The organism is Asanoa iriomotensis, from assembly GCF_016862515.1.
Taxonomy (GTDB): Bacteria; Actinomycetota; Actinomycetes; order Mycobacteriales; family Micromonosporaceae; genus Asanoa; species Asanoa iriomotensis.
In genome coordinates this window covers 56228-143770 of the sequence record NZ_BONC01000012.1, presented here as the reverse complement: position 1 = coordinate 143770, position 87543 = coordinate 56228, and the positions used below count along the sequence as shown (strand labels likewise).

General features: G+C 71.5%; 69 protein-coding genes, 14 tRNA genes and 2 pseudogenes (1 of these 85 running past the window's edge). 70 read left to right on the top strand and 15 right to left on the bottom strand.

Features of this window, described 5'->3' with window-relative positions; genetic code table 11:
- The 4 genes from Air01nite_RS11520 to Air01nite_RS11505 all read left to right on the top strand — a co-directional run.
- Nucleotides 1–485 (top strand): aldehyde dehydrogenase family protein (locus Air01nite_RS11520; RefSeq protein WP_203701998.1); only part of this gene is annotated, 485 nt, incomplete at its 5' end.
- Nucleotides 482–2257, top strand: a complete 1776-nt coding sequence (locus Air01nite_RS11515; RefSeq protein WP_239090652.1) for a thiamine pyrophosphate-binding protein — start codon at nt 482–484, stop codon at nt 2255–2257. The genes Air01nite_RS11520 and Air01nite_RS11515, both read left to right, overlap by 4 nt.
- A 32-nt stretch (nt 2258–2289) precedes the next feature.
- Entirely contained in the window at nt 2290–4407 is a 2118-nt protein-coding gene (locus Air01nite_RS11510; RefSeq protein ID WP_203701997.1) for an outer membrane protein assembly factor BamB family protein, read from the top strand.
- Nucleotides 4404–4880, top strand: coding sequence for a type II 3-dehydroquinate dehydratase (locus Air01nite_RS11505; protein ID WP_203701996.1), 477 nt, complete (start codon nt 4404–4406; stop codon nt 4878–4880). Before Air01nite_RS11510 ends, Air01nite_RS11505 begins: the two co-directional genes overlap by 4 nt.
- A gap of 105 nt (nt 4881–4985) precedes the next feature.
- Here the strand turns inward: Air01nite_RS11505 and Air01nite_RS11500 are convergent, their stop codons facing one another.
- Both Air01nite_RS11500 and Air01nite_RS11495 read right to left on the bottom strand, forming a co-directional pair.
- Nucleotides 4986–5633: a TetR/AcrR family transcriptional regulator gene (locus Air01nite_RS11500; protein ID WP_203701995.1), complete on the bottom strand. Its 648-nt coding sequence runs from the start codon at nt 5631–5633 to the stop codon at nt 4986–4988.
- Between the two features lie 119 nt (nt 5634–5752).
- A complete protein-coding gene (locus Air01nite_RS11495; RefSeq protein ID WP_239090651.1) occupies nt 5753–6484 on the bottom strand; it encodes an IclR family transcriptional regulator in 732 nt (243 codons plus the stop codon).
- 354 nt (nt 6485–6838) lie between these two features.
- On the opposite strand from Air01nite_RS11495, the gene Air01nite_RS11490 reads away from it, so the two are divergent.
- The 4 genes from Air01nite_RS11490 to Air01nite_RS11475 are packed head-to-tail and all read left to right on the top strand — an operon-like array spanning nt 6839 to nt 10666.
- Nucleotides 6839–7399 (top strand): TRAP transporter small permease, encoded by a 561-nt coding sequence (locus Air01nite_RS11490; protein ID WP_203701993.1) that lies wholly within the window; start codon nt 6839–6841, stop codon nt 7397–7399.
- The gene (locus Air01nite_RS11485; RefSeq protein WP_203701992.1) at nt 7396–8676 is read left to right on the top strand and encodes a TRAP transporter large permease; all 1281 of its coding nucleotides are present in this window, start codon (nt 7396–7398) and stop codon (nt 8674–8676) included. The genes Air01nite_RS11490 and Air01nite_RS11485 overlap by 4 nt, the downstream gene beginning before the upstream one ends.
- Nucleotides 8677–8709: 33 nt before the next feature.
- Nucleotides 8710–9747: a TRAP transporter substrate-binding protein DctP gene (gene dctP / locus Air01nite_RS11480; RefSeq protein ID WP_203701991.1), complete on the top strand. Its 1038-nt coding sequence runs from the start codon at nt 8710–8712 to the stop codon at nt 9745–9747.
- Between the two features lie 58 nt (nt 9748–9805).
- Nucleotides 9806–10666 carry a shikimate dehydrogenase gene (locus tag Air01nite_RS11475; protein ID WP_203701990.1) on the top strand — a complete coding sequence of 287 codons (861 nt, stop codon included), beginning with the start codon at nt 9806–9808 and terminating at the stop codon, nt 10664–10666.
- A gap of 7 nt (nt 10667–10673) precedes the next feature.
- On the opposite strand, the gene Air01nite_RS11470 is transcribed toward Air01nite_RS11475, so the two are convergent.
- A complete protein-coding gene (locus tag Air01nite_RS11470) occupies nt 10674–13385 on the bottom strand; it encodes a TIM barrel protein (protein ID WP_203701989.1) in 2712 nt (903 codons plus the stop codon).
- Between the two features lie 293 nt (nt 13386–13678).
- On the opposite strand from Air01nite_RS11470, the gene Air01nite_RS11465 reads away from it, so the two are divergent.
- The 6 genes from Air01nite_RS11465 to Air01nite_RS11440 all read left to right on the top strand — a co-directional run bounded on the left by Air01nite_RS11465 (nt 13679) and on the right by Air01nite_RS11440 (nt 19287).
- Nucleotides 13679–15466, top strand: a complete 1788-nt coding sequence (locus tag Air01nite_RS11465) for a glycosyltransferase (protein WP_203701988.1) — start codon at nt 13679–13681, stop codon at nt 15464–15466.
- A 58-nt stretch (nt 15467–15524) separates the two neighbouring features.
- Nucleotides 15525–16460: a hypothetical protein gene (locus Air01nite_RS11460; RefSeq protein WP_203701987.1), complete on the top strand. Its 936-nt coding sequence runs from the start codon at nt 15525–15527 to the stop codon at nt 16458–16460.
- A gap of 19 nt (nt 16461–16479) precedes the next feature.
- Entirely contained in the window at nt 16480–17331 is an 852-nt protein-coding gene (locus Air01nite_RS11455; RefSeq protein WP_203701986.1) for a peptidyl-prolyl cis-trans isomerase, read from the top strand.
- Nucleotides 17328–17732 (top strand): hypothetical protein, encoded by a 405-nt coding sequence (locus tag Air01nite_RS11450; protein WP_203701985.1) that lies wholly within the window; start codon nt 17328–17330, stop codon nt 17730–17732. The genes Air01nite_RS11455 and Air01nite_RS11450 overlap by 4 nt, the downstream gene beginning before the upstream one ends.
- Before the next feature lie 5 nt (nt 17733–17737).
- Nucleotides 17738–18241, top strand: a complete 504-nt coding sequence (locus Air01nite_RS11445; protein ID WP_203701984.1) for a hypothetical protein — start codon at nt 17738–17740, stop codon at nt 18239–18241.
- Between the two features lie 137 nt (nt 18242–18378).
- Nucleotides 18379–19287 carry a M15 family metallopeptidase gene (locus Air01nite_RS11440; protein ID WP_203701983.1) on the top strand — a complete coding sequence of 303 codons (909 nt, stop codon included), beginning with the start codon at nt 18379–18381 and terminating at the stop codon, nt 19285–19287.
- Here the strand turns inward: Air01nite_RS11440 and Air01nite_RS11435 are convergent.
- Nucleotides 19284–20330, bottom strand: coding sequence for a hypothetical protein (locus Air01nite_RS11435; RefSeq protein WP_203701982.1), 1047 nt, complete (start codon nt 20328–20330; stop codon nt 19284–19286). The genes Air01nite_RS11440 and Air01nite_RS11435 overlap by 4 nt on opposite strands.
- A 584-nt stretch (nt 20331–20914) precedes the next feature.
- Between Air01nite_RS11435 and Air01nite_RS11430 the strand changes: the two genes are divergently transcribed.
- The 3 genes from Air01nite_RS11430 (at nt 20915) to Air01nite_RS11420 (ending at nt 29465) form a co-directional block, all read left to right on the top strand.
- Nucleotides 20915–24265: a ThuA domain-containing protein gene (locus tag Air01nite_RS11430; protein ID WP_203701981.1), complete on the top strand. Its 3351-nt coding sequence runs from the start codon at nt 20915–20917 to the stop codon at nt 24263–24265.
- 83 nt (nt 24266–24348) lie between these two features.
- The gene (locus tag Air01nite_RS11425) at nt 24349–25653 is read left to right on the top strand and encodes a sugar phosphate isomerase/epimerase family protein (RefSeq protein ID WP_203701980.1); all 1305 of its coding nucleotides are present in this window, start codon (nt 24349–24351) and stop codon (nt 25651–25653) included.
- Between the two features lie 125 nt (nt 25654–25778).
- Nucleotides 25779–29465: a M12 family metallo-peptidase gene (locus Air01nite_RS11420; protein ID WP_203701979.1), complete on the top strand. Its 3687-nt coding sequence runs from the start codon at nt 25779–25781 to the stop codon at nt 29463–29465.
- A gap of 36 nt (nt 29466–29501) precedes the next feature.
- Here Air01nite_RS11420 and Air01nite_RS11415 read toward each other — a convergent pair whose 3' ends face one another.
- Nucleotides 29502–30002 (bottom strand): IPT/TIG domain-containing protein, encoded by a 501-nt coding sequence (locus Air01nite_RS11415; RefSeq protein WP_203701978.1) that lies wholly within the window; start codon nt 30000–30002, stop codon nt 29502–29504.
- Between the two features lie 149 nt (nt 30003–30151).
- Between Air01nite_RS11415 and Air01nite_RS11410 the strand changes: the two genes are divergently transcribed.
- From Air01nite_RS11410 to Air01nite_RS11325, 18 genes are all read left to right on the top strand, one after another.
- Nucleotides 30152–31087 carry a fumarylacetoacetate hydrolase family protein gene (locus Air01nite_RS11410; RefSeq protein WP_203701977.1) on the top strand — a complete coding sequence of 312 codons (936 nt, stop codon included), beginning with the start codon at nt 30152–30154 and terminating at the stop codon, nt 31085–31087.
- A 5-nt stretch (nt 31088–31092) separates the two neighbouring features.
- Nucleotides 31093–31821: an enoyl-CoA hydratase/isomerase family protein gene (locus tag Air01nite_RS11405; RefSeq protein WP_203701976.1), complete on the top strand. Its 729-nt coding sequence runs from the start codon at nt 31093–31095 to the stop codon at nt 31819–31821.
- Nucleotides 31818–33854: an acetate--CoA ligase family protein gene (locus tag Air01nite_RS11400; RefSeq protein WP_203701975.1), complete on the top strand. Its 2037-nt coding sequence runs from the start codon at nt 31818–31820 to the stop codon at nt 33852–33854. The genes Air01nite_RS11405 and Air01nite_RS11400 overlap by 4 nt, the downstream gene beginning before the upstream one ends.
- Before the next feature lie 35 nt (nt 33855–33889).
- Nucleotides 33890–34618: an enoyl-CoA hydratase/isomerase family protein gene (locus Air01nite_RS11395; protein WP_203701974.1), complete on the top strand. Its 729-nt coding sequence runs from the start codon at nt 33890–33892 to the stop codon at nt 34616–34618.
- Nucleotides 34615–35790, top strand: a complete 1176-nt coding sequence (locus tag Air01nite_RS11390) for an acyl-CoA dehydrogenase family protein (RefSeq protein ID WP_203701973.1) — start codon at nt 34615–34617, stop codon at nt 35788–35790. Before Air01nite_RS11395 ends, Air01nite_RS11390 begins: the two co-directional genes overlap by 4 nt.
- Nucleotides 35791–35796: 6 nt before the next feature.
- A complete protein-coding gene (locus tag Air01nite_RS11385) occupies nt 35797–36978 on the top strand; it encodes an MFS transporter (RefSeq protein ID WP_203701972.1) in 1182 nt (393 codons plus the stop codon).
- Nucleotides 36975–37712 carry an enoyl-CoA hydratase/isomerase family protein gene (locus Air01nite_RS11380; RefSeq protein WP_203701971.1) on the top strand — a complete coding sequence of 246 codons (738 nt, stop codon included), beginning with the start codon at nt 36975–36977 and terminating at the stop codon, nt 37710–37712. Before Air01nite_RS11385 ends, Air01nite_RS11380 begins: the two co-directional genes overlap by 4 nt.
- The gene (locus Air01nite_RS11375; RefSeq protein WP_203701970.1) at nt 37691–39223 is read left to right on the top strand and encodes a thiamine pyrophosphate-binding protein; all 1533 of its coding nucleotides are present in this window, start codon (nt 37691–37693) and stop codon (nt 39221–39223) included. Before Air01nite_RS11380 ends, Air01nite_RS11375 begins: the two co-directional genes overlap by 22 nt.
- A gap of 147 nt (nt 39224–39370) precedes the next feature.
- A complete protein-coding gene (locus Air01nite_RS11370) occupies nt 39371–40456 on the top strand; it encodes a Bug family tripartite tricarboxylate transporter substrate binding protein (protein WP_203701969.1) in 1086 nt (361 codons plus the stop codon).
- A 6-nt stretch (nt 40457–40462) separates the two neighbouring features.
- Nucleotides 40463–41473 carry an amidohydrolase family protein gene (locus Air01nite_RS11365; RefSeq protein ID WP_203701968.1) on the top strand — a complete coding sequence of 337 codons (1011 nt, stop codon included), beginning with the start codon at nt 40463–40465 and terminating at the stop codon, nt 41471–41473.
- A gap of 33 nt (nt 41474–41506) precedes the next feature.
- The gene (locus Air01nite_RS11360; RefSeq protein WP_203701967.1) at nt 41507–42010 is read left to right on the top strand and encodes a tripartite tricarboxylate transporter TctB family protein; all 504 of its coding nucleotides are present in this window, start codon (nt 41507–41509) and stop codon (nt 42008–42010) included.
- 12 nt (nt 42011–42022) lie between these two features.
- On the top strand, nt 42023–43696 hold the full coding sequence (locus Air01nite_RS11355) for a tripartite tricarboxylate transporter permease (RefSeq protein WP_203701966.1): 1674 nt from the start codon (nt 42023–42025) through the stop codon (nt 43694–43696).
- Nucleotides 43683–45167, top strand: a complete 1485-nt coding sequence (gene tcuA / locus Air01nite_RS11350) for an FAD-dependent tricarballylate dehydrogenase TcuA (RefSeq protein WP_203701965.1) — start codon at nt 43683–43685, stop codon at nt 45165–45167. The genes Air01nite_RS11355 and tcuA overlap by 14 nt, the downstream gene beginning before the upstream one ends.
- Nucleotides 45164–46171, top strand: coding sequence for an LLM class flavin-dependent oxidoreductase (locus tag Air01nite_RS11345; protein ID WP_203701964.1), 1008 nt, complete (start codon nt 45164–45166; stop codon nt 46169–46171). Before tcuA ends, Air01nite_RS11345 begins: the two co-directional genes overlap by 4 nt.
- On the top strand, nt 46168–47013 hold the full coding sequence (locus Air01nite_RS11340; RefSeq protein WP_203701963.1) for a fumarylacetoacetate hydrolase family protein: 846 nt from the start codon (nt 46168–46170) through the stop codon (nt 47011–47013). The genes Air01nite_RS11345 and Air01nite_RS11340 overlap by 4 nt, the downstream gene beginning before the upstream one ends.
- Entirely contained in the window at nt 47007–47981 is a 975-nt protein-coding gene (locus Air01nite_RS11335; protein WP_203701962.1) for an NAD(P)-dependent oxidoreductase, read from the top strand. The genes Air01nite_RS11340 and Air01nite_RS11335 overlap by 7 nt, the downstream gene beginning before the upstream one ends.
- Nucleotides 47982–48075: 94 nt before the next feature.
- A complete protein-coding gene (locus Air01nite_RS11330; protein ID WP_203701961.1) occupies nt 48076–48759 on the top strand; it encodes a GntR family transcriptional regulator in 684 nt (227 codons plus the stop codon).
- Nucleotides 48760–48773: 14 nt separating this feature from the next.
- The gene (locus Air01nite_RS11325; RefSeq protein ID WP_203701960.1) at nt 48774–49985 is read left to right on the top strand and encodes a M24 family metallopeptidase; all 1212 of its coding nucleotides are present in this window, start codon (nt 48774–48776) and stop codon (nt 49983–49985) included.
- Here the strand turns inward: Air01nite_RS11325 and Air01nite_RS11320 are convergent.
- Entirely contained in the window at nt 49975–52098 is a 2124-nt protein-coding gene (locus Air01nite_RS11320; RefSeq protein ID WP_203701959.1) for a SulP family inorganic anion transporter, read from the bottom strand. The two genes, Air01nite_RS11325 and Air01nite_RS11320, sit on opposite strands and share 11 nt — an antisense overlap.
- 135 nt (nt 52099–52233) lie before the next feature.
- On the opposite strand from Air01nite_RS11320, the gene Air01nite_RS11315 reads away from it, so the two are divergent.
- A complete protein-coding gene (locus Air01nite_RS11315) occupies nt 52234–53418 on the top strand; it encodes a D-alanyl-D-alanine carboxypeptidase family protein (protein ID WP_203701958.1) in 1185 nt (394 codons plus the stop codon).
- A gap of 22 nt (nt 53419–53440) precedes the next feature.
- Here Air01nite_RS11315 and Air01nite_RS11310 read toward each other — a convergent pair whose 3' ends face one another.
- Complete coding sequence (locus tag Air01nite_RS11310) at nt 53441–54016, bottom strand: helix-turn-helix domain-containing protein (protein ID WP_203701957.1); 576 nt, start codon at nt 54014–54016, stop codon at nt 53441–53443.
- Between the two features lie 48 nt (nt 54017–54064).
- Between Air01nite_RS11310 and Air01nite_RS11305 the strand changes: the two genes are divergently transcribed.
- The 3 genes from Air01nite_RS11305 (at nt 54065) to rox (ending at nt 57035) form a co-directional block, all read left to right on the top strand.
- Complete coding sequence (locus Air01nite_RS11305; protein ID WP_203701956.1) at nt 54065–54832, top strand: class I SAM-dependent methyltransferase; 768 nt, start codon at nt 54065–54067, stop codon at nt 54830–54832.
- Nucleotides 54833–54900: 68 nt separating this feature from the next.
- The gene (locus Air01nite_RS11300) at nt 54901–55530 is read left to right on the top strand and encodes a VOC family protein (protein WP_203701955.1); all 630 of its coding nucleotides are present in this window, start codon (nt 54901–54903) and stop codon (nt 55528–55530) included.
- Between the two features lie 86 nt (nt 55531–55616).
- Nucleotides 55617–57035: a rifampin monooxygenase gene (rox, locus tag Air01nite_RS11295; protein ID WP_203701954.1), complete on the top strand. Its 1419-nt coding sequence runs from the start codon at nt 55617–55619 to the stop codon at nt 57033–57035.
- Between the two features lie 2 nt (nt 57036–57037).
- On the opposite strand, the gene Air01nite_RS11290 is transcribed toward rox, so the two are convergent.
- Entirely contained in the window at nt 57038–59497 is a 2460-nt protein-coding gene (locus Air01nite_RS11290) for an excinuclease ABC subunit UvrA (protein ID WP_203701953.1), read from the bottom strand.
- A 93-nt stretch (nt 59498–59590) separates the two neighbouring features.
- Between Air01nite_RS11290 and Air01nite_RS11285 the strand changes: the two genes are divergently transcribed.
- The 18 genes from Air01nite_RS11285 (at nt 59591) to Air01nite_RS11200 (ending at nt 65003) form a co-directional block, all read left to right on the top strand.
- Nucleotides 59591–60757, top strand: a complete 1167-nt coding sequence (locus Air01nite_RS11285; RefSeq protein WP_203701952.1) for a YcaO-like family protein — start codon at nt 59591–59593, stop codon at nt 60755–60757.
- Nucleotides 60754–60939 (top strand): hypothetical protein, encoded by a 186-nt coding sequence (locus Air01nite_RS11280; protein ID WP_203701951.1) that lies wholly within the window; start codon nt 60754–60756, stop codon nt 60937–60939. Before Air01nite_RS11285 ends, Air01nite_RS11280 begins: the two co-directional genes overlap by 4 nt.
- Nucleotides 60940–61399: 460 nt before the next feature.
- Nucleotides 61400–61472 (top strand) — tRNA-Trp (locus Air01nite_RS11275).
- Nucleotides 61473–61652: 180 nt separating this feature from the next.
- Nucleotides 61653–61725, top strand: a tRNA-Pro gene (locus Air01nite_RS11270).
- Nucleotides 61726–61812: 87 nt separating this feature from the next.
- Nucleotides 61813–61884 (top strand) — tRNA-OTHER (locus Air01nite_RS11265).
- Nucleotides 61885–61908: 24 nt separating this feature from the next.
- Nucleotides 61909–61981, top strand: a tRNA-Gly gene (locus tag Air01nite_RS11260).
- A gap of 9 nt (nt 61982–61990) precedes the next feature.
- Nucleotides 61991–62065 (top strand) — tRNA-OTHER (locus tag Air01nite_RS11255).
- A gap of 12 nt (nt 62066–62077) precedes the next feature.
- Nucleotides 62078–62150: transfer RNA gene (locus Air01nite_RS11250), tRNA-Leu, on the top strand.
- 6 nt (nt 62151–62156) lie between these two features.
- Nucleotides 62157–62233, top strand: a tRNA-Thr gene (locus Air01nite_RS11245).
- Between the two features lie 5 nt (nt 62234–62238).
- Nucleotides 62239–62312: transfer RNA gene (locus tag Air01nite_RS11240), tRNA-Leu, on the top strand.
- 13 nt (nt 62313–62325) lie between these two features.
- Nucleotides 62326–62399, top strand: a tRNA-Asp gene (locus Air01nite_RS11235).
- Nucleotides 62400–62404: 5 nt separating this feature from the next.
- Nucleotides 62405–62491: transfer RNA gene (locus Air01nite_RS11230), tRNA-Ser, on the top strand.
- Between the two features lie 34 nt (nt 62492–62525).
- Nucleotides 62526–62599 (top strand) — tRNA-Arg (locus Air01nite_RS11225).
- Nucleotides 62597–62668: transfer RNA gene (locus Air01nite_RS11220), tRNA-Val, on the top strand. The genes Air01nite_RS11225 and Air01nite_RS11220 overlap by 3 nt, the downstream gene beginning before the upstream one ends.
- 2 nt (nt 62669–62670) lie before the next feature.
- A tRNA-His gene (locus Air01nite_RS11215) sits at nt 62671–62746 on the top strand.
- A gap of 93 nt (nt 62747–62839) precedes the next feature.
- Nucleotides 62840–62911: transfer RNA gene (locus Air01nite_RS11210), tRNA-Arg, on the top strand.
- 244 nt (nt 62912–63155) lie between these two features.
- The gene (locus Air01nite_RS11205; protein WP_203701950.1) at nt 63156–63902 is read left to right on the top strand and encodes an MBL fold metallo-hydrolase; all 747 of its coding nucleotides are present in this window, start codon (nt 63156–63158) and stop codon (nt 63900–63902) included.
- Between the two features lie 174 nt (nt 63903–64076).
- On the top strand, nt 64077–65003 hold the full coding sequence (locus tag Air01nite_RS11200; RefSeq protein WP_203701949.1) for an LLM class flavin-dependent oxidoreductase: 927 nt from the start codon (nt 64077–64079) through the stop codon (nt 65001–65003).
- 233 nt (nt 65004–65236) lie between these two features.
- On the opposite strand, the gene Air01nite_RS11195 is transcribed toward Air01nite_RS11200, so the two are convergent.
- The 5 genes from Air01nite_RS11195 to Air01nite_RS11175 all read right to left on the bottom strand — a co-directional run bounded on the left by Air01nite_RS11195 (nt 65237) and on the right by Air01nite_RS11175 (nt 69024).
- Nucleotides 65237–65656, bottom strand: a complete 420-nt coding sequence (locus Air01nite_RS11195) for a DoxX family protein (RefSeq protein WP_203701948.1) — start codon at nt 65654–65656, stop codon at nt 65237–65239.
- A 65-nt stretch (nt 65657–65721) separates the two neighbouring features.
- Nucleotides 65722–66507: an ABC transporter permease gene (locus Air01nite_RS11190; protein WP_203701947.1), complete on the bottom strand. Its 786-nt coding sequence runs from the start codon at nt 66505–66507 to the stop codon at nt 65722–65724.
- The gene (locus Air01nite_RS11185) at nt 66507–67280 is read right to left on the bottom strand and encodes an ABC transporter permease (protein ID WP_203701946.1); all 774 of its coding nucleotides are present in this window, start codon (nt 67278–67280) and stop codon (nt 66507–66509) included. The genes Air01nite_RS11190 and Air01nite_RS11185 overlap by 1 nt, the downstream gene beginning before the upstream one ends.
- The gene (locus Air01nite_RS11180) at nt 67277–68251 is read right to left on the bottom strand and encodes an ABC transporter ATP-binding protein (protein ID WP_239090650.1); all 975 of its coding nucleotides are present in this window, start codon (nt 68249–68251) and stop codon (nt 67277–67279) included. Before Air01nite_RS11180 ends, Air01nite_RS11185 begins: the two co-directional genes overlap by 4 nt.
- A gap of 80 nt (nt 68252–68331) precedes the next feature.
- The gene (locus Air01nite_RS11175) at nt 68332–69024 is read right to left on the bottom strand and encodes a GntR family transcriptional regulator (RefSeq protein WP_203701944.1); all 693 of its coding nucleotides are present in this window, start codon (nt 69022–69024) and stop codon (nt 68332–68334) included.
- 339 nt (nt 69025–69363) lie between these two features.
- Between Air01nite_RS11175 and Air01nite_RS11170 the strand changes: the two genes are divergently transcribed.
- Genes Air01nite_RS11170 through Air01nite_RS11130 form a run of 9 tightly spaced genes read left to right on the top strand, consistent with a single transcriptional unit; the run spans nt 69364 to nt 80789 of the window.
- Entirely contained in the window at nt 69364–70479 is a 1116-nt protein-coding gene (locus Air01nite_RS11170; RefSeq protein WP_203701943.1) for a mandelate racemase/muconate lactonizing enzyme family protein, read from the top strand.
- A 39-nt stretch (nt 70480–70518) separates the two neighbouring features.
- The gene (locus Air01nite_RS11165) at nt 70519–72078 is read left to right on the top strand and encodes an ABC transporter substrate-binding protein (RefSeq protein ID WP_203701942.1); all 1560 of its coding nucleotides are present in this window, start codon (nt 70519–70521) and stop codon (nt 72076–72078) included.
- A gap of 3 nt (nt 72079–72081) precedes the next feature.
- Nucleotides 72082–73083 (top strand): ABC transporter permease, encoded by a 1002-nt coding sequence (locus Air01nite_RS11160; RefSeq protein ID WP_203701941.1) that lies wholly within the window; start codon nt 72082–72084, stop codon nt 73081–73083.
- Nucleotides 73080–73970 carry an ABC transporter permease gene (locus tag Air01nite_RS11155; protein ID WP_203701940.1) on the top strand — a complete coding sequence of 297 codons (891 nt, stop codon included), beginning with the start codon at nt 73080–73082 and terminating at the stop codon, nt 73968–73970. Before Air01nite_RS11160 ends, Air01nite_RS11155 begins: the two co-directional genes overlap by 4 nt.
- On the top strand, nt 73967–75823 hold the full coding sequence (locus Air01nite_RS11150; RefSeq protein WP_203701939.1) for a dipeptide ABC transporter ATP-binding protein: 1857 nt from the start codon (nt 73967–73969) through the stop codon (nt 75821–75823). The genes Air01nite_RS11155 and Air01nite_RS11150 overlap by 4 nt, the downstream gene beginning before the upstream one ends.
- Nucleotides 75824–75825: 2 nt before the next feature.
- Nucleotides 75826–76917 carry an aminotransferase class V-fold PLP-dependent enzyme gene (locus Air01nite_RS11145; protein WP_203701938.1) on the top strand — a complete coding sequence of 364 codons (1092 nt, stop codon included), beginning with the start codon at nt 75826–75828 and terminating at the stop codon, nt 76915–76917.
- Entirely contained in the window at nt 76914–77888 is a 975-nt protein-coding gene (locus Air01nite_RS11140) for a C-terminal binding protein (protein WP_203701937.1), read from the top strand. The genes Air01nite_RS11145 and Air01nite_RS11140 overlap by 4 nt, the downstream gene beginning before the upstream one ends.
- Nucleotides 77888–79000, top strand: a complete 1113-nt coding sequence (locus Air01nite_RS11135) for a zinc-dependent alcohol dehydrogenase (protein WP_203701936.1) — start codon at nt 77888–77890, stop codon at nt 78998–79000. Before Air01nite_RS11140 ends, Air01nite_RS11135 begins: the two co-directional genes overlap by 1 nt.
- Nucleotides 78993–80789: a S9 family peptidase gene (locus Air01nite_RS11130; RefSeq protein ID WP_203701935.1), complete on the top strand. Its 1797-nt coding sequence runs from the start codon at nt 78993–78995 to the stop codon at nt 80787–80789. Before Air01nite_RS11135 ends, Air01nite_RS11130 begins: the two co-directional genes overlap by 8 nt.
- Here the strand turns inward: Air01nite_RS11130 and Air01nite_RS11125 are convergent.
- Nucleotides 80774–81631, bottom strand: coding sequence for a fumarylacetoacetate hydrolase family protein (locus tag Air01nite_RS11125; RefSeq protein ID WP_203701934.1), 858 nt, complete (start codon nt 81629–81631; stop codon nt 80774–80776). The genes Air01nite_RS11130 and Air01nite_RS11125 overlap by 16 nt on opposite strands.
- Before the next feature lie 169 nt (nt 81632–81800).
- Here Air01nite_RS11125 and Air01nite_RS11120 point away from each other — a divergent pair, with 169 nt between their 5' ends.
- The 4 genes and pseudogenes from Air01nite_RS11120 to Air01nite_RS11110 all read left to right on the top strand — a co-directional run bounded on the left by Air01nite_RS11120 (nt 81801) and on the right by Air01nite_RS11110 (nt 86975).
- Nucleotides 81801–83105 carry an amidohydrolase gene (locus Air01nite_RS11120; protein WP_203701933.1) on the top strand — a complete coding sequence of 435 codons (1305 nt, stop codon included), beginning with the start codon at nt 81801–81803 and terminating at the stop codon, nt 83103–83105.
- Nucleotides 83102–84188: pseudogene (locus Air01nite_RS41880) on the top strand (thiamine pyrophosphate-binding protein); the annotation flags it as partial. The gene Air01nite_RS11120 and the pseudogene Air01nite_RS41880, both read left to right, overlap by 4 nt.
- A gap of 101 nt (nt 84189–84289) precedes the next feature.
- Nucleotides 84290–85396, top strand: a pseudogene (locus tag Air01nite_RS41875) (transketolase-like TK C-terminal-containing protein); the annotation flags it as partial.
- The gene (locus Air01nite_RS11110; RefSeq protein ID WP_203701931.1) at nt 85389–86975 is read left to right on the top strand and encodes an N-acyl-D-amino-acid deacylase family protein; all 1587 of its coding nucleotides are present in this window, start codon (nt 85389–85391) and stop codon (nt 86973–86975) included. The pseudogene Air01nite_RS41875 and the gene Air01nite_RS11110, both read left to right, overlap by 8 nt.
- Here the strand turns inward: Air01nite_RS11110 and Air01nite_RS11105 are convergent.
- Nucleotides 86883–87543: the 3' portion of a metal-dependent hydrolase family protein gene (locus tag Air01nite_RS11105; RefSeq protein ID WP_203701930.1), read on the bottom strand. The gene runs 575 nt beyond the window's last position; 661 of the gene's 1236 nt are visible here — the last part of the coding sequence; its start codon lies beyond the right edge, outside the window; it ends in the stop codon at nt 86883–86885. The two genes, Air01nite_RS11110 and Air01nite_RS11105, sit on opposite strands and share 93 nt — an antisense overlap.

The window sequence follows — 87543 nt, the reverse complement described above, 5'->3', positions numbered from 1 at the left end:
TGGTCGACGACGACGCGGCCGAACGCGTGGTCGCCTGGGCCCGGGAGGCGGCGGCGGCCGGCGCCACCATCACCGCCGGCGGCCGGCGCGACGGGGCGACCGTGTTCCCGACCGTCGTGGCGCAGCCGCCCGCCGACTCGCGGCTGGTCCGCGACGAGGTGTTCGGTGCGGCCGTGAGCGTGCTGCCCTACGACGAGTTCGACGACGTGATCGCGGTGTGCAACGACAGCCGCTACGGCCTGCAGGCGGGCCTGTTCACGCACGACGTCCGCAGGATCGTGACGGCCTGGCGCGAGCTGGAGGTCGGCGGCCTGGTGGTCAACGGTTCGTCCAACTTCCGGCTCGACCACGTTCCCTTCGGCGGGGTCAAGGACTCCGGGTTCGGGCGCGAGTCGCCCCGCTGGATGATCGACGACTACACCGTCGTCCGGACGCTCCTCCTGCGCGGCATGTCCCTGTTCGGCGACCAGGAAGGCACCTCATGAGCCTCGACCAGCTCGCGGGCGCTTCGACGCGGCACGACGAGGTGACCGCGGCGGAAGCGATGGTCGCGCAACTCGAGTCGTACGGCGTCGAGGTCGTTTTCGGCCTCTGTGGACACACGAACATCGCGCTGCTGGACGCCATCGGCCGCAGCGGGATCCGGTTCGTGATCGCCCGGCACGAGCAGGCGGCGGCGCACGCGGCCGACGGCTACGCCCGCGCGACCGGCCGGCCGGGCGTGCTGCTGGTCCACGTCGGGCCCGGCATGACCAACGCGGTCACCGGCGTCCTCACCGCCGCCATGGACTCCGTCCCGCTGGTCGTCATCTCCGGCGACATCCCGTCCTACTACCACGGACGGCACCCGCACCAGGAGGTCAACCTCCACTCCGACGCCGACCAGACCGCGATCTACCGGCCGTTCGTCAAGCGGGCGTGGCAGGTCCACCACGCCGCCGACCTCGCGCGCTACACCGAGCGTGCCTTCTGGACCGCGACCGCCGGGCGTCCGGGCGCGGTCCTGCTCAGCGTGCCGATGGACCACTTCTCCCGGCCGGTGCCGGGCGACACCGCCGCCGCGTACCCGCTGGCCGTGCCGGAACGCCCTGGCCTGCCCGCGGACGTCGCCGCGCGCATCGCCGACCTGCTCGTCGACGCGCAGCGGCCGCTGGTCTACCTGGGCGGCGGTCTGCGCCGCGGGCCCGGGCTCGACGCCCTGCGGCGGCTCGCGGAGCACCTCGACATCCCGGTGGCACACTCCCTGATGGCCAAGGGCACGCTGCCCGACAGCCATCCGCTGCTGCTCGGCATGCCCGGCTTCTGGGGTCTGGAGCTGACCAACCGATACACCCGCGAGGCCGACGTCGTGCTGGCGCTGGCCACCCGCTTCGCGGAGACCGACGCCAGCTCCTGGGACCGGCGCTACACCTGGCAGTTCCCGCCGGCCCGGCTCGTCCAGATCGACATCGATCCGGCCGAGATCGGCCGCAACTTCCCCGTGACGATCGGCGCGGTCGCCGACGTCTCGGACGCCGCCCAGGCGATCGAACGCGCCGTCAAAGACCGGCAGCCCACCGGGAAACAGCGGCCCGGCCTGCGCGACACCATCACCGCCACCCGCCACACCCTGTTCACCGAGAGCCGGGAAAGGGGTACGAGCGAACAGTTCCCGCTGCGCCCCGAGCGCATCCTGACCGACCTGCGCGCGATCCTCCCGCCGGACGCCATCCTGGTCACCGACGTCGGATGGAACAAGAACGGCGTCGCGCAGTGCTACGAGCTGCCCGACGACGGGCGGTTCATCACACCGGGCGGCGCGTCGACGATGGGCTTCGGCCCTGCCGCCGCGGTGGGCGTGCAGGTCGCCCAACCCGACCGGACCGTGGTCGCGCTGATCGGCGACGGCGGCATGGGCGCCCAGCTGCCGGCCGTGCCGATGGCGGTCGAGCAGAACGCCCCGGTCCTGTTCGTCGTCATGAACAACCGGTCGCACGGCACCATCTCCGACCTCCAGGCGGCCAACTTCGGGCGCAGCTTCGGCTGTGACTTCCTCGGCCCCGACGGCGCGCCGTACAGCCCCGACTTCGCCGCCTACGGCCGGGCCTGCGGCGCCGACGGCTACTCCGTCGACAGCGCCGCCAGCTTCGGTGCGGCGCTGCGCGCCGCGCTGGCCGCCCGCCGCCCGGCGGTGCTGGACGTCCCCATGGTCAACGAGCCGGTGCCGACCCCCGGGCACTGGAACATCAAGGACATCTACCAGGGCGTATTCGAATAGACGCCATCGCGCGGACAGGAAGAGGTGCACCTATGGCACACGTCGACCGCAGAACCGTGCTCAAAGCCGCCGCGGCCACCACAGTGGGCGCGGCCGCCGCCCCCGCCGTCGCCACACCGGCCGCGGCGCACCGCCCGCCCGGCGCCGCCGCGCTCGCGCGCTTCGACACACCGGGCGACGAGGACTTCCCGAAGGTCGGCGGCAACCTCGGCAACCAGAACTACACCTCGCTCGACGGCATCCACCGCGGCAACGTCCGCCGCTTGCGGGGCGCCTGGGTCAACCGCATCGAGGGCGGCCTGACCACGGGCAACAGCCAGAGCACGGCGGTCGCGGTCGACGGCGTCCTCTACATCGAGTCCGCGCTCGGCAACGTCGTCGCCGTCGACGGGGTCACGGGACGGACCAAATGGCGCTACGACCAGGTCCGCGGGAGCCTCACCCGGCGCGGTGTCGCCGTCGGCGGCGGCTTTGTGTTCACGAAGTCCAACGAGAACTACGTCATCGCCCTGCACCAGGAAACCGGCCAGGTCGCCTGGGAGCGCCAGGTCGAGGGGTTCGGCAACATCGAGAAGGTCGCCGTCGTCTACCACGACGGTCTGCTGTTCTGCGGCACCAACGACGGCCCGCGCGGCGCCGCCCTCGCGCTCGACGCGCGCAACGGGGACGTGCGGTGGCATTTCTGGGGCACTCCCGGCCCAGGGGAGTTCGGCAACGACACCTGGGAAGGCGAGTCCTGGATGGACGGTGGAGCCACGCCGTGGATCCACCCGGCCGTCGACCCCGAGCTCGGACTGACCTACTGGACCTTCGGCAACGCACGGGGCAACAACTCGTCGCAGGACGGCTCGGCCCGGGGCGGGCAGAACCTGTTCGCCAACTCGATCGTCGCCCTGGACCTGCGTACCGGAGCACGTCGTTGGCATTTCCAGTCCATCCACCACGACATCTGGGACATGGACAACGTGATGGCGCCGGTGCTCGCCGACGTCCGGATCCGCGGGCGCATGCGGAAGGTCGTCGTCTACGGCAGCAAGTCCGGCATGTTCTTCGTCCTCGACCGGACCGACGGCACCGCGCCGCTCGGCGTCGTCGAGCGGCCCGTGCCGCAGGAGCCCCGGCAGAAGACCTGGCCGACGCAGCCGTTCCCGGTGCAGGGCGGGTGGACCGAGCAGCGGGTCGTCGACCAGCCGTTGGGCACCTCGGTGCCGGGCGACCCCAACCGGGCGGTGCCCAACTACGTCCAAGGGTCGCTCTACGACCCGCACTGGGACGTGCCGATCCTGTCGATCCCGGGACACGGCGGCGGTGCCGACTGGTCGCACATGTCGTTCAGCCACCGCACCGGGCTGATCTACACCGGTTTCGGGTACGTCGCGGCCGCGCACTCGCTGACGGAAAGCAGCAACGGCCTGCGGCCGCCGGGGGAGTACCAGACCGGCGCCATCGTGGGCGTCGACGTCAGCACCAACCGGGTGGGCTGGAAGCGGCGCATGCCGTACTCGCTGGCGCACGGCAACGGGATCCTCACCACCGCCAGCGACCTGCTGTTCATCGGTCAGCCTGACGGCAACCTGCTGGCGCTGGACGCGCGCACAAGCCGGGAGCTGTGGCGCTTCCAGACCGGCGCGGCGATCAGCTCCAGCCCGATCATGTATCGCGTCGGCCGCAAGCAGTACCTCGCTGTCTACGCCGGTGGGACCAGCATCCCGTACGGCAACTCGGCGCCGCGCGGCGACTTCCTCTGGGCGTTCGAGATCGACGGCGACGTCGGCCCAGCACCCACCCCGCCGCCGCCCGTGATCCGCCGGCCGGTCTCGGGCGGCGCGGTCGAGGGCGCCGCGGTCGCCGACACCGTGGTGATCGGCCGCACCTACAGCGCGAGCGGCAGCGTCAGCGGCACCGAGTCGTTCGGCGTGAGCAGCATGGCTCCCACCCACCTGCGGGTGCCGGTCGGCACCACCGTGACGTTCGTCAACCATGCGGGCAACGCCGGCGAGCGCGGTGTGACGCAGTTCTTCGAGGGTCTGTTCGACGTGCGCCTGGCACCAGGGCAGTCGTTCGCCTACACGTTCACCCGGGAAGGCGAGTATTTCTTCAACGACCCCGGCAGCCCACGGTCCACCGGAAAAATCGAAGTTTACCGGTGACCGACCGGCTGTTCATCCTCAATGGACCCAACCTCGACATGCTCGGTCGCCGCGAGCCGCACGTCTACGGCCAGGTCACCCTGGCCGAGATCGAGAAACGCTGCCGCCTGCTGGCGTTGGAGCTCCGCTTCGAGGTGTTCTTCGGCCAGTCCAATCACGAGGGTCAGGTGGTCGACTGGCTGCACGAGGCGCACGACGATGCGGCGGCGGTGCTGATCAACCCGGCCGGCCTGTCGACCCGCTCGGTAGCCGTGCTCGACGCGCTCAAAGTGATCGCGCAACCGGTGGTGGAGGTCCACCTGAGCAACGTCTTCGCCCGGGAGCCGATCTACCACAGCGACCTGGTGACGGCCCGCGCCGCCGACGCGTTCGTCGCGGGCTTCGGCGCCGCCGGCTACGAACTGGGCATGCACGGCGTGCGGGTGCTCCGCGAGGGCGCGGCGCCATCGCGCGCAACCACCTCCGCCCCCTGAGCACGATCCCCGGCGTGGAGGTAGCCGCGGGCGCCGACCTCGACGTGGCCAGAGCCGCCGGCTTCGCCCGCGCGCACCGTCCCGCACGGGGGTCTGGGTGGACGTCTAAGCCGCCAGGTAGCGGACGATCATGTCGCCGCACATCGCCCGGTAGTGGTCGGTGCGGGCCGGATCGACCAGGTCGCGGCCGAAGATGGTGCCGAAGGTGTGGCGGTTGGCGACCCGGAAGACACAGAACGCGCTGATCATCATGTGTACGTCGATCGCGTCGGCGTCGGACCGGAACAGCCCCTCCTGCCGGCCGCGGCGCAGGATGTCCTCGAGCAGCGCCACGATCGGTCCGCCGAGGTCGACCATCTCGACCAGTTCCTTGACGTGCTCGGCGTGGTGGATGTTCTCGATGCTGACGAGCCGGATGAACTCCGGATGCGCACCGTGGTGGTCGAAGGTGACCTCCGCGATCCGGCGCACCGCGGCGACCGGGTCGAGGTCGTCGAGCTCCACCTGACGCTCGGCGGCCCTGATCCGCGCGTAGGCCCGTTCGAGCACCGCGATGTAGAGCTGCTTCTTGCCGCCGAAGTGGTAGTAGATCATGCGCTTCGTGGTGCGGGTCAACGCCGCGATCTCGTCGACCCGGGAACCGTCGTACCCGTTGGCCGCGAACTCGGCCGTGGCGACGTCGAGGATCTCCGCGCGGGTGCGGGCGCTGTCGCGTACCCGCTCCGGTGTGTCCACGGTCCGCGGTCCTGCCATCGCATCCTCCGGGCTCGGCTCTTGACTTCGGGTTGTCGAGGGTGGCTAACTAACGTACCAGTTCGTATAACTAGCGCCGACCGCACGCGGGGAGGTGACCCGTGGTGGGCGAACCGGGATCAGCGACCGTCGCTGAACGGGTGCGCGAACCCGCGCTCGGACAGCTCCCGGGCGATCTGCTTGAGGTCCGCGGCGAACTCGGCCACCCGCTCCTCGGTGAAGCGGATCGTCGGCCCGCTCAACCCGAGCGCCGCGATGACGCTGCCGGACTGGCCGAGGATCGGCGCCGCGACGGCGGACAGGCCGTCCTCGCGTTCGCCGTGGCTCTCGGCATAACCCCGCACGGTCGCCTCGTCGATCCATTCCCGCAGCCGCTTGACGTGGCTCGGGCCGTAGGGCGAGCTCTTGGCGATGCGATCGAGCAGGGCGGGGGAGGCGTCGCGCAGCAGGACCTTGGCCGACGCGCCGGCCCACATCGGCAGCTCGTCACCGACGTGGACGACGTGCCGCAGCGGTTGCGGTCCCTCTTGTTGGGCGATGCAGACCCGGTAGATGTCGCGCGCGACGTAGACGTTGACCGTCTCGCGCCGGCGCGCCGCCAGCTCGCGCATCACCCGTTGGGTGTCAGGGGGCAGCTCCCAGCTGCGCTGTGCCAGGTGTGCCCAGCGCCAGAGCCCGGGCCCGGCCATGTAGCCGCTGGGCGTGGCCCAGAGCAGTCCACTCTGCTCCAGCGTCGAGACCATCCGCAGCACGGTCGTCTTCGCCAGACCGGTGGCGTCCACGATCTCCCGGATCGAGATGGCGGGCCGGTCGGGAGTGAGCAGGCCGAGGATGTCCAGCGCGCGTTGCACGCTGCGGACACCTTGTTGGTCAGCGGCCTCCACCAGGACACACCCTCCTCGCGCTCCGCGCCATGGTACCGACCGCACCGGAGAGCGGTGCACCGGCGGCGCACCGTACGGTGCCGCCGTTTTCACGCATGCGTAACGGTCAGGACTCAATGCCTTGCCAGCGGCGGGGTCGCCACGTAGGTTACAGGCCAGTCCACGAGATGGTTCAATTGGTCCGTCTGGTGGTCCTCCAGCTTCTTCGCATCAGGGCGTCCGCCGGACCGACCGACCCCTGCCCCTGCCCGGTCCACGGCGCGCACCATCCCTATTGGAGAGTGAGGCCGTCGTGAGCACGCACCGATCGAAGGAAAGCCGGTGACGGGCGAGCCCGTGCCGGTCACGTCGGATCCGCCCGCCGCCGGCACCGAGCCCGCGCGGCGCCGGGAGCCGGCGGCGCTGCGGGCCTGGGCGTCGGTGGAGCTGGCCATCGCCTGCGCGGCGCTGGTCCTCATCTTCGTCAGCGTGCTGTGGCAGGTCGTCAGCCGGTTCGTGCCCGCGCTCAACTGGCCCGGGGTGAGTGAGCTCGCGGGCTACTCGCTGATCGCCCTCACGTTCATCATGGTCGGCTACCTGATCGGCAACAACGGCCACATCACCATCCAGATCATCGACTACGTCGCCAAGGGCCGGGCGCTCGTCGTGGTCCGGGCGGTGTCCGCGGTGTGTACGGCGGTGATCTGCGCCCTGCTCGTCTGGGAGGCCTACGCGCTGATCCGGGCCTTTCCCTCCCGCCGGACCGCCGCGCTCGGCATCCCCATCTGGATCCTGTACACGTTCCCGCTTCTCGGGTTCGCCTCGGGGGCCGTGCGCGCCGTCGTCCGGATCTTCTACGCCAACCGGGACGACGTGGTGTTCGACGCGGCGGAGGCACGATGATCCTCGAGCTCTGGATGGTCGGCGTCGTGATCGCCCTCCTCCTGCTGATCCGGGTGCCGGTCGGCCTCGCGTTCCTCGGGCCCAGCCTGTGGTGGGCGCTGGCCGACGGCACGTCCAGCGGCTTCGCGCTCAAGACGACCTTCGACGGGCTCAACAGCTTCCCGCTGCTCGCGGTGCCGCTGTTCATCCTCGTCGGGGTGATGGCCAACCGGCTGGGCATCGCCGACCGGCTCTACGAGTTCTGCCTCGCCGCGCTCGGCCGGGTGCGCGGCAACCTCGCCTACGTCAACGTCGGTTCCGCGGTCGGCTTCTCGTGGATGAGCGGCTCCGCGCTCGCCGATGTGGCCGGGCTGGGCAAGATGCAGATCCCGCAGATGGTCAAGGCCGGCTACCCGTTCAGCTTCGCGGCCGGCCTGACCGCCTCGTCGTCGCTCATCAGCCCGGTGATGCCGCCCAGCATCCCCGCGGTGATCTACGCCGCCACGGCGACGGTGTCCACGGGCGCGCTGTTCGCCGCCTCGGTCGTGCCCGCGTTCATCATGGCGGCCGGACTCTGCGCGTACATCTTCATCTGGACCGCACGCCGCCGCGACCTGTCCACCGTGCCCTTCGACCGCCGCCGCTTCGTGCGGGCCGCGATCGGCGCCATCGGCCCGGGCCTGACGCCGGTCATCCTCCTCGGCGGCATCCTGTCCGGCACGTTCACGCCGACCGAGGCCGCGTCCGTCGCCGTCCTGTTCATGCTGGTCCTCGGGGTGTTCTACCGCTCCCTCAACGTGCGGGTGCTGTTGCAGTCCCTGCGGGAGACCGCGGTCATCACCGGCGGCATCGCACTCATCCTTGGCGCGGCGGCGCTGCTGGGCCTCATCCTGACCCGCGCGCACGTGTCGCGGGACGTGGCCGAGTTCCTCACCTCGGTCTCCGACAGCCCCGTCGTGTTCATGATCCTGGTGAACCTCATCCTGCTCGTGCTCGGCGCCCTGATCGACGCCACCGCGATCATCCTGGTCACGGTGCCGGTGCTGCTGCCGATCGCCACCGACCTGGGCGTCGACCCGATCTACTTCGGCGTCGTGATGATCATCAACCTGATGATCGGTCTGCTGACCCCGCCGGTCGGCAGCGTCCTCTACATCACCAGTTCCGTGACCGGCCGCCCGGTGGACCAGGTCTTCCGCGGCGTCGCACCGTTCCTGATCCCGTTGGTCGCGGTCCTCGTCCTGATCACCGCGTTCCCCGACCTCGCCCTGTGGCTGCCCGGGCTGCTCGGTTTCTGACCCGGGCGCTGTCCTGACAAGAGAGGTAGACCCATGCATCGACGCTTCGTCGGCTGGCGCCGGATCGCCGCGGCGCTCGCCCTCGCTCTGCCCAGCGCGCTGGCCGCCGGGTGCACGACCCAGAACAACACCGCACCGACGGCCGGCGAGAACCCCCAGCTCACGATCAAGATCGGCAGCTCGCAACCCGAGAGCCAACCGAACTTCTACTGTGGAATGCAGCTGCTCAAGGAACGGGTCGAGGGACAGAACCTGAACCTGACGCTCGACCTGTTCCCCAACAGCCAACTCGGGCCCGACGCCGAGCGCTTCGCCGGCGTCCAGGCCGGCGACATCGACATCGACCTGCAGGGTGGCTCGGCGATGTCCACCGCCTTCCCGAAGATCGGTGTGCTCGACGCCGCCTACGCGTTCGACGACATCGACCACTTCTTCAAGTGGGTCGACTCCAACGGCAAGGACTTCTTCACCGAGTTCAACGCCGCCACCGACACGACCATCGTCGACGCCTGGTACTTCGGGATGCGGACGTTCACCACAACGGCGCCCATCCGCAAGCCGGAGGACCTCGCCCGCCTCAAGATCCGATTCCCGAACACGCCGCAGTTCCTGGCCAACGCCAAGGCCCTCGGGGCCAACGCCGTGGCCATCGCGCTCGAGGAGCTCTATCTCGCACTGCAGCAGGGTGTCGCCCAGGGTCAGGAGAACCCGGTCGTGGCGACGCACGCCCAGAAGTTCGACGAGATCCTGAAGGTGGCCAGCCTGACCAACCACCAGGTGGGCACGCACTACGTCGTCGTCTCCGACAAGACCCTCGACAAGATGAGCCAGGCCCAGAAGGACGCCCTCTTCAAGGCGATCCACGACATCCGTGCCGAGAACCGCAAGTGCGTCGACGACGAGACCGAGAAGGTGATCGACGGCTGGCGGGGCGACAAGAGCCGGACCGTCGTGGAGATCGACCAGGTCGACCGGGCGGCGTTCATCGCCAAGGCCGAGGCCTACTTCAACACCTACTACAAGGGCGCCGACCTCGAGCTCTACAAGAGCATCCGGGCGACCGCGGCCTGACCGGTCAATCGATGGAGGGCCGGCGGCGACGCCGGCCCTCCGTCTCACAGGAGGTAGCGTGACGTCCGTCCTGATCGGACTCGTCGGTGACGGCATCCAGCAGTCGCACGCTCCACTGCTGCACCAGCGTGAGGGCGACCGGCAGGGCATCCGCCTGCTGTACGCCACGATCGACAGCCGGCAGCGGGGCCTGACCGCCGACGACCTCCCGGAACTGCTCCGGTGGGCACGCACGCTCGGCTACCGCGGGCTCAACGTCACCCACCCGTTCAAGCAGGCGGTCGCCGAGCACCTCGACGAGCTGTGCGGCGACGCGGCGGTGCTCGGCGCCGTCAACACCGTGGTCTTCGACGGCGACGGGAGCCGCGGCTACAACACCGACGCCTCGGGGTTCCGCCTCAGCTTCGCCCGCTCGTTCCCGGACGCCGCCCGGCGCCGCGTCGTCCAACTCGGCGCGGGCGGTGCCGGCGCGGCCGTCGCCCACGCGCTGCTGGCCCTCGGGATCGGGCGGTTGACGCTCGTCGACACCGACGCGACCCGCACCGGTCCGCTCGTCGACACGCTGGCCCGCGAGTTCGGCGCCGACCGCGTCACCGCGTCCACCCACGACCGTCTGCCGGGCCTGTTGGCCGAGGCGGACGGGCTGGTCAACGCCACCCCGGTCGGGATGGCGCACAACCCCGGCTCGCCCGTGCCCGAGACCGACCTGCGCGCCGACCTGTGGGTGGCCGACATCGTCTACCGGCCGATCGAAACGGCCCTGCTGCGTGCCGCGCGGGCGGTCGGCGCGCCGACCCTGCACGGTGGTGGCATGAACGCCTTCCAGGCCGTCGCCGCGTTCGAACTGTTCACCGGCCGACCCGCCGACCCGGAGGCGATGCTCGCCCACTCCGCCGAGCTCCTCGCCTCCGGCCGCTGAGCGGACCCTAGGCGGCCGCCGGCGCCTCGTGCGGGATGTCGAGGTAGTCGCGGGCCGCCGTGATGGCCAGCCGGGCGTGCTCGGTGGCACCCACCTGGGCGACCAGCGTCGCGCGCGGGATCTCCAGCGCGAACGGCAGCCCGCGCGGCAACGCGTCGAGGATGCCGCGGACGTCGATCCCACCCTCGCCGGGGAACAGTCGTTCGAACCGCGCCGTGTGGATCAGCTCCTCGTTGGTCGTCGGCACGCCGGGCGGCGCGTCGCAGACGTGCACGAAATGAAACCAGTGCGCGGGTAGCGCACGCAGGTCGGCGACGCTCGATCCGGATCGGGCGAAGTGCAGCAGGTCGACGAGCAACCCCGCGTTGGGCTGCTCGGCTCCCCGGAGCACCCGTGCCGCCTCGCGCAGGTCCGGCGTCTCGGTCCACGACGGGAACTCCAGGTCGACGGTGAGCCCGAGCGGCCGTGCCAGCTCGCACAACCGCGCGAACCGGTCGACCTTGCGCGCCCGGTCGGGGTCGGGCAGCTGGGCGATGACGTGCCTGGCGCCCAGCTCGGCGCCGGTCTCGAGGAACCGCTCGAAGTCCCGCGGATCCTCGTCGGGGCTGATCCGGGCGAGCTCGACGTCGAGGACCTCGATGCCGGTGGCGGCCAGGCGAGCTCTGGTGGACCGCATCAACGCCGGGTCCGTCGCGAGTGGATAGTGGGGCTCCTGCGGCGTGACCCGGGTCAGCCGCAGGCCCACGTAGCGGTAGCCGGCCGCGGCGGCCGCGTCGACCAGCTCGGGCGGCGAGAGGCTCAGCGCGGTCAGGTGAGCCAGCGAGTAGTCGTGCCGCCGCCGGTCGCGCTCCGGAGCGTCCCGTAGGCCACGCAGCCGGCGCTCGCGGTGCGCCGCCATCCGCACCGGGGCACTCGTAGGGTCACCGTGACCCCGGTAGCCGTCGACGCGTTGCACCACGGCGAAGAAGAGCCGGGAGCCGAGCATCTCCGTGTAGAAATGCAGATAGCCGCCGGTCTCGTCCCGGTCGTAGAGGATCGAGTGCGCACGCAGGGCGGCGAGCAGGTCGGGCGGCAGGTCGAGCCGGGCGTCGAGGTCGGCGTAGTAGTTGTCGGGGATCGTCAGCACCGGCGCACCGAGCGCGCGCATCGCGCGGGCACTGGCGACCGCGTCGTCGGTGCGGAACGCGATGTGCTGCGGGCTCGGTGTCGCGGGCGCCCAGTCGCCGCGGCGCAGCGGCGCGGTGTTCAGCGCGATCGTGACCAGGCCGGCCGGGTCGCGGGCGGCGCGACCGCGGATGAGCCCGAACGGCGCCGCGATCTCGGTCGACTCGTCGGCCCGCAAGCCCAGCACCGCCCGGTAGAACAACGTCGTCTCGTCGAAGTCGTCGACCGAGTCGGTCAGCGAGACGTGGTCCGTGGCCGTGATCCGCCCGTCGCCGGGGGCGGTGTGGCCGGTCGGCACGAAGTCCGCGAGCCAGTCGTGACCATCGGTGCCGACGAGGAAGACCGCGATGCCGTCGGGCGCTGCCACGGAGACGAGCTCGGCCTCCTCGGGCTGCCGGAGCCGGGGCAGCACAGGGGCGAGCAGCCGTTCGGCGCGGCGGGCGGACCGCGCCGGGTCGGCGCTCTCCAGGCCCAGCGCGCAGATCGTCGCCGTGCCGGGCGCGACTCTGCTGTGTGGAGCGAAGTTCAGCAGGACCCTGGCCGCGCCCTGCTCCCACAGCTCCACCGGCTTCGAGCGATGCTGCCCCGTGTGGGCGAACCCGAGCGCGGTCAGCGCGCCCGCGACCGAGGGCCCCGACCGTTCGTCGACCGCGAGCTCGGTGAAGACGTGGCCACCGAGAGCGGGTGCCGGCGGAAGACCGTCGGGCCGGACCGCCGGCGCCGCCGAGCCGCCGACCGCCTCCTGGAGCGCGAGTAGTGAGCGCATGCCGTCGATGGCGGCGTGGCGCGGATCGGCCTGCCGGTAGACGTCGTTGAACACCTCCAGCGACAGCGGCCCGGTGTAGCCGGTGCTCAGCACGTGGCCGGCGAAACCGGCGAGGTCGAACGCGCCGAGCCCCGGGAACAGGCGATGGTGGCGGCTCCACTCGACCACGTCCATGTTCATCCGCGGCGCGTCGGCGAGCTGGACGTGGAAGATGCGATCGGCCGGCACGACCCTGATGCCCGCCGGGTCGTCGGCGCGCGAGAGCACGTGGAAGCTGTCGAGGCAGAGGCCGAGTGCGGGATGACCGGCCCGCCGGACGATCCGCCAGGCATGGGCATAGGTGTTGACGAACCGGCCCCAGGCCAGCGCCTCGTAGGCGATGCGCAGCCCGCGCCGGTGTGCGCGGCTCGCCAGCTCGTGCAGGTGTTCGGCCGCGAGGTCGTCGTCGTCGACCGCGTCCGGCGACACCGACGAGCAGACCAGCAAGGTCGTGGCGCCGAGCCGCTCGAGCACGTCGAAGGTGCGTTCGGCCCGGCGGAGGTTGGCGGCAAGCACGTCCGGCGGCACCGCCTCGAAGTCCCGGAACGGCTGGTAGAGGTCGATCGAGAGGCCGCGCCGCGCGCACTCCTGCCGCACCCGCTCGGGCGACCACGCGGAGGCGACGAGGTCGCTGGCGAAGATCTCGACGCCGCGGAAACGGGCGGCGGCCGCGGCGGCCAGCTTGTCCTCCAGGGTGCCCGAGAGGCAGACCGTGGCGATCGCGGGATGGTGAGCGATGTCGTGCGCCATGCGAACCGTGCCTCCCACCGGGGGCAGAGCACCGCCATGGTGCCCGCGACGGCTATGAACGTACCAGATAGTTAGTTATTCGTCGTCCGCCTAGCGGTCATCGAGTCCATTCTGCGGACCGAGATGAACGGGCGTCGTGACCGCGTACAACGCCACCGCGCGGTCGGCGATCGCGTACATCACAGGCGAGCCGTGCGGCGGCGCTTCGTGCCAAGATCCCTGGGTAGGGGAAGGCAGACCCGCTCGGTCCGGTCGGCCGGCGCGGGACAACCCGGGGAGCGGCGGGGCGGCGAATGATCATCACGTTGGTCACCGACACGTTCGATGTCGGCAACAACGGCATCACGGTCTCCGCGATGCGGTTCGCCGCGAACCTGATGGCGCGCGGCCACACCGTACGCGTCGTCGCGTGCGGCGGCCCCGGCGACGCGACCGGCCCCCAGCGCGACGGCCCCGAGATGTTCTGGGTGCCGGAGCTCGTGGTGCCGATCGCGAGCCGCCTCGCGCACCGCCAGAACACCGCGTTCGGCAAGCCGGACCGGGACACGCTGGTCGCCGCGATCAAGGACGCCGACGTCGTACACATCTACCAACCCTGGCCGCTCGGCCGGGCCGCGGAGCGGATCGCCCGGGAGGTCGGCGTGCCGGCCATCGCGGGGTTCCACATCCAGCCGGAGAACATCACCTACAACCTCGGCCTGGGCTGGTTCCCGCCCGCCGCGCACCTCGTCTACTTCCTGCTGCGCGTCCTGTTCTACGGGCGGTTCGCCGACCTCCACTGCCCGTCGACCGCCATCGCCGCGCAGTTGCGCCACCACGGCTACCGGGCGCGCCTGCACGTGATCTCCAACGGTGTCAGCAGTGCCTTCCGGCCCGGTCCGCCCCGGGTGCGGGGCGCCGGCGAGCCGTTCCGGATCCTGATGGTGGGCCGGTTCTCCCCCGAGAAACGGCAGGAGGTGCTCATCCGGGCCGCGCGGAAATCACGCCACGCCGCAGACATCCAACTGCACTTCGCCGGGTACGGCCACCGCGAGAAACGGCTGCGCCGGATGGCGGAGAAGCTGCCCAACCCGGCGCGGTTCGGCTACTACTCCCAGACCGAGCTCATCGCGCTCATCCAGAGCTGTGACCTCTACGTACACGCGTCCGATGTCGAGATCGAAGGTGTTTCCTGCCTGGAGGCGTTCGCCTGCGGGCTCGTGCCGGTCATCTCCGACAGCCGGCGCAGCGCCACCGGTCAGTTCGCACTCGGTACCGAGAACCTGTTCCGCTCCGGCGACTCCACGTCGCTCGCCGAGCGCATCGACGGCTGGATCGACGATCCGGAGGCGCTCGCCGAGGCGTCGGAGGCCTACGCCCGATACGCGGACCTCTACGCGGTCGACCGCAGCGTCAAGGCGATCGAACGCGTCTACGCGCGGGCCGGCGACCCGCCGGAGCCACCGGCCGGCTACACGGGCAGCGTGTATCGGCTGCTGTCGAACGCGTTCTACTACGGGGTCTTCGCGCCGCTGATGTTCCTCTGGACCCGGGTGGCCCTCGGCGTCCGCAGCGAGGGCGTGAACCCGCTCCGCCGGGTGGGCGGTGTGGTGACCGTGTGCAACCACGTGCATCCGCTCGACAGCGTCCTGGTGGCGTTGGCGGCGTTCCCGCGGCGGCTCGTGTTCACCTCGGCGCCCATCAACCTCCAGAATCGCGGGTACGGCTGGATGGTGCGCCTGCTCGGCGGCGTGGCGGTTCCGGCCTCCGCCTCGCGACTGCCGGGCTTCTTCGCCGAGCTGGAACTGTTGCTCGCCAAGGGAAAGGGCGTGCACTTCTTTCCCGAAGGGGAGCTGGAGCCCTACGACACGGGCCTGCGGGAGTTCAAGCGCGGCGCGTTCCACCTCGCCGCGCAGGCGCGGGTGCCCGTCGTGCCGCTGTCGGTCCGGTTCGACCCGCCGACCGGGTTCCGGCGCAAACCCACGATGGTCATCGTCGTCGGCGAGCCCATCGACCCGACGACCACCGATCCTCGCCGTGACCGCGATGCGCGCATGGAGCTGGCCCGCCGCCGGATGCACGAACTGATCACCCCGCATTGACATCCATCGCATCGATGGATGATGATGTGGCCCACAAACTGGGCCTTTGGGGGACCGCGTGAGACAGAATCTCTCTTCACCCCTTCAACTCACCAAGATCTTGGCGGTCGGCTTCGCGCTCGTCCTGGCGACGCCATGGGCCGCGCCCGCCACCGCGGCGGCGCCCATCGCGCCGCTGGCCAGCAACGACTTCCGGGTCGTCGCGTCGGCGACCGACCGCGACGCCGGCACGTTCGCCCGCTCGTCCACGCTGATCGAGTTCTCGGCGGCGGCCAGGACCGCCGTGGCGGCCGAGACGAGCCTGACTGTCGGCGGCAAGAAGTTCACCGCCAGCAAGGACATCGCGAAGGGCGTCGCCCAATGGTCCGGCGCCAACGCCTCGTTGCAGCCGGACGACCGTCTGGCGCTCGCCGCCTTCACCAAGGACCTCGAGACCAAGTGGGTCAAGCCGGCCAACCTCACCAAGGCGCCGATCCCGCTGCATCGCGACCTGACCATCCGGCTCGCGATGCTGCTCGCCGAGGCGCCCGTCGGCACGAGGATCGGCACGCAGGACGTGCCCCGCCCGGCCGAGCGATACGGCGAGCGGCCCCTGCCGGACGGCGCCGAGGCGGTCGAGTCGTGCCTCAAGGAGGGCGCCTTCGCGACGGAGCCGAACAGCGCGGAACGCAGCGCGATGGTCGCCGCGTGCCAGGAGAGCAACGAGGACGGCATCCTCTACACCGGATGCAACGTCAACGCCTGGGTGGTGCACGACGCCGACAGCCACTGCTTCCTCGGCGAGGTCATCTACGTCGGCCCGGCCTCCTACGACTGCATGGGCAAGTGCGGCGGCGGATGCTTCATCATCACCGGCTACACCTACGACTGTGCGGACCACGATCGCTGCGGCCGCGCCCACGGCGGATCGACGAACCCGTGGGACAGCGAGTGCGGCGACGAGTACTGGGAAGCTGACGACGACTTCCTGTGGTCGAGCAACCAGTGCGGCTAGCGCCCGAATCAGCCGCCCGATGAAGCCACGTCTCCTCGCCGTGGCGTTCGTGATGCTCGCTCTGTCGGCATCAGGCTGCGGGTCCACGGACAAGCCCGTGGACCCGCCGCCGAACGTCCTGGCCACGGTGGCCGACGCACAGATCACGGTCGAACACGTACGCGCGCTGATTCCGGACGATCCGCTGCCACCGGTGCTGGTGGCGGGCGGCTACTCCGGCCCGTGGCGGGAAGCACTGGACCTGGCCGTCCGCGACGAGCTCCTGGCACGCGAAGCGGCCCGCCGGGGCATCGACGCCGCGACCAGAGCGGAGCAGATCGCCACGCTCATCACGCGCGAGCAGCGGGCAACCCCCGAAACCATCACGGACGAAGAGGCGCACACGTGGTACGCGCAGCGCCGCGCCATGTTCGGGAACGTGGCGGAAGCCGAGGTGACGTGGGCGGAGTTCGACGACGCCGCGGAGGCCAGGAAGGCCATGCGGCGGGTCGCCGACGCCGACCCGTCGGCGTTCCTCGGCCTGGCCCGGCAGGACGGCGCCACCAAGAGCGGGTCGGCCACAGTGGACGAGCACGCCGAGGGCGCCGACCCGATGATCGCGCGGGCGGCCTTCGCGGTCGCCGCGGCCGGGGGAGTGGGCCTGTCCGCGGACCCGGTGAACAAGCAATGGTGGGTGGTCCGCGTCGAGCGGATATCCTTCAAACTGACCACATGGGACGAGGCGCTGACCTACCGCGTGAAATCGGCGCTGGCGGCGTATCGTCAGACGGAACATCTGCGCCAGCTCGCCGACTCGTTGCGCGAAAAGTGGCCAGTCCACATCTACGAGACCCGGCTCGCTGATCTCATCGCGACGGAGGAGTCGAGATGACCGTGGCTACCCTCATCGGCGCAGTTCTCGCGCTGTTCATCGCCCTGGCGGCGTTCGCATATTTCCGCAGGCAGCCTGCGATCGGCCGGCTGTTGCGCCTGCTGGCGTTCGCCGCCACGATCGGCATCGCCGTCGCCCTGCTCCCGTTCACCCTCGACGACAGCGGCGCCGCCGCCAGCTACCTGCTGGGCGTGCCCGTCGTCGTGGCCGTAGCGGTCCTCCTCGCGGACCTGTCCGGCCGAGCCGTGGGAGCCGCGACGACGGTCGGCGCGCTGGTGATGCTGGCGTGGGGTCTCATCCTGGGCCTGGGCATCGGATTCTGGTTCCTCATTCCGGCCCTCCTGCTGGGCGCCGCGGCAATCGCGTCGATCTCCTCGCGACCGGCGCCGGTCTCGAGCTAGACGCGATGAGCCGAAGCGCTCTGGTCAAGTCCCTGGCGGTTGCCTGGGTCGTTCTCCTGCTGGGCGCGGCCAACGCGGCCTGCGCGGGCCAGGCAACCGGCGGTCCGGTGGGCGTGTCGCCGTCGAGCCCGCCCGGCCTCAGCATCACGGGGTCGTCGGCCAGCCATGACGCCGGCACGTTCGTCCATGCCGCATCGACGATCACCTTCGAGGCAACGACGGAAACCCCGGTGCGGACCACGTTCACGCTGTCGGTGAACGGCAAAACCTTCACGGCCAGCAAGGACACCGAAAAGGCCACCAGTCGATGGTCGGGCGGGGGCGCCGTCCTGAGGGAAGACGACGGCGCCGCGCTCGGGGCGTTCAGCGATGCCCTGAGCGCCGCGTGGAGCCAACCGGCCACGATTCCCCCACACCGCGACCTCGCCCTGCGGATGGCGGCGTTGCTCGCCCAGGCGCCGCTGGGCGTGGCGATCGGCGACCAGGTCGCACCCGGCCCGCAGAAATGAGCGGAGGGTTACCCGTCGAACGCGTTCGGTAGTGGCCGATTCGAGCCGTGCCGTCTAGCGCCGGCGGGCCACGTACGCTTTGCCACCGGTGTTCCAGGCCCGACCGGCCTGGCCGGGTGCGGAGGAGGCGGATGGGGATGGTGTGGCGCAGTCGGGTCCGGGCGGTCGTGCTTCTGCTGCTCGTCGCCTGCCTCGGCCTCGCCGTCGCGGCCTGTTCCGAAGCCTCGGCCGGCGCGAGATCGCGCCAACCGTCGGCGACGCCGCCGACCTCGGCTGCCCAGCCAACCTCGTCGGCGCCGCGCGTCGAGTCACCGAGCCCCGCGGCCACCAGCGTGGGAAACGCCACCGCCGCGCCGCCGTGGCTGGGAACCCGGGTGCTGCCCGTGGGGCCCGACGGGTCCGCGAAGGCCCAGACCACCCCGCCGGAGCTGCGCGACCGGTCCATCGTCACCGTCGACGAGCTGCCGCCGCCGGCCGACGGTCGTTTTCACCCGACCGTCAGGACCGTGCCGGCCGATGTGCTCGCGCGGTCCAGTTGGACCAAGGCCTGTCCGGTCGCCGCGACCGACCTCCGCTACCTCACCGTCAGCTTCCGTGGCTTCGACGGGCTTGCGCACACCGGCGAGCTGCTGGTCAACGCCCGCGCCGCCGACGGGCTCGTGAGCGTGTTCCGGCAGCTGTTCAGCGCCAACTTCCCGATCGAGCGCATGCGGATCTCCAGCGCCGCCGAGCTGAACGGGCCGCCCACCGGGGACGGCAACACCACCGAGGCGTTCGCCTGCCGGCCCGTGCGGGGGCAGAAGAGCTGGTCCCAGCACGCATACGGGCTCGCGGTGGACATCAACCCGTTCCAGAACCCGTACCACAAGGGGCAGGTGGTCCTGCCCGAGCTCGCCACCGCCTACCTCGACCGGGGCGACGCGCGTCCGGGAATGGCGCAGCCAAACAACGCGGCAGTACGGGCGTTCGCCTCGATCGGCTGGCCGTGGGGCGGCGACTACCGATCGCTGAAGGACTACATGCATTTCTCAGCCAACGGCGGCTAGGCGCAACCTGGCACCGTGCTGGGGTTGCCGCAGTTGTCCGGCCGGTTGCGGGTCACCACGGTCCGCGTGGGTGTGACCGTGCCGGCCTCCCGGAAGATGCCGCCGCCGGTTTCCGTCGCGCGGTTGGCGACGACCTTGACGTCCGTCAGGGTCGTGGTGCCCGTGATGCTGAAGACGGCGCCGCCGCGGGCGTCGGTGCCGGTGGCCGCGTTGCGGAGGAACCGGGTGCCGGTGACGTTCGCGGAGCCACCGTTCCACAGGCCGCCGCCGCTCGCCTCGGCGCCGCTCGCGACATTCCCGAGGAATGAGCCGCGGGTCACGGTCGCCGAGTCGAAGTTCCACAAACCTCCGCCGGACGCGCCCGCACCGGTCGCCTCGTTGCCGGCGACCCGGGTGTTGTCGAGGGTGAGTGGGCCGGCGCTGAGAATGCCGCCGCCGAAACCCTCGGCGAAGCCGGTGACCGCGCGGTTTCCGGTCACCGTGCTGCGGGCGAAGGTGGCCTCGACGCCCTGGTTGTTGAGCCCGCCGCCCTGGACCGCGGTGTTGTCGCGCAGGGTGCTGCCGGTCACCTTCAGCGTGCCCAGGCTGTAGATCCCGCCGCCGATGGCGGTAGCGGTGTTGCCGGTGACGGTGCTGTCGACCAGGGTGACGCGGCCGCCGTTGACGAAGATCGCACCGCCGTTCTCGGTGCGTCCGTCGCGCAGCGTCAGGCCGTTGAGGGTCAGGCTGCCCGACGCCTCGACCTGGAAGAACCGGAAGGCCGTGTCGGACGTACGGGTGATCGTGGCGCGATTGCCATTGATGCGAACCGGCGTGGTGACAATCGCCAGACCGTTGTCGTCGCTCGCGGGCGCGGTGAGTCGGTAGGTGCAGCGCGGAGTGAGGTTCAGCGTGCCGCCGCCGGCGTTGTCGGCCTTGGCCACCGCCGCTTGCAAAGCGGCCGCATTACACCGCACGAGATTCCCTGGATAGGCACTCGCGGGCTGGCCCGACAGAACCCCACCCAACACGATCGTCGCCACCAGGAATTGTCGTACGCGCATAAGATGACCGTCTTTCATATTTCAGCGGTCGTGCCCGTGATGCACCCCCGCAGTAGGCAGATCGAGCATATGGCAACAACGACCCGGCCGGGCGATTTGTCCGTTCCTGTCGGGCGCGGCCTCCCCGGCGGTCGCCCGCGACCACCGGTGATGGCCGCCGCGGTGTCGGACGCCGTGGGCCAATGTGCGACATCCGAATCTGCCGGCGTTTCAGTGTGACGTTTCAGAGCCGGACGACGCTTTAATTGGTTCTTTTTCGCAGCGGGACTCAGGGAGCGCTCTCTTGGAAGAATGCACGACGCACTCTTTCGCTGGACCGAAAGGCGTTGTACGGTTTCGACACCGGAGCCTTGGCACACCTTCGGCACATTCGGTGGCGCATCGGCGGTGTCGCCATCATCGGGTCGGACCACGACATCTCGCTCGGCGGCGATGGTCGTAGCGCCGACATTCACGCGCTTCGCACAATGTGGAATGGGCGACTGGCCATTCCACGTGCGAAAGCGCCCCGAGAATGACTCCGCCATGTCTGAAGGACAGTGCCGATGCGATCTGTCGTACCCCGAAAACCCCTGAGACGAATCATGGCCGCCGTCGGCGCGCTGACGCTGACGACCACGAGCGTGGTCGCCGGTTCCGCCCCGGCGCAGGCAACGGTTCCCGCGCAGGCCGCGAACCCGATCGCGGTTGCCACTGACAACGGCAACGACTTCCGGGTCCTGATCTTCACCAAGTCCGCCGACCCCACCTCGCCGTCAGCCGAGCCCGGCATCGCGGCCATCCAGGCGCTGGGGCAACAGCGCCGGTTCACCGTGCAGGTCACCGACGATCCCCGCAAGTTCGACAACGCCCACCTCAAGCAGTACCGGGTGGTCGTGTTCCTCAACACCGTCGGTGACGTGCTCAACGACGCGCAGCAGACCGCCTTCGAGGACTACTACCGCGACGGCGGCGGCTTCGTGGCCGTCCACTCGGCGATCGAGGCGGAACCGCAGTGGTCGTTCCTCACCGACGTGCTCGGCACCCGCGCCACCGGCGCCTCGGCGGTCGCGCCAGCCACGATCAAGGTCGCTGACCGCGTCCACCCCGCCTCCGAGGAACTGCCGGAGCGGTGGAACCGCACCGACCGGTGGTACAACTTCGCGTCCAACGTGCGCGGCCTCTCCCACGTGCTCGCCACCGTCGACGAGAAGACGTACACCGGTGGTTCGATGGGCGTCGACCACCCGATCACCTGGTGCAAGGACTACAACGGCGGCCGCTCGTTCTACACCGGCCTCGGCGGCACCGCGGACAGCTACGGCACGGCCGACCTGCGGGCGCACCTCGGCGGTGCCATCCAGTGGGCGGCCGGGGTCACCGACGGCGACTGCGGCGCGACCGTCCTCGCCAACTACCAGATGGACATCGTCGCGGCGCCGCCGAACGTCAACGAGCCCATCGGCTTCGACGTGTTCCCCGACGGCCGGGTGATCCAGACCGACCGGCGCGGCGGCGTGCGCCTGCACGACCCCGCGGCCAACACCACCCACGTGCTCGCCCAGATCCCGGTCTACATGGCCAGCGAGGACGGCATGTACGGCCCGGCGGTCGACAACGACTTCGCCAACAACAAGTGGGTGTACCTCTACTACTCCCCGTTGACGCAGGAAGCTCCGTACCCGGAGACCACCCCGACGGCCAACGCGCCGACGACCGGGGCCGACCCGAGCGTGTGGGACCCCTGGAACGGCTACTTCCAACTCAGCCGCTTCAAGTTCGTCGACGGCGCGACGCCGACGCTCGACGTGGCGTCCGAGCAGAAGATCATGAAGGTGCCGGTCAACCGCGGTGCCTGCTGCCACATCGCCGGCGACATCGACTTCGACTCGCACAACAACCTGTTGATGGTCACCGGTGACGACACGCCGGCCGGCGGCGGCAACTCCGGCGGCTTCTCGCCGCACAACGACATGATCAACGCGCAGGGCCTGTACAACGCGCCGTTCGTCGACGCGCGCCGCTCGTCGCTGAACACCAATGACCTGCGCGGCAAGATCCTGCGCATCACGGTCAACGCGGACGGCTCCTACACCTCGCCCGCCGGCAACCTGTTCACCGGCAACGAGGAAGGCGGCGGCAAGACCCGTCCCGAGATCTACGCGATGGGCTTCCGCAACCCGTTCCGGCTCACGGTCGACGACAACGACGTCGCCTACGTGACCGACTACTCGCCCGACTCCAGCACCCCGCAGGTGTTCCGCGGACCGGCCGGCACCGGCCGCATGATGGTCGTCGACAAGCCGGCGAACTACGGCTGGCCACTGTGCTACCAGCCCGACCTGCCGTACTACCGCTGGAACTTCAACACCTCGACGCCGCTGGACAACCCGCCGCAGGCGTACACCTGTGACGACCCCACCCGGGGCCCGGCGAACACCTCCCGGTGGAACACCGGCCTGACCTACTCACCCCCGATCGAGCGGTCCGAGCTCTGGTACTCGTTCCAGGACAACAACGCCGCGAACCCGTTGGGCACGCCGTGCGCGGCGTACTACATGCAGAGCCCCGCCGGCACCTGCCCGCAGCTGTTCCCCGAGCTGGGCACCGGCGGCGTCGGCCCGCACGGCGCGGCCAAGTACGACTACAAGGCCGACAACCCCAACCCGACGAAGTTCCCCGAGTACTACGACGAGGCGATCTTCTTCGGCGAGTTCACCCGCGACTACCTGCGCGAGATCCGGCTCGACTCGTCCGGCGACGTCTTCAAGATCAATAACCTGCTCAACTGCGGAGCTTCGCCGACCACCCCGGCACGACCGTTCGTCTGCGACAACCCCATGGACATGATGTGGGGCGACGACGGCAACTTCTACCTCCTCACGTACGGCGACGGCTTCTTCAACCCCAACCCGGACGCGCAGCTGGTGAAGTTCAGCTACGTCAAGGGCACCCGGGCGCCGATCGCGGTGCTGACCGCTACGCCGACCGACGGCGTCGCGCCGCTGACCGTCGCGTTCTCCAGCGACGGCTCACGGGACCCGGACCCGGCCGACTCCATCAAGTTCGCGTGGGACTTCGACGGCAACGGAACGACCGACTCCACCGACCCGAACCCGTCGTTCACCTACACCACCAACGGCGTCTACACGGCCCGGTTGACCGTCACCGACTCGAGCGGGAAGACGGCGGCGATGAACACGACGATCACCGTCGGCAACACCTCGCCGACCGTCGAGGTCACCGTGCCGACCGACGGCGGGCTGTTCGCCTTCGGCGACACCATTCCGTTCTCGGTGAACGTGAGCGACCCGCAGGACGGCCCGATCGACTGCTCCCGTGTCGAGGTGACGTTCGTGCTCGGTCACGACTCGCACGGCCACGCGGACACCACGGTCAACGGATGCAACGGCACGCTGCCGACGAACCCCGAGGACGTGTCGCACGGCGGCAACGTGTTCGGCGTCATCAGCGCCTCGTACACCGACCTCGGCGGTCCGGGCGGCGTACCCGCACTGACCACCGTGGACCAGGTGACGATCCTGCAGAAGAAGCAGGAGGTCGAGCACGCCGTCGACCAGAGCGGCACGAACACCGCGGCGACGGCCGACACCGGCGGCGGGCTGCAGCGCGGCAGCCTCGGCAACGGTGACTGGATCAGGCTCAACGGCACCTACAACCTCCAGAACATCGACTCGCTGACGTTCCGGACCTCCGGCGGCAGCGGCGCGGTCGAGGTGCACCTCGACGCGGTCGACGGCCCGATCCTGGGCACCTATCCGATCGCGGCCACGGCGAACGCGACGACCTACGCGAGCCAGACCTTCCCTGTCACCAACCCCGGCGGTGCGCACCGGATCTACCTGGTGTTCCGGCCGGTGGCGGGTGGACCGACGAACAACTTCTTCAACCTCAACTACGTCGAGTTCGGGGGGCAGGGGGTGAGCGCGCCGTAATGCCCGGGGCTGCCGCCGTCCCCCACGGCGGCAGCCCCACCCACCCCCAGCAACACCCTTGACACCGAAAGAAAGGCACGACCGTGATTTCACGCAAGAGAATCAACCGTCGTACGTTCGTCGCGGGCGCCGGCGCGACCGCCGCCGCCGCGGTGATGCCGTGGGGCCCCGCCTCCGTGATCGCCCCCGCCGCGTCCGCGGCCGGCGGCCGGCTCATCCCGCCGGGCAAGACCGGCACGATCACCTACACGCAGCGCGACGTGCCGACCCGCGTCGGCATCGCTGCCAGCGCCGCGCTCGGTGTCGCGCCGACCATGGGCTACCTCGGCGGCCCGGACTTCCCGAACGACCCGACCGACCTCGGTCCGCTGGTCCCGCTGCCGGGCGGGTGGCGCGAGCTGCTCGAGTTCCTGGCGAAGGCCGGCTTCAAGCAGATCGAGTTCGCCGGGTACGGCCAGAACGCCGCGAACCCCGGCGGTGCCGCACCCAACCCGGCTCCGGGCGGCGTGGTCACCGCGGCGTCGCGGGCCGCGTACATCGCTTACGCCAACACGCTGCGCGGCTTCCTCGACGAGTTCGACCTGGAGGCGATCGGCAACCACGGCTTCATCCCGAACACCTGGCCGGGCCCGAGCAGCGCCGGCGGCGTGATGACGATCAACGACTACGAGCGTTTCCAGCTCGAGCTCGAGTTCGCGTCCGTCCTCGGCATGCCCTACATGGGCACCGGCAGCGACCCGACCAGCGCCAACAACCGCAACATCGAGCCGTGGACGGTGGCGGGCGAGAAGTGGGACGCCCTCAACCGGCTGAGCACCCAGTGGGGCATCCAGCTCTACCCGCACAACCACGCTCCGGCGTACCACTTCCTGCAGGACGGCCCGATGGTGACCGTCACGCAGGACCGCGTCACGGGCGCGCCGATCGCGCCGACCGTCGTCCGCGGCGAGTCCGGCAAGCGGCTCATGCAGCACTACCTCGACGTCACCGACCCGGCGTTGTGCGTCGTGGAGATGGACGTCTTCTGGGCACACGTCGCGCAGCACCAGCACCGCTGGCGTTACGACTGGGAGGGCAACCGGGTCGAGGACATCTTCGACCCGATGGCCACGGTCGCCAAGCAGACGAAGCGGTACGCGCTGTTCCACGCCAAGGACGGTGACCGCACCGCCGACCCGGTGGGCGTGGGCAACGGTTACAACATGGTGCCGTTCGGCGACCCCCGCAGCGACATCGACTACCAAGGCTTCATGAGCGGCATGGGCGCGAAGGGTTTCCACAACCCGAACTACGAGCAGGACAACGCACCGGGCGGGTCCGCCGACCCGGGCCAGTCACTGCGCTTCAGCATCATCAGTGCCAACGGCATGAGCAACCTGAGGGGCTGACGCCGTTGGGGGTGCCGCGGGCCCTGGGACAGGCCCGCGGCACCGTTACATCCGAAGTCTTCCATTGCTCGATTTCTTCGCCGTAGGGTGTCGTTGCGTCTGCCCGTCGAAGGAGATGAGTCCAGATGGCCGTGACCCGCAATGTCCACAGTCCACACGGCGGTCACGGCAGGCGGCGCGGACGCCTCGCCGCCATCGTCGTCGCCATACTCACGGCGGCCCTGCTGCCGGCGCTGACGCCGGCACCCGCAGCCGCCGCCCCGGCCGACCCGAAGGGGCCCTGGACGAAGGTCGCCGGCAAGCCGGCGCCGACCAAGGGCGCACACAGGGCCGACATCCGGGCCAAGCGCGTCGCCGCACACACGCTCGACCGGGCCGCGCTGACCTCGGCACTGGCCAAGGCGCCCAGCGAGCGCGCCAGGCAGCGCCGCGCCGCGGCACAGCAGGTGGTGTCGCTGCCGACGCCGGCCGGTGGCTTCCAACGCTTCGAGCTGGCCGACTCGCCGGTGATGGAGGCCGGCCTCGCCGCCAGACATCCCGAGATCAAGACGTACGCCGGAAAGGGCATCGACGACCCGACGGCGACGATCCGGGCGGACCTGACGCCCCTGGGGTTCCACGCCTCCGTGCGCTCACCGCACGGCGCCTGGTACATCGACCCCTACTACAACCAGGACCAGAGCCTCTACGTCAGCTACTACGGCCGCGACCTGGCCAACAGCCACGGCGACCTCGTCGAGCGCGACGACGTCGAGTCGGCGGCGGAAGCCTTGGCGGACGAGGTCGAGGCGCTGGCCGGCGCGCCGGTGTCGCTGCGCACCTACCGGGTCGCGCTGGTCACGGACCCGTCGTACGCGAACTTCTTCGGCGCGGCCAACGTGACCGCCGCGAAGGTCACGCTGATGAACCGGGTGACGCAGGTCTACGAGGACGAGACGGCCATCCGTCTGGTGCTGGTCAACGACACCGAGAAGACCAACCTCAACACCCCGGCGCTCGCGACCGAGCCCAACGGGCCGTGCGGCGCCTCCGCCTGCTTCACGCCGGCCCAGCTCGCCGGCTGCGCCGGCGGCACGCTCAACCGCAACCGGATCGTGCTCGGCCAACTCGTCGGCGCCAGCAACTACGACATCGGCCACCTCGGCCTCGGCGTCAACGGCGGCGGCGTGGCAGGGCTCGGCGTCGTCGGCGGTGACGGCAAGGCGCGTGGCTGCACCGGCCTGCCGACACCGATCGGCGACTTCTACGCCGTCGACTACGTCGCGCACGAGATGGGTCACCAGTTCGGCGGCAACCACACCTTCAACGGCACACAGCTCAACTGCTCTGGTGGCAACCGCAGCGCGGCCAACTCGGTCGAGCCGGGCAGCGGATCGTCGATCATGGCGTACGCCGGCATCTGCCGCCAGGACGACCTGCAGCCGCACAGCGACCCGTACTGGTCGCAGCGGAGCTACACCGAGATCACCACGTACGTCACGTCGATCCGTCCGGCGATCAACGAGGTCCAGACGGTCTCGCTGCGGGAGTTCGACACCGACGGCGAGTCGTTCACCATCGGCTTCGAGGGCAACGAGTCCGCACCGATCGTCCGCGGCGTCAACTACTCGACCGCGGGGATCAAGGCCGCGATCGAGGCGATCGCCGGGTGGCCCGCCGGCGCGACCGTCACCGTGGCCGCGTTCGGCGGCACGGGCACGTTGACCGACGACGGGTTCCAGGTCGCGTTCAACGGCGGTCCGGTGGCCGCCACCAACGTGGCCGCGTTGACCATCACCGGCAACCCCGGTTTCGTCGGCGAGACGGCCAAGGGCGGCGCGATCGACAACGGCGGCAACCAGGTCGAGGAGACCGGCAACCACGCACCGGTCGTCACCGTCCCGGACGCCGTGACCATCCCGGTGCGCACGCCGTTCGCCCTCACGGGCAGCGCCACCGACTCCGACGGCGACACCGTCACCTACCTGTGGGAGCAGAACGACCGCGGCGGGATCTCCGGCGGCAGCACCGCCGGGACCGCGCTGGTCAGCAACGTGAAGACCAACGGCCCGCTGTTCCGCCAGTTCGGCACCGCGGCGATCGTCAGCCCCACCGACACGCTGGAGTATTACTCGCCCGGTGAGAACGCGGTGTCGACGGACCCGACGCGGGTGTTCCCCGACCTGGCACAGATCGCGGCGGGCAACACCAACGCGAAGAGCGGCACCTGCCCGGCGGCGCCACCGCCGCCGACCAGCGGCGGCTCCAACGTGCCGGCCGACGTCCGCGACTGCTACTCCGAGTTCCTGCCCACGGCCGACTGGGTCGGCTTCAACAACGACCGGACGATGCACTTCCGGCTCACCGCCCGTGACGGGCACTCGGGCGGCGGCGGTGTCAGCAACGCGGAGACCGCCGTCACGCTCGCACCGGGCGCCGGGCCGTTCCTGGTCACCTCCCACGCCTCCGCGTCCACCGTGGAGGGTGGCAGCGCACAGGCGATCACCTGGGACGTCGCGGGCACGGACGTGGCTCCCGTCAACGCGACCGACGTGCGGATCTCGCTGTCCGTCGACGGCGGAGCCACCTTCCCGCACGTCCTGGCCGAAAGCACCGCCAACGACGGCGCCGAGTCCGTCGTGCTGCCGAACGTCGGGACCGCCCACGGCCGGATCAGGATCGAGGCGGTCGGCAACGTCTTCTTCGACCTCAACGACGCCGACATCGCGATACACGCCGCTCCGGTGGTCACCGACGACGCACCGGCAGGCGGGGCGAGCGTGCAATACAGCGACCGCCTGTCGCCGACGGTGCGGGTCAGCGCGAGCGACCCGGACACCGCCGGCACCGGCCTCACGGCGACCGCCACGGGCCTGCCGTCGGGACTCTCGCTCGCGGTCGCGTCGACGTCGGGTGACAGCACCCGGCCGGGCACCCGGACGTGGACCGTCAACGGCGCCACGACGGCGGCACCGGGCGCCTACCCGGTCACGGTCACGGTGACCGACGACACCGGCGTCGCCCGGACCACGTCGTTCACCATCACGGTGACCACCGAGGACGCCGACGCGACCTACACCGGTGACACGCTCGCGTTCACCGCGCCCGGCGGCAGCGGCACCACCGTGCTGTTGCGGGCGACCGTCCGGGACAGCGCGGTGCTCACCGGCGGCGTGGTCGACAACGCACCTGGCGACGTCCGCAACGCCACGGTGACCTTCAAGGAAGGTGCCACGACGCTGTGCAGCGCGCCGGTCGGCCTGCTGGCCGGTGCGACGACGACCGGGTCCGCGTCGTGCGGCGCGTCGCTGTCGCTCGGCTCGCACACCATCACCGCCGTGGTCGGCGACTACTACACGGGCAGCGGCACTGCCCTGGTCGAGGTCGCCCGTCCGGACGGCAGTTTCGTCACCGGCAGCGGCAACATCCGGTCGCTGCGGTCCGCGGGCGCCTACCCGGCAACCGTGGGTGCAGAGACCGACGTGGAACTCGGCGCCAGGTCCGCGACGGTGCGCTTCCGCAGCGGTGGCAGGACCTACGAGATCCGCAGCACGGCGCTCGAGTCGCTCGGTGTGAGCAGCGTGGGCAGCACCGGACGGGCTGACCTGCGGGCGACGGCCACCCTGACCGACGTGACCAACCCGGCCCGGCCGACCGCGGTCGCCACGGGCGTGACCCTGCAGGTGACCGCGACCGACCGGGGCCAGCCAGGCACGGCCGACTCGGTCGCGATCACCCTCTGGAGCGGCAGCACGCTGCTGTTCTCGTCCGACTGGAACGGAGCCAAGACCCAGGAGATCAGGCTCGCCGGCGGCAACCTCGTCGTCCACTGAGCGCGGCGCGCAGGTGCCCCGGGATGCCGGGGCACCTCAGACGCGCCGGCGGCGGGTCAGCAGCAGCGCGAGCCCGCCCGTGACGCCCAGTGCGATCCCGGTCAGCGGCAGCCAGACCGGTCCGCCGGTGACCGGCAGGGAACCCTGGGCGTAGTAGCGGTAGGAAACCGAGGCCGATCCCTCGGATGTCGTGACGCGCAGTTGGGTCGGACCGGCCGCACACGGCGGCGCGGTGAAGGTGAGCACGTTCCCGGCCGGGTTGACCTGGACGCCGGCCGGCGGGATGTCGATGTCGCAGAGCCGGACGGTGGTCTGGCCCGGCGCGAATCCGACGCCGGTGACCGTGACGACGAAGCCGCCCGGCGTCGACCCGCTCTCCGGGGTGACCGAGTCGATACCCAGGATCGGCGCGGGCACGGTTGTCTGCGTGCTGTTCGGGTTGGCCACCTCGTTGGCCGCGGCGCCGGTGGCCGGCGGGCCGAAGCCCGCGAGTCCCGTGAGCGCCAGAACCAGCAGAGCCCGCCGCAGATGTCTCATGTGTTCTTCCCCGTTCGGAGGTGCCTGACGTGGGCAACGAACGACGCGAACGGTAAGTAACGGGCAATTCGCGCGCCGTCGAAATCCCTGCTTGACGCGGCATATGCTCTGCATACAATGCATGCAGCGGATCACGTGGAGGGAGTTCGATGGCCTCAGAAGGTGGAAGCGCAGCACTGCCGCGCGGCGTCGGACTCGCCTCCTACCGCCCGCGCGACGCCCACCACGACCGGGCCGGCGTCGTCGTCGGCGACCACGTCATCGACCTGGTCGCCGCGATCGGCGACCAGCTCGACGACCCCAGCGCCGCCGACTGGCTGCGCGCGCCCGGGCGGCTCGAGCTGTTCCTCGCCCTCGACGCCTGGCCCGACCTCGTCGCCGCCGCTGCGGCCGCGGCACCGCACCACGACCGGGCCGACGTCACGTTCCTGCCCCCGGTGCGCCGGCCCGAGAAGATCATCGGCGTCGGCCTCAACTACGTCTCCCACGCCGACGAGGCCGAGCGCGCCGTCCCCGAATACCCCGTGCTGTTCGCGAAGTTCGCCAACACCCTGACCGGGCCGCACGACGACGTTCCGATCCCGCGCGCCTCGCACCGCATCGACTACGAAGGCGAGCTCGCCGTCGTCGTCGGCCGCCGCACCCGGTACGCGACCCGCGAGGAGGCCGGCGCCGCGATCGCCGGCTACGCGGTCGCCAACGACGTCTCCGCCCGCGACTACCAGTTCCGCACCAAGGAGATGTTGCAGGGCAAGTCGTTCGACCGGTTCTGTCCACTGGGGCCGGTCATCACCCGGCCACGCGAACCCGGCGACCTCGGCGACCTGTCGTTGACCACGCACGTCAACGGGGAGCAGCGGCAGTCGGCCACCCTCGGCGAGATGCTCTTCGACGTCCCGTTCCTCGTCGAGTACCTCTCGGCGATCATGACCCTGGAACCCGGCGACGTGATCCTCACCGGCACACCCGCCGGCATCGGCGGCGGCATGAAACCGCGGCGCTGGCTGCGCGACGGCGACCGCGTCGACATCGAGATCGCCGAGGTTGGCCGGATCGGCAACACGTTCGTCGCCGGCCGGGCGTGAACCCGATGGCCTACACCACGATCCGCCTCGACCGCGACCCGCGCGGCGCCGCCCGGATCACCCTCGACCGGCCGGACCGGCTCAACGCCTTCGACGACACGATGCTGCGCGAGCTCGCCGACTGCGCTCAGGCCCTCAACGACGACCCGGGCGTCAAGGTCGTCACGCTGACCGGCGCCGGCGGCAACTTCTGCGCCGGCCGCGACCGGGCCGAGTTGTCCGAGGTCGGTGCCCGCGACTCCGGGCGACCGCTCCCCGCCGCCGGCGGCCACGAGTCGGGCATGTTCCGCGACCTGGAGATGCCCACCGTCGCCCTGCTCGACGGCGCCGTCGTCGGCGGTGGGCTCGGCTTCGCCCTCCAGTGCGACCTGCGCATCGCCACCGACCGCGTCAAGCTCTACGACGGCCACCTGCGCAACGGGATGGCGCCCAGCGTCGCCGCCTGGTACCTGCCCCGGCTGACCACCCTCGGCCGGGCACTGCGGTTCTGCGCCGAGCCGCGCCCGGTCGAGCCGGGCGAGCTGACCGCGCTCGGCCTCGTCGACGACCTGGTCCCCGTGGCCGACCTCGAAGCCGCGCACGAGAGAGCGATCGCCCCGTTCCTGGCCGCCGACGCCCGGCTGCTGCGCCACACCAAAGCCCTGCTGCGGGCCGCGCAGACCGACTCGTACGACGCGACCATGACCCGGGTCGGCCTGATCCGCGCCGTCGAACGGCTCGGTGCCCCCGCATGACGACCGACTGGGACAGCCTCTTCGACCCCCGCGTCGTCGCCGTCGTCGGCGCCAGTGCCGACCCGCGCCGCATCGGCGGCCGGCTGATCCGCTACTCGGTCGAGTCCGGCTTCGCCGGCCGGGTGATCCCGGTCAACCCGCACCGCGACGAGCTGTTCGGCCTGCCTGTCCGCAAGAGCCTCGCCGACCTCGACGAGACACCGGACTGGGTGGTCGTCGCCCTGCCCCGTGACCGGGTCGCGGACGCCGTCGAGCAGGCCGGCCGGCTCGGCGCCCGCAACGTCTCCGTCGTCGCCGCCGGCTTCGCCGAGACCGGCGAAGCGGGCCACGCCCTGCAGCGCCGCCTCGCCGACATCGCCGCCGCGCACGGGATGCGGCTGCTCGGACCCAACAGCAACGGGTTCATGAACGTCGCCTCCGGCGCCTACTTCGCCTTCACCCCGGTCATCGACTCGGCCCGACCCGTGCCCGGCGACCTCGCGATCGTCACGCAGAGCGCCGCCATCGGCACCTACCTGATCAACTGGTGCCGCCAGCTCGGCGTCGGCGTGCGGCACTGGCTGCACACCGGCAACGAGGCCGACCTGACCGTCCTCGAGATCGCCCGCGCCCTCGCCGAGCGCGGCGGCGTGCGCGCGCTCGCGCTCAGCTTCGAGTCGCTGCGCGACCTCGACGACCTGCACGACACGCTGCTGACCCTGGCCCGCGCCGGCATAGCCACCGCCGTGCTCCAGGCCGGCACCTCGGAAATCGGCCGGATCGCCAGCCAGGCACACACCGCGGCACTCATCGGCGCCGAGGCCGACCTGCTCGGCGACCTCGTCGAGAGCGCCGGAGCGTACGCAGCCACCTCGATCGCCGGTCTCGTCAACGTCCTGCAGGTCGCCCTCGACCACCCGACACTGCCGCCCGCGCCCCGGCTCGGGCTCGTGTCGACCTCCGGCGGCATCGGCGTGCTGATGGCCGACGCCGCCGAGCGCCACGGCATCGCCATGCCCAGGCTTTCGACCGAAGTTCAGGAGCGCATCCGCGCGTACGCCCCCTTCGCCCACCCCGCCAACCCCGTCGACACCACGGCGCAGGTCATCAACGACCCCGACGCGCTGCCGCGGATCCTCACCGACTGCGTCGACTCCGGTGAGCTCGACGTGCTCGCCGTGTTCATCGCGCACGGCCTCGCCGGCGCCGGGGACCGCACGCTGACCACGCTGGCCGACACCGCCGCGCAGCGGCCCGGGAAGGCCCTCGCCGGTCTGGGTGTGCTGACCCCCGATGCCGCCGCCGCCCTGCGCGCGACGGGCGTGAGCGTCTTCACCGAGCCGGTCGAGCTGACCGCGGCCCTGCGCGCCGCCGCGGACTCCGCGGTCCGCCGCGCCGCCTTCGCCACCCGCACACCCGCCGGGCGCCGTGCCGGGACGACGCCGGGCGAGGTGACCCTGCTCGACGAGGTCGCCGGCAAGCGGCTGCTGCAAGCCGGCGGCGCCACCATCGCACCTGGCGACGTCCCCACCGACGCGGACGCCGCGGTCGGCAGCGCCGAACGACTCGGCTACCCCGTCGTCGTCAAGCTCGTCAGCCCGAGCCTGCCGCACAAGGCCGCACACGGCGGTGTGCGGCTCAACGTCTGGACCGCCGACGCGGTCCGCGCCGCCTACGCCGACCTCGACGCCCTCGGCCACGCCGTAGCGCCCGGCGGGCACGTGGTCCTCGTCGAGCGACAGCTCACCGGCATCGAGGTCTTCGTCGGCGTGGTCCGCCATCCAACGCTCGGCACGCTGGTCGGCATCGGCCCCGGAGGCGGCGACGTCGAGCACGCCGGCGCGGTCCGCTGGCACTGGGCGCCGGTGTCCACAGCAGACATCCACGCGGCGCTGCCGCGCCCGGCCACCGAAGAACACGCCACCGCCGTCGCGCGCCTCGTGGAAACCATGACCGCGCTGGACGCACCGACCGCCGAGACCAACCCGGTCTTCCTCACGGCCGACGGCCGCGCGGTCGTCGCCGACGCACTGATCGAGAGGGAAATCATGTGAACGTCGAATCAGTATCCCTTTCGCCTGGCGTACGTTTGATCCGGATCGACCATCCCGCCAAGAAGAACGCGCTGTCGGCCGAGATCCTCGCCGGCCTCGCCGACGCCCTCGAGACCGCGGCGACCGACCCGGCCGTCCGGGTCGTCGTGCTCACGGCGGTCGGCGACGTGTTCTGCGCGGGCGGCGACACCAACCGGATGGGCGAGGACCGGCCGGGCCCGTGGGAGAAGCGCGACTACCTGGCCGGCGGCGTCGGCCGGCTCGCCCGCCGGTTCGCGGCCCTCGACAAGCCCGTCATCGCCGCGCTCAACGGCCCGGCGGTCGGCGCCGGCGTCGACCTGGCCCTGTGGTGCGACTTCCGGATCGCACACCCGAGCGCCTACCTGCGGCTGGGCTTCGTCGACCTCGGCCTGACACCCGGTTTCGGCGGCGCCTGGCTGCTCACCCACCTGCTCGGCCCGTCCCTGGCGCTGGAGATCCTGCTCACCGGCGAGAAAGTCACCGCGCAGCGCGCAGCGGACCTGGGCCTGTTCAGAACGGTCACCCCCGCCTTCGACGACGAAGCGGCCGCGTTCGCGGCACTGCTGGCCGGCAAGTCGTCCCCGGCCGTGCGCGCCACGAAACGCCTCGTGCAACGCGCGTACGCGATGGACGTCATGGACAGCCTCGACCTCGCCTGGGCGTCCTTCGGGCTGCTGCAGGAGACACCCGAACACCTCGCGGCGACGCAGGCGCTGCGCGCGCGGAGAAAGGGGCGCTCGTGAACCCGTTCGAGATCGCGGGCGGCGAGGACCTGCGCCCGTTCGAGGAGACCACCCGGGCGTTCGTCGAACGGGAGATCGCACCCGTCGAGGACGCGCTGCGCGCCGGGGGAGCGACCGGCATCCCGGCCGACATCCGCGCCGACCTCCAGAAGAAGGCCAAGGCGAACGGCCTGTGGTGCTTCGCCACCCCGGCGCAGTACGGCGGCGCCGGCCTGACACCGACCCAGATGGTCGCCGTGCTCGAACAGGCCGTCCGGCACACCTACTCGCTGCCCGACCCCGGCGACGGCGCCTTCGGCTACGACCCGCCCGTCTTCCTGCTCGAGGCCGACGACGAGCAACGCGCCACGTACCTCGTGCCGACCGTCGAGGAGGGCCGGCAGTGGTTCGTCGGCATCACCGAACCCTCCGGCGGCTCCGACCCGGCCCGGGCGATCCAGACCCGGGCCGAGAAAACCCCGAACGGCTGGCGGATCACCGGCCGCAAGCAGTTCATCAGCCGGGTCGGCGAGGCCGAACACGGCGTCGTGCTGGCCCGCACCGGCACCACCGCCGACAAGGGCGGCGGCATCAGCGCGTTCATCGTCCCGCGCAACTCGGCCGGGCTGACCTACCGCAAGGTCGCCGTCATCCGGGACCACCACACCTACGAGGTGGCCCTCGACGGCGTCGAGGTGCCCGACGCGAACCTGCTCGGCGAACCCGGCCGAGGCTTCGAGCTGGCCAAGCGGTGGCTGGCCCGCGGCAGGTTGTCGCTGGCCGCCCGATCGATCGGCGTCGCCCAGCTCGCGCTGGAGATGTCGCTGGCCTACGCCGGGCAGCGGTCGACGTTCGGCAAACCGTTGGCCGACCGGCAGGGCATCCAGTGGATGCTGGCCGACTGCGCCGTCGAGCTCTACGCCGCCCGGCTGATCGTCCGTGACGCCGCGGCCACCGTGGAGGCCGGCGGCGCCGGTGCGGCCGTGAAGACCTCCACCGCGAAGATGGTCGCCACCGAGACCGCGTACACCGTCGTCGACCGGGCCATGCAGATCCACGGCGGGATCGGCCTGTGCCAGGAGATGCCGCTCGAACACTGGCTGCGCGCGCTGCGCGTCAACCGGGTCGTCGAGGGCGCCACGGAGGTGCAGAAGCTGATCATCGCCCGCGGCCTGCTGCCGCGGCGCGGCTGAGACACCGTGGCCACCGTCGCCCGCGGCGGCTCCGCCTCGGCCGTCGGCGCCGTGGTCGCGCTGCAGATCGCGGTCACCCTGCCGGCGTTCCTGGTCGCCACGCTCGCGCCCTACCTCGAACGCGACATCGGCCTGTCCGAGCGCGGCCTGGGCATCGCGATCGGCACGTTCTACGCCGTCTCCGGCGCGACCGCCGTCTGGCTCGGCCGGGTCGCCGACCGCCAGAGCTGGCAACGCGGGCTGTTCATCGCCGCGTTCGGCACCCTGGTGCCGATCGCCGTGCTGGCCGGGCTGCTGCGCAACACCGCCGTGCTCGTGCTCGCGATGGTCGCCCTCGCGGTCGTGCAGTCGCTCGGCGTCGGCACCACCAACCTCGCGATCGTCGACTCGGTCACCCCACACCGGCAGGGCGTCGCATTCGGGGTCAAGCAGGCCGCCGTCCCGACCGCGACGCTGCTCGCCGGCCTGTCCGCACCGCTGATCGCCGAACACGCCGGCTGGCGCTGGGCGTTCCTGTTCGCCGCCACGTTCCCGCTGATCGCCGTGGCACTCACCCGGTGGCGGCACTACGGCGGCGCCGCCGCCAGCGACTTGCCGGCGACCCGCGGCGACGAGCCCGTGTCACCGGCCCGGGCCCGCCGGTTGCGCACGCTGGCCGCGGCGTTCGCCGTCGCCACCTTCACGACCAGCTCGCTCGGCGCCTTCTTCGTCCTCTACGCCGTCGACCGCGGCATGTCACCGCCCGCCGCCGGCCTCACGGTCGCGGTGGCGAGCGTGGTCAACGTGACCATGCGCGTCTGGATGGGCTGGGTCGCCGACCACCGCACCGTCGAGCCGTTCGCCCAGGGCGGGCTGCTGCTGCTCGGCGGTTCGGTCGGCTACTTCGTGCTGCTCAGCGGCGCCTCCTGGCTATTGCCCGTCGGTGCGGTGCTCGCGTACGGGCTCGGCTGGGCCTGGCAGGGCCTGATCCACCTGGGTGCGGTGCGGCTGGTCCCCGAGGCGCCCGGCTACGCCACCGGCGTGATGCGCACCGGCCTGGCCATCGGCTCCGCCACCGGCCCGGTGGTGGCGGGCCTGCTGATCGGCCTGGCCGGCTACCGGCCGCTCTGGCTGCTGCTCGGCGTGCTCGCGGTCTGCGCCGCCGGCGCCGTCCTCCTGACCCTGCGTCGACCGCTGGAGACACCATGACCGTGCCCGGCCTTGTGCTGACCGAACCCGAACCCGGCATCTTCGACCTGCTGATCGACCGCGCCGAGCGCCGCAACGCGCTCACCGAGGAGATGATGCGCGGGCTGGCCACCGTCGTGGAGACGGTCAACGCCCGCCCCGACGCGGCGGCCCTGATAGTCCGCGGCGCCGGCGGCGCGTTCTGTGCCGGCGCCGACATCAGCGTGGTCGAGGCAAGGCGGAGCACCGATGCCCGCTGGCGCTGGCCGGAGGTGATGGGCCGCGAGGCCGAACTGCTGGACGCGTGCGAGATCGCGACGGTCGCGGTCGTCGACGGGCCCGCCGTCGGCCTCGGCATGGGTCTCGCGCTCGGCTGCGACGTCTGCGTCGTCGAGCCCGGCGGCTACTTCGCCGAGGCACACCTCGCGCTCGGCCTCGCACCGACCGCGATGGCCTGGTGGGTGCCGCGGATGGCCGGCCTGCAACGCGCGGCCGACATCATCCTCACCGGACGGCGGGTCTACGGCGAGGAGGCCGCCGCCATCGGGCTCGCCGCCCGCCTGGCCCCGGCGGGGGAGGGGACCGCGGTGGCGCTCGACATCGCCCGCGACATCGCCAGGAAGCCACCCGACATGGCCCGGTACGCGAAGCTGGCGCTGCGGATGGCCCAGGACACAGCGCGGATGGCCGAGGTGCGGCGGTTCGGCGGCATGGCCAACCGGATGCACCGCGCGTGGCTGGCGGCCGGCTCGTGACCGCCGGACACGAGGTGGTCGCCGACGCGCTGCGGGCACACGGTGTCGACACACTGTTCGGCCTGCTGGGCAACACGAACCTCGCGCTGGCGGGAGTGCTGCGCGGGCACGGGGTGCGCTTCGTCGGCGCGCGGCACGAGACCGGTGCGATCAGCCTGGCGGCCGGGTACGCGTGGTCGTCAGGCCGGCCGGCCGCGTGCACGGTCACGCACGGGCCCGGGTTGAGCAACGCGCTGACCGGGCTCACCTCGGCGGTGCGGGACCGGGCACCGGTGGTGCTGTTGGTCGGCGACATCCGCGGCGAGCCCGCGTGGATGGCCCAGCGGGCGGACCACGCGGCCATGGTGGCGTGGACGGGCGCCGGCCTGATCGACGTCGACCGGCCCGGCCGGCTGGCGGCGGCGGTCGCCGAGGGGCTCGGGCGGGCGGTCCGCGAACGCCGGCCGATGGTCGTCAACATCCGCTCGGACCTGCTCGCGGATCCTGCCGGGGCGCAGGAGCCGGCGAGGCTGCCGGAGGAAGACCGCCCGCCGCCCGCCGACGAGGCATGTCGTGCCCTCGCCGACGCCGAACGGCCGTTGATCCTCGCCGGGCGGGGCGCCCTCTGGACGGGCGCGGGCCCGGCACTGCGGGACCTGGGCCGCCGCACGGGCGCGCTGCTGGCCACCACACTGCCCGCCAAAGGGCTCTTCCACGGTGACCCGTACGACCTCGGTGTGTGCGGCGGCTACGCCACCGCGACGGCCCGCGAGCTGATCCGGGAGTCCGACGTGGTCCTCGCCGCCGGGGCCAGCCTCAACGGCTACACGACCGACAAGGGCGAGTTGCTGGCCGGTGCCACCGTCATCCGCTGCGACGCTGTCTCTCCTGTCGCGGCGCGACGCCGCGGCCGCCGTACCCCTGAGATCGCCGCACGAGTGGCGGCGGCGCGCGACTTCGCCGACGAGAGCGACGACGACGGCCTCGACCCTCGCACGGTGCTGCGCGCGGTCGACGTGGCGCTGCCACCGGATCGGCAGGTGGTCGTCGACGTCGGCCATTTCACAACGTTTCCCACCCAGCAACTGACCGTCCATCCCGGACGGTTTCTGCCGGCGCTCGGCTTCGGCTCCGTCGGACTCGCGCTCGCCACCGGGATCGGTGCCGCGCGCGGAAGGGACGCACCGACCCTGGTCGTGGTCGGCGACGGCGGGGCGCTGATGGCGCTGGGCGAGCTGGAGACACTGGCCCGGCTGCGCCCCCGGCTGACGGTGCTGGTCCTCAACGACCGCGCCTACGGCGCCGAGATCCACCACCTGCGCCGGCACGGCCTGCCCGAGGATCTGGCGCTGTTCCCGGAGACCGACTTCGCCGCCGTCGCGGCGGCGCTGGGCATCCCCGGGATCAGTCTGCGCACGTCCGCGGACCTCGACCGACTGGCCTATCTCCGCGCGACCGACGGGCCGTCGCTCGTGGACGCCCGGGTCACGCGCGCCGTCGTCGCGGACAAGTTCGCCGGCCGCACACCATGACCGCGTTTCTTGCGGGTTTCAGCTTGGTGAGGATTCGTTGACAGCGTTCGAACTCCGCTGTATACAAAGCACGCAGTGTATTTTACCTGCTCAGCAGCCGGCCCTTCCGCTCGCGCCTAAGGACCGGGCACAACACTGGAGGCAATCGTGATCAAGATCAGGAATGCCCTTTCGGCTGCACTCGTCGTACTGCTCGTCGCCGGCTGCAACAGCGGCTCGCGCGACGGATCCGGTGGCTCCGGAACCAGCAACGAAGGCTGGACCCCGCAATACAAGGACGGCGTCCTGCAGCCGCTCCCGGACGGCTTCCCGTCGAAGCCCATCGTGCTGCTCAACGCCGACGCGCCCAGCCACGACGACGGCCTCTACGCACGCGCCATGCAGACCGCCCTCAAGGACGTTTCCCCCGTCCCGATCGAGGTCCGCGACCAGAACTACCCGACCTTCGGCACCTGGGCCGGCATCCAGTACATGCAGGACCAGAACGGCGGCAAGGACGGCTACTACGCCGAGGTCGCCGCCATGGTCGGCGCCTCCCTCGACCTGCTCACCGAGCCGATCGAGAAGGAGTTCGGGATGACGCTCGACGACTTCAACCCGGTCGTCGTCACCGAGCAGACCCCGTTCGTCATGGTCACCCGCTCCGACGCGCCCTGGAACACCTACCAGGAGATGGTCGACGCGGCGAAGGCCAGCCCCAACACCCTGAAGTACGTCGCCGCCACCGGCAGCCTGCTCGACATCGCCACCACCCGGCTGATGTCGGCCGGCAACTGGACAGCCAAGAAGATCCCCGCCGACGCCAGCGTGGAGGCCGCCACCGCGGTCGCCGCCGGCGAAGGCGACTTCACCATGCTCACTCCCTCGGTCGCCCGCAGCCACGAGCAGGCCGGCAAGGTCAAGGTCCTGCTGGTCGTCTCCAAGGAGGCCAACGCACCCGGTGACTGGTCCAAGGCCGTCACCACCACCGGCATCGGCCTGCCCGACGAGCCCTGGGTCTCCTACCGCGGCTTCGTCGTCGCGCCCGAGGTGCCGCAGGCCCACAAGGACTGGCTGTTCGAGCTGTTCAAGAAGGGCGGCGAGGGCGCCGCACCCAAGGACCGCATCGCCAACCTGCCCGGCGCCGCCAGCATCATCCTCGACGGCGAGCAGACCAAGAAGATCGTCGCCGACGCCCGCACGTTCGCCGAACCCATCATCCGCGACCTCGGTCTCGGCTACGACCAGAAGTAGGTGCCGGTGAGAATCGACGTTCACTGCCACTTCCTGCCCGAGTCCGGGCGGCGGGCCCACGAGCGGGGCGAGGACTGGCACGGCACCGTGTTCAGCCGGGACGAGAACGGGATCCTCGTCTCGGAGACCGGTCCGCGCCGCATGAAGTTCGGCTCCCCGCTGCACTTCGAGCCGATGGAGCAGCGCGTCGCCCGCATGGACGCGCGCGGCGTCGACATCGAGATGCTCTCGATGCTGCCACCCCTGTTCCGTTACGAGGTGCCGGCTGCCGACAACGCCGCGGCCGCGCGGGACGTGAACGACGAGCTCTCCGCACTGACGAAGCGGTTCCCGGGCCGGTTCCTCGGCCTGGGAACCCTTCCCCTGCAGGACGTCGACGCGTCCGTCACCGAGCTCGAACGGCTGATGGCCCTGCCCGGCATGGCCGGCGTCGCCATCGGCACCAACGTGAACGGCGTCAACCTCGACGCGGACGAGCTGGCACCGTTCTTCACCGCGGCACAGGACCTCGACGCGTTCGTCTTCATCCACCCCATGGACCAGCGCGGCCGGGAGGCGCTGGGCAGCTACTACCTGCGCAACGCGATCGGCAACCCGTTCGAGACCACCGTGGCCGCCGCGTCGCTGATGATGAGCGGCCGCCTCGCCCAGGTGCCGCGGCTGCACATCTGCCTGGCACACGGCGGTGGCTACACCGCCGCCGCACTCGGCCGCTTCGCGCACACCTGGCAGGTGCGCAACGAGGTCGAGTCCACACCGGACCGTTCGCCGGCCCTGCTCTACCGCCGGTTCTTCTACGACAGCCTCACCCACGACGAACGGACCCTGCGGCACCTCGTCGACTTCGTCGGTGTCGACCGGGTCGTGCTCGGCACCGACTTCCCCGCCGACATGGGCATGACCAACGCGGCGCTCGAGATCCGTGCCTCGGACGCGTTCACCGACGACGAGAAGGCCGCGATCCTCGGCGGCAACCTCGCCACCGCGCTCAAACTCACCCCCGCACCGGCCGCCTGACATCCCCCGTACCCGCAAGAGAGGCGACGCGCGATGGACAAGCGCAAAGACCTCACGGTGGCTCTGGCCATCGCGCTGCTGGGCCTGACGATCGTGGTCCTGGGCACCCAGATCAACCTGGGTCGCATCCGGGACCCGATCGGCTCCCGCGCCCTGCCGATCATCACCGGCGCCCTGATCCTCGCAGGTGGCCTGTTCCTGGCCGGCCGCCGGCTCATCCGCTGGAAGGTCGACCCGGCGGTCGTGCCCGCCGAAGGCACCAGCGACGAGCCCGACGTGCCGGCGTCGACCACCCGCTCGCTGGTCGTCTGGGCGCTCTGCTTCGCCTACGTGGCGCTGCTCGAGGCGGTCGGCTTCCTCATCCTCACGCCGTTCCTGGTCGCGATCCTGCTCTGGATCATGGGAGTACGCCGGCCCGTCCGGCTCGGCCTGCTCACCGTCGGCGCCGTCGTCGTCATCTTCGGCGTGTTCGACATCCTGCTCGGCGTGCGGCTCCCGCTCGGTCCGCTGGACCCCTACATCGGCTACATCGGCTGAGAGACGGCGACCATGGACCTGTTCCTCAACACGTTCGGCAACGCCACGACGATGCTCGGCGACCCGGCGGTGCTGCTGGCGATCGCGCTCGGCGCGATCCTGGGCAGTGTCGCGGGCGCGATCCCCGGCATGACCACGACGCTCGCCGTCGGCATCGCCCTGCCGTTCACGTTCGGCCTGCGCCCGATCACCGCGGTCGCGTTCCTCGTCGCGATCACCGTCGGCACCAACTACGGCAACAGCATCCCGGCGATCCTCGTCGGTGTGCCCGGCACACCGTCGGCGGTGCTCACCGCGCTCGACGGCTACAAGCTCCACCAGAAGGGCCAGAGCGGCGTCGCGCTGGGCACCCAGTACATCGCCGCGCTGCTCGGCCAGCTCATCTCCGCCATCTTCTTCGTGGCGATGGTCGTACCATTAGCGCAGTTGCTCTATGTGTTCCTTTCGCCTGAGTTATGGGCTCTCCAACTGCTCGGCATCGTCGCCATCATCAGCCTCACCGGCAAGAACGTGTTCAAGGGTCTGATCGCGGGCGCGCTCGGGCTCGCGGTCACGATGATCGGGCCCGACCCGGTCGCGCTGACCGGCCGGTTCACCTTCGGCTCCGTCGACCTGCGCGGCGGTCTGGAGATCGTGCCGGTCGTGATCGGCGCGTTGGCGGTCAGCGAGCTGATCCGCTCGTGCCGGCAGGTCTTCGACTGGCGGCAGACCAAGGCCACTGTGGACGCCAAGTTCCCGCGCTGGAACCTGGTGCGCCGCACCCTGCGGCCGATCGGCATCGGCACCGTCTGGGGCACCATCATGGGCGCCATCCCCGGCGGTGGCGGCGTCTCGTCGGCCTTTGTCGCCTACCAACAGGCCAAGCTCACCTCCAAACACCCGGAGGAGTACGGCGAGGGCAGCGTCGAAGGCCTGGCCGCCAACGAGTCCGCGCAGAACGCCTCGCAGTCCGGCGAGATGGTGCCCACCTTCGGGTTCGGCATCCCCGGCAGCGGCTCGATGGTGCTCCTGCTGGCCGCCCTGACCGTGCACGGCCTCGTGCCCGGGCCGCTGCTGGTCAAGGAGACCCCGGAGATGCTCTACGCGAGCACCGCCGGGCTGATCGGCGGCACCATCGTGCTCGCGCTGGTCGGCTGGCCGCTGGCCAAGATGATGCTGCGACTCGTGCGCCTCGACCGCTCGGTCGTGCTGGTGATGGCGCTGCTGCTCTCGATGGTCGGCGTCTACGCGCTACGCAACGCCGTCTTCGACGTCGGCGTCATGATCTTCTTCGGCCTCGTCGGGTACTTCATGCTCCGCTACGGCTACTCCGTCGCCGCTTTCGCGCTCGCGGTCACGCTCGGCCACGACTTCGAGGGCTACCTGCGGCACGGCATCCTGCTCACCGACAGCAGCTTCGGCCAGTTCATCACCCGGCCCGTCACCGCGATCCTCGTCGCGATGTCGATCGCCCTGCTGATCTTCGGCATCCACGGCACGGTCAAGGAAGGCCGCCGGGCCCGGGCAGCGGCAGCGGGCCTTGACGACGCCGCGGTGCCGGTGATGGCCGGGCCGCAACCCGGCCCCGAAGAGCCCGGCGAGCGGCAAACCACCGTGGCCGACCTCGGTGGCCGCGTCATCACCGAGCACGACACCGGCACTTCCGACGAGGACCACAAGGATCGGGGCACACATGGGTCGACCTGACGTGGTGGTGGTGGGCGGCGGCAACGCCGCGATGAGTGCCGCGCTGGCCGCCCGGGAGCAGGGCGCCGAGGTCCTGCTGCTCGAACGGGCACCGCACCGCGAGCGCGGCGGCAACACCGCCTACACCGGCGGCATCGTCCGCTTCCCCTACACCGCCGCGGACGTCGCCGCGCTCGTGCCGGACCTGTCCGAGGCGCAGCGGGCCACCACCGAGTTCGGCTCCTACACCGAGGCCGACTTCTTCGACGACATGGCCCGGGTCACCGAGCACCGGGCCGATCCGGACCTCGTGACCGCCCTGGTCACCCGGGGCGCCGCCGCGATCGCCTGGCAGCGCGCCAACGGCGTGCGGTTCGTGCCCAGCTACGGGCGGCAGGCGTACAACGTGGACGGTCGCTTCACATTCTGGGGCGGGATCGCCGTGGAGGTCAGCGGCGGCGGGCAGGGCCTCGTGGAGTTCCTCGAAGCCGCGTGCCTGCGCGCGGGAGTGACCATCGCCTACGACTCCCGCGCCCGCGACCTGGTCGTCCGCGACGGCCGGATCACCGGTGTCCGGTTCGAACGTGACCGCACGCTGACCGAGGTCGCGTGCGACGCGGTCGTGCTCGCGTCGGGCGGTTTCCAGGCCAACGCGGCCTGGCGCACCCAGTTCCTCGGCGCAGGCTGGGATCTGGCCAAGGTGCGCGGCACCCGCTACGACACCGGCGACGGCATCCGGATGGCGCTCGACGTCGGCGCCAGCGCCGCCGGCAACTGGTCGGGCTGCCACGCCGTCGCCTGGGAGCTCAACGCGCCCGAGTTCGGCGACCGGCGCATCGGCGACGCGTACCAGAAGCACAGCTATCCGCTCGGCATCGTGGTCAACCGTGACGGCGAGCGGTTCGTCGACGAGGGCGCCGACTTCCGCAACTACACCTACGCCAAGTACGGCCGGGAGATCCTGCGCCAGCCCGGGCAGCACGCGTGGCAGGTGTTCGACGCGAAGGTCGTCCCGATGCTGCGCGACGAGTACCGGATCCGCGAGGTCACCCGCGTGCGGGCCGACACGATCGAGGAACTGGCCAAGCGCATGGACGGAATCCACGCCGACGCGTTCGCCCGCACCGTGGCGGAGTTCAACGCCGCCGTGCCCGCCGACCCGACTTTCAACCCGAACATCCTCGACGGCCGCGCCACCACCGGCCTGGCCGTCGACAAGACCAACTGGGCGCAGGCGCTGGACACGCCGCCGTTCGAGGCGTACGCGGTCACCTGCGGGATCACGTTCACCTTCGGCGGCCTGCGGGTCGACCCGGACGCGCACGTGCTCGACGACGGCGGCGACCGCATCCCGGGCCTGTACGCGGCCGGCGAACTGGTCGGCGGCCTCTTCTACTTCAACTACCCCGGTGGTTCCGGGCTCACCAGCGGGGCCGTGTTCGGCCGCGCGGCGGGCACCGGCGCCGGGCGGTTCGCCAAGGGGGCGCGATGAGCACGGTGCGGTTCGGTCTCAAGCTGTCGATCCACGGCCAGCGCGACGGCGTCACCTTCGCCGACCTCGCCGACCTCGCGAAGCACGCCGAGGACGCCGGCTTCGACGGCGTCTTCGTCATCGACCACCTGCTGCTGCCCGGCAGCCGCCTGTCCGGCTACACCAACGCGGACCCGGAACGACCGTTCTTCTACGACGCGTGGACGGCCCTCGCCGGGCTCGCCGCGGTCACCTCGCGGGTCAAGCTCGGCCCGCAGGTCACGCCGATCGGGCTGCGCCACCCGGCGTTCGTCGCCAAGTGGGGGATGACCGTCGACCACATCTCCAACGGGCGGCTGCTGCTGCAGGTCGGCGCCGGGCATCAGCAGATCGAGTACGAGTCGTTCGGCTTCCCATATCCCGGCCTGCGCGAGCGGGTCGCCCGGCTGCGCGAGGGCGTCCAGCTCATCCGGGCACTGTGGACGGACCCGGAGCCGGTGACGTTCCACGGCGAGCATTACCAGGTCGACGCGATCCCGTTCTGGCCCAAACCCGTGCAGGAGCGTCCGGAGATCTGGCTGGGCGGCGCGTCGAAGTGGATCCGCCGCCTGCTGCCCGAGATCGCCGACGGCTGGTCGCCGGCCACGCCGCAAGGCGGCGGGCTGGACCCGGAGTTCTTCCGGTCGGCGCTGTCGGAGGCGCGGGAGGCGGCCGGGCGGCACATCCACGGCGGTGCGATGTTCTACACGGTCGTCGACGAGGACCCTGCCCGGGTCGAGCAGGGCCTGTCGGTGCTGCGCCGTCGCGACGACTGGTCCGACTGGCCGCTGGACCGCTTCCAGGAGACCGGGATCGCCCTGGCGGGGGACCCGCAGGACGTCGTCAAGAGCATCCAGCGGTACGTGGACGCGGGCGTCGAGTACGTGACCGTCGGCTTCGTCCCCCTCGACGACGTCGACGCCGTGCACCGGGGCATCGAGGTCTACCGCTCGCAGATCATGCCCAAGTTCGGAGTGGGCGTATGAGGCTGGGCGTGCTGACCGACGGCCGGATCGTGGCGGTCTCCGGCGAGCGGGCCGTCGACGTGACCGCGGCGTTGCCCGGCGACTCGCCGACAGCGCGGCTGGCGGCCTACCCGTCCTGTGTGGACGCGGTGCGGGCGCTGGTCGACGCCGGGGACGGCGTACCCCTGTCGTCGTTGCCGTTGACGGCACCGAGCCCGTGCCCGCGGACCGTGCTCGCCGCGCCGGTCAACTACGCACCGCACCGAGGGGAGCTCGGCGACCGCAGCCCTGACAAGGGCACGCTCGACGCCCGGCAGATGGGCCTGATCGTGCTCGCGCCCGCCAGCGTCACCGGGCCGGACGGCGCGGTCGAGCTGCCCGACCTGCCCGGCCGCGAGTTCCACTACGAGGGCGAGATCGCCGTCGTGATCGGCCGCCCGGCGCGCGGCGTCAGCCGGTCCGAAGCGCTGGCGCACGTGCTCGGCTACACCGGGCTGCTCGACATCACGATGCGGATCGGCCCGGAAGGCCAGGAGGACCGGTCGATGCGCAAGTCGTTCCGGACGTTCACCCCGATCGGTCCGCTGGTGCTCACCGCCGACGAAGTGCCGGATCCGGCCGCGCTGACCCTGTCGCTGTCGCTCAACGGTGAGGAGCGGCAACGTGGCGGGCTCGACGAGTTGATCGTCGACGTGCCGGACCTGGTCGCGAAGGCGTCCCAACTCGTGCCCCTCGAGCCCGGGGACGTGATCGCGACCGGCACCCCGGGCGGTGTCGGCGCGATCGTGCCGGGTGACAAGCTCGCGTTGACTGTCTCAGGTGTCGGCACGCTGGAGATGTCGGTGCGGAGGCGGTCATGGTGAGCCCGCTCGTGGTGCTCAGCGCCCGGATCGGCCCGCTGACGCCCTTCGAGACCGGCATCGCGGACCGCGTGCCGTGCCGCGTCGAACTGCGTCCGCTGGGCTCCCGGGAGGAGATCGTCGCCAACGCCGCCGGCGCCCGGGTCGTCATCCTCGGTGCGGTCGAGCCGTTCGACGCCGCCGTCTTCCCGTTCCTGCCCGACCTGCGGATGGTCGCGCGGCGCGGGGTCGGCGTCGACAATGTGGACCTCGCGGCCGCGGCCGCGCACGGCGTGACCGTGACCAACGTGACCGACGCGACCGTGGACGAGGTCTCCGACCACGCCCTCGCGATGCTGGTCGCGTTGCTGCGCGGCGTTCCGGCCGCCCACGACGCGGCGCTGCGGGACCGGGTCGACCTGGCCCGCGCGGCCGTCGACCGCTCGCGCCCGCTGGGTCGCACCGTCCTCGCCGTCCTCGGCGGCGGCCGCATCGGCCGGCGTCTGGTCGCCAAGGCGGCCGGCCTGTTCCGCGAAGTGCTCGTCGTCGACCCGTTCGTGACGGCCGTCGACGGCGCCCGCGTCGTGCCGCTGGCGGAGGCGCTCGCGGTCGCCGACGCGGTCTCGGTGCACACCCCGCTGACGCCCGCCACCCGCGGCCTGCTCGACGCCGCGGCGCTGGCCGCCGCCCGACCCGGCCTCGTCGTCGTCAACGCCGCCCGCGCCGGGGTCGTCGACGAGGACGCGCTGGAGAAGGCCGCCCGGGCCGGCGTCGTCGCGGGCGTGGGCCTGGACGTGACGACGGACGAGCAAAGGTGGCACAGCGTGATCACCGACGGCTTCACCAACGTGATCCTCACCGCGCACACCGGTGGGCGCGGCGCGCTGGCTCAGGAGAACCTGCGCCGGCGCTGCGCCGAACAGGTGACGGACTTCCTGCTGGGTCACAAACCGGACGGTGTGGTCGAGTCGGCGGGTGACGGCGCAGGGTAACTGTCCGGGTACGCTCAAACGGTGTGCAATGTCGACGGAATTTATGGGACGGGCGGTGACTGAACCGATGTCGAAGCAGGATATCGATTCCCTCATGAAGCCGGTCGTCGATCTCTGGCAGGAGCGACGGACCCGGGAGGGCTCGTCCGACGCCGTATACGGAACGTTGCGAGAGGCGATCCTGAGCAAGGCCCTGACCCCGGGGCCGCAGCTCGCCGAGGAAGACCTCGCCCGCGTCTTCGGCGTCAGCCGGACCCCGATCCGCGAGGCCATCCTCCGGCTCGAGACCGAGCGGCTCGTCGAGCGCAGCAGCGGCCGCCGCGTCGCCGTCGCCCGCATCTCGCCCGCCGAGATCCTCGAGATCTACGACGTCCGGGTCGCGCTCGACGGCGTCGCCGCCGAGTTGGCCACACAGCGGGCGACGCCGCCCGACATCGCGCAGCTCCGGTGGATCAACGAGAAGATGATCGCCAGCGGCCAGGCCGGCGACTACGCCGGCGTCTCCGCGCTCAGCCTCGACTTTCACGACTGGATCGCCAAGGCCAGCGGCAACGGGTTCCTGCTCAGCCAGATCCGCGTCGTACACGATCGGGTCCGGCGTTTCGAACGCACCACCCTGCAACACCCGGGCCGCCTCGGCAGCGCCGCCGAGGAGCACGAACGGCTGCTCGACGCGATCGCCTCCGGCGACGTCGACCGCGCCACGAGCCTGGCCCGCGCACACATGCTCAACGCGAAGAAGATCAGGCTCGCGATGGCGGAAACGCCACCGGACTAACCGAAAGGGCGCCCATGCGGTACGACGTGGACTGGCGGGAAGGCACCGACTACGCGGGCCTTCGCCGCTTCCGGCACGAGCGGGTGCAGGCCGCGATGGCCCGCGCCGACCTCGACGCGGTGATCGCGTTCGAGTACGCCAACTGCCGGTACATCGCCGGTCTGCGTCCCTTGTGGGCGCCCAACTTCATGGTGCGCCAGGCCGTGGTCTCGGTGCGGGGCAGCGACGACGTCGTCGTCTTCGTCCACCAGGACGACACACCGCACCGGCGCGCCACGATGACGTGGATCCCGCCGGAGCGCATCCGCGCGTTCCCGACCGGCGTGGTCAGCGAGACGGCACCGGCGTCGGCGCTCGCGCCGCTGGCCGACGCCCTCGCGGAGCTCGGCTGCCGCGGCGGCCGGGTCGGCGTCGACATCGCCACGGTGACGGTGCTGCGCCGCTTGGAGGACGTCCTCGACGGCTACACCGTCGTCGACGCGAACGCGGCGCTCAACGGCTCCCGTTTGGTGAAGTCGCCGACGGAGCTGGCCCAGCTCGCCGACGCGTCGTCCATCGTGGACCTGGCGATGGCGACGGCGGAGGAGGCGGTCCGCCCCGGCGTCCGCGAGTGCGACGTGCTGGCCGAGGTGATGAAGGTCTTCTACACGCACAACGCCGAGGTGCCGCAGTGCAACCTCATCGTCTGCTCGGGCCCGAACACCGCGCCGATGCAGCGCTTCGCCGGCGACCGCCTGATCCGCCGCGGCGACCTGGTCTTCATCGACATCGGCGCGTGCTTCAACGGCATCTTCAGCGAGGCGACCCGCACGATCCCCTGCGGCGCGCCCGACAACGACACACAGCGGGCCATCTACCGCACGGTCTACGACATCCACCTGGCGACGATCGAGTCGCTGCGCCCGGGCGCGACCGCGACCGACGTGCAGGCGGCGGCGCTCAAGCACTACGCGGACTCACCGTTCTTCGGCAAGATGCAGGAGATGATCATCGCCCACGGCATCGGGGTGGGCTACGCGGAGCCACCGTTCATCGCCCCACCGGGCAAGTCGACGCCGGACCTGGTCCTGGAGCCCGGCATGGTCCTGGCCGTCGTGCCGACCATCATCGTCCCCGACGTCCCGGGCGGCGGGGGAGTCCGCCTGGAGGACGTGGTCGTGGTGACCGAACACGGCCCGGACGTCCTGACGAAGTACCCCTACGCGGAGTCGCTGCTCACCCGCTGACGGCGTCCAGCACGTGCATCCGCGCCTCCGCCAGGTCGAAGTACATGCCGACCAGGCGGAGGCGCCCGGCGGCCTCCGCGCGCCGGACGCTCGGGTACGTGTGCAGGTGGTCCAGCTGCCGGCGGATGTTGGCCAGGCACGCCTGCTTCTCCACCTCGTCCTCGGTCGCGCCGCTCGCCGGCGGGCTCTCTTGCGCGCCTGCGTGCCGCAGCCAACGCCCCAGCGCGGCGTCCTCCGTGGCCGAGCCGGCGATCAGGGCGCGGATCGCCCCGCATCCCGAGTGCCCGCAGACCGTGATCGTGGCGATGCCGAGCACGTCGACCGCGTACTCCACGGCCGCGCCCACCGAATGGTCGCCCGCGTCGTGTGGCGGGACGATGTTGCCCACGTTGCGCACGCAGAACAGGTCGCCCGGGCCGCTGGCCGTGATCATGTTGGGGACCAGGCGCGAGTCGGCGCAGGTGATGAAGAGCTGTTGCGGTTGTTGGCCCTTCGCCGCCAGGTCGGCCAGGTGCGGCCGGACCAGGGGCGCGACCGTGCGCTGGAACTCGTCGATGCCCGCCGCCATCGCACGCACCGGGCGGTCGTTCGGGCACAGGTGTTGCGCCGCCTGCCACTGCGACCACGACGCCAGGAAACGCGGCGGGTGGTGCGGTGGCGTCTTGCCCGCGCCCAGCCGGCCCGACGTCGCGCGGTGCAGCCAGTCGCGGTGGATCTCCTCGACCCGGACCTGGCCGCCGCCGCGCGCGTACGCCTCGCGCCATTCCTCGATCGCGTCGAACGCGCCGTGGTCGAGGTAGTCCAGGTGGAGGTCCACCTCGACCGTCTGGCCGGCCGGCACCGCGTTGAGCTCGCGGCGCAGCCGGCCCGCGGCCACGAACGCCAGCGTGCCCGTGATCGTGACCCGCCACAGGCCCGGCTCGCGTTGGGTGCGGCGGATGTCGCAGCGCGCCAGGCGGTACAGGGTCAGCACCAGGGCGACGCCGATGCCGGCGGCGACGCCGACCATCAGGTCCGTGAACACCACGCAGACCGCGGTCACCAGATAGGCCGGCAGCTCCCGGTGCCGCGCGTACGTGCGCAGATGCGCCAGGCTCACCAACCGGATGCCGACCACGACCAGCACCGCGGCCAGCGCCGACATCGGGATCAGCTCGAGGACGTCGGTGAAGGCCAGCACGAACACGGCCAGCCACAGGCCGTGCAGCACCGCCGAGGCCCGGGTGCGGGCACCGGCGGCCACGTTGGCCGAGCTGCGGACGATGACGCCGGTGACCGGGAGGCCGCCGAGCGCGCCCGAGACCATGTTCGCGGTGCCCTGCGCGACCAGTTCGCGGTCGAGGTTGGCGCGCGGGCCGTCGTGCAGCTTGTCGACCGCCACCGCCGAGAGCAGTGACTCCACGCTGGCCACCAGGGCGATCGTGACCGCGGCCAGCGCCACTGACGACCAGGGCGCGTCCGGCCACCGCGGAAACGTCAGCTCCGGCGTGTCGGGCAGGGACACCCTCGGCACGTCCAGGCCGGCGAGCGTCGACACCGCCGTCGCCGCCGAGACCGCGATCAGCGCCGCCGGCAGCAGTGACGCTTTCACCAGGCGGGGCCAGACCACGAGGATCACCATCGTGAGCGCGCCGATCGCCACCGACGCGTCGTGATGGCCCATCAGCTGCCGGGGGAGGTCGCGCAGGTTCGCCAGCGGCGAGCTCAGCGCGGCACCGCCGAGGACGACGTGCACCTGGCTGATGACGATCACGATGCCGATGCCGGCGAGCATCCCGTGCACCACCGCCGGCGACAGCGACAACGCCGCCCGGCCCAGGCGCGACAGACCCAGGACGATCTGCAGGGCGCCCGCCATCGCGACGATCGCCACCGTGCCCGCCCAGCCGAACTCCGCGACCGTCCCGGCGACGATCACCGTCAGGCCGGCGGCCGGCCCGCTGACCTGCAACGGCGCGCCGCTCAGGGCGCCGGCCACGATGCCGCCGACCACCGCGGCGATCAGGCCCGCGAACAGCGGCGCACCCGAGGCTGCGGCGATGCCCAGGGAGAGCGGGATCGCGATCAGGAAAACCACGACCGATGCGGGTACGTCGCGGCGGAACACCACCATGGCGGCCTCTCTCGTTGGGTGCGGGGAGCCGCACACAGGATGCCTGCTTAATCCCTTTTAGGGTGATATTTCGGCCTGGGACGTTCCTGAGAGCCCGGCGAGCGCGAACCTGAGTGATCGACTAGCCTCTCCGCCATGAACGGTCGGCGCGTGATCTGTGCGCTGACCGCAGCCACCCTCGCGGCGCTGATCCTGCCGCCGCCCGCGGCCGCGGCCGCCGCTCCCGTGCCGTGCCCGACAGTGCGGGTCACCCCGAAACCGAGCCGCCCACCGAAGCCGACCCCGCCGCCCGACAACCCGGCCGACAAGGCCATCGGCGGCGCAGAGCTGGCGTCAAAGGGTCTCGTCCTGCCCGCCGGTGCCACCCGCCCGCCGGCCGTCACCGCGTCGTCCTGGCTGGTCGCCGACCTCGACACGGGCGAGGTGCTCGGCGCGTGCGGCGCACATGAGTACGGCACCCCGGCCAGCGTCCAGAAGCTCCTGCTCTCCGCGACGCTGATCCCGCGCCTCGACCCCAGGCAGCAGGTGCGCGTCACCCGGGCCGACCTCAACTTCGAGGCCGGCAGCTCGGCGGTCGGCCTGCTGCTGAACGGCACGTACTCCGTCGAGTTGCTCTGGCTCGGCCTGCTCCTGCAGTCCGGCAACGACGCGGCCAACGTCCTCGCCCGGCTCGGCGGCGGGTCCGAGGGCGCGGCCGGCGGCGTCAAGGCCATGAACGAGGAAGCGCGCCGCCTGGGCGCCCACCAGACGAGAGCGGTGACGCCGTCGGGGCTCGACGGACCTGGGCAGTTCACCAGCGCGTACGACCTCGCCCTGATCGCCCGTCAATGCTTCTCGCTGCCCGCCTTCCGGCGCTACACGCTCGTCGAGCGGGTGCAGGTGCCCAAGCAGCCGCGCGCGACACCGCCGGACCCGCGCGGCTTCCAGATCCAGAACGAGAACGACCTGATCCGCGAGTACGACGGTGCGCTCGGCGGCAAGACCGGCTTCACCTCGCTGGCCCGGCACACCTACGTCGGCGCCGCCGAACGGGGCGGTCGGCGCCTGGTCGTCACGCTGCTCGGCGCGGAACCCCGGCCCCTGCGCGGCTGGCAGCAGGGCGCGGCGCTGCTCGACTGGGGCTTCGCCCAACCCAAGGGCGCGCAAGTGGGTCGCCTGGTCGAACCGGGTGAGCTCGCCCCGACGCCGACCGCCGCACCCGCACTGCGGAAGGCCCGGCCGCCCAGGCGCGCGTGGCCGCGACCGAGCCTGACCGCACGCCGTTCGTCGTCGCGTACACCGCCGTCGTGGTCCTCCTCGCCCTCGTCCTGGTCACCGTGACGATCGCCAGGCGTCGCCGGCGCTAGTGGCGATGGCCCGCGTCGCCGTGCGGGCCCAGGTGGGTGCGCTCGCCCTCGTGGTCGAGGATGCACAGGACCTCCGCCGGGCCGCCGTGCGCGCCGAACGCGTGCGGGACCATCGTCGAGAACTCGGCCGCCTCGTTGGGGCCGACCAGGATCGTCCGCTCGCCCAGCCGCAGCTCGATCGTGCCGGACAGCACCGTGAACCAGTCGCGGCCCGGGTGGACCCGCAGCTCGCTCGGCACCTTGCGGGTCACCCGCAGCTTGGAGACCGTCTGCCCGCTGTCGCGGGACAGCAGCCAGGTCGTGATGCCGCGGGCGTCGTCGCGGTGCGGGCGGATCACCACGTCGTCGTCGGCGTCCGACTCGACGAGCTGGTCGAGCGTCGTGCCGAGCGCCCGGGCGATCGCGGTCAGCTGGTCGAGCGCGACCCGCCGATGCCCGGTCTCGATCCGGCTCAGCGTCGACGGGCTGAGCAGGCTGGCGGCGGCCAGCTCGTCGAGCGACCAGCCGCGCGCCGTCCGCAGCCCGCGGATCCGCTGCCGGACCAGAGCCTCCAGATCTCCGTCTTGCTTCATACGCAAGATGCTATGCCGCAATGGCAAGGGACGGCTACCGTCTACCGCATGCCACACGACCACCTGATCGAGATGCTCGACCTGGACACCGAGGTCCTCCACGACTACCACCGCGAGCTGGTCGCCTGGGTCGGCCGCGAGGCCCCCGACCACCCCCGCGTCGTCGACCTCGGCGCCGGCAGCGGCACCGGCTCCCTCGCCCTGGCCCGGGAGCTGGCCGGTGCGCAGGTCACGGCCGTCGACGTCGACCCCGAGATGCTGGCCCACCTGCGCGCCAAGGTCGACGCCGCCGGGTTGGCCGACCGGATCCACACCCGGACCGCCGACCTCGACCAGCCCTGGCCCGACTTCGGCCCGACCGACGTGATCTGGGCGGCCTCCGCCATGCACCACATGGCCGACCCGGAGGGCGCGCTCGCCGAGGCGTTCAAGGCCCTGGGGACGGGCGGGTTGCTGGTCATCGCCGAACTGGACTCGTTTCCCCGCTTCCTGTCCGGCACACCGGACGAGGACGTGGAGGAGCGCGGGCACGCCGCACTGGACCGGCTCCGCCACGAGGCCGGCATGCACATGCACGAGGACTGGGGCGACCGGGCCCGGCACGCGGGCTTCCACACGGTCACCCGGCGGCGCTTCGACATCGACCTGCGCCCGCCGCTGCCCGCGCCGGCTCCGCGCTACGCCGAGGTCGTCCTGCACCGGATGCGCGACCGGCTCGACGGCCTGCTGTCCACGGCAGACCTGGCGAGGCTCGCGGCGCCGCGGGGAGACATCAGCGTGCGCACCACCCGCACCGTGTGGCTCGCCCGCCGCTGATCCCGGCCCGGCCATCTGGTCAGGATTCGAGAAGCGCAGGTGGCGGGCCCGCACCTAGCGTTTTCCGCATGACACACATCGAATCCGTCACCCTCGAGGTCGACGACCTCGCCGCCGCCCAGCGCTTCTACGCCGCCGCCTTCGGGCTGGGTGAGGAGCTGCACCTGCGCGAGTCCCGCGCCGCGACCACCGGCTTCCGCGGCTTCACGCTCTCGCTCGTCGTCGCCCAGCCGGCCAACGCGAACAGCTACTTCGAATCCGCCGTCGCCGCCGGCGCGACCGTCCTCAAGCCGATCACCAAGTCCTTCTGGGGCTACGGCGGCACCCTCCAGGCGCCCGACGGGACCATCTGGAAGATCTCCACCTCGAACAAGAAGGACACCGGGCCGGCAGTACGCGAGATCGAGCAACTGGTTCTGCTCCTGGGCGTCGCCGACGTCGCCGTCACGAAAGGCTTCTACGTCGACCACGGCTTCCCGGTGGCGAAGAGCTTCGGCCGCAAGTACGTCGAGTTCGCGACCGGCGACAGCCCCGTGAAGCTGGCCCTCTACGGGCGCAAGGCGGCGGCCAAGGACGCCGGTGTGCGGCCGGAAGGCGAGGGATCGCATCGGGTGGTGGTCACGAGCGATGCCGGGCGGTTCGCGGACCCCGACGGCTTCGGATGGGAAGCAACACTTCCCTCCATTACCAACGTATAGCAAATAGGGGGTCTTGCGGCAAGACCGGGGTTATGGCGCAGAATCGTCGGCCGAAGCACATGACCTGCGGAATTGCGGGGGGATTCATGATCGACGTGATCATCGCGGGCGGCGGGCCGACCGGTCTCATGCTCGCGAGCGAGCTGCGGCTGCACGGCGTGCGGGTGGTCGTCCTGGAGCGCGACCCGGAGCCGACCAAAGTGGTCCGGGCGCTCGGACTGCACGCACGCAGCATCGAGGTGATGGACCAGCGCGGTCTCCTGGACGCGCTGCTCCCGCTGGGCAAGCAGTACCCGGTCCTCGGCTTCTTCGCCGGCATCGAGATGCCCGCCGCCCGCATCGACAGTGCGCACGCGTACGTCCTCGGCATGCCGCAACCGCTCATCGACCGGCGGCTGGAGTCGCGCGCGACCGAGCTCGGCACCGAGATCCGGCGGGGGCAGGAGCTCGTCGGGCTCAGCCAGGACGAGCGCGGCGTCACCGTCGAGCTGGCCGACGGCAGCCGGCTGCGGGCCCGCTACCTGGTCGGCTGCGACGGCGGCCGCAGCATCGTCCGCAAGCTGCTCGGCGTCGGCTTCCCGGGCGAGGCCGCCACCGTCGAGACGCTGATCGGCGAGCTGGCGGTGACCGCGTCGCCGGAGACGGTGGCCGAGGTGACCGCGGAGGTACGCAAGACCCAGAAACGATTCGGTCTCGGGCCGGTCGGTGACGGCTACTACCGCGGCGTCGTGCCCGCCGACGGGGTGGCCGAGGACCGCGCGGTGCCGCCGACGCTCGACGAGTTCAAGCGACAACTCCAGGCGTACGCCGGCACGGACTTCGGCGTCCACGACCCGCGCTGGCTGTCCCGGTTCGGCAACGCCACCCGGCTGGCCGAGCGCTACCGGGTCGGCCGCGTGCTGCTGGCCGGCGACGCGGCGCACGTCCACCCACCCGTCGGCGGCCAGGGGCTCAACCTCGGCGTACAGGACGCGTTCAACCTCGGCTGGAAGCTGGCCGCCGAGATCGACGGCTGGGCGCCGGCGACGCTGCTGGACACCTACGAGAGCGAGCGCCGTCCCGTGGCCGCCGAGGTGCTCGACACCACCCGCGCCATGATGGAGCTGATGGCCACCGAGCCGGGTCCGCAGGCGGTGCGCCGGCTCGTGGCGGAGCTGATGGCCTTCGACGACGTCAACCGCTTCCTGACCGAGAAGATCACCGCCACCGCGATCCGGTACGACGTGGGGGAGGGCGACCATCCGCTGCTCGGCCGGCGGTTGCGCGACGCGCGGCTCAAGCACGGCCGCCTCTACGAGCTGATGCACGACGGTCGCGGGCTGCTGCTCGACCAGACCGGCGAGCTGTCGACCGGCGTCTGGGCCGACCGGGTCGACCACGTCGCCGACGTCAGCGAGGAGCTGTCGGCGCCGGCGGTGCTGCTGCGCCCGGACGGCCATGCGGTCTGGGTCGGCGACGACCAGCCGTCGCTGGAGACGAGCCTACGCAGGTGGTTCGGCCGCTAGGGTCAGGACTTCGAGACAGACCCTAGGTGGGCCGCCAGCCATGGGCCGGTCACGCTGTGCGGATCGGCGGCGACCTCGGACGGCGTGCCGCGCGCGACGATGCGGCCGCCGTCCGGGCCGCCGCTCGGTCCCATGTCGATCACGTGGTCGGCCGCTGCCAGCAGGTCCAGGTCGTGGTCGATCACGATGATCGTGGCGCCGTCCGCGAGGAGCCGGTCGAAGACGCCGACGAGGGTACGGATGTCCACCGGGTGCAACCCCGTCGACGGCTCGTCGAGCACGTAGAGCACGTCGCGCTGGCTGGTCCGCAGCCGGGCGGCGATCCGCAGGCGCTGCGACTCCCCACCGGACAGTGACGGCGTCGGCTCGCCCAGGCGCAGGTAGCCCAGACCGACGTCGACCATCGGCCGCAGGGGGCGCACGATCGCCGGCTGTCCGCTGAAGTGGTCGACCGCCTCGCGTACGGTCAGTCCGAGCACGTCGGAAATGGTCAGACCGGCTACTCGTACCGCCAATGTCTCGTCGTTGAACCGCTTGCCGTGGCAGGTCGGGCATTCGACGTTGATGTCGGGCAGGTACTGCACGTCCAGGTCGATCGAGCCGATCCCGCGGCAGGTCGGGCACTGCCCTTCCTTGGTGTTGAACGAGAAAGCGCCGGCGGAGCGCCCCGACTCGGCGGCGTAGTAGGCGCGGATGGCGTCGAAGGCACCCGAGTACGTGCTCGGCGTCGACCGCGCGTTCAGACCGATCGGGGTCGCGTCGATCTCCACCACCTGGCGGATCGGGCCGAGGTCGACGGACTTCACGTGTGCCGGGAGCGCGTCGCCGGCGAGTTGCGCGCGGGCCGCGGGGATCAGGCTGTCCAACACCAGTGCGGTCTTGCCCGCGCCCGACGGGCCGGCCAGCGCGGTCATCCGGTTGACCGGGAACGCCGCGGTCACGTTGCGCAGGTTGTAGAGGCGCCGCACGCCGACGATGGCCCGCTCACGCGGCAGCGGCCGGGGCGGGCGGTCGACCGCGCGCCGGCCGTCCAGGAACGGTCCGATGATCGACTTTCGGCTCTTCAGGATCTGGTCGGGCGTACCCTCGGCGACGATTCCACCGCCCAGCCGGCCCGCGCCCGGACCCAGCTCGATGATCCAGTCGGCCGAACGGATCAGGTCGAGGTCGTGCTCGACGATCACGACGGTGTTGCCGTTGCCGGCGAGCGCGGCGACGGTCTTGCGCAGTCCCTCCACATTGCTCGGATGCAGGCCGACTGACGGCTCGTCCAGGACGTACAACATGCCGGTCGTGTTGGCCCGGACCGTCGAGGTCAGCTCGATCCGCTGCCGCTCACCGGTCGACAGGGTGGCGCCGGCCCGATCGAGGCCCAGATAGCCCAGCCCGAGGTCGAGCAGCGGCCCGACGGCCCCGGTCAGCTCGCCGATCAGCCCGGTCGTCATGCGGCTGAGCTCCGGCGGCATCAACGGCGGCAGGTCGTTGACGAACACGACCAACTCGTCGAGGTCGAGGGCGCTGATCTCGGCGAGGTTGCGTCCGTTGAGGTGCGAGGTCAACGCCTCGGGCCGCAGCCGGGTGCCGTGACAGACGGGACAGGTGTGCGAGACGAGGTACCGGCTCTTCTCCGACTTCTGCGCCGCGGTGACCGCGTTGTCGTAGGTGACGTTGAGCCGCACCCGCCGCCCGTTGCGCCCGGAGAGGACGACGGGCTGCTTGACGGGCCTGCCGTGCAGGACGAGATTCTTCTCCTTGCGGGACAGTCGCTTGTACGGGACGTTGAGCCGCACACCCAACTCACCGGCGGCGTACATGCTCAGCCGGCGCCCGCCCACGTTCCACGGGAGCACGGCCCCTTCGTCGATCGTCTTGTCCGGGTCGGCGACGAGCGTGTCCTCGTCGACGTCGAACCGGGTGCCGATGCCGTTGCAGCCGGGACAGGCCCCGATCGAGTTGAACGCGAACGACTCGGCGCTCGGCGCCTCGAACCGCACACCGTCAACCGGGCACTGGATCTCCATGGCCTGCGTGGCGATGGACGGCGGGACGTCGTGCCCGTTCGGACACCGGTGCGTGCCGAGCCGCGACATGATGAGCCGCAGGACGTTGAGCACCTCGCTCATGGTCCCGACGGTGCTGCGCGGCCCGGGTGTCGGCGGCCGCTGCCGCAGGGCGAGCGCGGCCGGCAGATGATCGATGCGGTCGACATCGGGCCGCTCGGCCTGCGTCAGCCGCCGCCGGCTGTAGGTGCTCAGCCCTTCCAGAAACCGGTGCATACCCTCGGCGTAGAGGGTGCCCATGGCGAGCGAGGTCTTGCCGGACCCGGACACGCCGGCGATCACGACGGTCCGCCACAGCGGCACGTCGACATCGAGGTCCCGCAAGGTGTTGTGCCGCACGCCGCGCGCTTGAATGGCCCGCGGCAGGGTGTCCGGCGGAGGGGCGATCTTCGAAGGCGCCATAGCTTCCGGTCTAGCCCCGATCGCCCCCGCGTAACGCCGAAACGGCCTGTAGCCTCCGTCACAGAGTCCACCTCTGCGCCGGGAGGGGAGTTCGTGCCGTTTCGATCCGTCTCCGCACAGCAGGCCCTCGACACCGCCCTTGCGGAGATCGACCGGCTCGGTCTCGCCGCGCACGCGACAGTTCTCGGGCAGACCAGGTGCGTCACGCTGGTCCGCGACGGGCAGCCGGTCGCGACCGGGGCCGGCAAGGGCGCGGGCGCCCAGGGCGCGGCCAGCGCGCACTTCGAGGCGCTCGAGCGCTACCTCATGTCGGCACCCGACAACCGGCGGCGAACGCCGGACGCCACCAGGCTGTCGTCCGCCGCCGACGTGGCCGAGCAACCCGCACTGGAGCACGACCTCGTCATCCAGCGCTGGGCGGCGGAGTACCCCGACTCGGTGGCCGCCTGCGCCTCGTACAGCGGCGTCCGCTATCCCACGTTCCTCGCCGACCCGCGCTACCACCGCCGCCCCGCACCGGGCGATGACGTCCGCCCGTACCGCGGCCTGCTCCGCTACTCGTCCAGCCTCGGCACCGCCGCGGGCGTCGACCTCGCCGAGGCCGTCTACCACGGACTCTGCGAGTTGGTCGAGCACGACGCCCTCAGCCAGGCACTGCTGCGCTGGTACGTCGCGGGCGTCCCGGACGTCGACGTCGTGCCGGCCGAAGACCTGCCCGGCGCGCTCCGCGTGCTGCACGACCAGGCAGCCCAGGCGGCCGGCGCACCGGTCCACCTGCTCGACGTCACGACCGACCTGGACATCCCGGTCTACCTCGCGGTCACGTCAGCAGGCCGCCTGGGTGCCGGCGCCTCGTGCTGGGCGACCGACGCCGCGTCGCGCGCCCTCGCCGAGCTGCTCCAGACCTGTGCGCTGCCACCACCCGCACGGCACCACCAACTGGCGGCCTGGCCGGCATTGCGGCGATGCGCCGCGATGCCGCTCGACGAGCTGGCGTTCCGAGCGGTGCCGCTGCGCACCGACCCCACCGGGGACGGCTCCCCGGAATGGGGACGGGCACGCGTCCGGCAGGCACTGCTCCGGCACGGCGTCGACCACCACGTCTGCGAGGTCGCGCCGGTCGACTCCCTGATCGCCGTGGCCACCACGATCGCGCCGGGACTGGAGCGCTTCAGCCTGGTGCGGCATGGTGTCCCCGTCGTGCCCACCGGCCGGGGCGAGCGCCTCTGGCCGTCAACACTGACAAGGAGAGGATCATGAACCTGCTACCAGGACCGGGCTCCGTCTCGCCGTGCTTCCACCCGGGCGACGACGCCGGCGAGGCCTACACCGCCGGCGTCAACCTCTGTCACCACGCGGCCGACGACCTCGCGGTCGACCTCCACCTCACCCTGACCGCGGCCGACGAGCGCGACCTCGCCGGGCTCGCGGAACGGGCGTAACCGACCGGGTGCCCGGCGCGACCGCCGGGCACCCGCCACCTCCGCGAGGAGAAACGACTCGGACACACCCAAGCGCGGCCCACATCTCTGCCGGGACACGTCCTCTCGTCGTCGACGCAACCGCCGGCCCGCCCGCGATCGGATCGCCAGCCGTGAAGGCAGCTCACAAAAGGTGTTGCCCTCCTCGGCAGCGCGATCTACCTTGGATCTCAGACAACGCACACACGATCGAGGAGCGACCCGGACATGTTGTGGCAAGCCATCGCCGAACCGCAGCGGTCAACGCTGTGCGGTTTCGTGGGCATGCCCTATGCCGGGCGATCCGTTGACACGACCGCCAGCGATAAGCCGAACCACACGGGACGGCGGCTGAGCTAGCGCAGCAGAAGCGCTCACGCCGCCCCTCCCGAACCGGGACCGGGCGGCGTTTCTGTTTCCCCACAAGGCATCTAGCTCCCATAGGGGTGTGGCGCAACTGGTAGCGCACCGATCTCCAAAGTCGGTGGTTGCAGGTTCGAGTCCTGTCGCCCCTGCTCTCCTATCGATCCGATCGGATCGATCGGGATTGTGATTTGAGAACTCCACAGTGGATGGCAACTGAATCTCGGGCCGGACCCGGGCCACCCTTCGCGGTGGCCGGCTCGGCACCGAGAAATCGCATAAGTGCCCGCGCGAGCGCCGCCGCACCAAGGGCGGCGCCGCGTGCGGCACATCGGGTACGACCGGCTCGGTGACCGGACCTGCGTTGGGAGCAGGAAGCGCGGGGTTCGACTCCCCGGTGCCCGACGCGATGGGCCGCGCGCCACTGGTGTGCGGGTGTGCCTGGCAGGCACACCGTGAAGGGTTCGATCCCCTTGCGGTCCACCGAAGCAAGCCCACCGAGCTCGGTTGGTCGAGCGCGCCCCTGAAAGGGCGAGGTCACTGGTTCGATCCCAGTGGTGGGCACGTCGGGATACACAGTAACGCCCTGCGGTCGTGGTGAACTCGGCGGACATGTCGGTCTTCCAAACCGAAGAAGCGGGTTCGATGCCCGCCGACCGCTCGCTGACAATCCGGGTTGCTCTGATGGTTGGGCGCCCCGACTTGGATCGGGAGGACGCAGGTTCGAGTCCTGCACCCGGAGCCAAGGGATCAACCTGCCTCGGTGACCCAATCGGCAGAGGTGCCCGGCTCAAACCCGGGATCTGCGGGTTCGAACCCCGCCCGAGGTACACCACGCCGCCGTAGCTCAGCTGGTAGCAGCGCCGCACTCGTAATGCGGAGGTCCTCGGTTCGAACCCGAGCGGTGGCTCCACACCTGCCCGCGTAGCCCAATTGGCAGAGGCGCCCGGTTCAGGGCCGGGAGGTTGGGGGTTCGAATCCCTCGGCGGGTACGCAGCAACACATGGTGTCGTAGCTCAGTCGGCTAGAGCGTTGCCCTGTCACGGCAGAGGTCGCGGGTTCGAGTCCCGTCGGCGCCGCAAATGGAGAGCCCGCCATCGGTGAGGCAAGCGGGTTGCTAACCCGCCACGGGGAGACTCGTGGGCCGGTTCGACTCCGGCGCTCTCCGCCAACCTTGTCGTCGTAGCCACATTGACGACACTCACGCCCTCGTAGCTCATCTGGAGAGAGCGCCGGCCTACGAAGTCGGAGGTGGCAGGTTCGAGTCCTGCCGAGGGTACGCAACGGGCTGTGGCTCAGCCCTGCTTTCACACAGCAGAGGCCCCAGGTTCGAACCCTGGTGCGGGCACGGTGGATGTAGCTCAGCAGGTAGAGCTCCAGATTGTGGCTCCGGAGGTCGCGGGTTCGAGTCCCGTCATCCACCCCAAGCGCGTCGTGGGCGGCTGGTCGCCCGGCGGTCTGTAGAACCGTTGCACTTGTGCATGCGTGGTTCGAGCCCAGGGACGCGCACGCGAATCATGCCTTCGTAGCTCAGCGGAAGAGCGCGGTCGTCCGAAGGCCGAGGCCGCTGGTTCGAATCCAGCCGGGGGCACGTCATGGCGAAGTGATCGTTCTGGGTGAGCGCCGCACCTGCAAAGCGCGAGATGCGGGTTCGAGTCCCGACTTCGCCTCAACGCCATCCACTCGTGGAACCACATCGCAGGAGGACGTTGGCTGTCCAGCCGCTGCTCATAACGGCGACCCGCCCGGTTCGACACCGGGGCCTGCGACGACATGCCCTCGGCTCAACCGCCGCGGCGGATTCAGGTCCGGGGCGCGCTGGCACACTGGCGGACATGGTCGACTGGTATTCGCAGGCCGAAGTGAGCAGCGACGTCATCCGGGTCTCGGAACCGCACGTCAACGAACTGTTGTCGGCGAACTTCTGGTGGTTGCGCGGTAGCGATCGTGATGTCGTGGTCGACGCCGGGCTCGGTGTGGTCGCCTTGCGGGAGGCGATTGCGGGCATGTTCGAGCGCGATCCGATGGTCCTGCTCACCCACGCGCACCTGGATCATGTCGGTGGGGCGGCTGAGTTCGGTGACCGGGCCGCCCACTCCGCCGAGGCGGGGGTCTTGGCGGCGGGTGTGCCGGCGAGCCTGTACGGCGCGGAGCTCTACGACAAACTGGGGATCGACGCGGCGGGAGAACCTGTCCCGGAGCTCATGATCGACGTGCTGCCCAGCCCCGGCTACGACCCGGCAACCTACCGCGTCGAACCCATGACCCTGAACCGGATGCTCGACGACGGAGACCGAATCGACCTGGGCGGGCGAGTGCTGACTGTGTTGCACCTTCCCGGCCACACACCGGGGAGCATCGCCCTGCTGGAGGAGCGCACCGGGACTCTGTATTCCGGCGACATCATCTACGACGGTGGCCTGATCGACGATCTGCCGAACTCCAATGTGGCTGCCTACCGACGGAGCATGGAGTTCCTCGCGGACCTCGACGTGTCCGTCGTCCATCCCGGCCACGGGCACAGCTTCGACCGGGCACGCCTTCGCCAGTTGGCCGAGGCCTACCTGCGCGAGAAAGCTTGAGTCGCGTCGGATCCGAGGGTCGGCCCAGCGCGGGCGAGTACGCCCGGCGCGGCCACCGGGCACTCGCCGCAATGGCACTTATCCGATGCGCTTGGGTAAGTGCCATCGATGGTTTGGCGGGCAGCACCTCGATACGTCACGGTGCGTACTGTTTGCGTGAGTAAGGTCTCGACCATGCGATACGGCGCGCATCTACCGTTGATCGACTTTGCGGGCCCGGGCCGGGGGCAGCGGGTCTTGGCCTCGTACGCGGCGACGGCGAGGCAATTGGGGTACGCGGCCGTCACCGCGAACGACCACCTGGTCTTCCAGCGACCGTGGCTGGACGGCATCGTCGCGCTCGCCGCGGTGGTGGAGGCCAGCGGCGACCTGGAGTTGGCTACGACGGTGTCGCTTCCGGTCGTGCGCGGGCCGGTGGCGTTGGCCAAGGCTGCCGCCGCGTTGGACGTCATCTCGGGCGGCCGGCTCGTCCTCGGGCTGGGGCCGGGTTCGTCGGCGGGGGACTACGAGGCCGCCGGTGTGCCATTCGACGAGCGGTGGCCGCGCTTCGAGGAGTCGATCCGGGTCGTGCGGGCCTGCCTGACGGACGGTGCGCCGCCGTTCGGCGGCGTCTTCTACGCGAGCGTGCCGGCTTTGCGGCCGCGTCCGTCGCAGGTGGGCGGGCCACCGATCTGGATCGCCAGTTGGGGCTCGGACGCCGGTCTGACGCGGGTCGCACGCCTCGGCGACGGCTGGGTCGCCTCGGCTTACAACACGACGCCGGCGCGGATCCTCGACGCACGCGTGAAGCTGGCCGCCGCGCTCGCACAGGCCGGTAGGAGCCTGGACGGTTTTCCGTGTGCGCTGGCCACGATGTGGACATACGTCACTGACGACACCCGGGTCCGTGACGCGCGGCTGGCAGAACTGGCGGCGATGGTGAAGAGGCCGGTGGAGCGGCTGTCGGGCATGGTGCTGGTGGGCTCGGCCGAGCACTGCGCCGACCTGGTCCGGCGGTACACCGAGGCCGGCATCGACCGGATGTTCATCTGGCCGGTGGCCGACGCCGAAGTTCAGCTGGAGCGGTTCATGCAGGAGGTGGTGCCCTGGGTGGAGTCCTGACGCGGCTTCTGAGCCGGCCCGTGACATCCTGGAGAATCCCGGTCCTGGCTCGGGCGGCCGGCGGCGACTAAAGCCTGAACGGCCCGGTAGTCGTCGGAGGCGAGTGACGCACGCGGTTCGCAGCCGGCCGCCCGGCAGGCGTCCCGGACCCTCGACGAATGCGACCTCGCCGCGCTCGCGGAGACCACGTGGCCGAGCAGGTGCCCGGCGCGGCCCGCCGGGCACCTGTTACCTCAGCGCAGGTCGAACAGCGGCCCGGTGATGGTCAGGCCCAGGTCGTCGCCGACGTAGGCGAAGAACGCGAACAGCATCAGCGCCGCGCCGCCGAGGGCCAGGTCCTTCAGGAACTGGACCATCTCGTTCTGCCGCGCCTCCGGGTCGGTCTCCTTCCAGAAGCTGTGCATCAGCACTGCGGTCGAGACCAGGAAGACGAACAGGATCAGCGCTCCGAGGTCGGCCCACAGCCCGAGGAGCACCAGAACGCCGCCGACTGCGAGCATGACGCCCGTCCCGAGGACGGCGATGCGGGCGGACGGCACGCCGCGGGACTTGGCGTACGCCGCCATCCCTTCGGTCTGGGTGAGGTGGCCGACCGCCGAGCCCAGGAACAGCGGGACGAACAGGAGTCGGCCGATCAACACGAGCACATCCATGGCGTCCATTCCTTCAATAGCGAGGGGATAGATCGCCGTCAACGTACGCCCATGCGGTTGAGCGTTCAAGCGGTGTCGAGGGTCGCCCTCGCGCGGCTCTCGTACTCGAACCACCGCAGCAGCGCCAGCCCGAGGCCCGCGTAGAGCGCGCCCAACCCCAACTCCGCGAGCAGCGTTCCGGCCACGTCGGTCAGTGCGGCGCCGGCGGCCAGGTCGTGGGTGGCGCGGATGCCGTGCGTCATCGGCAGCCAGCCCGCCACCACCTGCATCCAGCCCGGCATCGCGCCCACCGGGACGTTGACGCCCGCGAAGACGATCAGGATGCCGAGCACGATGTTCGACATCACCGCCGTCTCGCGGACCCGCAGCGCCACCGCTGCGCCGAGCAACCCCAGGCCCGTACACGAGATCGAGCAGGCGGCGATCGCGACCGCGATGCCGCCCCACGTCGCCGGTGGGATGTCCACCCGCAGCAGCAGGCTGCCGGTGATCAGCGCGAACACCGCGACCAGGAACCCGTTGACGATGACCGGCAGCGCCCGCCCGAGGAACAGCGGCACCCGTTTGGCCGGCGACGCGATCAGCAGCGGCAGCGTACCCGTGTTGCGTTCGCCGCCGATCGTGTTGCCCATCGCGAAGAGGCACGGGACCGCGGCGTTGACCACCGCGTTGCCGATCAGGAAGAACCGGTCGTCGCTGATGCCCGCCGTGCGTCCGATGTAGACGAACAGGAAGATCTGGAACAGCGGCGTGAGCAGGAAGGTGGGCACCAGGATCCACGGCGACAGCCAGTGGAACAGCGCGCGGTAGCTGGTCAGCCCGCCGATGAAGAAGATGCGCAGACTGTTCATCAGCTCAGCGCCAGGGTCGCGTGTGCGCGGGCCGAGTGCACCATCCAGCGGGAGACGAACATCGCGACCAACCCGTAGCTCGCCGCCGTCAGCACGCACCAGCCCAGGTCGGCCCACGGGCTCTGGCCGTTGGCCGCCGCGCGCATCGCCGCCACACCCCAGGTCGGGCTCAGCACCGCCGACAGCGGGCGGACCCACGCCGGCAGGTCGCTGACCGCCACGAGGAACCCGCAGATCAGCCAGACCGGCATCTCGATCGCGGAGCCCAGCGCCCACGCGAACCGGTACCGGATCGACGAGATGGCGATGAGCATGCCCAGCATCCCGATGGCGAAAACGGTGACGACCACGGCGACGAGGAAGCCGAGAGGGTCCGCGATCGTGAGGTGGATGCCGAACGCCAACCGACCCCAGAGCAAAGTCGCGATCATGCTGTACGCGCCGATCGTCGCCATCGACAGCGTCAGCGGCACGAGCAGCAGCGCGAACGGCTGCGGCGCGAGCACCAGCAGCTCCAGCGTCCCCTGGCGCCGTTCCATCTGGAGCGCGAACGCCGCGGTCGTGCTCACCGCCGACCAGATGCCCATCGCGCTGGACCCGACGGCGGCCGACAGCAGCGCGGGCCCGGCGGCGTCGCCCTGCTTGAACATCATGAAGATCGTCGTGGCGAAGAAACCCGGGTAGAGCAGCGAGAGCAGCCCGTCGAACGCCGACCGGCTGCGCATCTTGAGCTGGAGCCACCAGGCGACACCGACCAGGCGGAGGGTCCTCACGCGGCGTTCACCAGCTCGATGTACGCGTCCTCGAGCGTCGGCTGCCGCGTGATCACCCGGCCGAACCGGCTGCCGTCGAGGTGGCCCATCACCGCCTGGGTCACGTCGGTGCCGGGCCGGGCGTGCACGGTCAGCACCTCGGCCTGGCCCTGGACGTCGACGCTGACCGACAGCACGTCCGGCTCGGCCCGCACCTTCTCCACCACCCCGTCCGGCACGCCGAACACGTCGATCTCGAGGACGGTCCCGGTGGTCACCTTCTGTTTGAGCTCCGAGGGCGTGTCCAGCGCGACGATCCGCCCGCGGGCGATCACCGCGATCCGGTCGCACAGCTCGTCGGCCTCGAACATGTAGTGGGTGGTGAGCAGGACCGTCGTGCCGGTTTCGACGAGGTTCCTGACCGTCGCGCGCAGCTCGCGGGCGCCGACCGGGTCGATGCCGATGCTCGGCTCGTCGAGGAACAGCACCTCCGGCCGGTGCAGCAGCCCGCGGGCGATGTGCAGCCGCTGCCGCATGCCACGCGAGTAGCCCTCGACCCGCTCCTTCTCGCGTCCCGCCAGGCCGACCAGCTCCAGCAGCTCGCCCACCCGCTGCTTGGACTCCCGCGCCGGCACGCCGTACAACTCGGCGAAGTAGCGGAGATTGTCCAGACCGGACAGGCGCTCGTAGAGGCCACGGTCACCACCGAAGACATAACCGACCTTCCGGCGCACGGCGTGGGCCTGCGCGACGACGTCGTGACCCAGCACGCGCGCACGGCCGCCGGTCGGCAGCAGCAACGTGATCAGCATCTTGATGGTCGTCGTCTTGCCGGCGCCGTTGGGCCCGAGCAGGCCGAACAGCTCACCTCGCTCGACCGCGAAGCTGACGCCCCGGACGGCCTCGATCTCCTTGCTCGACCGGCGGATCAGCCCTTTCCTGCTGCGGAACGTCCGGGCAAGCCCGTCGACCTCGATCACCGGTTCCGTCACGCGCACCATCCCCGTTCGAACGCCGTCCGACGGACACGGTGCTACACGGGCGCGTTTCCCGCTACCCCGTTGCGAGCCGGTCAGGCCTCGACGGACGTGGCCATCAGCTCGGCGGGGGCCGAGTCGAGCAGGGCCCGGGTCGTGTAGGAGATGTGCTTGGTCAGCGCCGCCACGGCCTGTTCCTCGTCGCGGGCCAGGACCGCGTCGCGCAGTGCGCGGTGCTCGCCGGGGATGTCCCGGGTGTCCTCGCTGCCGAGGTGCCGCGACCAGCGCCGGTAGAGCTCCGACGCGTCGCGCAGCGAAGCCGCGATGTCGCGCAGCCGGCGGCTCGGGCAGCCCTCCAGGACCGCGGCGTGGAATGCGGCGTGCGCGGTCGCCCAGTCCTCGTTGACCGCGCGCGGCTGGGTCGTCGCCAGCTCCGGCGTGCGGTCGAGCGTGTGGAACGCGGCGACGACGCGGGACTCCCAGGCGATGTCGCCGTGGTTGATCGCGTGGCGCAGGCACAGCGTCTCGATGTCGATGCGCGTGCTGGTCAGGTCGCGCAGGTCCTCCTCGGAGACCGGGGTGACCCGGAAGCCGAGCTGCGGTTCGGAGAGGACGAGGCCCTGCTCGACGAGTCGGGACAGCGCTTCGCGCAGCACGCCGACGCTCGTGCTGTAGCGGACGCCGAGGTCGGCGAACGGCAGCCGCTGACCGGGGAGCAGTCGCCCGGTCAGGATGTCGCCGCGGAGGTTGGCGTAGATGCGCTCCGCGCGGGTCTCACCACGAGGCATGGTTGACAGTGTAGGAGAACTTTGAGACATCGGCACAATCTCGAAACCACGGCCGGATATCGAACCCCCGCGCCAACGCCGTGTCGAGGCCGGTTCAGTGTGTCGAACCCTGACAGAAAGCGCCTTCCGGGTCACGGCGGGCGCCGCGAATCCGACCCATTCGTGATCACAAGACCGGCAAAACGGATACCCGCCGTCCAGTGAATGTGACGGATGAAGTAACAGATCCCCTCTAGGATTCGAAAATGTATTGACACCTCGAACGTCGGCTGAACATACTCGGCGATCAAAGGGGCCCGCGTGACAGGGCAGCTTTGACCGACGAGGAGCGTGGGCGCGATGGCGATCCAGCGGGTCGAGGTTTTCCAGCTCAGCCAGCCGATCTCCGCACCCACCGGCCCGTCCGGCGCCACCTACCGCGAGCGCCGCAGCGTCCTCGTCCGGCTCCGCGACGGCGACGGCCTCGACGGCTGGGGCGAGACCTACGCCCGCGCCGGCGTCGCCGCCGTGATCGAAGAGGTCGGCGCCCTGCTGCTCGGCCGCGACGCCGCCGACGCCCGCCCGCTGCTCGACACGCTGCGCGTCGCGACCACCGACGGCCTCGCCATCAGCGCCCTCGCCATCGCCCTCGACGACCTGCGCGCCCGCCGCCTCGGCGTGCCGGTCGCCACGCTCTACGGCGGCCGCCGGCGCGACAGCGTGCGCGGCTACGCCTCCAGCGGCGGCTACGTCGACGGCGTCGACCCCGAACAGAGCTGGCCCGACGAGGTCGCCGCCGCGGTCGGCGACGGGTTCACGGCTTGCAAGATCCGGATCGGCCGTTTCGCGCCCACCCGCGAGCTGCCGATCCTCGCGAAGGTCCGCGGCCAGGTCGGCCCCGACGTGGAGCTGATGGTCGACGCCAACGGCGCCTACACGGTGCCGCGCGCCCGCGAGGTCGCCCGGGGCCTGGCCGACCTGAGCTTCCGCTGGCTGGAGGAGCCGCTGATCCGGTTCCGCGGCGGCCTGGCCTACCCCGGCTACGAGCACCTCGGCGGCCTCGGCATCGCGATCGCGGCCTACGAGGGCCTGGAGTCCCGGGGCGCCTTCGACTCCTACCTGACCCGCACGCCGGTCGACATCGTCCAGCCGGACGTGGCGATCTGCGGCGGCATCGGCGAGCTGCTCTTCGTCGCCGAGCTGGCCGCCCTGCGCGGCCGGCAGTGCGTCCCGCACGCCTGGGGCGGCGCGGTCCTGCTGGCCGCCACGCTCCAGGCCGTCAGCCTGTTGCCCGAACCCTCCGAACTGGACGGACCGGAGTCCCCCGTGCTCGAGGTGGACCGGTTCGAGAACCCGATGCGCACCCGGCTCGCCCACGAGCCCCTCACCCTCACCGCCGGGCGGATGCCCATCCCGGACGGTCCCGGCCTCGGCATCACCGTCGACGAGGACTTCGTTCGGCACGCCGCCGGCTGACCCACCACGCACGAACTGATCGCGATCGGAGACCCCCTCATGACGAATGTGATCAATCGACGGACGATGCTGAAGACGGGTGCCGGCGCTGCCCTCGGCGTCGGGCTCTTCGGGCTTGCCGCCTGCGGCGACGACGGCTCCCCGGCACCGGCCGGATCCGCCGCTGCGGGCGCGCCCAAGAAGGGCGGCACGCTGCGCTGGGCGGTGGCCGCCGGCAACGCGACCCAGGTCGCCGACCCCGCCAAGGCCGGCGGCACCATGCCGCTGCTGATCGCCACCAACTGCTACGACACCCTGGTCCGCGCCGACCAGAACTACCAGCTGACGCCGGCGCTGGCCACCGAGTGGTCGTCCACACCGGACTCTCTGACGTGGACGTTCAAGCTCCGGCCCGGCGTGAAGTTCCACGACGGCAGCCCGCTGACCGCACAGGACGTCGTCTACTCGTTCAAGCGGATCCTCGACCCGGCCCTGGCGGCGGTCGGTCTCGCGCAGATCGGGCCGTACCTCCAGGCGTCCGGCATCACCGCCGCCGACCAGGGCACGGTCAAGCTGACGCTGACCAAGCCCAACGCGTTCATCCCGGTGATGGTGTCGCACGCCGGCTTCAGCATCGTCAAGGACGGCACCACCGACTTCAGCAAGGGCAACGGCACCGGCCCGTTCACGCTCGCCGGCTTCGACGCCGCCGCCCGCACGTCGCTGACCCGGTTCGACGGCTACTGGCAGGACGGCAAGCCCTACCTCGACGCCATCCAGATCGTCGTCATCGCCGAGGACGCCACCCGGCTCCAGGCCGTCACCTCCGGCAGCCAGGACGTCGTCGACAACATCACCGGCGCCAACACGCTGCTGCTCAAGGGCAGCGTCGAGCCGTACATGCTGAAGAACGGCGGCTGGGTCGGGCTGACCATGTTCGGTGACACGGCACCCTTCGACAACCACAAGATCATCGAGGCGATGCAGTACGCCGCCGACCGCAAGAAGATCATGTCGGTCGTCGCACCCGGCATCGACATCATCTCGCCCGACATCCCGATCCCGCCGGAGGACCCGTTCTTCCCCTCCGGCCTGCAGCCGCGCCCCTACGACCCCGACAGGGCCAAGGCGCTGCTCAAGGAGGCGGGCGTCAGCGGCACCTTCACCTTCGACGTCTACGCGTACGAGGGCGACAAGCTCGACACCGCCGTGAGCTTCAAGAGCACCGCCGAGGCGGCCGGCATCAACGCCAACGTCATCACCTGGCCGCACGCCACCTTCTTCACCGACATCTTCAAGAAGAAGCCGGCCATCGGCATCAGCGTGGCCCGCCTGCACGTCTCGCAGGCCCTGCCCCGGCTCTACAGCAAGGGCGGCGACCTCAACATCACCCACTTCAGCAACCCGCAGTTCGACGAGCTCGTGGCACAGGCCACCGCGACCGCGGACGAGGCGAAGCAGAAGCAGCTCTTCACGGACGCCCTCACGATCGTCAACGATGGTGCGGCCAACGTGATCCCCGGTTGGGAGGGGCAGGTGTACGGGAAGAACAAGCGCGTACAGGGTCTCGACGCGTCCAACGGCGCGCACATGTACCTGGCCGGCGCGTTCCTCAGCTAGCCCATGACGCAGACCGCACAGCAGGCCGGGCGTCCTCGCGCGACGAGGGCGCCCCGCCGCCTGCCCTACCTCGTCCGGCAGCTCATCACGCTGCTGGTGACCCTCTTCGCGATCACCATCGTCATCTTCGGGCTGACCGCGATCGCCGGCGACCCCGCGCGCGACATCCTCGGCCAGTACGCCACCGACGAGCAGGTGGCCGCGTTCCAGCAACTGCACCACCTCGACCAGCCCGTGGTGGTGCGCTACCTCGAATGGCTCGGCGGCGTGTTCCGCGGCGACCTCGGCACCTCGTACCAGTCGAACGGCCCGGTCTGGGACGTCATCTCGCCGCGGCTCGGCCCGTCGATCGTCCTCGTGCTGCTCTCCTGGGTGCTCACCGTGGTCGTCTCGGTGCCGATCGGCCTCTGGTCGGGTGTGCGCCTGCGCGGCCGGCGCGACGCCTCCCTGACGTTCGTGACGCTGATCGTCGCCGCGTTCCCGGAGTTCGTCCTCGGCCTGATGCTGGCGATCCTGCTCGGCGTCTGGCTCGCCTGGCTGCCGGTCGACTCCACCGCGGTCAGCTACGGCGGCCTGTTCGACAGCCCGTCCGCCTACGTGCTGCCGGCCATCACGATCGCGCTCGGCACCATCCCGTACATCATCCGGCTCATGCGGGCCAACGCGCGCGAGGTGGCGTCGGAGACCTACGTGCGGGCCGCGGTGCTGCGCGGCGTCACCGAGCCGTCGCTGTCGCTGCGGCACATCCTGCCCAACGCGGCCCCGCCGGTGGTCACCGCGCTGGGCCTCCAGTTCGCCGGTCTGATCGGAGGCGTGGTGGTCGCGGAAACCCTGTTCGGCTTCCCCGGCATGGGCCAACTGCTGGCCCAGTCGGCCGCCTCCCGGGACGCCCCCGTGGTCGAAGCCCTGGCACTGATGATCGGCGCGCTGTTCGTCGTCGCCAACCTCGCCGCCGACGCCATCGTCGTGTACGTGACGCCCAAGCTGCGGGACGCGGTCCGATGAGCGCGGACGTCCTGAAGAACGTGACGGCGGCGGACGTGCCGCTGCCGCGGCAGCGCAGCCTGCGCAGCTTCCTGGCCATACCGCAGGGCGGCTTCGGTGTCGGCCTGCTCCTGCTGCTCCTGGCTCTCGTGGTGGTCGGGCCGTTCATCGCGCCCGACTCGCCCAACGAGATCAGCGACCAGCCGATCCTCGGCCCATCGGCGCAGCACTGGCTCGGCACCGACTCCTACGGCCGCGACATCCTCAGCCGTGTCCTGCACGGCGGCGCGTCCGTGATCCTGCTGCCGCTGCTCGCCGTCTCCGCCGCCATGGTGGTCGCCACCCTCGTCGGCCTCGTCGCCGGCTACCTCGGCGGCAAGGTCGACGCGGTCGTCACCTGGGTCATCAACATCGCCCTGGCGATACCGTCGTACCTCGCCGTGCTGGTCGTCGTCGCGGCCTTCGGCGGCGGGGGAGCGGTGGTGGTCACCGCGGTCGCGGTCGTCTACGCGCCCTACATCACCCGGGTCATCAGGTCCGCGACGCAGGCGATCGCACCCCGCGAGTTCGTGCTCGCCGCCCGCGCCCGAGGGGAGTCCCTCGGGTGGATCCTGTTCCGCGAGATCACACCGAACATCGGGCCGACCCTGCTCGTCGAGATCGCCCTGCGGTTCACGTACGCCATCATGTTCATCGCCTCGTTGAGCTTCCTCGGCCTCGGCGTCCAACCGCCCAGCGCCAACTGGGGCGTGATGGTCGCCCAGAACCGGGCGCTGCTGCTGGTCTCCCCGGTCGGCGTGCTCGTGCCCGCGCTGCTGATCGGCGTGCTGGCCATCGCCGTCAATCTCATCGCCGACGCGCTGACCCAGTTCTTCGGCGACCGCATCCACGAACGGCTGATGGTATGACGACGACACAGACCGCGCGCACCGACGGCGACCTGGCCGCCGAGGGCCTCTCCGTCGGCTACCGCGCCCGGGGCGGCCTGACCCAGGTGCTGGCCGACGTGACCGTCACACTCCACTCCGGACAGATCCTCGGGCTGGCCGGCGAGTCCGGCTCCGGCAAGAGCACCCTCGCCCTGTCGCTGCTGGGCTACCGCGTATCCGGCCAGGAGACGCTCGCCGGCCGCGTGGCGTTCGACGGACGCGACCTCGACGGGGCGTCCATCAAGGAGCTGCGCAAGGTCTGGGGAGCCCGGCTCGCCTACCTGCCGCAGGACACGGCGACCTCGCTCAACCCGGCGCTGACGATCCGCCGCCACTTCGTCGAAGGGTTGCGCCGCCATCGCGGCCTCGACACCGCCGCCGCGGTCGCGCGCAGCGCCGAATGGCTGGCCCGGGTCGAGATCCCCGAGCCGGAGACCGCGCTGCACAAATATCCGCACCAGTTCAGCGGCGGCCAGCAGCAGCGCATCGCGCTCGCGCTGGCGCTCTCGGTCGAGCCCGAGGTGCTCATCCTCGACGAGCCGACGACCGGGCTCGACGTGGTCACCCAGGCACACGTCAACCGGCTGATCGTGACCCTGGCCCGCGACGCCGGCATCGCCGCGCTCTACGTCAGCCACAACCTGGCGCTGCTGGCCACCGTCTGCGACGAGCTGGCCATCATGTACGCCGGGCAGATCGTCGAACAGGGCATAGCCGCCCAGGTGTACGCCGCGCCGCGGCACCCGTACACGGCGGCCCTGATCGGTGCCGTGCCCACGATCGCCTCCGACCGGCCGCTGCACGGCATCCCCGGCATCCCACGCCCGTCGGTGCCGGTGCACACCTGCGGGTTCGCGCAACGGTGCACCTTCCGCACGGACGCCTGCGAGACCGACATCCCGCTGGTCGCCCTGGCCGACGACCGCGCCGCCCGGTGCATCCGCCTCGACGAGCTGCCGACCTTCGATCCGTCAGCCGAGCACACCACGGCCGTCGTGGTCGACCGCGCGACGGCGGCCAAGGACCTCGACGCGATCCTCACCGTCGACAACGTCGGCGTCGTGTTCGCCCGGCCCGGCTCCGGCGAGCCGTTCGTGGCCGTCGACGACGTCTCCGTGCGCGTGCCGGCCGGCCGCGCGCTGGGCATCGCGGGGGAGAGCGGCAGCGGCAAGTCCACGCTGCTGCGCGCGATCGCCGGCCTGGTGCGCCCGTCGTCCGGCACGATCAGCTACCGCGGTGCCGCCCTGGCCAGCACGGCCGGCGAACGGCCTGTCGCGCTGCGCCGGGCCATCCAGATCGTGTTCCAGAACCCGGACGCCACCCTCAACCCGCGGCACACCGTCTACCAGTCCCTGGAACGGCCGCTCAAGCTGTTCCGGCCCGACATCGCCAAACGCGACCGGCGCGACGCGGTGGCGGCGATGATGCGCCAGGTGCGGCTCGCACCCGACCTGCTCGACCGCTACCCGCGCAACCTGTCGGGAGGGCAGCGCCAGCGCGTCGCGATCGGCCGGGCCCTGCTCGCCGAGCCCGAGGTGCTGCTCTGCGACGAGGTCACGTCGGCGCTCGACGTGTCGGTCCAGGCGTCCATCCTGGAGCTGCTGGTGGGCCTGCAGGCCGAACGGGAGCTGACCGTGGTGTTCGTGACCCACGACCTGGGCGTGCTGCGGGCGGTCGCCGACGAAGCGATCATCCTGCAGAACGGCGCGATCCGCGAGGCCGGGCCGACCACCCGGCTGCTGCGGGAGCCGACCCACCCGTACACGAAGGAGCTCATCGCCGCCGTGCCCGACCCGGACCGGGCCGCGGAGTTCCTGAGTGGAGGGTCCTGACCGTGCATCCCGCCGCGCGGGCCGAGTTCGCGCCCCTCGACCGCACCTACCTCAACACCGCCGGGTACGGCCTGCCCACCGCAGGCACCGTGACCGCCCTTTCGGATGCGCTCGGGGCGTGGCAGGAAGGATCGGCCGACTGGGTACGCGACTGGGACGCACCTGCCGAACGCGCCCGCGCCGCCGCCGCGCCGCTGCTGGGCGCACCGGTCGACGAGATCGCCCTGCTGCCCGCCGTGTCCGTCGGCGCGGGCGTCGTGCTCGGCTCGCTGGCTGCCGGCGGCGAGATCGTGGTGCCACAGGGCGAGTTCGCCTCGGTGCTGTTGCCCGCCCTCGTCGTCGCACAGGCCCGCGGGATCCGGGTGCGGCAGGTGCCGTTCGACGCCCTCGCCGACGAGGTCGGCCCCGACACCACGCTGGTGGCGACCAGCCACGTGCGCTCGAACGACGGCCGCGTGCAGGATCTCGCGGCGGTCGCCGCCGCCGCCCGGGCCGTGGAAGCGGCAGTGCTCGTCGACGCCACCCACGCCGCCGGCGTGCTGCCCGTCGACGCGGTCGCGCTCGGCCTCGACTACGTGCTCGTCGCCGCCTACAAGCACCTGCTCTGCCCGCGCGGCGTCGCGCTGATGCGGGTCGCGCGGGAGCGCTGGGACCAGGTGCCGGCCGCGGTCGCGTCCTGGCGGTCCGCCGGCGACGCGTACGCCCACTACTACGGGCCCTCGCTCGCCGACCTCGCGCCGACGGCCGCCCGCTACGACGTCTCGCTCGCCTGGCACGCGTGGGTCGGAGCCGTGCCCGCCCTGGAGTTCCTCGCCGGCGTCCCGGCCACCGAGCGGCGTGACTGGTGCGTCGGCCTCGCCGACGAGGCCGCCAAGCTGCTCGGCCTGCCGCCCACCGGCTCGTCGGTGCTGGCCGTGCCGGTCACCGGCGGCGCCGCGGCGGCCCTGCGCGCGGCGAACATCGTGACCTCGGTGCCGCCCACCGGCGCCGCCGCCCTGATCCGGCTGTCCTTCCACCTCTACAACGACCTGTCCCAGGCCCGGCTCGTCGCCGACGTGCTGGCGCCGCACCTGGAAAGAGGGAGCACCCGATGAGCACGGTCGTGCAGCTCGAGTACGTCGGCGACCTCGCACCGTACGACGAGGAGGAGGCCGCGCTGGCCGAGGCCGGCGCGTCGCTGACCGTCGTGCGGGCCGCCGACGGCGACGCCCTCGTCGAAGCGGCCGGCGACGCCGACGTGATCTGGGTCGAGTGGACGCCGCACCTCACCCGCGACGTGCTGGAGCGACTGCCCAAGCTCGGCCTCGCCATCCGCTGGGGCGTCGGCTACGAGCAGATCGACGTCGCCGCCGCCACCGAGCTCGGCATCGCCGTGGCCAACGCGCCCGCCTACTGCACCGAGGACGTCGCCGAGCACGCCCTCGCCATGCTCCTGGCCGTCTCCCGGCAGGTCGTCTTCCGCGACCGCCAGGGCCAGCAGGGCCTGTGGCGGCACGGGCCGGCGAAGCAGAAGCGGCTGGCCGGCAGCACCGTCGGCGTGGTCGGCCTCGGCCGCATCGGCAGCCACGTCGCCAAGGTCGCGGCCGCGTTCGGCGCCACCGTGCTCGGCTACGACCCGGTCGTCACGTCGCCGTCGGTGCGTCAGGTGGGTTTCGAGGAACTGCTGGCCTCCGCCGACTTCGTCAGCGTCCACGTGCCGCTCACCGCCGAGACCCACCACCTGTTCGACGCCGACGCCTTCGCCCTGATGCGGCCGGACGCCACCCTGGTCAACACCAGCCGCGGCGGGGTGGTCAGCCAGGCCGCCCTGGTGGAGGCGCTCGACGCCGGCCGGCTCGGTGCGGCGGCCCTGGACGTCTTCGAGCAGGAGCCGCTGCCGGCCGACAACCCGCTGCGCGGCCGCGACAACGTGATCCTGACCCCGCACGAGGGGGCGAACTCGCCGCAGTCCGGACGCGACCTGCGCCGCGCGGTGTACGGCGCCACCGTCGAATGGCTGCGCACCGGCTGGACCGACGCGATCGTCAACCCGCAGGTCCGGCCGCACGCCCGGGCGGGCCGCTGATGCCCCGCCGGGTTCTCGCCCAGGGCGGCGGGATCATCCTGCGCGAGGTGCCGGACCCCGTGGTCGGGCCCGGCGACGTGCTGGTCCGCCCGCGCTACTCGGTGATCAGCCCGGGCACCGAACGCTCGATCGTGCGCGCCACCCGGACCAGCGTCGCGGACGCGCACGAGTACCCGAACGCCGCCTACACCTGGCGCACGGTCCGGTCCGGGGCGGTGCGCGGCCAGACCCGGATGCCGGAGATGCCGCCCACCGACGCGGCGTCCCTCGGCTACAGCCTCGCCGGCACCGTCGTGGCGGTCGGCGCGGACGTGCTCGACCTGCGGCCCGGTGACCTGGTCGCCTGCAGCGGCAGCCAGTGCGCGTACCACTGCGAGCTCGTGGCCGTGCCCCGCAACCTGACCGTGCCGGTGCCGGCCGGCGTCGACCTCGCCGCGGCGGCGCACGTCACGCTGGGCGCGGTCTCGATCGAGGCGCTGCGGCGCACCGAGTGCCGCTTCGGCGAGACCGTGGCCCTCTTCGGCAGCGGCATGCTCGGCCTGCTGATCGCCCAGCTCGCGGCCTCGGCAGGCGTCTACGTGGTCGCGCTCGACACCAACACCGCGCGGCTCGCGCTCGCGACCCAGTTGGGCGCGGTCGCGACGCTCACCGACACCGGTGCCGAGGAGCTTGCCCGGGTACGCGACCTGACCGGCGGGTTCGGCGTCGACGCCGTGATCGTGGCCGCCGCCGACCCGGGCAGCACCCTGGTGAACTTCGCGTTCGACCTGTTGCGGCCCGGCGGGCGGGTGGTCGCGCTCGGCGACTTCGGGATGGACCTCGACCGGGCGCGGTTCTTCGGCGCGCAGGCGACGTTCGTGCCGTCGATCGCGTACGGGCCCGGCCGCTACGACCCGGTCTACGAGGAGAACAACGTCGACCTGCCGATCAGCGTCGTGCGGTGGACCGAGAACCGGAACATGGGCCACTTCGTCCGCCTGCTCGCCGAGGGGCGCGTCGACCTCGACGTGATGAAGGCGGTCCGGGTGCCGTTCGCGGACGCGCCCACGGCCTACGAGGCGCTGTTCGCCGAGGACTCGCCGCTGACCGCGGTGCTCGACTTCGGTGACTGACCTACGCTGGCTCGCCGACCCGCGGCTGTCACCCGACGGCACGCGGGTCGCGTACGTCTCGCGCTCGCTCGACCACGACGCGGACCTGGTGGCCTCCCGGGTCGGTGTGGTGCCGGTCGGTGGCGGGCCGACGGTCTGGTTCGGCACGGGCGCGGCGCCGCGCTGGTCGCCCGACGGCCGGCTGCTCGCGGTCTCGCGCGGGGAGACGCTCTGGGTCGTGGACGTGGCCACCGGCGCGGAACGGCAGATCGCCCGGCAGGGCGGGGGAGAGGTCACCGAGGCGGTCTGGTCGGCCGATGGTCACCTGTTGGCTGTTGCCCGCGCGGCGATTGTCGAATCGGCCAATGGTATACGAGTAGACGGGTTGCCCGGGTTCTACCGCCGCCATCGGCGGATCCAGGTCGTCGATCTGGATGGCCGTCCGCAGTGGACGCTGCCCGGTGACGCTCGTGCTCCACAGTGGTCACCGCAAGGCGCGCGGCTCGCCTTCCTCACCGATCGGTTCAGCGGATGGGGCGACCTGTGCGTCGCGACCGGCCCGGACCAGATCGAGCGCGTCACCGACGGCGCCGGTCCGGTGCGCGGCTTCGCGTGGTGCCCCGACGGCGCCCGGCTGGCCTACCTCGGGCACAAGCACGGTGACGCCGGCGACGTGAACCTGCGGCTGTTCCTGACGTCCCCCGCCGCGGAGCTGACGACCGACTGGACGCACGGCCTCGGCAACCCGGTCCGCGGCGACGACCCGCGCGGCACCGGCGACGCGCCCGTGGTCTGGTCCGCGGCCAGCGACCGCATCTACACCGAGGTGGCCGTCGGCGGGCGCGGGCCCCTCGCCTGGTTCGCACCCGCGTCCGGCCGCAGCGGCCGGGTCTTCGACGGCGCGCACACCTGCCTGTCGCCGTCGGTCGGCGGCGGCCGGATCGCGTTCGTCCGCAGCGACGCCCTCAACCCCGGCGACGTCCACGTGGCCGACGAGCCGACCGGCCGCTCCCGCGCGGTGACGGAGGCCAATCCGTCGGCGGTACGCGACGCCGCGCCGATGACACCGGTGCCCGTCGAAGGGGTCGACGCCTGGCTGACCGCACACGGCGGCGGCCGGCAGCCGTTGTTGGTCAACGTGCACGGCGGCCCCCACGGCGCGGTCGGTTGGCGGCACACGGCCGAGGTGCAGCGGCTGGCGGCGCGCGGCTACGCGGTGCTGACCCTCAACCCGCGCGGCAGCCAGGGCTACGGCGAGGAGTTCGCGACCGCGATCCGCGGCGACTGGGGCGGCGCCGACTGGCAGGACGTCACGGCGGCGGTCGACGCCGCGGCCGCGCTGCCCGGCATCGACCCGCGGCGGATGGCGATCTGGGGCGTCAGCTACGGCGGTTTCATGACCCAGTGGGCGATCGCCCACACGGACCGGTTCGCCTGCGCGGTCAGCGAGAACGGCATCAGCGACTTCCTGGCCGCGTGGGCGTCACCGTTCTGCGACCTCCCGATGGGCGGCCCGCCGTGGAGCTCACCGCGGTTCGTGGACCGGTCGCCGCTCGTGCACGCCGACCGGATCCGCACACCCCTGCTGCTCGTCCACGCCGAGCACGACCACGTCTGCCCGGTGGCGCAGAGCGAACAGATGCACGCCGCGCTGCGGCTGCTCGGCCGCGACGTCGCACTGGTCCGGATCCCCGGCGAGGGCCACCTGATGAACCTGCATGGCCGCCCGTCGAGCCGGGCCCGCCGCGCGGCGGCGATCGACGATTTCCTCGACCGCCACCTGCGCCCGTCGACTCAGACGAACGCGTGAGCCGCGGCCACGCACCGCTGGCGGATCGCGCCGATGCGCTCGATGGTGCTGACCACCTCGTCGCCCGGGCGCAGGTAGACCGGCGGCGTGCGGCCGGAGCCGACGCCCTCGGGCGTGCCCGTGAAGATGAGGTCGCCGGGCAGCAACGGGCACACCGCCGACAGGCGGGAGATCAGGCCCGGCACCGACACGATCATGTCGCGGGTGCGGCCCGACTGCATCAGCGCGCCGTTGACCGTGCACTCCAGCAGCAGGTCGTCGAGATCGTCGAACTCGTCGAGGGTGACCAGCCACGGGCCGGTCGGTCCGAAGCCGGGGAACGACTTGCCGAGGCTGAACTGCGGCGTCTGACCGAGCGTCTGCACCCGGCGCTCCGAGTAGTCCTGCCCGACCGTGAGGCCCGCGATGTAGGACCAGGCCTCGTCCGTGGTGACGTGGTCGGCCCGCCGGCCGACGACCGCGACCAGCTCGACCTCCCAGTCGACGGTGTCACCCACGATCGGCAGTTCGCCGTGCGGGCCCGTGATGCAGGTCGGGAACTTCGTGAACGTGATCGGCACTTCCGGGATGTCGTAGCCGGCCTCCAGCGCGTGCGCGCCGTAGTTGAGGCCGATCGCGAACACCTGCGCGGGCCGGGGCGACGGCGCGCCCAGATCGGCCTCGTCGACCGCCGTGGCTTCGGCCGCACCGTCGAGGCCGGCCGCCCACGCGGTGAACTCGGCCCAGCGGTCGTAGACGGCGGCGGGGTCCGCCGGGAAGCGGCCACCGCTCGCGCGCTCGACGTCGATGCCGCCGGCGGGCGTGACGACGGTCAACCGGCCGGCGACGTTGGCAATCCGCATGTGCCGCTCCTTGCTGCGCCAAAGGGCCGGCCGCCCGGCCCGCCTCAGCATCACGCCCAAGTGTTCGACTAGTCAATAGAGTTTCGAAAACAAGCGAGCTTTTCCTTGAGTACGCCCGAGAGCGAAAGCTAGTCTGTCGCTCGAACCCGCTCCACAGGGGAGGAATCCGATGGCCACCGAGTCACCACAGGAGGCCGCCGGTCGTGCCCGCGCGGTCCTCGCCGACCTCGACGGTGTCCTGCCCGAGGTCGACACCCTCTACCAGGACCTGCACACCAACCCCGAGCTGTCCGGCGCCGAGGTCCGCACCGCCGGCATCATCGGCGCCCGCTACAAGGACGCCGGGCTCGAGGTGACCCCGGGCGTCGGCGGCCTCGGGGTGGTCGGCGTGCTGACCAACGGCCCCGGGCCGGTCGTCGGGGTCCGCGCCGACTTCGACGCACTGCCGATCGCCGAGGACACTGGCCTGCCGTACGCGAGCACCGCCGTCGGCACCCGCGCCGACGGGACGACTGTGCCCGTCATGCACGCCTGCGGCCACGACCTGCACACCGCGAGCCTGATCGGCGCCGCCCAGCTGCTGGCCGCGCACCGCGACCGCTGGCGCGGCACGCTGGTGCTGATCGCGCAGCCCGCCGAGGAGACCATGCAGGGCGCCAAGGCGATGCTCGGCGACGGGCTCTTCGACCGGTTCCCCCGGCCCGACGTGGTGCTGGCACAGCACTGCGCGATCACCCGCACCGGGATGGTGCACCACAAGGCCGGGATCGCGTACTCGGCCTGCCGGAACTTCCGGATCACCATCCACGGGCGCGGCGCGCACGGTGCCGCGCCGCACTGGTCGGTCGACCCGGTGCTGCTGGCCGCGCAGACCATCGTGTTGCTGCAGGGGATCGTGGCCCGCGAGGTCGATCCTGACGAGATGACCGTGCTGACCGTGGGTTCGGTGCATGCCGGCACCCGGCCCAACATCATCCCGCCCGAGGCGGTGCTCGAGGTGACGCTGCGCGCCACCAGCGAACCCGTGATGGACCAGCTCCAGGCCGCCATGGAGCGGATCGTGAACGGCGTGGCCGTGACCGGCCGGGCACCCCGCCCACCGGAGATCGAGCTGTGCGAGCACACGATCGCGGTGGACAACGACGACACGGTGACGGCCCGGGTCCGCGCCGTGCACGCGGAGCTGTTCGGCGCCGCCGACGTGATCGACCTGCCCGAGGCCAACAAGGGCAGCGAGGACTTCGCCTACTACGCCTCCCACGCCGTGCGGCGGATACCGGCCACGATGTGGTTCTACGGCAGCACCGCCGCCGCGCTGTGGGACGCGGCCGACGGCGACCTGCGCGAGCGGATGGCCCGGATGCCGGGGCAGCACACGCCGTTCTACGCGCCGGACCGGCTGCCCACGCTGCGCCGCGGTGTGGAGACGCTCGTCGCGGGCGCGCTGGCGTTCCTGCCGGGGCGGCCGGCATGAGCGCGGCGCTGCGGGAGATCGAACGGCGCGTGCTGTGGCTCGCCGTGCGGATGGTGGACGCCGCCAACCGCGAACGCGAGACCGGCGACGGCGTCAAGGTCGGCGGCCACCAGGCGTCGTCGGCGTCGCTCGTGTCGGTGCTCACGGCGCTCTACTTCGGACACCTGGGGCCCGCCGACCGGGTCTCGGTCAAGCCCCACGCGGCGCCGGTGTTCCACGCGATCCAGTACCTGCTCGGCAACCTGGATCCCGCCTACCTCACGCGGCTGCGCGCCCGGGGCGGGCTGCAGGCGTACCCGTCGCGCACGAAGGATCCCGACGGCGTCGACTTCTCCACCGGTTCGGTCGGTCTGGGCGCGGCGGCGCCGCTGTTCGCCGCCGCCACCCGCCGGTACGTGGACGCCCACTTCGGTCCCCGCCCGCACGCGCGGTTCGTCGCCGTGCTCGGCGACGCGGAGCTCGACGAGGGCAGTGTCTGGGAGGCGGTCGCCGACCCCGCGACCGCCGGGCTCGGCAACGTCATGTGGGTCGTCGACCTCAACCGGCAGTCGCTCGACCGGGTCGTCCCGGGCATCCGGGTGGCGCAGTGGTCGGCGCAGTTCGCGGCGGCCGGCTGGCACGTGGTGGAGGTCAAGTACGGCTCGCGGCTGCGGGCGGCGTTCGCCCGCACCGGCGGCGACGCGCTGCGGGACTGGCTCGACCGGATGCCGAACGAGCACTACCAGTCGCTGTTCGGGCTGACCGGGGAGCCGCTGCGCAAGCAGTTCCTCGACGGTGCCCCGGCGCCGGTCGTCGCCGCGGTCGCGGACGTGCCCGACGACGACCTGGCTCTGCTGCTCCAGGACCTGGGCGGGCACGACGTCTCCGCCCTGCTGGCCGCCTACGCCGAGTGCGACCGGGTGACCGACCGGCCGAGCGTCGTGTTCGCGTACACCGTGAAGGGTTGGCATCTGCCGGCGGCCGGGCACCCGCGCAACCACTCGGCGTTGCTGACCGGGGAGCAGGTCGACGCGCTGCGGGCCGCGTCGGGGCTGACGGTCGCGACCGAGTGGGACAGGCTCGACCCGTCGACGCCCGCGGGAGAGCTGGTCGCCGCCAGGCAGGCCGCGCTGGGCCGCTCGTCGGGGCCGGCGCCGCAGCAGCCGATCGTGCCCGTGCGGTCCGGCGTGCGGGTGGGTGCGCGGGCGTCCACTCAGGAGATGTTCGGCCGGGTGTTGACCGATCTCGCCCGCGATCCGTCCGTGGCGCCCTATCTGGTGACGACGGCGCCGGACGTGGCGACCTCGACGAACCTCGCCGGTTTCATCAACCGCACCGGGATCTTCGCACCGGACGCGCGGACGACCTGGTCCACCGATCCGGTGCTGCGCTGGGTCGAAGGGCCGTCCGGGCAGCACATCGAGCTGGGCATCTCCGAGATGAACCTGTTCATGCTGCTCGGCCAGCTCGGCCTGGCCGGGGAGCTGTCGGGGCAGCCGCTGCTGCCGGTGGGCACGGTCTACGACCCGTTCGTGTGCCGCGGGCTCGACGCGTTCATCTACGCGACCTACAGCGGTGCGAGCTTCGTCGTGGCCGGCACGCCGTCAGGGGTGACGCTGGCACCGGAGGGTGGCGCCCACCAGTCGACGCTCACCGCGTCGCTCGGGTTGGAGCTGCCGGGCGTGACGTTCGCGGAACCGGCGTACGGCGCCGCCCTCGACTGGCAGCTCTGCGCCGCCCTGGGTGCGGTGGCCGCCGGCCGCGGTGCCTTCTACTTCCGGCTCACCACCCGGCCGATCGACCAGGCGCCGTTCGAGGAGGCGCGGGCGCGACTCGGCGACGCGGTGCTGCGGCGGCAGGTGCTGGCCGGCGCCTACCGGCTGCGCGACGCCGGCCCGCAGGCGGTGGTCCAGCTCGTCGGCAGCGGCGCGGTGCTGCCCGAGGTGCTGGCGGCGGCCGACGAGCTGGCCGACGAGGGTGTGGCCGCGCACGTGGTCGACGTGACGTCGCTGGACCGGCTGTACGCGGACTGGCAGGCGGCGGTGCGCGCGGGCATCCGGTCGGCCCGGGTGCCGGCGCTGCCCGGCGCGCTGCGGACCGCGTTCGCGCCCGGCGTCCCGCTGGTGACCGTGCACGACGCGGCCTCGCACGCGATGGCCTGGCTGGGCTCCGCCCTCGGCGTGGCCTGCGTGCCGCTGGGCGTGGACGGGTTCGGGCAGTCGGGCACCGTCGCCGACCTGTACGCGCTGCATGACCTGGCACCGGGAGCGATCGTCAACGCCGCGCTGTCGGCGGTGGCGCTGCATGGCTGACCTGGTGCTGACCGGGGGCACCGTCGTCGACGGGCGCGGCGGGCCGCCGGTGGTCGCGGACGTCGCGGTCGCCGACGGCCTGGTGTCGGCGGTGGGCGCGCCCGGGACGCTGCGCGGGTCGCGGACGGTGGACGTCTCGGGCAAGGTGGTCAGCCCGGGGTTCGTCGACATCCACTCCCACGCGGACTTCACCCTGGCCGTCGACGGGCGGGCGCAGAGCAGCGTGGCACAGGGCATCACCACGGTGGTGACGGGCAACTGCGGGCACGGCGTGGCGCCGGTGACGGACCGGTCCGCGCCGCTGGTGCCGACGAACATCCCCGGCTGGCGGGCCGCCTGGGACTCCGCGCAGAGCTGGCGTTCGTTCCCCGAGTACCTCGACGCGCTGCGGGCACGGGGTGTCGGGGTCAACGTCTTCCCGCTCGTCGCGCATGGTGCACTGCGGCTGGCGGTGGCGGGTTTCGAGACCCGTGCCCTCTCCGCGGGCGAGCTTTCCCGCCTGCGCGGGTTGGCGGCCGAGGCGATGGACGCGGGGGCCGTCGGCCTCTCGACCGGACTGGAGTACGCGCCAGGGCTGGCGGCTTCTACCGCCGAGTTGGTCGCGGTGGCCGGGCCGGTCGGTGAGCGCGGCGGCCTCTACGCCTCGCACTGTCGCAATCGGACGGACGCGATCGTGGCGGCGGCCTCGGAAGCGGTGGCGGTGGCGGAGCGGACGGGCTGCCGACTGCAGCTCTCACATTTCGTGCGGCGACCCACGTCGAGCGACCGTTCGATCTTCTATCAGGCGGTCGACGTGGTGCGCGCGTGCCGGACCCGGTCGCGGATGGACGTCTTCCCGTTCACGCACGGCCCGACGCCGCTGCCGACGTTCGTGGTCCCGATGTCGCTGCGCGACGCACCGCGCCGCGAGGTGGCGCGCCGGCTCGCGGACTTCAGCCTGCTGGAGACGCTGGACCAGCGATTCGTGGACGCGCTGGCGGGCGGCGAAGCGGCGGCCTGCCACGTCGCCTCCGACGGGAGCGACGGCGCGCTGGTCGGGCGTACCCTCGGCGACCTGGCTCTTGAATGGGACCTGGCACTGCCCGAGGTGGTCCTGGAGATCCTGCGCCGGGCGGGCGACGACTTCTACGACGCGGTCGTGGTCGAGCCCGTCTTCGCGGACGCCGACCTGCGCTGGGCCCTTGCCCAGCCGGATTTCCTCGTCATGGGCGACGGCCTGACCGGCGCGCTCGACGGCCCTCTTGCCGGCCACGCGATGTGCGCGTCGGACTGGGGGTACGTGCCGGAGATGCTCGCCCGCTTCGTCCGCGACGAGGGGTTGGTGCCGCTGCCCGAGGCGGTGGCCCGGATGACGTCGGAGCCGGCGGCCCAGATCGGCGTCACGGACCGCGGCGTCATCGCACCGGGCTACCGCGCCGACGTCGTGGTCTTCGACCCGGCCCGGGTCGGCACGCCGGTGCGCGAGGACGCCCTGGTGGCGCTCCCGTCAGGAATGGACGAGGTCCTGGTCAACGGCACAGCCGTCGTCTCGGCCGGCCGACTCACGGGTGCGTTGCCCGGCGTGGTCGGAAGAGCGTGACGGGACGCCGTTCTGGATGACCTGGCGGACCTTGCGGAGTGCGCCCAGGTCGGCCAGGGGGTCGCCGTCGACGAGGACGAGGTCGGCCGTCTTGCCCACCTCGATCGTGCCGAGGCGGTCGGCCAGGCCGAGGTTGGCGGCCGCGTTCCGGGTGGCGGCGAGCAGCGCCTCGGTGGGGGAGAGGCCGATCTCCGCCATCAGGGCGATCTCCTCCGGCAGGCCGCCGTGTGGGTTGAAGGGCGTGCCGGCGTCGGTGCCGGCGGCGAACCGCACACCTGCCGCATGCGCGCGGCGGAAGCTCGCGGCCCGGTCCTCGACCACCGCCTGCGACTTGGCCCGCAGCCACGGCGCGAGGCCGTCGCCGTGTGCGAGGGCGCACTCGACACCGGCCAGCGTCGGCACGAGGTAGACGTCCTCGCGGGCGAGGAGCAGTTCGATCGCCTCGTCGTCGAGGTAGAAGCCGTGTTCGACCGAGTCGACGCCCGCCCGCAGCGCGTTCTTGATGCCCTCGTTGCCGATCGCGTGGGTCGCCACCCGCAGGCCGGCGTTGTGTGCCTCGTCGACGAGG

Excerpts from the sequence above, each read along its gene's own strand:
- Air01nite_RS11515 (WP_239090652.1), top strand. The coding sequence starts at position 482 with ATGAGCCTCGACCAGCTCGCGGGCGCTTCGACGCGGCACGACGAGGTG.
- Air01nite_RS11510 (WP_203701997.1), top strand. The coding sequence starts at position 2,290 with ATGGCACACGTCGACCGCAGAACCGTGCTCAAAGCCGCCGCGGCCACC.
- Air01nite_RS11500 (WP_203701995.1), bottom strand. The coding sequence starts at position 5,633 with ATGGCAGGACCGCGGACCGTGGACACACCGGAGCGGGTACGCGACAGC.
- Air01nite_RS11485 (WP_203701992.1), top strand. The coding sequence starts at position 7,396 with ATGATCCTCGAGCTCTGGATGGTCGGCGTCGTGATCGCCCTCCTCCTG.
- dctP (WP_203701991.1), top strand. The coding sequence starts at position 8,710 with ATGCATCGACGCTTCGTCGGCTGGCGCCGGATCGCCGCGGCGCTCGCC.
- Air01nite_RS11470 (WP_203701989.1), bottom strand. The coding sequence starts at position 13,385 with ATGGCGCACGACATCGCTCACCATCCCGCGATCGCCACGGTCTGCCTC.
- Air01nite_RS11465 (WP_203701988.1), top strand. The coding sequence starts at position 13,679 with ATGATCATCACGTTGGTCACCGACACGTTCGATGTCGGCAACAACGGC.
- Air01nite_RS11455 (WP_203701986.1), top strand. The coding sequence starts at position 16,480 with ATGAAGCCACGTCTCCTCGCCGTGGCGTTCGTGATGCTCGCTCTGTCG.
- Air01nite_RS11450 (WP_203701985.1), top strand. The coding sequence starts at position 17,328 with ATGACCGTGGCTACCCTCATCGGCGCAGTTCTCGCGCTGTTCATCGCC.
- Air01nite_RS11445 (WP_203701984.1), top strand. The coding sequence starts at position 17,738 with ATGAGCCGAAGCGCTCTGGTCAAGTCCCTGGCGGTTGCCTGGGTCGTT.
- Air01nite_RS11440 (WP_203701983.1), top strand. The coding sequence starts at position 18,379 with ATGGTGTGGCGCAGTCGGGTCCGGGCGGTCGTGCTTCTGCTGCTCGTC.
- Air01nite_RS11435 (WP_203701982.1), bottom strand. The coding sequence starts at position 20,330 with ATGCGCGTACGACAATTCCTGGTGGCGACGATCGTGTTGGGTGGGGTT.
- Air01nite_RS11430 (WP_203701981.1), top strand. The coding sequence starts at position 20,915 with ATGGCCGCCGTCGGCGCGCTGACGCTGACGACCACGAGCGTGGTCGCC.
- Air01nite_RS11420 (WP_203701979.1), top strand. The coding sequence starts at position 25,779 with ATGGCCGTGACCCGCAATGTCCACAGTCCACACGGCGGTCACGGCAGG.
- Air01nite_RS11415 (WP_203701978.1), bottom strand. The coding sequence starts at position 30,002 with ATGAGACATCTGCGGCGGGCTCTGCTGGTTCTGGCGCTCACGGGACTC.
- Air01nite_RS11410 (WP_203701977.1), top strand. The coding sequence starts at position 30,152 with ATGGCCTCAGAAGGTGGAAGCGCAGCACTGCCGCGCGGCGTCGGACTC.
- Air01nite_RS11405 (WP_203701976.1), top strand. The coding sequence starts at position 31,093 with ATGGCCTACACCACGATCCGCCTCGACCGCGACCCGCGCGGCGCCGCC.
- Air01nite_RS11400 (WP_203701975.1), top strand. The coding sequence starts at position 31,818 with ATGACGACCGACTGGGACAGCCTCTTCGACCCCCGCGTCGTCGCCGTC.
- Air01nite_RS11380 (WP_203701971.1), top strand. The coding sequence starts at position 36,975 with ATGACCGTGCCCGGCCTTGTGCTGACCGAACCCGAACCCGGCATCTTC.
- Air01nite_RS11360 (WP_203701967.1), top strand. The coding sequence starts at position 41,507 with ATGGACAAGCGCAAAGACCTCACGGTGGCTCTGGCCATCGCGCTGCTG.
- Air01nite_RS11355 (WP_203701966.1), top strand. The coding sequence starts at position 42,023 with ATGGACCTGTTCCTCAACACGTTCGGCAACGCCACGACGATGCTCGGC.
- tcuA (WP_203701965.1), top strand. The coding sequence starts at position 43,683 with ATGGGTCGACCTGACGTGGTGGTGGTGGGCGGCGGCAACGCCGCGATG.
- Air01nite_RS11345 (WP_203701964.1), top strand. The coding sequence starts at position 45,164 with ATGAGCACGGTGCGGTTCGGTCTCAAGCTGTCGATCCACGGCCAGCGC.
- Air01nite_RS11340 (WP_203701963.1), top strand. The coding sequence starts at position 46,168 with ATGAGGCTGGGCGTGCTGACCGACGGCCGGATCGTGGCGGTCTCCGGC.
- Air01nite_RS11335 (WP_203701962.1), top strand. The coding sequence starts at position 47,007 with ATGGTGAGCCCGCTCGTGGTGCTCAGCGCCCGGATCGGCCCGCTGACG.
- Air01nite_RS11330 (WP_203701961.1), top strand. The coding sequence starts at position 48,076 with ATGAAGCCGGTCGTCGATCTCTGGCAGGAGCGACGGACCCGGGAGGGC.
- Air01nite_RS11325 (WP_203701960.1), top strand. The coding sequence starts at position 48,774 with ATGCGGTACGACGTGGACTGGCGGGAAGGCACCGACTACGCGGGCCTT.
- Air01nite_RS11320 (WP_203701959.1), bottom strand. The coding sequence starts at position 52,098 with ATGGTGGTGTTCCGCCGCGACGTACCCGCATCGGTCGTGGTTTTCCTG.
- Air01nite_RS11315 (WP_203701958.1), top strand. The coding sequence starts at position 52,234 with ATGAACGGTCGGCGCGTGATCTGTGCGCTGACCGCAGCCACCCTCGCG.
- Air01nite_RS11310 (WP_203701957.1), bottom strand. The coding sequence starts at position 54,016 with ATGAAGCAAGACGGAGATCTGGAGGCTCTGGTCCGGCAGCGGATCCGC.
- Air01nite_RS11305 (WP_203701956.1), top strand. The coding sequence starts at position 54,065 with ATGCCACACGACCACCTGATCGAGATGCTCGACCTGGACACCGAGGTC.
- Air01nite_RS11300 (WP_203701955.1), top strand. The coding sequence starts at position 54,901 with ATGACACACATCGAATCCGTCACCCTCGAGGTCGACGACCTCGCCGCC.
- rox (WP_203701954.1), top strand. The coding sequence starts at position 55,617 with ATGATCGACGTGATCATCGCGGGCGGCGGGCCGACCGGTCTCATGCTC.
- Air01nite_RS11290 (WP_203701953.1), bottom strand. The coding sequence starts at position 59,497 with ATGGCGCCTTCGAAGATCGCCCCTCCGCCGGACACCCTGCCGCGGGCC.
- Air01nite_RS11280 (WP_203701951.1), top strand. The coding sequence starts at position 60,754 with ATGAACCTGCTACCAGGACCGGGCTCCGTCTCGCCGTGCTTCCACCCG.
- Air01nite_RS11205 (WP_203701950.1), top strand. The coding sequence starts at position 63,156 with ATGGTCGACTGGTATTCGCAGGCCGAAGTGAGCAGCGACGTCATCCGG.
- Air01nite_RS11200 (WP_203701949.1), top strand. The coding sequence starts at position 64,077 with ATGCGATACGGCGCGCATCTACCGTTGATCGACTTTGCGGGCCCGGGC.
- Air01nite_RS11195 (WP_203701948.1), bottom strand. The coding sequence starts at position 65,656 with ATGGATGTGCTCGTGTTGATCGGCCGACTCCTGTTCGTCCCGCTGTTC.
- Air01nite_RS11190 (WP_203701947.1), bottom strand. The coding sequence starts at position 66,507 with ATGAACAGTCTGCGCATCTTCTTCATCGGCGGGCTGACCAGCTACCGC.
- Air01nite_RS11175 (WP_203701944.1), bottom strand. The coding sequence starts at position 69,024 with ATGCCTCGTGGTGAGACCCGCGCGGAGCGCATCTACGCCAACCTCCGC.
- Air01nite_RS11170 (WP_203701943.1), top strand. The coding sequence starts at position 69,364 with ATGGCGATCCAGCGGGTCGAGGTTTTCCAGCTCAGCCAGCCGATCTCC.
- Air01nite_RS11165 (WP_203701942.1), top strand. The coding sequence starts at position 70,519 with ATGACGAATGTGATCAATCGACGGACGATGCTGAAGACGGGTGCCGGC.
- Air01nite_RS11160 (WP_203701941.1), top strand. The coding sequence starts at position 72,082 with ATGACGCAGACCGCACAGCAGGCCGGGCGTCCTCGCGCGACGAGGGCG.
- Air01nite_RS11155 (WP_203701940.1), top strand. The coding sequence starts at position 73,080 with ATGAGCGCGGACGTCCTGAAGAACGTGACGGCGGCGGACGTGCCGCTG.
- Air01nite_RS11150 (WP_203701939.1), top strand. The coding sequence starts at position 73,967 with ATGACGACGACACAGACCGCGCGCACCGACGGCGACCTGGCCGCCGAG.
- Air01nite_RS11140 (WP_203701937.1), top strand. The coding sequence starts at position 76,914 with ATGAGCACGGTCGTGCAGCTCGAGTACGTCGGCGACCTCGCACCGTAC.
- Air01nite_RS11135 (WP_203701936.1), top strand. The coding sequence starts at position 77,888 with ATGCCCCGCCGGGTTCTCGCCCAGGGCGGCGGGATCATCCTGCGCGAG.
- Air01nite_RS11125 (WP_203701934.1), bottom strand. The coding sequence starts at position 81,631 with ATGCGGATTGCCAACGTCGCCGGCCGGTTGACCGTCGTCACGCCCGCC.
- Air01nite_RS11120 (WP_203701933.1), top strand. The coding sequence starts at position 81,801 with ATGGCCACCGAGTCACCACAGGAGGCCGCCGGTCGTGCCCGCGCGGTC.
- Air01nite_RS11110 (WP_203701931.1), top strand. The coding sequence starts at position 85,389 with ATGGCTGACCTGGTGCTGACCGGGGGCACCGTCGTCGACGGGCGCGGC.